The following is a 115,343-nucleotide window of genomic DNA, read 5'->3' as shown; positions in this document are numbered from 1 at the left end:
TTGAACGGAATCAGGCAGGCAACGACACCGATCGGCTCGCGTTGCAGCAGTAGACTCTCGTTGGGGGTGTCGCTGGGGACGATCTCGCCCTCGATACGGCGTGCCCACTCGGCGTGGTAGCGCGTGATATCGGCTGCGTAGACGGCTTCATTGGTGGCGTCTTCCAGGCTCTTGCCGGATTCATCTGCCAATGCCTGGCCGATGGCATCCTTGCGGGCCATCAGGGCGTCGGCAAGCTTGTGCATATAGCCGGCACGCTCGGTGCTGGTCATGACGCGCCAGGCTTTCTGGGCCTTGGCGGCGATGGCAACCGCTTCAAGAGCTTCTTCAGTGGTGGCTGCCTGTACCTGGCCCACCAATGCTTCGGTGGCCGGGTTGTAGACCGAAATCATCGCGCCTTGGCCGGAGTTGACGAATTCGTTGTTGATGAAGTTCTTGTCGGTGCGCATGAATCACTCCTCATGAATTTGCCTACAGGCTAGGGAGTGAAGTGATGAGTGTCAAATTGATTTTCACATATAGAACTATTATTCCACATATGGAATATTGTGCGAATGAGTCTTATATGTCGTGACGATATGCCCGGCGAGTCGTTCCTGAAACGCAGCACGCCCCCTCGACATGAGATCGAGAGGGCGTGCTGAGAGAGGTTGCCGAAAGGCGCTGGTGAGAGATGTTATCGCGAGATCATCGTCTCTCGCCTGACATCTGCTGACGACGTTATCAGTTCATACGCTATCAGTTCGTACGACATCAGTTTGCGTAAGCGCCTGCGGCATAGGTCATTTCATAGCTGTGGCTATACACCTCGAGGATATTGCCGAACGGATCTTCCATGTAGACCATGCGGAACGGCTTCTCGCCCGGGAAGTACTCGCGTACCGGCATGCGCTGCTTGCCGCCGGCCGCCACGATGCGCTCGGCCAGGCCTTCGACATCCGGGTCCTGGACGCAGAAGTGGAAGATGCCGGTCTTCCAGTATTCGAAGTTGTTTTCCGGCGTCTCATGATTCGGGAATTCGAAGATCTCGACCCCGATACGGTCGCCAGTGGACAGGTGGGCGATGCGGAAGCTGCCCCAGCCCGGGCCGAAGACATCGCTGCACATCACGCCGATGGCGGAATCATCTTCGGTGATGGTGGTGGGTTCCATCACCACATACCAGCCGAGGACTTCGGTGTAGAACTTGACGGCTGCTTCCACATCACCGACTGACAGGCCGATGTGCGAGAAGGTACGCGGATACGGAGTGTTATTTTCGTTGCTCATGACTCACCTCATTCACGGGTTCGAGTGGTGGCTCGGCCACGCTGTCGAGAAAGCCTCGAAGGTGTGTTGCGTGACGTTAAGCGTATCTTGAGTGCCGAGAGCAATAATGAAAACAACCATGCTATTATGATGTTGATAAGAGTTGCTTATGGTTGTCGGCCTCAAGTCAACAGGCTCGGGTCATCAGTCTCAGTCCACCGGCCCTTGTCCGCTCAGGAGATCCCGATATGCTTCAGCCACAATGGCTGCGTACCTTTCGCGCGCTGGTCACTACAGGCAACTTCACGCGCACGGCGGAGCAGCTCGACCTCACGCAGGCGGCGGTCAGCCAGCACATCCAGCATCTGGAAAAGCGCCTGGGAAGATTGTTCATTCGTCAGCCCAGACAGCTGGAGCTGACCCCCGCCGGGCATGCCTTGCTGGATTACGCTCGCGAGCTCGAGACTGCCGACCAGCGCCTGACTCAGCGCTTGGCGGGCAATGAAGATAGTCAGGGCGATATACGCCTGATCACGCCGGGCAGTATCGGACTTGCGCTGTATCCGCGTCTGCTGGCGCTGCAAGAGGCGTCACCGGGACTCAATATCCATCATCGATTTGCCCCGACGCGAGAGGTGGTGGACGCCGTGCTGGAGACGCGCTTCGAGCTGGGGATCGTCACGCTGAAACCGGATGATCCGCGCTTGAGCGTGACTGAGCTCGCGCATGAGCCATTGGAGCTGGTGGTGCCCGCCGGCATCGAGATCACCTGCTGGCAAGATCTCGTCGAGCTGGGTTTCATCAATCATCCCGACGGCTTGGACATGGCGGCGCGCCTGCTCAGTCGTCGTTTTCCCGGCAATGCGGGCGTCAGTACTCTGCCGCAAAAGGGCTCCACCAATCAGATCGGACTGATTCTGGCGCCGGTGGCGCGGGGGCTGGGATTCAGCGTCGTGCCGCGTCATGCACGTCAGGCCTTTGCTGATCAGCAGGCTATTCATGTGGTGCCTGCTCCAAGCGCTGAAGCAGAAGTGATCGATACGCTTTGGCTACTCTCACGTGCTGAATGGCCGCTTTCGGCCCGAGCAGAGCGCGCACTGGCCTACTTACGTCAATCGTTGAGCAATGAGGAGAGGACATGATACGTCTCGGTCTGATACTGGGCGCCAGCCTCCTTGCGCTGTCCGCGAGTGCAGATTCACTAACGGGAACCGGCGATAATTTTGGTGGTGGCTATCGTGTGGATGCACAGCACAACCTGACGGGGACCGGTCATGATAGCGGGCATGATTTCCGCTCGGACGGACGTGGAGGCGTCGAGGGAAGCGGCAAGAATGCGGGGCGCGGATACCGCTCGGACGGTCGTGAGGGATTCATAGGTACCGGCAAGAACTTCGGCAGTGGCTATCGCTCTGATGGCAAGGGTGGATTGATCGGCACCGGAGACAACTTCGGACGCGGCTATCGCTCTGATGGCGAGGGTGGGCTCATCGGCACTGGGGACAATTTCGGCCGTGGCTACCGTCGAAGCCCCTGACCCTTGACCTCTGATCCCTGAGACAAGAGCGACAGGAACGACACTTTGTCTGTGAAAAAAGCGTCTAGGCGAGCATATCTGGAAAGTGTGCCAGCAGGGGTTATCAGTCTGCTGGCACACGCTCCAGTCCGGCAAACTCGTGTGTCAGCCATTGGGAGATAGGGGCGATCACCGCACTATTGGGGTGACGTACACACATACGATAGCCGTAACGGTCTCGCGAGATATGCGGCGTCAATGCGACCAGTGAGCCATTGTCGAGCATGTCCTGAATGACGTGGCTCCAGCCCAACGCGACGCCCTGGTGATTGAGAGCAGCGTTGAGCGTCAGTGGGAAGTTATTGTAGGGAAAGGCTTTATCCAGGCGCGGTACGGGCAGCTGGGCATGGCGGCACCAGTTCGACCAGTCAAGCCAGCGTGCGTCGCGCATGTCCAGATGCAGCAGCGTGATACGCGACAGCGCCTCGGCATCCAGGCCGTTTTCCAGTCCGTGCCGGTGGGCATATTCCGGTGAGCAGACTGGGAAGGCGCGTTCCTGCACGACCAGAATATCGCGCTGTTCGCCCTGTAATGGCGGCCCAAAGCGAATGGCGATATCAGCCAGCTGCATCTCCGGTGCTTCATCACGATCAATCGGCAACAGTTTGAAGGTGCAGTCGGGGAAGGCTTTTTCGAGCCGCTCCAGGCGTGGCCGCAACCAGACATGCATGAAGCCCGCGCCGGCCGCGATGGTGATGAGTGGCACGCGCTTGTGTGCCTGGCGCCGCACTTCCTTGACGGCACCACAGATGCCGGCAAGATGGGGAGCTAGCTCTGCATGCAATGCCTCGCCGCAGGCATTCAGTTCAAGCCGTCCGCCTCGACGATCAAACAGGGGATGACCGAGATGCTCCTCAAGCGCGCGAATGCGCTGGGAGATTGTCGGTTGGATGGTCTCGAGCTCAGTGGCTGCTGCCGTCATCGACCCTAGCCTGACGGTCACGTCAAAGGCGACCAGTCCTCGCAGTGAGGGCAGGTCATCCGACGCGCCAAGCGTCTCGTCAGGGGTTGGGGGTGTCTTGCGGGCAGGCACGGGCGTCCTCGTTGCGCATCCGGGACGGCGGCCAATGCCCGGAGATGAATATGAAAGTGCCGCCTACCGAGAGGGTAGGCGGCACTTATACGCGACGAGGCGATATTCATCAATCGGCGGTGTCGCAATGACGATACCGATCAAGCACAGGGGGATGTCTTATACCGGGCTGTCGAAACCGCCTTTGGGCTCCTCGCCGATCACTGCCGGATCGAAGGGCTTGCGCGCAAAGACGCGGCGCAGGGCCGGTTCGAAGTGCTCCAGTGACGGTGTCGGGTAGTCCGGATCAAAGGCCGCCTGATCATAGCGCTCACAGAAATCGACACATTTCTCAAACCACGGATGATCCTTGTAGATGTCGCGTTCGTTACGGTCTTCGCCATAGAAATGGCCGTAGTAGAACTTCTGGAACAGCCCATGGTGATGGACGATCCAGGTCACCTCGGCACGCACGTACGGACGAATGATGGAAGCTGCCAGCTGCGAGTGATTGTAGGGGGCCAGCTCATCACCGAGATCGTGAATCAGGGTGGCCACGACCAGATCATCATCGGCGCCATCGGCTTCGGCGCGCGCGGCAGACTGCAGCGAGTGCTCCAGACGGCTGACCTTGTAACCGCTCAGGCCATCGTCGAGCTTGCGCAAGGCAAGCAGAAGGCGTTCTACCAACCCTTCATTGAACTGGTCTTCAAGACGCTCGAGCAACGCATAGTCTTCTGCGGTGCCGTCCTTCATCTGGGTGAATGAAACCTGATCCATTACGCCATTTCCTCACGGTTTTCTTGTTGTGCCTGCTGCTGACGCTGACGCATCAGAGTGGTGGCGAAACGTTCACGCGGACCATCACCGTGCATATAGCAGCCCTGCAGGTGGCGATGCCCCTCATTGGTGTCGAACGCCGTACGGCCATGCAGCACGCGGGTATTGTCGAACATCATCAGCTCTCCGGACTCGAGCTGGAAGCGAATCTCATTGTCAGGATGCTGGAACAGCTGCCCCAGTCGCTGGCGTGCCTGATGGTACTGGCGAGTATTTTCCAGCGACATGTGGGGCAGGCTGTCCAAGCGTGGACTGTAGTTGACGCCAATCGGCTCACCATCGCCATTTTCGCGAATGACGCAGCGGCGGGTCGTCAGCTCAGTGCCATCATCCAGGAAGCGGAAGCCCACCGGGGTGGTGCGCAGCAGTTCATAGCCCTGCGGCATCTCCTGCTTGAGTTGCTTGAGCGCATTCAGACTATCGACCAGCGTGGAGAGACCGCCAGTTGTTTCGTTGACCAGGCAATGCAGCATCTGGATGCCCGGCACCGGATCACGATACGGATTATCGGTGTGCGGTCCTAGAGCCACGCTACGGTACGCCAGATCGTTGCCGGCCGGGCGCGAATACACCTCGAAGTAGCTGCCGAAGTTGGTGTCCTTCACGTAACCGAAATGACCTGCGACTTCCAGGATGCGCTTGGGATCGGTTGGTACATTGGTGACGACGATGTAGCCAAAGCGCAGGTAGGCCTTCAATGCCTGCTGGAAGTCCTCGTTGTTGCCCATCTTCTCCCAGTCGACGCGCTGCGCCTGCTGATCGATGCTCGCATCCCAGCTCTCGGCCTTGGGAAACGGCGTGATGCCCTGCAGCTCATGCGCCAGCAGGGTGAGGTCATACACCTCGCAATGCCCGTCACTAAAGGTGAATTCCATATGCGTGTCATCGACACTCTGCGCGGCAGTCAATGCAATGTTGACGTCAATCGCATGCGAATCAAATAGGCGCTGAGTCGTCACTTCGTCGAGCTGCTCAGGATCCTGAGTACGTTCACGTAACCACAGTGGGCTGATGGGTTCGAGACCCTCATCTGTCACTAGATTCAGGGTGAGTGGTGACTCTGTCAGGGATAAGGACATGTTGGGTCTCTCCATAAGCTCAGGGCAATTGATGAGCATTATGCGAGTGACAGCTAAGACTTAAGTAGAGGGCGTCAGTTATGGGAGGGTATGCATTTTTCGCATGTAGAGATATCTCCTCCCTGTTTTTGATAGGGCAATTCGTCGTATTACCGCGGTCATGAACCCGCGATCCCACTGATGCCGGCGGTATGAGACTTAACGCTAATGTTCTCTTTTTATTAAATTTTTATCGATATAAATCAATTGCTTGCAGGTATCTTGTTGGCATTCATATTATCGATCAGATGCCCGTCAGGACCAGAGTTAGCAAAACTTCATATAAAGTGATTTTCATATACCGATTAAGAATTAAAACGATGTTTCATCTTTTAGCTCCTGCTGATAGCTTCAATAAAACGGTGTTTCATTCCGGTTGGCCAAGGAGGGTCGTGACGGAATTCGAGGGTATGACAAGAAGAGGCAGGAGTTTGAGAGCAGACATTCTAACGCTGGGCTCTCTATCAGCACGCCATACGCCATATAAATATAAAGAGGCACATAATGAACATCGATATACTGATTGTTATAGTATATTTTATTTTCCTAATGTTGCTGGGCTGGCTATACCGCTCCGCATCCAAATCTACCAATGAGTATTTCCGTGGCGGCGGTCGAATGCCATGGTGGATGGTAGGTGCCACTGCATTCATGATGTCGCTCAGTGCCATGACCTTTACTGGCCTCATGGGCAAGGCTCTGACAGGGGGGATATCCATTGCTGTCGTTTTTGTCGCCAATGCGACGGGCTATTTCATCAACTATCTCTTCTTTGCTGCCAAAGCACGGCAGATGCGCGTCGTTAGCCCGATTCAAGGGATACGACTGCGATTTGGGCGCGTCAATGAGCAAGTCTTTACATGGGCCAACGTTCCGCTGAATGTCATGCAGGCGGCTATCTGGTTGAATGGTTTGTCAGTCTTCGTGAGTGCGGTGTTGGATATCCCTATTGCGCAAACTGTTGCCGGGGCAGGTTTCGTAGTGCTGTTCATGTCGTTGGTCGGAGGCAGTTGGGCAGTCATCGCCTCAGATTTTCTGCAGATGGTACTCCTTACGGTCATGACATTTGTGGCGTCGATCGTCGCTATCGTCAAATCCGGAGGTATCGACAATCTGCTGAGTAAAGGCCTGCCGGAGCATGCATTCCTCGGTGATGGCTACAGCTACGGTTATCTCTTTGTCGGCTGGTTCATCTGTATTTTCGTCAAGCAGTTCTTCAGCACCAATAACATGATCGATTCCTACCGCTATGTGGCAGCAAAAGATACCAAGCATGCGCGCAAGGCGGCCTTGCTCGCCTGTGGTTTGACGCTGTTCGGCACCTGTGTCTGGTTCCTGCCGGCCTGGTATGTGGCTGGTAATTATCCTGACCCGGCAAGCTGGGGCCTGGCAGACCTTGGCAGCAACCAGGCAGACGCGGCCTATTACATCTTCGTCAGACGTGAACTGCCGCTCGGCATGGTGGGCCTGATGCTATCGGCGATGTTTGCCGCCACGATGTCCTCGATGGACTCCGCGCTCAACCGTAATGCCGGGATACTCGTCAAGAGCGTGTACGAGCCTTACTTCTGCAAGGATGGCGATGAGAAGAAGTTGATGCTGGCAGGCAAGATCTTCACTGCCATGTTCGGGTTGATCGTGATCGGCGCGGGGCTATTCTTGACCACCTTGCAGGAATTCGGGCTGTTCGACGCGATGATGCTGGTGGGTACTCTGGTGGGCTTCCCGCTCCTGATTCCGGCTATCCTGTGCTTCTTCATTCGCAAGACACCGGACTGGGCCGGTTGGGGCACCATTCTGGTGGGGATGTGCGTGTCGGCGATCATTGCCTTTGGCGTCACGCCGGAGATGGTGCAGTCCGTGATGGGCATGGCGCAGCCGATGGAAGGGCGCGAGTTTGCCGAGCTGAAATCCGTCACCCTGGGTGTCGGTGGACACCTTCTGATCACGCTGCCGTTCTTCCTGCTCACGACGCTGTTCTACAAGGCGCCATCAGCGGAGCGTGCCGCGGAGATTGCCGAGTTCTTCGACAATGTCAGTACACCGGTCATTTCCAAAGACACGCCTGAGACACTTGAGCAGGATCGTCAGCCGTACCTGCTGCTAGGCAAGTTGCTGATGGCCTCCGCCTTCGGGGTACTGCTGCTGGTACTGGTGCCCAACGACATGACGGGGCGTCTCATCTTCGTCAGCATCGCGGTGATTCTCGGGGCGCTTGGCTTCCTCATGAATCGCATCGGTCAGGCCAAGGAACATGACGTGAGTTATCAGACGTCTCACTCATGAGTCCCGCTCACAAGTCATCGTAGTGCCCAAACATCACATATAAGAGAGGGGAGCGATCCTCTCTCTTTATGTGATGCTGAGTTTTTTAGAGGATTTTACGGTTCAGTCAGGAGGCGACATGTCTGTTCAGTCAAAGCACGGTGGTACGTTAAGCGAGGAAGAATTCGAGAAATTCACTCTCTATTTACACGCGAGCAATAATCGTGAGGATGATCAGGAAAGAGCCCGTATCTTGGGCTTTACCCATGAGGGAGTTCGTATTGCCCCCGGTGCCATTGTCAGGCCAAACGACAAGGCGAATATCCACGCGCATGTGTATATAGGCTTGCACGCTTACATCAATGGCGATGTGACCATTCATTCGCAGGTGCTGATCGGCCCACATGTCTCGATTGTTGCCTCCAATCATCAATATTCGCCCCAAGATGATTGTTTCAGTGCGCGCTCTGATGAGGTGAAAGGCCGCGTCGTCATTGAGCATGGTGCCTGGCTGACGTCAGGCGTCGTCGTGACCCCTGGATGTACGCTCGGACGCTGCAGCCTTGTCTGCGCCAATTCAGTCGTGACTACCGATGTATCTGCGTACGCCATCGTTGCTGGCAGCCCCGCACGTCAGATCGGCAGGATTGATCGTGATACGGGTGAATATCATTGGGGCTAGTGCCTTTGGCATCAGGAGAGTGTGAGATGTTGCTGTTATCCAGAGATCATGATTTTCAGGTGTTTCTGTCGCCCAGTGAAGCGCTGCCGCATTGCACCAATCCTCCCGCCTTCCACTGGCCCATCTTGAGTGCCGAGAGCCGCTATACCTTCGAGTTACTGAAGCGCGATACGGGCGAATGTCTGTGCCGAGAGCAGGTCCGTTCGCCGGTGTTGTGCGATACCTTGCTGGCCCTCGGCGAGTATCAATGGCGCGTCACGGACGACATGGGTGATAGCTCGGAATGGCTGCCGTTTACCATCAGCGGCGATGAGCCTGATTACCTTCCTCCAGTACCAGCGCAGTTGTTTGCGGCCTGCGAAGCGCGGGATCAATGGATGCTGTATCTCGATGAGGACATTGCCGAGGTGCGCGAGCATGCGCAGGAGGATCTCGCGCGAATGAAAGCGACAGCGCAGGTTGCGCTGAACAATAGTCTGCCTGCCTATCCTGACCATTATCGTGATGGTCGTGAGAGTTATAAGCGATTAGCCATACATCAAATTCGAGAGTGGGTTGATCGGGACCTGATGTCGCTTTGCCTGCTGTACCGCATCGAAGACGATCAAGCTGCCGGAGAGGCGGCGGTCGAGCGTCTACTCAAATTAGCGGAATGGAGCACGGACGGTCCTGCGACTCTCGTGCGACCGTGCCAATGGGGCGATGAAGTCGGGCTGTCTCTGGCGCGCAATGTCTTCCTTGCCTATCACTGGCTACGGCCTCTACTGGCAGAAGGTGAGCGTGCATTCGTGCGTTCACTGTTGATTCGCGTGGCAGAGCAGATGGTGCTGCGTTTACAGCAGGATGATTTTGCTCAATATCCCGGCCATTCGCATACCTCACGCTTGCCTGCCTACCTTGGAGTAGCGGCTCTGGTGCTACACAAGGAGCATGACCGCGCGAAGTGCACGCAATGGATGCAACAAGCACTTGATCTCTACCAGGGCGTTCTACCGTTCTACGGTAGTGCCGATGGCGGGTGGGCAGAAGGCGCCTTTTACTCCTCCTCTTATACCAAGTGGTTTCATCCGTTCTTTCTGGCGGTGGAGCGCCTCTCAGGGTTTTCTTTTTATCAGCATCCTTTCTATAAGAATTATCTGAAATATTGCCGAGATTTTGTCGTGGCGGACAATGATCTTCATCCGTTCGGTGATGGCTTCTGGTGTCGACCTGAAGGTAAGGAGTGGCCGGGTTTCTTTGCTCAGAATCCGCTTCGCATCTATGCACAACGCTTTGGCAGCGTGGCAGATATCGAGCACTGTCGCCTGTTGGAAGACAGGATCGAGATCTACTCGCTTCACTTGCTGGACGTCATCCCAACGTTGGATCAGGTACGTTTAACACACGAACGTATTGAGCAGCAGACAAGGACTGAGCATCAGGATCCTGGTGACTCCCGTCATGCCTTCTACCCGCATGCCGGGCATGGTCTCGAACGCTTCGGGAGGGTGGAGTTGCGCTACCGTTGCAGCCCCTTCGGCAACAGCTCTCATCGCCATGCCGACCAGGGAAATATCAGTCTCATCGACAACGGTCACTCGCTACTATGTCCCACCGGCAGCTATGGCTACGCTTTCGGTAGTCAGCATCATCGCGAGTGGACGCGCACCTCGCGCGCACATAACGTTCCACTGATCGCGGGGGAAGGGCAGCTGCTGGATGATCCCGTCGCTACTGCGCAGCTTCTCTCACGTGATCAGCGTGAGAACGCCATGGTGGTACGTCTGGACATGAGCGCTGCCTATGCAGGGGGTATTCGTGTCATTCGCACCCTCGTGCTGCTACGTGACGCTGGCCTCGTGATACACGATGAACTCTCGGCAGAACAGCCCTTCGCGGTGGAGTGGAATTTGCACTCGGCGGTGGCCTGTGCGCAACAGCAAACGACCTTTACCTTGAGCGCCGGGCAGCGTGACTATCGGCTACGGCTGAACAGTCATCCTGACCTGACACCGACGCTGCAGCATGGCTATGTGCAGTCCGGCGGCGGCGAGTCGAACGAGGAGCACGACATCATCGACAGCGATGCGCGTCAGGATGTCAGCCACATGACCTGGAGACTGGCGGCCCGCACGCGGCACCACGTTATCGCCAGCTGTTTTAGCCAGGATGTCAGCCAGGGGGGCGACCAGAGCGAAAATCAGGCGCCACGGATCCGGCTGGGTGATCAGACGCTCAGCATCCACTGGGCTGACGAGTCGCTCATGGTCAGGCGTAGTGATGTCAGTCTGGTGAGTTGATGCGCTCGCGTGTCGTGCATTGCTCGTGTCATGTGGTGATGAGGAGTTGGCTGATGCCCGCCTTCCTTATGTCTCAGCATTTAATGTGAGGACATGCACCAGTTGAGACCATCGTATCGCCATGAGCGGCTCGCGCGTGGTTGTGATGTTCCTGTTGCCTCTCGCATGGGACAAGAAGGCCTCGCGGTGGTGCATGTCCGTGCCTGCGCCCATCAATGTGCCCATGTTTGGTGCAGCTGATATTCGCGACATGCATTGGCAGGGTGGAACAATGGCCATTGGCAGCGGTATTGATATTTGACTGGCACATCAATTGCACCAGCACAGGAGGGATAACAAGTACAACAAGATACGAGGGAATGTCGTGAACAAGAAAATTGCTGCCGCAATGCTGTCCGCCTGTGTCGGTTTCTCGCTGGCCAATGTCGCCCAGGCGGAAGAGGGGCCGATCAAGGTCGGCATTCTGCATTCACTGTCCGGCACCATGGCGATCAGTGAATCGACGCTGAAAGACACCATGCTGATGTTGATCAAGAAGCAGAACGACGCGGGAGGACTGCTGGGCCGCAAGCTTGAGCCCGTCGTGGTCGACCCCGCCTCCAACTGGCCACTGTTTGCCGAGAAGGCACGAGAGCTGCTGGCCCAGGACAAGGTCGACGTGATCTTCGGCAACTGGACCTCGGTGTCACGCAAGTCCGTGCTGCCAGTCATCGAAGAGCTCAATGGCCTGCTGTTCTATCCGGTGCAGTATGAGGGCGAGGAATCCTCCGAGAACGTCTTCTATACCGGGGCGGCGCCCAATCAGCAGGCGATTCCGGCAGTGGATTATCTGATGAACGATGTCGGCGTGAAACGCTGGGTGCTGGCCGGGACCGACTACGTCTATCCGCGTACCACCAACAAGATTCTCGCCGCCTATCTCAAGTCTCACGGCGTGGCCGATGAGGACGTGATGGTCAACTACACCCCGTTCGGTCACTCCGACTGGCAGTCCATCGTGTCTGACATCAAATCCTTCGGCAGCACCGGCAAGAAAACGGCTGTCGTCTCGACCATCAATGGCGATGCCAATGTGCCGTTCTATCGTGAGCTGGCCAATCAAGGCATCAAGGCCGAAGATATTCCGGTCGTCGCCTTCTCGGTGGGCGAGCAGGAGCTTTCCGGTATCGATACCGCGCCGCTGGTCGGCCATCTCGCGGCCTGGAACTACTTCATGAGCGTGGACAGCGACGCCAACTACGATTTCATCGATGAGTGGATCGCCTACACCGGCAAGGAAGATGCGGTCACCAATGATCCGATGGAAGCCCACTACATCGGCTTCAACATGTGGATGGAAGCCGCTCGCAAGGCGGGCAGTGTCGAGGTCGATGCGGTCAAGGACGCCATCATCGGCGTATCCGTTCCCAACCTGACCGGCGGCTACGCCACCATGATGCCCAACCATCACATTACCAAACCGGTGCTGATCGGCGAGATCCAGGACAACGGTCAGTTCTCCGTCGTCTGGCAGACCCCCTCCACCGTGGCAGGCGATGCCTGGTCGGACTATCTGGAAGGCTCGAAAGACCTGATCAGTGACTGGCGCAAACCGATGGAGTGCGGCAACTACAACGTCGTGACCCATTCCTGTGGGGCTCAACAGAACGTCGCCACGCAATGATGCGTAGCACGTTCTGAGAGTGAGGCGGCGCGCATGTGAGCCTGCGTGCCGCCTCGCTGAGTGTCAGTCTCCGAGGTCGCGATGCCCTCGGAGACTGATGACGCCTTCGCGCGTTCACCATGGATGGCCTTCTTGATGTCTATCTCCGTTGCAATGATGTTTCGCTGGTGCTGGCAGAGGATGCTGCTGATCTGTCTTCTGTCATTCCCCCTGTTTGCCGCTGCCCAGTCCGAATCCGCGACTGGGCAGTCAGCGCGTCTGTCTGACAGCGCTGCCCAGACCTTGCTGAATCGACTTGCCGAGGCGCGCAATCCCGCCAAGCCGGCCGTGATCGATGAGATCGCCGTGAGCGGCGATACGCGCGCGCGTGGCTGGCTGGAAGCCTTCTCCTCAAGCAAGCTGGCTCGCCTCAAGAGCGGCGAGCGTTTCCTGATCATCGACAACAACCGTGGGCGTGACTGGGCGGTCTCCGATGCGCTGAGCGGCGACTCCGCCGGCAAGATCTCGCGCCGCGAGATCGATACGCTGCGCATCAACAATTCCCTGCGCGGTCATGTCGATGGTGTGCTGTCGATGATCGATCTCACCTCCGACAATGAGTCGGTTCGTCTACAGGCGGCACGAGGACTGCGTGGCAGTGTCACTGACGCCATGACGGACAAGCTGGGCCTCCTGATCGAGCGCGAGAAGGATGAAAGCGTTCGCGGGGCATTGGAAGAAGCACTGGCGATCCAGCAGCTGGAGGCCCGTGGCGACATGGCCGCGCTGGAGCGTCTCTCCGGAAGTCTCAACAGCGCGGCCATCGCGGCGCTCAACGGTGCCGCCGCCAGTGATGACCCTGAACTGGCCGAGGCAGCCACCTCGGCATTGGCAGGTATCCAGCAGAAGCTCAAGCTCAACCGCGGGTTCGAGACCCTGTACTTCGGCCTGTCACTGGGTTCCGTGCTGGTGCTGGCGGCGATAGGTCTGGCGATCACCTTTGGTGTCATGGGCGTGATCAACATGGCGCATGGCGAACTGATCATGCTCGGCGCCTATACCACCTGGGGCATGCAGCAACTGCTGCCGGGCCAACCTGGGCTGGCGCTGTTGCTGTCGATTCCTGCGGGTTTCCTGGTCGCGGCGGCAGTCGGCGTCATCATCGAGCGCAGTGTCATCCAGCACCTCAAGGGACGTCCGCTGGAAACGCTGCTGGCGACCTTCGGCATCAGCCTGATCCTGCAGCAGCTGGTGCGCACCACCATCTCGCCCTTGAATCGCATCGTGGTCACGCCTGAATGGATGAGCGGCTCGCTGATGGTCAACGAGGCGCTGTCACTGACGCTCAACCGTCTCTACATCATCGGCTTCGCGCTGGTCGTGTTCGCCAGCCTGATGCTGATCATGCGGCGTACCCGTCTCGGGCTCGAGGTGCGGGCGGTGACACAGAACCGTGCCATGGCGCGCTCGATGGGCATCAAGGCGACGCGTGTCGACATCATGACCTTCGCGCTGGGCTCCGGCGTCGCCGGACTCGCCGGTGTCGCGCTCTCGCAGATCACCAACGTCGGTCCGAACCTGGGCCAGAACTACATCATCGATTCCTTCATGGTGGTGGTGTTCGGTGGGGTCGGCAATCTGTGGGGCACGCTGGTGGCGGGCATGTCACTGGGGCTTCTCAACCAGTTCTTGGAGCCCTGGGCGGGCGCGGTACTGGCCAAGATCGTGGTGCTGGTGTTCATCATCCTGTTCATTCAAAAGCGCCCGCGGGGACTCTTCCCGCAGAAGGGCCGCGCCGCGGAGGGTTGATCCATGCCTGATTCACGTTCCTGGCTGGCGCGCCCCTTCACGGAGCGCTCCACCCAGATATTCCTGGCAGTCCTGACACTGTCGGTACTCGCGGTCACGCTGCTGCATGTGCTGCTGCCCGAGAGTAATCCGCTGCATGTCAGCACCTTCACCGTCACCTTGCTGGGCAAGTACCTGTGCTATGCGCTGCTGGCGGTGGCGGTGGATCTCGTCTGGGGCTACCTGGGCATCCTCAGCCTGGGCCACGGCGCCTTCTTCGCGCTGGGCGGTTACGCCATGGGCATGTACCTGATGCGCCAGGTGGGCGACCGCGGCGTGTATGGCAATCCGGAACTGCCGGACTTCATGGTCTTCCTCAACTGGCAGGAGCTGCCGTGGTTCTGGCAGGGCTTTGACATGCCGGCCTTCGCCTTCCTGATGGTGCTGCTGGCACCGGGGCTGCTGGCGCTGGTGTTCGGCTTCCTGGCCTTCCGCTCCCGCGTCACCGGTGTCTATCTCTCCATCATTACCCAGGCGCTGACCTTCGCCTTGATGCTGGCGTTCTTCCGCAACGAGATGGGCTTTGGCGGCAACAACGGCCTGACTGACTTCAAGGACATGCTGGGCTTCGATCTGCGCACGGATGCCATGCGCGTCGCGCTGTTCATCGCCAGTGGTGTGGCGCTGGGACTCGGTTATCTGCTGTGTCGCGGCATCGTCGGCTCCAAGCTCGGGCGCGTGAGCATCGCCTGTCGCGACGCCGAGGCACGCACGCGCTTTCTGGGCTATCGCGTCGAACGTGTCCAGCTGTTCATCTTCGTGGTCTCGGCGATGCTGGCCGGAGTGGCGGGAGCGCTGTATGTGCCGCAGGTCGGCATCATCAATCCCGGCGAGTTCTCGCCGCTGTTCTCCATCGAGGTGGTGGTGTGGGTGGCGCTCGGCGGCCGCGCGACGCTCTACGGCGCCGTGCTGGGCGCGCTGATCGTCAATTACGCCAAGACGGTGTTCACCGGCATCATGCCGGACGCCTGGCTGTTCGCTCTCGGCGGTCTGTTCGTGCTGGTCACCGTGCTGTTGCCCAAGGGCATCGCCGGCCTGTTCGTCCAGCGTGGCTGGGGCAGGCGCTCGTCGTCCAAGGCGAAGATTGATCCGGCGAGCGCGACTCGTCCCACCGAGCAGGAGGCCACGGCATGAGCCTGTTGAAAGAGATGGCGACGCGGGATCGCGTGTTCGACTTCCTGACCCCGCGCGTCTCGCCGGTGGATGTGACTCATGGGCCGATCCTCTATCTGGAGGATGTCAGTGTCAGCTTCGATGGCTTCAAGGCGATCAACGACCTCAATCTGACCATCGACGATGGCGAGCTGCGCTGCATCATCGGCCCCAACGGCGCGGGCAAGACCACGATGATGGACATCATCACCGGCAAGACGCGCCCCGACAGTGGCTCGGTGTGGTTCGGCAGCCGCCACGATCTGCTGCACATGAGTGAGCCCGAGATCGCCACCCTGGGCATCGGTCGCAAGTTCCAGAAGCCCACCGTCTTCGAGGCGCTCAGCGTGTTCGAGAATCTCGAACTCGCGATGGCCACCGACAAGCGCATCTTCCCGACCCTGACCGCGCGCATGACCGGCGAGACTCGGGATCGGATCGAGGAAGTGCTGCAGACGATTCATCTCAAGGAATGGCATGCGCGCGAGGCGGGCATCCTGTCCCACGGCCAGAAGCAGTGGCTGGAGATCGGCATGCTGTTGATGCAGAAACCGCGTCTGCTGCTGGTCGATGAGCCGGTGGCCGGCATGACCGAGCAGGAGATGGAGCGCACCGCGGAGCTGCTGACCAGCCTGGCGGGACGTCAGTCGGTGGTGGTGGTCGAGCATGATATGGGCTTCGTGCGCTCCATCGCGCGCAAGGTCACGGTGCTGCATCAGGGCTCGGTACTGGCGGAAGGCAGCATGGATGCGGTATCGAGCGACCCCAAGGTCGTCGAGGTCTACCTGGGAGAGAGTGACGGATGACGCAAGCGCAGATGACCGATACCCCGATGCCCCACGCATCGCCGACCCATGACGTGGCGCCGCTGCTGAGCATCGAGTCGCTCAATCAGTTCTACGGCGAGAGTCATACGCTGTGGGATCTCACGCTGGAGATTCCCGCCGGCCAATGCACCTGCGTGATGGGCCGCAACGGTGTCGGCAAGACCACCTTGATGAAGTGCATCATGGGTGAGGAGAGCGTCCGTGACGGCAAGCTGCTGTATCGCGCCGAGGGCGAGGGCGAGGGCGGTAGTGGTGAGAACAGCAGTGGCGATGCCAGTGGCCACGAGCCGCTTGATCTGACACGTCGCAAGCTCGAGGAGCGCGCCCGCCTGGGCGTCGGCTATGTCCCCCAAGGACGTCAGATCTTCCCGATGATGACGGTGGAAGAGAACCTGCGCACCGGGCTCGCCGTGCGCCGTGATGGTCTGCGTCAGATTCCCGAGCGCATCTATGAGCTGTTTCCCGTGCTCAAGGAGATGCGCCACCGGCGCGGGGGCGACCTGTCCGGCGGCCAGCAGCAACAGCTCGCCATCGGCCGCGCGCTGGTGATCGAACCGCGCCTGCTGATCCTCGATGAGCCCGGCGAAGGCATCCAGCCCAATATCGTCGCCCAGATAGGCGAGGTCATCCGCCGCCTGATCAAGGAAGACGGCCTGACGGTGCTGCTGGTCGAGCAGAAGCTGCCCTTCGCGCGCAAGTACGCCGATCGCTTCGTGATCATGGATCGCGGCCGGCGGGTGGCCGAAGGCGAGATCGCGGCGCTGTCCGATGAACTGATCAAGCAGCACCTGACCGTATGACCATCCAGCGCATGATTTCCGCAGACGGCGCGACGGATGTCGCGTCCGGCCATCGCTTCGATGATCAGCGTCAGTGGCAGGCCTCGCTGGCGCTGCGCTTCGAGACCGACACCCGCGATGGCGCAGGCCCCATCACGCGACTGACGCGTCGTCGTCATCACGGCCCGCTGCGCGTGCAGCGCCCTTTCTATCCGGAAGGCCGCCACGGATGCTGCCATGTCTATCTGCTGCACCCTCCCGGCGGGCTGGTCAGTGGTGATGCGCTGCATATCACGGCAGAGGTCGAGCAGGGCGCGCAGGTGCTGTTGACCACGCCGGCGGCGGCCAAGCTCTACAAGGCGGATCGCAACGGCGTGGCCTGGGGCCAGCATACGCATCTCAAGGTCGCCAACGGCGCCACGCTGGAATGGCTGCCTCAGGAGACGCTGGCCTTCAATGGCTCGCGCGGCGAGCAGACCACCACCCTCGAGCTTGAGGGCAATGCCCGTTGTCTGGGCTGGGAAGTGCTGGCACTCGGCCGGCCCGTCGGTGAGCTGCCCTTCGTCAGCGGCCATCTGGAACAACGCTTTCGCCTGGCGCGTGACGGCAAGCCAGTGTGGATCGAGCGCCAGTCGCTGGACCCGCTGCATCCGCGCTTCATGGGGCGCTGGGGGCAGGGCGGCTGCAGTGTCCAGGCCACGCTGTGGGCGGTCGGGCTTGCAGATGAGGCGGCGGCCATCGAGGCTCTGCGCGAGGCGATGCCTGCCACTCCGCGATGGGCGGTGACGCGCCGCGAGGGCGTGCTGCTGCTGCGCTATCTCGGCCATGAACGCAACGAGGCCTGGGCGCTGTGCCAGCAGGCATGGCAGATCCTGCGCCCGCTGATGACCGGGCGCGAGGCACAGGTGCCACGTATCTGGCTGACCTGACCTCGAGAGCCCCCACGCAATGACAACCACAAGAGCCACGACATGGAACTGACGCCAAGAGACAAGGACAAGCTGTTGCTGTTTACCGCAGCACTGCTGGCCGAGCGCCGCAAGGCCAAGGGCCTCAAGCTCAACTATCCGGAATCCATCGCGTTGATCAGCGCCGAGATTCTGGAAGGCGCACGCGAAGGATTGAGTGTGGCTGAGCTGATGGGGCGGGGGGCAGAGGTGCTGACCCGTGATGACGTGATGGAAGGCATCGCCGAGATGATTCCCGAGGTGCAGGTCGAGGCGACCTTCCCGGATGGCACCAAGCTGGTGACCGTTCACAACCCCATCGTGTGAGGTGAGCAATGATGATTCCCGGTGAATATCAGGTGGCGGACGGCGAGATCTCTCTCTGCGAGGACCGCCTGCGCACCACGCTCTCGGTCGGCAATCGCGGCGACCGACCGATCCAGATCGGCTCGCACTATCACTTTGCCGAGGCCAACCCGGCGCTGGTGTTCGATCGCGAGGCCGCCCTCGGACAGCGCCTGGACATCGCCGCGGGCACGGCGATTCGCTTCGAGCCCGGACAGACGCGTGACGTCACGCTGATTCCCTTCGCCGGCAGTCGCCATATCTATGGCTTCCGTGGCGAGGTGATGGGACAGCTCAAGGATGACGGCAGTGTCGAGCGCTGAGCGAGTGACAACCTTTCCGTCAAGGCGTCAGGCAATGGCGCCGACAGGCATTTACCTTGGAGCTCATTCAGAGACTGCGGCTCAGGGATCAAGAGGCAACCCATGAAGATAACGCGACAGGCCTATGCCGACATGTACGGCCCGACCACTGGTGACCGCGTGCGTCTGGGCGATACGGCGCTGTGGATCGAGGTGGAAAAGGACTTCACCCACTATGGCGAAGAGGTGAAGTTCGGCGGTGGCAAGGTGATTCGCGATGGCATGGGCCAGAGTCAGCGCGCTGATGAGAGCGTGATGGATACCGTGATCACCAATGCGCTGATTCTGGACTGGTGGGGCATCGTCAAGGCGGATGTCGGTCTCAAGGCCGGGCGCATCGCGGCCATCGGCAAGGCCGGCAATCCCGACACCCAGCCTGACGTGGATATCGTGATCGGCCCGGGCACCGAGATCATCGCCGGTGAGGGCAAGATCCTGACTGCCGGCGGTGTGGACCCGCATATTCATTTCATCTGCCCACAGCAGGTGGAAGAGGCGCTGATGAGCGGCATCACCACCATGCTCGGCGGTGGCACGGGGCCGGCCACCGGCACCAATGCCACCACCTGTACGCCGGGGCCCTGGCATATCGGCAAGATGCTGCAGGCGGTGGACAGCCTGCCGATGAACATCGGCTTGCTCGGCAAGGGCAATGCCTCGTTGCCCGAGGGGCTGGTGCAGCAGATCGAGGCCGGCGTGATCGGCCTCAAGCTTCACGAGGACTGGGGCACATCGCCGGCCTCCATCGACAACTGTCTGACAGTCGCCGATGCCTACGACGTGCAGGTGGCGATCCATACCGACACCCTGAATGAATCAGGCTTCGTCGAGGATACCCTGGCGGCCTTCAAGGACCGTTGCATCCACACCTTCCACACCGAAGGCGCCGGTGGCGGCCATGCGCCGGACATCATCACCGCCTGTTCGCGGCCCAACGTGCTGCCGTCCTCCACCAACCCGACGCGTCCCTACACCGTCAACACGGTGGATGAGCATCTCGACATGCTGATGGTCTGCCACCACCTGGACCCGAGCATCCCCGAGGATGTGGCCTTCGCCGATTCGCGCATTCGCCGCGAGACCATCGCCGCCGAGGACATCCTGCATGATCTGGGTGTCATCTCGATGATGTCCTCGGATTCCCAGGCGATGGGCCGTGTGGGCGAGGTGATCTGCCGCACCTGGCAGACCGCGCACAAGATGCGCGAGCAGCGCGGCCTGCTGGCGGAGGATGCCGAACGCGGCACCGACAACTTCCGTGCCCGCCGTTATATCGCCAAGTACACCATCAACTCGGCCATTACCCACGGTATCGCCCATGAGGTCGGCTCCATCGAGGTCGGCAAGCTGGCGGATCTGGTGCTGTGGTCACCGGCGTTCTTCGGCGTCAAACCGGCCTGCATTCTCAAGGGCGGCATGATCGCCGCCGCGCCGATGGGCGACCCGAATGCCTCGATTCCCACGCCACAGCCAGTGCATTACCGCCCGATGTTCGGCGCCTTCGGCAAGGCAGCCAGCGCCACGCGCCTGACCTTCGTCTCTCAGGCGGCACTCAAGGCCGGTGTCGGCGAGGCCCTCGGACTCGACAGCCCGTTGTCCGCCTGTCGCGACGTACGCCAGGTGCGCAAGCGTGACATGAAACTCAACGATGCCTGCCCGGAGCTCAAGGTCGACCCCGAGACCTACGAAGTCTTCGCCGACGGTGAACTTCTGACCTGTGAGCCTGCCACCGAGCTGCCCCTGGCCCAGCGCTATCACCTGTTCTGAAGACCTGTTCTGAGGGCCTGTTTCAAGAGCCTGTTCTGATTCCCTATTCGAGATTGACGCCATGATGGAACTGATACATCGCCTGCCAGACGCCAGTGGCTCAGGCGACCCAGCGAGCGCTCACACCGAGGCGGAGCCTCTGGATACCTTGACTCTGCCGCTGGAGCTGCGCATCCGCGGGCGGCTGCGTGCCACCACGGACGGCGGGCGCGAGGTCGGCCTGTTTCTGGATCGCGGACCGGTGCTGCGTGACGGCGATCGGCTGGCCTCGCGCGAGGGCGAGGTGATCCGCATCCGCGCCGCGGATGAGCCGGTAGTGACTGCCCACATCGCCGCCGGGCGTCCGATGGCGGCGCTCTGCTATCACCTGGGCAATCGCCATGTGCAGCTGGCGATCGGCATGCATACGCCTGACGCTGATGCTGAAGCCAAGGGCGAAACCGGCTGGGTGCGCTTCCCGCCGGACCACGTGCTGGAAGCGCTGGCCGAGCGCCTTGGCGCGACCCTCACTCATCACGAGGCGCCCTTTGATCCTGAGCCGGGCGCCTATGCCCAGGCGGGACAGGGGGCTCATTCTCACGATCATGGTCATTCTCACGACCCTGCCCATGGGCATGAGCACAGCCACGGTCATTCTCACAGCCACGCCCATGAGCACACGCATGAGCACTGATGCCATGGCGGGCCTGCCGGCTCAGGAGGACCTGGCACTGCTGGGGCTCCTGCAGCTGGTGAGTCCGGCCTTGCCCATCGGTGCCTTTGCCTGGTCCCAGGGGCTGGAAAGTGCCTTCGAACTGGGGTGGGTCACTCAGGAGCAGGAGCTTGGCGAGTGGATCGACGGCGTGCTGGAAGACGGGCTCGGCCGTTGCGAACTGCCGTTGCTGGTGCGCCTGCAGCAGGCATGGGCCGAGGAGGATGCGGCGGCGCTCAACGAATGGGATGGCTGGCTCAAGGCGACACGCGAAACTGCCGAACTCAGCGATGAGGACGCGCGTCTCGGGGCGGCGCTGCTGCGTCTGCTCAGAAGCCTCGAACGTGAACCGCCAGCGGCGCTGATGCCCGAGACACCGGGCTACGTCACGGTGTTCGCCTGGGTAGCGCACCAGCGCGGGGTGCCACTGCGCCAGACCTTGATCGGCTTCGCCTGGGCCTGGCTGGAAAACCAGCTGGCGGTGGCCTGCAAGGCCATGCCGCTGGGGCATACCGCCGCGCAGCGCCTGACCGAGCAACTGCGCCCCCGCGTGGTGGAGGTCGTCGCACAGGCGCTTGAGCGCCCGGATGCAGCGCTTGGCCCGATACTGCCGGGGCTGGCACTCGCCTCCGCACAGCACGAAACACAATATTCCCGTCTGTTCAGGAGTTGAGCAAACGCCGCCTGTCCTGAGGCGGCGGCGCCTGAACCGACCGACACGAACGCCTGATATCTCACGAGAAAGGAAGCTGTCATGAAGCATTGTCTACGCGTAGGAGTGGGTGGGCCCGTTGGCTCCGGCAAGACGGCGCTGTTGCGTCAGCTGTGTCTGGCCCTGCGCGATCACTACGACATCGGGGTGGTCACCAATGACATCTACACCCGCGAAGATGCCGATTTCCTGCTGCGTCATGAAGCACTGGAGGCAGACCGTATTCTCGGCGTCGAGACCGGCGGCTGTCCGCATACCGCGATCCGCGAAGACGCCTCGATGAATCTGGCGGCCATCGATGATCTCCAGGCGCGTCATCCGAACATGGAGCTGGTGCTGGTGGAATCCGGCGGTGACAACCTGTCCGCGACCTTCAGTCCCGAACTTTCCGATCTCACGCTCTATGTGATCGACGTCTCGGCAGGCGACAAGATTCCGCGCAAGGGCGGGCCGGGCATCACCAAGTCCGACCTTCTGATCATCAACAAGATCGACATCGCCGAGCAGGTGCACGCCTCGCTTGAGGTGATGGACCGTGACTCGCGCAAGATGCGCGGCGAGCGGCCCTTCGTGTTCGCCAACCTGTATGACGGCGTCGGCCTGGAAGAGATCATCGCCTTCATTCTGGATCGCGGCATGCTGCCGGAGCGCCGCCCGGAAAAGCTGGCCGCACAGGCCTGACGGCGCAGCGGTTTCTGCCGCTAGCCTGTCGCTCATTATCTCTCGGCATTCGCCTCTCCACGGGTGTCGGGGGTATTCATCACCATCTTGTTCAGGAATGACACATGAAGCGTTCTCACTCCGCACTGCTGGCCACCGCACTGTTGCTGGTGGCGACCTCGGCCTCCGCACATCCGGGCCATGATGCCCAGGGACTGATGGCCGGTTTGACGCATCCCTTCACCGGGCTGGATCACCTGCTGGCCATGCTGGCCATCGGGATCTGGAGCGCGCGCCAGTCACGGGCCTTGAGGCTTGCCACGCCGCTGCTGATGGTCATCGGCATGCTGGCGGGGGCCGGTATTGCGCTTCTCAGCGGTGGTCAGGCGCCGCATGCGCTGATCGCCGAGCAGGGCATCCTGCTCTCGGTGCTGGTGTCCGGTGCTCTGGTGGCATTGCTGCTGCGTCTGCCGACTCTGGCTGGCGCCGTCATGGTGGCCGGCTTCATGGCCTTCCATGGCTTCGCCCACGCGCTGGAAATGCCCGCGGCTGGCAGTGCCATGGGTTACATGGCGGGCTTCGTGGTCGCGACACTGGCCCTGGCGTTGCTGGGCCGTGCAGTGGGTCAGCGCCTGATGAGCGTGCCAACCATCGCGTCTCGTCTGGTAGGCGGGGCAGTGATGGCCTCTGCCGTGATGATGGCGGTCTGATCGTCACCTGACATTCTGCTCACGACGAGAAACGCCCCGCTGGCTTGCCAGCGGGGCGTTTTCTTTCTTTCTGGTGCTGATGAGACAAGAAGATGGAGCGGTTCATCAGAAAATGGCTGACGGAAGATTATGTTATAACGTATCATTTGTCGCATCTGATGATCGAGAAACCAGCGGTCCCCCACGTCCAGGCACTCACCTGACCCTCGGCCTGACCCTGCGCCGGCAAGGATGCCGTCATGCGCGCACGACGTGGCCAAGACCCTATCCTATCGAGGTACCGCCTGATGACTTCCCCACGAGTGTCTCCAACGCAATCCCCGTCTCAAGCCCTGTCGCGGCCCCTGCCACAATCCCTGCCAGTCACTGTGCTGTCCGGTTTTCTGGGCGCCGGCAAGACGACGCTGCTCAATCACATCCTGGCCAACCGCGAAGGGCGGCGAGTCGCGGTGATCGTCAATGACATGAGCGAGGTCAATATCGACGCCGCCATGGTGCGTGGCGCACCCGGCACAGGCAGCGAGGTGGCGCTCAATCGCGCCGAGGAGCAGCTGGTGGAGATGAGCAATGGCTGCATCTGCTGCACGCTGCGCGAGGACCTGCTCATCGAGGTGCGCCGGCTGGCCGAGGAGGGGCGCTTCGACTGCCTGGTGATCGAGTCCACCGGCATTTCCGAGCCACTGCCGGTGGCGGAAACCTTCACCTTCGAGGATGAGGATGGCCAGTGCCTCTCCGATGTCGCGCGCCTCGACACCATGGTCACCGTCGTGGATGGCGCCAACTTCCTTGCTCAGTATCGCGAGGCGCAGTCACTGGCCGACGCCGGGGAAAGCCTCGGCGAGGACGATGAGCGCAATGTCGCCGACCTGCTGGTTGACCAGATCGAGTTCTGCGATGTGCTGTTGATCAGCAAGACGGACATGATCGAGGCAACCCAGCTGGATGAGCTGACGGCCGTGCTGCGCTCGCTCAACCCGGAGGCCGAGATTCTGCCCATGGCTCAGGGCGCCGTGCCGCTTTCCAAGGTGCTGGATACCGGTCGCTTCAGTTTCGATCGTGCACAGCAAGCACCGGGCTGGCTGAAGGAGATGCGCGGCGAGCACGTGCCGGAGACCGAGGAATACGGCATCTCGAGCTTCTCCTACCATTCGCGCGTGCCGTTCCATCCCGAGAAATTTTACCAGCTGCTCCACGGTGACTGGTTCGGTGGCAAGCTGTTGCGCTCCAAGGGCTTCTTCTGGCTGGCCACGCGCCCGCAGTTCGCGGGGCAGTGGAACCAGGCCGGTGGCATCGCCCACTACGGGTTCGGCGGCATGTTCTGGAAGGCGGTACCGAAGGTCGAATGGCCCGAAGACCCCGAGTATCTGGCGTCGATCCAGGAAAAATGGCAAGAGCCCTTCGGCGACATGCGCCAGGAGCTGGTGTTCATCGGCCAGAACCTGGAGGAAGCCCGTATCCGCCAGGCGCTGGACGACTGTCTGCTCGATGACGCCACGCTGCTGGCGGGCAAGGAAGCCTGGCGTGACTTGCCGGACCCGTTCCCCGCCTGGGAATGAGTGATGGGCAGATAGTGCCCGATGACTCGCGCGCCCCATGACAACGCCCCACTGATCATTGGTCAGTGGGGCGTTGTCATGGTGGATGAGAAGACGTCAGCGCCAGCCCTGCTGGCCAGAGCATTACATCCCGAAGGCAAAGCTCCTTGAGGGGACGCCCGGCAAGTCTCTTATCGGCGTGAGGGCGCGTGCATAGTGGGCCAGCAGGCTCATGGTGTAGCGGCTCCGAGCCTCGAACGGTTCATCGTGACACAACGAATCAGCATCAATCAGGCTATCGACCTGACGAAAGATCAGCTGCTCCGGAATCAGGCACAGGTGATTGTTCTTTGTCCCGCTCATGCGCAGCTCGGCAATGGGATACACCCCGTTGTCTGCCGCAGATACCCCTGCCAGCAATCCAGCCTTGTGCCCCAGCTCATGTTGGGTGCACAGCATGAGAAAGTTCTTGGCCGCCGGTGTGGCCATGCCATGCCACTCGGGAGTGACCAGAATCACGGCATGGGCTGCCTGCACCCGTTGTCGAAGGTCCGGCATGTCGGACCAATGGCCTTCATGACTGTCCAGATCAGTGTCCCACAAGGGGAGTGGTGTCTTGCCAAGGTCAAGAATGTCACAGTCCGCAAAGCCGCTAGAAAGGGCCTGGCGCTCCAGGAATCGTGCGCATCGCAGGCTGGCGGATTCTGGGCGTTGACTGGCGACGATGATCATCAGGTGCAAGTTCATGGTGAGTTCCTTGGGAGTGTCATTGGGTAGGTGCAGGTTGGCTGCGTTGAGCGACATGTCGCTTGAGTGAGAATCCGAGAGGGAGAGTCAGGGCCGTGAGAATGCACAAGGTGCCAAGCCATTGAAGCGGTCCGAATGACTCGTCCATCCATAGGAAGCCCAATACCGTCGCGGTCAGCGGACTCAAGGTCCCCAGCAGAGAGGCGGAGAAGGCGGACATTTTCTGGATGCCGGCGAACCAGAGCCCATACCCGAGCACGCCCCCCAGAAGGATCAGGTATCCGTAGCCAAGCAGATGAAGAGGATCGAGGGAGGTGGGGATCCCTTCCGACCAGCCAGCCAGGGGCAGCAGCAAGAGCCCGCCGAACATCAGTTGCCAACCAGTCAGGCTCAATTGGCTGACGTCGGGCGGACGTGCCCAGCGTTTGCTCAAGACGATGCCGGCTGCCATCGAGAGCGCGCCGAGCAGGGCAAATCCGAGTCCCGCCGGGTCCAGCCCGTTCTGACCGGGAGTGACCAGCAGCACCACACCCCCCACGCCGAAGCCACATTGCAGTACTGCCGTCACGCTGAAGCCGGTGCCTAGCCACCAGCGGCTCAATAGCAGTACCCACACCGCCTGGCTGGCCAGCAGCAGTGCGGCCAGGCTACCGGGAATGCGGTAGGCAGCGGCGAACAGGCAAGTGAAGAACAGCCCGATATTGAGCGTGCCGAGCACCATGGCCTTCAACCACCACCCACCTGTCAGGGTCTGCCGAGTCCAGAGAAGCATGAGTATCCCAGCGGGGATGGCGCGGATGGCCGCTGCAGTGAAGGGGGTATCCGGGGGCAGCAGGGTCTGCGTCACCAGATAGGTGCTGCCCCATATGATCGGAGCCATGGCGGTCATGGCCAGGCTCCTGGCGTTGGTGAGCGGCATGACTGTCTCTCCTGAAAGTATCTTTCTTAAAAGATATATTTACAGTACTCGCAAATCTCCAGAGATCAAAGTATCTTTTTGAAAAGATATTCAGGAGAGACATGATGACGGATGGTGTGGATCGTATTCTTGCGCAGTGGGAGGTGGCTCGCCCCGACCTGGATTGTCGGCCGATGGGCATTTTCGGACGTCTTCGCCGAGCTGGTCGATTGTTCAGTCCAGCCATGGAACAGGTGTTCGAGAGGTTTGGCCTGTCTGCTGTCGAGTTCGATATCCTGGCGACGCTGCGACGTGCTCGAGAACCGCTGACGCCAACTCAGCTGTATCAGACGTTGATGCTCTCTTCTGGCGCCATGAGCACGCGGATTGATCAGTTGGTGAAGCGAGGGCTGTTGCAGCGACAGGCCAGTGATGAAGATCGGCGCAGCAATCGCGTCGTGTTGACGAAGGAAGGGCGTCGTCTGATCGACGATGCCCTGGCGGGGCATGTCGAGAACCTGCATCAGTTGGCGAGTGTGCTGGACAGTGAGGAGCAGGAGCAGCTTGCCCGTCTATTGCGCAAGCTGCTGATTGACACAGAAAAGTAGTCGTCTCGCCGTTCGGCGTTCCGGCATCCCGTCAGTGTCTGAGAGGCTCACTCGACTCGCTTTCGTGGATCAGGTGCGTCGGGGGCTGTGCGGGAGGCCAGACGCGAGAGCCGTGCCGATACGCTGCTCAAGGCAAACAGCGAGGCGGCGAGGCACACGATGGTCGGGCTGGCGTATCTCGCGACCCATCAAGATGTCTCGGCGCTCTCACTCACGCAGGTCGCTGAATGGCTCAAGGGCAATGCGACTCTTGCAACGCCTCACATGTGACGGTGCGTGAGGCGCTGCGCCATCTTCTCAGTGCCGGACTTCTGGTCAGTAAACCCTACGAGGGCGTGCGAGTGAGGCATTTCGACACGCCCACCTCGCACAGCTCTATGCCTATCGTGCGGGGCTGGAAAGAATGGCCTTCTGCATTCTCTGGCCACTCAAGATGCCATCGGACGTCGTGACAGTGAAGGCGCGATCATCGCTGAGCTCCACCTGCATGGATGGTGCCACGAAGCTTCTGACAATGAGTTCCTGCTGGCGGACTGGGAGCGGATACTGCCTCATCTTCAGTGCTATTTCGTGCTGCATCAGCGTGCCCATCAACGGCCAGGGCCTTCGCGCGAGGCGCATGATCGTTATGTCGAACTTGCGACAGGATCATCGCTTTCGGACATGCTCGCGCATATTGATGAGCATATGCATCAAGGCATGAGCAAAGTCCTGGATCTCGTCGTCGAGTGAGTTGAGACAAGTGTGCAAGCATGAAAACGCCCCGTAGGCATCAACCTATGGGGCGTTTTCATGCTTGCAGATTGATCAGGCCAAGAACATGCGCATGGTTTGCGGAGCAGTCCAGATACTGTTGGATTGAGTAGAAATACGGCTATTTTTATAGACAAAGGTCTCGTTATTGCGATGATAATTTGACCTTTTACGCGCTATGCCGCTAAGTTCTGTGCTATCTGGTCTGCTTTCTAGTCCACTTGGGGGTGAGAGGCTTGCCGAATAACACCTCAGCAGACGAGTCAGGAATAGACTCGTAGAGAGCGGTCCAGATATGTCCATGCCAATAATCATAACAATCAAAGGGATTCGACAATGAAGCGAGTCATGCTTGCCGCCACGCTGTTAGCCGCCGCCTTGGGTACCACGACCGCGCATGCCGAGAAGATCGTGTTTGCCATCGGGGGAAGTCCCAACAGTCTGCAGGGCCAGACCGCGCAGTACTTCGCCGATAGCCTGCAAGCCCGGCTCGGTGATGAGCATCAGGTCGAGTACTACCACAGTGGGCAGCTGGGGGATGAGCGCCAGCTGATCCAGAAGCTGCGCCTGGGTACGGTCGACCTGGCCGCGATTTCCTCGGTGATGTCGTCCGTGTCACCAAGCTTCGCCCTGTTCGACATGCCGTTCATGGTCAAGGACCGCGAGCACCTCAAGCGCATCGATGACGAGATCGTGATGACGGATCTGGCCGAGGATGCCAAGTCCAAGGGCCTCAAGCTGGTCTCCACCTGGGAGAACGGCTTCCGTCAGATCACCAACAACGAGCATCCGATCGTTGCGCCAGAAGACCTGGACGGGCTGAAGCTGCGTACCCCACAGAGCGAATGGCGGACCGGCATGTTCAACGCCTGGGGCGCCAACCCGACACCGATGGCCTTCTCGGAAGTCTTCGTGGCGCTGCAGACCGGGGTCGTCGATGGTCAGGAGAACCCGCTGTCCAACATCGATGGCGCCAAGTTCCAGGAGGTGCAGAAGTACCTGTCACTCTCCAATCATGTCTATTCGCCCATCTGGTTGACCAGCAGTCAGGCCGGCTGGAACAAGATGCCCGGGGACGTGAAGGCAGCGATTGCCGAAGTCTCCGCCGAGACTCAGAGCTGGGCCTTCGCCAAGGGTGCGGAGCTTGATGACAAGCTGCTGGCAAGCCTCAAGGCGGGTGGCATGGCCGTCAACGAGGTGGACCGGGATGCCTTCGTCAAGGCGAGCACATCGGTCTATGAAGCGTTCTCCTCCAAGGTTGATGGAGGCCAGGCGCTGGTCGATCGCGCCATGGCCTTGGCTGAGGAGTAATTCATGAGCTCGCATTCCCATGCGGCCAAGGCAGCCTTCCCCACCGAGAGTGGGGAAGGGCTGACGGCCAAGGCTGACTTGACAGTGCTGGACAGGATCAACCGTGTGGTAGAACGCTGCCTTGAGGTATTTACCGTCGGCCTGCTGTTGTCGCTGACGGTGATCGTGCTGGCGGCAGTGGCCTTGCGTACCTTCGGTGGCTCCTTGCCGTGGTATGACGAGGTCGCCTCGATCAATCTGGCATGGCTCAGCTTCTATGGCGCTTGTCTCGCGGCCTTGAAGCGTTCGCATATGGGCTTTCCCGGCTTGATAGCCAAGTCGCCTGTTGCTCTGCGCAGTGTGCTTTTCGTTATCTCTGAGCTAATCGTCATCGGGTTCTTCGTCACGGTCGGCTGGTTCGGATATAGAGTATTGGACGTCCTCGCCTGGGACTCTTTGATCGCGTTGCCGAGTATTGGCCTGAACGTCACCCAATCGGTGATTCCTCTTAGCGCAGTACTGTTCATCCTCTGCGAGCTTCTGAGCATGCCACAGGCATGGCGCAAGATGTGTGAGGGCGTCAACAGTGAAGAGGAAGAGATCGCGGAAGCCATCCGCCTGGCCGAGGAAGACCTCAAGGAGCACCGCTCATGACGCTACTGATCATTATCGCGGCCCTGTTCGCACTGGTGCTGATCAACGTTCCCATCGCGGTTGCCATCGGCACGGTGGGGGTCGTGGGGGTGGTGATCTTCATGGGCGTGGACGCGCTGGTGAACGTGCCGCTGACGCTCTTCAATGGCGCGACCAAGTTCCCGCTGATCGCGATTCCGCTGTTCATCCTCGCCGGTGCGCTGATGAATACCTCCGGCATATCCATGCGCTTGATCAATCTGGTCACGGCGATGGTGGGGTTCGTGCGTGGTGGGTTGGCGATGGTCAATGTCGGGGTCTCGCTGTTCTTTGCCGAGATTTCCGGTTCTGCTGTCGCGGATGTGGCGGCGACCGGTTCCGTGCTGATCCCTGAAATGAAGAAACGCAATTACACGCCGGAATTCTCGGCAGCGATCACTTCCTCATCGGCATCACTGGCCATCATCATTCCGCCGTCGCTGTCGATGATCCTGTATGGCGCCATCGCGGATACCTCCATCGTCAAACTGTTCGTGGCGGGAATCATTCCGGGCCTGTTGGGGGGATTCGGCCTGGCAGTGCTCTGCTACTACTATGCCCGCAAGTACGACATGCCGCGTGAAGCTGCCTTCTCGCTGTCGGCGCTTGGCAAGGCATTCCGGGAAGCCTTCTGGGCGCTGACGTTGCCGGTCATCATCCTGGGCGGAATCTTCGGCGGCTTCGTGACCGCCACGGAAGGGGCGGGCATCGCCGTGCTGGCGGCGCTGGTCATCGGGGGGCTGGTCTATCGCGAGTTGAATCTGCAGGTGCTGTATCGGGCGGTGATCGATGGCGTGATCCAGACGTCCGTCGTCATGCTGTTGGTCGCGACCTCAGCCGTCTTGGGGCTCTTTCTGACCGAGATGCAGCTGCCGCAGCAACTGGCGCAGGAAATCACCTCACTGACCACGGACCCGGTGGCGGTGCTGGCGTTGCTCAATATCCTGCTGCTGTTGCTTGGCATGTTCCTGCACGGTGCAGCGGCCATCATTCTGGTGGTCCCGATCGTGATGCCGCTGATCCAGCAGATCGGGATCGACCCCATCCACTTCGGTCTGATTCTCACGCTCAATCTGGCCATCGGTCAGCAGACACCACCCGTCGCCTCGGTACTGGCAACCTCCTGCTCCATTGCCAGAACGGACATGTGGGAAACCACCAAGGTCAATCTACCGATGATCTTCGTGCTCTTCCTGGTGTTGATGCTGGTCACCTACGTGCCGGCGATTCCCATGAGCTTGGTGCATCACTTCTATGGCTGATTTCCTTTGCCACCTCGTGAGCAGGCTCTTGCTATCAGGCTCCTGTTATCAGAGTGAAGAGGTGCATGAAGTGCACATGGCCCTAGCTGGCCAAACGGGAATAGGATTGTTACGAGGCATTATCCTCGCGACATGTTGGAGGATATGAGAATGATTGATCGGAATCCTCCTCGATAGGGGGGGGCGGATAGTCGCTTGATACAAAAGATGCTTGAAGCTGGGTCAGATGTTTCCCGGCTTCAAGCATCCATTACCTGGCGAATCAAACCTTCTACTTTATCGGTCAGTACTTCATGACCTCATCAGGCCAGCATGGCTGGGGTTCCAAATGGTGATGTCAACTGATGTCATTGGACGTGATGCGCTCTACTCCAGCCTCCTTCATTGCTTGCCAGGCCCCAGTCATTGACCCATCCAGGTCGATACCCTTGCAGGCATCCTCTATGACCGAGACGGTAAAGCCTTCGGATGCAGCATGTTGGGCCGACCAGCTAACACAGAAATCCGTGGCCAGTCCGCAGACAAAGATATTGCGCAAGCCGCGTTCCTTGAGATAGCCAGTCAACCCCGTCTTTGTTGTTCCATCCGCCTCAACAAAGGTCGAGTAGCTATCGACTTCATCGTGATATCCCTTGCGAATGATCAACTGTGCATGGGAGATATCCAGCCCATCAGCCAACTGGGCATCCTTCGTACCCTGAACACAGTGATCGGGCCACAGCATCTGCTTGCCGTAGGGTAATTCAATCGTATCGAATGGTGATTTTCCTTCATGACTGGAAGCGAAGGAGGCATGACCAGGTGTATGCCAGTCTTGGGTAAAGATGAAATTTTCAAATTTCTTGCCCAGCATATTGATGATGGGAATGATTTGATCGCCTTCGGATACTGGCAGTGAACCGCCCGGCAAGAAGCAATTCTGGACGTCGATGACTACGAGCACTGAGTCCTTGCCTGGGGGTGTTCCAGATGCGAGCGCCATGCGTAATTCAAAAGGAAGCATCAATACCGCTGCACCAGCACCGGCATATTTCAGGAAACGTCGTCTATCGACCGGTTTTTCCCCGTTGTTGTTTGGACTTTTCATCGGGATTTTTCTCATGGTTATTATTAGGGTTGAGAGGTGTTCAACCTTTACACCATATCCAGATAGAGCATCCCGTCCAATAATACTTTCATGCGCAGATTTATAGAGGCTTGCCCCTTGTCTCCCTGTAGCAGGCTTGTTCATGTCTCACAGGGGTAGACAGGACGATTGATGCTTCGCGCCAAGGTTCAGAAGACATCTCCCGGATCAGTAGCATTTCCAACACTTCGTTTTTCTCAGGCTTTGCCATTCCGGCAGATATTCCTGGTGCCATGCTGTCCACGAAGTCGAGATACTCGTCATGGTTGAGATGATGTACTGGTCTCGACATGAAAGAGCCGCCCTTGAGGCGGCTCTTTTGGTCAGGCCAGAATTTGACAGGAATCCATCATATTGAAGCCAGTTACCCACTCAATATGAGGTTCTATCGACCGAGAAATTGGCGACATATCAAGCTTCCCGCTCCCCATCCACCAAGCGGCTGATGCCTTCTGCTGGCGCATGCTTGAGCTCCGGCGGGAGCAGGACGTCCGGCAGGTCCTGATAGCAGACCGGACGCAGGAAGCGGTGAATGGCGGCGGTGCCGACCGAGGTGGTGCGGCTGTCGGAGGTGGCGGGCCAGGGGCCGCCGTGCACCATGGCGTCACAGACTTCGACCCCTGTCGGCCAGCCATTGACGAGGATGCGGCCTGCACGACGCTCCAGCACTGGTAGTAAGTGGCAGGCCGCGGTGTGATCTGCTTTATCGAGATGCAGCGTGGCGGTCAGCTGGCCTTCGAGTGCACTGCAGACCTGCTTGAGCTGATCGAGATCCTCGCATTCGACGATCAGCGAACTTGAGCCGAAGACTTCTGCCTGCATGGCCTCATTGGCAAGAAAGTCACTCGCCTGGGTGCTGAACAGCTGTGTCTGACACGGGCTGGCGATGGGGGAGTCGCTTTCACCGCTGGCCAGACAGGTGATACCTGGCTGTTCGGACAGGCTCGCGACGCCTTGGGCATAGGCCTTGTGGATGCCGGGTGTCAGCATGGTCTGTACCGGGCTTGCCTGGATGGCAGGGATGGCAGCCTGCTTGAAGCGTTCCAGCGCTGCCCCTTTCACTGCCAGCACCAGGCCCGGGTTGGTGCAGAACTGCCCGGCGCCCATGTTGAGCGAGCCGACGAAGGCCTCACCCAGCAATTCGGCGCGGGCTTCCAGGGCAGCCGGCATCAGGATGACCGGATTGATGCTGCTCATCTCGGCATAGACGGGGATCGGCTGCGGACGCGACTGGGCGAGCGTCAGCAGGGCGGTGCCACCACTGCGCGAGCCGGTAAAGCCGACCGCCTGGATCTCGGGATGCTTGACCAGTGCCTGACCGACCTCATTGCCCGGGCCGAACAGCAACGAGAAGACGCCTTCCGGCATCTGACAACGCCTGGCAGCGCGAGCGACGGCCTGACCGACCAGTTCCGAGGTGCCCGGGTGGGCGGAGTGTCCCTTGACCACGACCGGACAGCCTGCAGCCAGTGCGGAGGCGGTATCGCCGCCGGCCACCGAGAAGGCCAATGGGAAGTTGCTGGCACCGAAGACGGCGACCGGGCCAAGCGGGATCTGACGCTGGCGCAGATCGGCACGCGGCAGGGGAGTGCGCTCCGGCAGCGCAGGATCGACGCGCACATCCTGCCACTCACCGCGACGCAGCACCTTGGCGAACAGCTTGAGCTGTCCGCAGGTGCGACCGCGTTCACCATTAAGGCGTGCCTCAGGCAGGCCGGTCTCCTGCATTCCGCGCTGGGTCAGGGTCTCGCCGAGTGCCTCGATCTCCTCGGCGATGGTCTCGAGGAAGATGGCTCTTTCTTCGGGCGTCGTGGCGCGATAGGCATCAAAGGCCTGTCCGGCCAGTCGGCAGGCGTCTTCCACATCCCCTGCATTGGCCCCCGGGTAGCCGGGCGCCAGGCGCTCTCCGGTGGCCGGGTTGATGGCGTGGATCGCCTCGCCCTTGGCGGCAAAGCTGCGTTGCCCGATGAGCTGATGGCCGTTGAGTGTCATGGTGCCTCCTGTCTGGCATGTTGGGTGGGTCTGGCATCGTGGGTGATAGCGGCATCGAGGGTGATAGCGGCAATCGGCAGCCGATACCAGTGAATGGCGTTGTCGTGCAGAACCTGGTCGAACGCGATCTGGCGTTGGTCGTGAAACGCCGTCTGCGCAATGGCACCGGTCACCAGTGATAGCCAGTCGCCATAGCTGACCTTGAGGCCGGAGACCGGGAAGTTGCTGGCGAACAGGCAACGACGGCTGCCGAAGATGTCCAGTACCTCGCAGAGCAGCTCGTGATTGGCGCTGGTATCCCAGGCATGCCAGGGCGTGCCCAGTTCCGAGAGCTTGACGGCGACATTCGGGTTCTCAGAAAGCGCCCGCATGCCTGCGCGCCATTGGGCGAGGCCTTCCGGCGTGCGATCCCACGGCAGGCCGCTGTGATTGAGAATGACGCGCAAGCCGGGGTAGTCCTGAAGCGTCGTGGCCGCCTCCTCGAGGTGCCAGGCGGGCACGCGCAGGTCCCAGCTCAGACCACGCTCCTGAAGCAGCGCCAGTCCCTCGCACCAGCGTGGGTCCTGCAGACTGTCGCGAGTGCCCGTTACCGACTGGCGGGTCTGGGGTGTGGCGGCGGTGACGGGCTTGGCGCGAACGCCCCTGAATAGCGCTGACTCACTTTGAGTGTCGAGCTGTGCGGCGCACTCGTCAGTGCCAAAGGCGGCCCAGCCAACATGTGCGCTGGGCAGGCCATGAATGGCTGCTTGCTCGGCAATCCAGCGCGTCTCTTTCTCAGCCTGGGGACGTGACGCCTCTGCTTCACAGTGCACGCTGCCTGCCAGGCGACAGCCTGCGGGGATCAGGCGCTTGAGATCCGCGACCCGAAAGGGCTGGCGAATCGCGGCATAGTCGCCGAGAAAGAAGTTCTCCACCGGCGAGTCTTCCAACCAGGGATACGCCACCTGACCATCCAGCGCCCAGAGATGATGGTGCGCATCGATCAGCGGCTGTGCGCTCGATGACGCGTCTTTCCCCCCAGAGACTGGCGAAGACTCGTGCCGGTTGGTGTGCTTTGCGTTATCCGTCATGGCAGGCTCGCGTCGTGGAAAACAGGAACAGGAACAGGAACAGGAACAGGGTCGGGCCGGTCGGTAGTGGCGTCGGCTCAGAGCAGGCACGACACATCCGGCTCGGCGCGGGTGGCGAAACTGCGGCGTACCTGACCGCTCTCCAGATCCAGCACCGCGATGCGATCCCCCTTGAGCGAGACGAAGGCCTGCTCACCACCCGGATGGAAACTCATGGCGATCGGAATGGCCTCGAGCTGGATCGTACCCAGAGGCGCCAGCGCTTCATCGAAGAGAGACAGTGAGCTTTCGCCGTAGTTGGTGGTGATCAAGCGACCCTTGGGGTCTCGGTAGATGCGATTGGGGTCACGACCGGTGATTGCCGAGGCGCGAACCGTCATCGATTCGGTATCCACCGCCACGATGCTGTCGTCATCACGGTTGCTGATGAACAGAGTGCGTCCATCGGCAGAGAGGCTGTTGCCCTCGGGTTTGCGGCCCGGAATCATCGCGAGGGGGGTGAAGGTGGCATCGTGCGGCTTGAACTTGGTGATGGTGTTGCTGAGCAGGTTGATGCCGTAGGCCCAGTCGCCTGCCTTGGTGAGCGCGAACAGGTGAGTCTTGTAGCCACCGGAGGAGACGGCCAGATCCGGTGTGGACTGTGTCAGGGGCGTATTGAACAGCAGCAGAGTGTTATGACCTTCGCTCATCGCGTACAGACGATCTTGATCATCGATGCCCAGCCCATGGATGCGGTAGTACGGCCAGGTGCTGAGCGTGTTGACCAGCGTGAAGGTCTCAAGATCGATCACGAACACCGAGCAGCCGCCCTGATCGCCGATGCAGTCGGCGCCGAGGATGCCGTAGTGGCCCACGAAGGCGTAGCGGCCGGAGGAATCCACTACGAACTCATGCGGGTAGTCCGGCAGGCGCAGGTGGTTGAGTTCCTCGCCGCTGGTGGCATCGTAAAGGCTCAGCGTATGCGCGCATTTCTGGTTGAGCAGCAGAACATCTCGGGACATGACATTTCTCCAATCAGCGAGGGCCTGGTTATCAGGCTCTGGTTATCAAGGGCCTGTGCCCTCGCTGGGGTGATAGATAAAACGAGCAACCGTTCAGGCGTTACTGAGTCACGGCGGCCGTGGTCTTCTGCGTGCCTTGCGGCTGGGCGTTGGTAACGACATCGGCACTGGCCTGACTGGCGCCCTGGATGGCATCGATCCAGTCACGGCCATTGGCGGCGATATAGCTGTCCCAAGTGGGTAGCACGACTTTCTGGAAGGCGGCGGTATCGACGTCGGTCTCGATCTTCATGCCCTTGGCGGCCAGTTCAGTGAGAATCTTCTGTTCGTTCTTCGCGTTCAGTTCACGCTGATAATCACCGGCTTGGCGTGCTGCGCTCACCAGCACCTGCTGATATGCCGGTGACAGGCTCTCGAAGGTGTCGTCGTTCATCACCATCAACAGCGAGGTGTAGGCCTGATTGGTCAGTGACAGGTAGTCCTGCACTTCGTAGAAGCCTGCCGACCAGACGATGCTGATCGGGTGGTCCTGCGCATCGACCGTGCCGGTCTCCATCGCGGTATAGAGCTCACCCAGCGGCATCGGTACCGGGTTCGCGCCGAGCAGGGAGAAGGCCTCGATCAGTGACTTGTTGGAGTTGGTGCGCATGACGAGGCCATCGACATCCGCCGGTGTCTTGATCGGATGCTTGGAGTTGGTCATCGCGCGAAAGCCCACCTCCCAGAAGGCCAGGCCCTTGAGGTTGTCCTGCTTGAGCAGTGCCAGGGCATCGTCGCCGACCTTGCCGTCCAGCACCTGATAGGCCGTCTTGCGGTCCGGGAAGATGTAGGGCAGATCGAAGGCGCCGAGCGCCGGCTGCAGGCCCGCGAAGTTGGGGTTGCCGGACAGCTCGATATCGATGGTGCCGCTGCGCACGCCGGCGATCATCTGCTGATCACCGCCGAGGACGCCATTGCCGAAGATGTTGACGGTGATCTCTCCATCCGTGCCTTCCTTGACCAGCTCGGCGAAGCGCTCGGCCGCCTGTTGCTGGGTATCGGTGGTCGGGGCCGCGTGGGCCAGCTTGAGCACGGTGGCAGCGTGTGCGGCGCTCATTGGCGCAAGGAGAAGCAGACTGGCGAGGGAGGTCTTGAGCATGGTCGTCATGGAAAGGCTCTCTTGTCGTTGTTGTCGTGAGTGGCTCTGTTGTCGTGAATGGCTCGGTTGTCGTGAGTGGCGCTGGCGACCTGCAGAATTGCGGGTCAGTCGGTCATCCAGTAAAGGGGAACGGTGATGATCTGCGGGAAGGCCACGAACAGCAGCAGAATCACCACATAGGCGAGGGCGAAGGGCGCGACGCCACTGACCGCCTTCTCGAACTTGAGGTTGCCGACGCTGGTGATCACGTTGAGCACGTTGCCGACCGGCGGGGTGATCAGGCCGATGGCGCAGTTGAGGACGAACATGATCCCGAAGTAGACCGGATCGATACCGGCCAGCTTGACGATGGGCATCAGGATCGGCGTGAGCACCAGAATGGTCGGCGTCAGGTCCATCACCATGCCGACCACCAGCACGATGCCCATGATGGCGAGCATCAGGATGCGCGGATCATCGGCCAGCGGCTGCAACAGACCGGCGACCATCAGCGGCAGCTGGGCGATGCTGATCAGCCAGGAGGCGACCATGGCGGCGGCCACCAGGAACATCACGATGGCGGTGCTGCGCGCGGCCTGGGCGAGCACGGCGTAGAGCTGGCTCAAGTCCAGTTCGCGGTAGACCACGGTGGCGACGAAAATGGCGTAGACCGCAGCGACCACACCGGCTTCGGTCGGGGTGAAGATGCCGCTCTTGATGCCGCCGATGATGATGACCGGCAGCATGATGGCCCAGAAGCTGTCCTTGAGTGCCTTGAAGCGCTCACGCCCGGTGGCCTTCTTCGTGACGACCAGATCTTCCTTGCGGGTCATGAACAGCCACATCACCACCAGGGTCACGCCCATGATCAGCCCCGGCACGATCCCGGCGAGGAACAGCTTGCCGATCGAGATGCCACCGGCGACCCCGATGATGATCAGCGGAATCGAGGGCGGGATGATCGGCGCGATGATCCCGCCGGCGGCCATCAGGCCGGACGAGCGGCCCAGCGGATAGCCGGCCTTGCGCATCATGGGCAACAGCATGCTGGCAAGCGCGGCGGTATCCGCGACGGCCGAGCCCGACAGGCTCGCCATGACGATGGCGGCGAAGATGGCCACGAAGCCCAGCCCGCCCTTGCGGTGCCCGACCAGTGACATCGCCAGCGTGACGATGCGCTGGGAGAGGCCGCCACGCGACATCACTTCTCCAGCGGTCAGGAAGAACGGGATGGCCAGCAGGGTGTAGCTGTCAGCGCCGTTGACGAGGTTCTGGGCCAGAATTTGTGAGTTGAAAAGATCAAGATGTAGCATCAGCACGATGGCGCTGACCAGCAGAGCAAAGGCGATGGGGAGGCTCAGGCCGATGGCAGCCAGCAGGGAGCCGAGGAAGAGCCCGATGGTCATGGTGTGTCTCCTTGCTGATCAGATGAGAGGTCGGTGGCTTTCTTCCCCGTGACACCATGCAGCGGGAGCGGTGTCAGCAGGCGCCAGAGCAGAATCAGAGTCATCAATACGCCTGCCATCAGCCCGGCGAGATAGAAGACACCGACAGGAATGCCGCTGATGGGGGAGAGGTTGCTCCAGTTGAGCACCGTCTGGTCGAAGCTGCCCTTGAGCAGCATCAGGCAGCAGCCGAGCATCACCAGGGTGACAACGCGATCCAGCACCCTGCGACATGCCGCCGGCAGATTGTCGGCGAAGGTGTTGACGCTCAGGTGCTCCTGACGGATCAATGCCGTCACGGCGCCCATGAAGGTGACCCAGACGAACAGGAAGCGGGACAGCTCGACGCTGATCGAGATGCCGCTGTTGAAGCCGTAGCGCAGCACGACATTGACGAAGACCAGCGCGATCATCGCCACCAGTGCCAGCACCATCAGCAGGGTGAGGGCCTTCTCAAGGCTCTTGAATACCTGTGGCACACGAGTGAGAAGAGAGTGTGGCGAGGAGCTGGAACCTTGCACGGGCATGGCGAGCGGCATCCCTTGGGTCAGTTTTTTCATGGTGTTATTCCCGGCGTACAGAGCAGGCAGTGATGAGCAGCTTCTGACTACTGGTCCAGAGCGGCGTCGATGCGATCCAGCAGCTTACTGCCGTGCTTTGCAGTGAACTCAGCGCGCACCGGTTCGGCGACCTTGGCACGCATGCTAGCGGTATCAGGCTCACGTACGACCTGCATGCCTTGCTCCTCGAGGAAGGCCAGATCGCCCTGCTCATTGTCATGATTGAGCTGACGCTGATAGCGGGCCGCTTCCTGAGCTTCTTCCTTGATCAGCGTCTGCAGTTCGGGCGCGAGGCTGTCGAACGTCTGCTTGTTCATGATCAAGGGGGCGGCGGTGTAGGCGTGTGCGGTGAGCGACAGGTGCTCCTGTACGGAATACAGGTTGGCGGAGCGGATCAGGCTGACCGGATTCTCCTGGCCATCCACGGTGCGGGTTTCCAGCGCGGTATAGAGCTCCGCGAAGGGCATCGGGGTCGGATTGGCACCGAGAGCCTGGAAGGCGGCGATATGCGCCGGATTCGGGGTGGTGCGCAGGGTCAGGCCGCTGACGTCCTCGGCGTTCTCGACCGCACGTCGCGAGTTGGTCAGGTTGCGAAAGCCGATTTCCCAGAAGGCCAGTCCTTCGATCTGTTGCGGCTGCATGGCGGTCAGCAGGTCCTGGCCGATATCGCCATCCAGCACCTGATAGGCCTGCTCACGGGTGTCGAACAGGAAGGGCAGGTCCAGCACGTTGAGCTCGCTGACCAGACCACTGAAGTAGGGATTGCCGGAGAGCTCCAGGTCGATGGTGCCGCTGCGCACGCCCGAGATCATGGCCTGGTCATTGCCCAGCTGACCGTTGGGGAAGATCTTGACGGTCAGTTCACCGTCACTGCGTTCTGCCAGACGTTCGGCGAAGCGTTCGGCGGCCAGGTGCTGCGAGTCGGTGACCGGATGCGCATGAGCGAAGGTCAGCGAGGTGGCGGCATGTGATGGTCCTGCCAGTAGCAGACTGGCAAGGGCGGCGGTGAGGAGTGAGGCGGCGGCGTGGCGTGTTGAGGTTGTCATGGCGAAGCCCTTTTCTCGTTATTGTCGTGATGCTTCTCGTACGTACAAGCGCTATTGACGCCGGTGCTGCTGGTGTTGCTGGCGCTGGTGCTGACGGGATCAGGGCCGGGTGGTGGCGAAACCCTCCAGGCGCTGATCCCTCCTCTATGGCTAGTGCTGTTCAAGCGTGCTCACAGCACCGCCATGGCGGATGGCTGCTCAGCGTCGTTGTCGTGAGACTCGAACGCGACGGGATTGCGCAGTGCACGCCCGAAGGCGGGCAGTTCGATCTCGAAGCGATCCCCTTCCTGCACCTTGATCTGATCGGCGAAGCTCAGGGTGGCAGTGCCGAAGAAGTGCACGTGCAGATCCCCCGGCGCGCGGAACTGGGCGTACTTGAAGTGGTGGTGTTCCAGATTGGCCAGGCTGTGGGCCATGTTGGCCTCACCGGTCAGGAAGGGCTTCTCCCACAGGGTCTGGCCGTCGCGGGTGATGCGGCTGGTGCCTTCCAGGTGCTGGGGCAGCTCGCCGATCAGCAGTTCAGGGCCGTAGCTGCAGGCGCGCAGCTTGGAGTGGGCCAGCCACAGGTAGTTGGCGCGCTCGGTGATGTGATCGGAGAACTCGTTGCCTACCGCGTAGCCGATGCGATGCGGCTGACCGTTGGCATCGTTCAAGTACAGGCCGACCAGCTCGGGCTCTTCACCGGCGTCTTCGGCGAAGGCCGGCACGCTGATCGCGGTTTCCGGTGCCACCACGATGCTGCCGTCACCCTTGTAGAACCATTCCGGCTGCGCGCCGACCTGCCCCTCGGCGGGCTTGCCGCCCTCGAGCCCCATGCGGAACATGCGCATCGAGTCGGTGAGACTTGCGTCATCCTGCGCCTGAGCGGCGGCATGCATGGCGTCGCGGGTATCGGCACTGCCCAGGTGAGTCAGGCCGGTACCGGTGACGGTGCAACGCGCGCGATCCGGGTGGGTGACCGGCGGCAGCAGTTCCTGGCGATCGATGGCCTGCTTGTAGTCGACCAGGGTGTGGGAGTAGTGCTGCTCGATCAGTGCGCTGAGCCCGATGCCCAGCTCGATGGCGCGAGAGGCCAGCTCATAGGTGCCGCCCGGGAAGTCGAGCAGGCGCAGCTGGTCGCGGCTTTCGACCACGGCGACCCGCGGGCCGTTGGCGGTGCGAAGTTGGACGAGTCTCATGATGGCTTCCTCACTCGATGATGTTGAACTGATCGAAGTAGTCGCTGTTCAGCTCAAGGCCCAGCCCCGGGGTCTCTTCGTCGAGGTCGATGAAGCCGTTCACCGGCTCCGGGTCGCCCTTGAAGATGTAGTAGAAGAGCTCGTTGCCGATCTCGACGTCATGCACCGGGAAGTACTCACTCATCGGGGAGGCCAGTGAGGCCATGGTGAGGTGGTAGTTGTGCATCTGGCCGGCATGCGGGATGACCGGCACGCTGAAGGATTCGGCCAGGGCGTTGATCTTGCGCGCCGCGGTGATGCCACCGACCCGGTTGGTGTCGTACTGGATGACGGAGACGGCACGCTTTTCCAGCAGCTGGCGGAAGCCGTAGTGGGTGAATTCGTGCTCGCCACCGGAGATGGGAATGCTGGTCAGCTGATTGAGTTCGGCGTAGCCATCGATGTCATCGGCGATCACCGGCTCTTCCAGCCAGCGCGGCTGGAAGCGCTCGAGCTTCGGCAACATGCGCTTGGCATAGTCCAGATTCCAGCCCATGTAGCACTCGAGCATCAGATCGATGTCCTCGCCGATGACTTCGCGCACGGCGGCGACGCTATCAAGGTTGGCACGCACCCCTGTCACACCATCACGCGGGCCGTATCCGAAGCGCATCTTCATTGCAGTGAAGCCTTGATCCAGATAGGACTGGGCCTCTTCCTGCATGCCCTTGAGGTCGGTGCGGTAGAGCTTGGAGGCGTAGCAGGGGATCTTGTCCTTGGTGCGTCCACCCAGCAGCTTGAAGACCGGCTTGCCGACCGCCTTGCCCATGATGTCCCAGATGGCGATATCCACACCGGAAATGGCGGCCATGCCGATGCCCTTGCGGCCCCAGGCGTGGGTGGAGCGATACATGCGCTGCCACAGGTATTCGTAGTCGAAGGGGTCCTGACCGATGATCAGCGGCGCGAGGTACTGATCGATGATCGCCTTGGCGATGCGCGGGGCGAGTGCCACGTTGCCAAGCCCCACCAGCCCGTTGTCGGTCTCGATTTCCACCACCGTCCAGCCGTGGAAGCGGAAGGTGCCCATCGAGTCGCCCTTGTCCCACAGCTCATCCATGGCGTTGGAGCAGAAGTGGGCAGTGGGGGGAACGGTGTGGCCTTTCCATTCGAAGACGCGGGTTCTGACCTTGGTGATTTTCATCGGATTATCCTTGTTGTGGATGACGTTGGCGCAGATACGTGAGCAAGAGTGACAAGGCGTCAGGCCGACGCGGTCTCGAGGCGCAGCGCGCGCAGGTTGGTGCCCATGCGCTTGGCGATCGCGAAGGCATTGCGGGTCGGGTTCACGTCCGCCTTGCCTTGGCCGGCGATATCGAAGGCGGTGCCGTGGGCCGGCGTGGTGATGGGGATTGGCAGGCCGCCTTGGACGGTGACGCCGGACTTGAAGCCCAGCAGCTTGATCGCGATCTGCCCCTGGTCGTGGTACATGGTCACGATGGCGTCATATTCACCGTCACGTGCCTTGATGAAGATGGTGTCAGCCGGGAAGGGGCCTTCCACGGGATAGTCCTGGGCGCGGCACTCGGCCACGGCAGGTGCGATGACATCGATCTCCTCACGCCCGCAGGTGCCGCCCTCGCCACCATGGGGATTGAAGGCGGCCACGGCGATACGTGGCTGTTCAATACCGGCGAGTTTCAGGGAGTCGTGAATCAGCTGGCTGGCGGCGATGATGCGCTCTTGGGTGACGTACTCGGCGGCATCCTTGAGCGGGATATGCGAGGAAATACGTGAGGTCCAGAGTGTCCCCAGGGTATTGAACTCACAGAAATAGCCTTTGACACCCAGCGTCTCGGCGAAGAAGTGCAGCTCGTCCTCATGGCCAAGGCCACCTTTCTTCATCGACAGCTTGTTGAGTGGCGCGAAGCAGATGGCGTCGACTTCCTCGTTCTGGGCCGCTTCCAGGCAACGAGACAGCACCGCGAGGGTCGAGGCGCCACAGGCAGCGCTTTCCTCGGCCAGCGTCACCTCCTGCTTTGCCACGCTCTCCATCAGCATCAATGACGGGCCCTCGTGTTCACGGGCTTCCGCGAAGCTTGTGACGCGTGGCAGCTCGGTGAAGAGTCCGGCCTGGCGTTGGCCCTGCTCCCACAGCCAGGCATCGCCGATCAGTACGGTGTGCGTCTCGGCGAACTGCTCGGGTTCCGCGATCAGGCGAGCGATCAGCTCCGGGCCGATACCGGCAGGGTCACCGAGAGTCAGGGCAATGACAGGGCGTGATGCAGTCATGAGAGATTCCAGCCTTGTAAGAGTTGTCGTTGTTATCCATGAAGCGATCAAGATCAAAGCTTGGTCTGCTGGTTGGTTTACCGGACCAGTTGCTAGAAAACTTAGCTGAGTCATCCAGCGATGGTCAAGGTTTTCTATAGAATTACGACTATGGTCGGTTTTCTGGTGCGAGGATGGATCATGTCAGTTATTCTGGTATTAAATGCATACCAGTGGAGGCCACATGAACCAGACGCCTTTCGCCTTCGAGAAAGCGCTGAAAAATCAGACGAAGAAGGAAATTCTCGCTGACAAGCTGATCGAGATGATTCTGACAGGGTTGCTGCGAGATGGTGACGAGCTGCCCAGTGAGCGTGAGCTGGCGCAGTTGTTTGGAGTCAGTCGTGAGACGGTCAGGGGTGGGCTATCGTTGTTGATCGGCTATGGGCTGATCAATGTCTCGCATGGCAGCAAGTCGCGTGTCTGTGCCAGTGAGGCCGTGATCGACAACTTCCGCAATCATCCGGCACGTCAGCAGGGGGACGAGCTCAATAATCTGGATATCGAGAGCGTCTTCGAGAGCCGTATCGTGGTGGAGTCAGCCATCGCGCGCCGCGCTGCGCGACACATTGATGAGGCAGGATTGAAAAAGCTGGACGCATTGCTCGAGGCTCAGTCCCAGCACTTCGAATCTCCCGTCAACTTCCAGCTCTCGGATCAGAACTTTCATCATGTCATCGCCGAATATTCGCGTAACGAGATACTGATCCGCTACGCGCATGAGCTTTACACCTACGCGCTGAATATCCGACGTCAGGTCATGGCAGAAAGCGGATCGATCAAGCGCAGCTATGAAGAGCACGTTCGAATTGTGGAAGCGCTGCGCGCCGGCGATCCCGATGCTGCGGAACGCGCGATGCTCTCGCATATCGACAGCGTCTATTACACGACGCGGGACAAGATGCCCCGTTGAAGGGGCCTCATGGAGATGAGGGGCTCAGTACTCCACGCCCGTCATCACCCAGACGATGCGGGTCTCGGTCTCGCCGGGGTTGCGAATCCAATGTGGTTCGTCGCCGTTTAGTGAGAAGCTGTCACCAGCTTTCAGGTGGAAGACTTGATCGCCGATAGTGAGTTCCAACTGGCCGTGTTCGAGGTATCCAGCTTCTTCGCCGCGCCGTTGGCGAGGAGTCTCACCGCCACTACCACCGGGCTGCAATCGAGTCATGATCAGGATGAGCTGACCGCTCAGGCGGGGGGAGAGCAGTTCTTCCCGTGCACCGATGGCGCTGAGGTTCATGGACCGACGATACTCGGCGCGCACGATGTAATCCTGCTCGACTTCGGTCTGTGAATCGCTTGGCTGGAAGAACCAGCTTACGCGTACCCCAAGTGCATCACTAAGCGTCTGGAGTAGACCAATAGGCAGCGATGACACGCCTCGCTCTACCTGACTTAGATAGCCGACGGACTTACCTGCGGTGTGTGCCAGTTCGGCAAGCGTGATCTTGCGAGACTTGCGCAGGTCACGTAGTTGCCTGCCAATCCGAAGATCCTCCTGCTCGGCACTGCTGGTAGGGGCAGTGACATCCTGTGCTGGTGGGCGACTCTCGCGTGGGGGCATTCTGTGTCCTCGTGACCAGTCATCTCGTCGTCATTCATATCGATCTACTTGCGACATACTACATAAAGCTTACCAGCATGCGCCGTAGGAAATGATATCCATGTCATGTGTAAAGAAGATATATGGACGCTTATAAAGCGAAAAAGACCAGCGCAAGGCTGGTCTTTTTATGGCTTCAAGCGTTGAGTCAAGATGCTCCTGCTCCTGCTCCTGCTCCTGCTCCTGCTCCTGCTCCTGCTCCTGCTCCTGCTCCTGCTCCTGCTCCTGCTCCTATGCCCCTGGCACCGAGAAGGCCGGTCGCTGCTTGCGGAAGGCCTGCTTGCGGGTGATCTTGCCCTTCTCGATGGTGAAGAGGTCTACGCTCTCGGCTTCGACGCGCAGGCCATTCGGTTGCGTCGCCATGAAGGTGCATTCGGAGACGACGCGCTGATCGGCGAAGAAGAACTCGCCCTTGGCCCACTGCACATCGGGCATGGTCGTCCAGGTGTTGACGAAGGCATCGCGCACGGCGGCCTTGCCGACGATACGCGTGCCGTGCGCCTCATCGCCGGACACGGTGTCGAAGACCACATCGTCGGCGAAGTACTCCATGACATCATCGATGGCGTGGCGATTGAAGGCATCGAACATGGCGGTCATCTGTTCACGGTTCATGGTACGGGTCTCTGGTGCATGCATGCCGGGAGTGGCATGCCAGTGGGAGGTGCCGCGACGTCATTCGGGAGCGCCGCAGCGTATTGAGCAACATGAAAGACGGTGGTCGGCGAGCGTAGAGAGCGAGTCGTGGCTCAACTCACCTTGTCCAGCACCTGGAAATACTTGTAGAGCAGATGCTGCCCCATGCGCCGGATCGGCCTGAGCGGATGGGCGGGCAGTGGGGAGTTGAAGATCGGCAGGTGGCTCTCGGGCAGTGACTGGCCGGCGATCAGCGCGGCGAGTTGTTTGGAGGCATAGGCCGAGAACGACACGCCATTACCGCTATAGCCCTGGGAATAGAAGATTTTCTGTTTCGGATCAGGCTGCACGATACGCGGCATCATGTCGTGAGAGATATCCATCCAGCCATGCGAGAACCATGGCGTCTCGATGCCCGCGAGAAGAGGAAACTTGCGAGCAATGGCTGCATGAACAACATCAAGGTGACGTGCATTCTGAGCATCGGCGCCACTGATCGCACTCCGGGTTCCTATCTGCAGACGCTTCTCTGGTAGCAGGCGGTAGTAGTAACGCAGCTTGCGGGTATCCGTGGTCAGGATGGTCGAACGCAGGCCGCAAGCCTCGATCTCATCGTCGGTCAGTGTGCGCGTCCACACCGAATTGGCCATGATCGGCATGTTGCGATAGGCGGTCAGTGAGTGGAGGTTGGGGCTGGTATAGCCCGCCGTGGCGATACCTACCGCGCGTGCCTTTACCGTGCCTCCCGGTGTCTGCAGATAGTGGATGCCGTTCTCTGTCGTCCAGTGTTGTACCGGGCTGCTGGTGTGGATTCTGGCGCCATGGCGGCGCGCGATACGCGCATAGCTGTAGGCCAGCTTGAGCGGCTGTACCGCGATGCCCTCGGGCTCCAGCATCGCGCCAAGACTTTCCTGATCCCCAATGAAGTCACGATGCACCGTCGCACGGTCCAGTGTCCGGGTCCGGTAACCGAGGATGTTGTTGCACAGGCGTGATTCGGCCTCGAGATGCTGCATGGCCTGCGGGCTATGGGCGATCAGCAGATTACCCAGCGGTTGAGGCTCGCAATCCACTTCCGGGTCCTGGGTCAGAGACTTGAAGACCTCGAAACCTTCGAGGCTATTGGTGTGCAGCTGACGCGCCATGTCGACCCCCCATTTCTTGACCCACTGGCTGCGGCTCAGGCGTCCCCAGGCCAGATGGCCCTGGCCGCCATTGCGGCTGGTGCAGCCCCAGCCGATCTGATTGGCTTCCAGTACCACCGCCTTGATACCGTGCTCACGCGCCAGGAACATCGCCGTGGCAAGGCCGGTAAAGCCGGCACCTATCAGCACCACGTCTGCCTCCATGTCGTCAGTGACGGGGCCATCATCCTCGGGAGGCGGGCCGGCGTGGTAGCGCCAGTAGCTGGGGGCATACTCCATGCCTTCTCCAGGTGAGGCATCTTTCAAAGGATCATAATGAGGGTTATAGGGCTGTTTTACTGTCATCGCGTGTCACCATCCGTATCGTTATTGGCAGTCAATGGCGGTTTGGATACATAAATTTTATTTTATTTAATAGCACTACTTTGAGAATGACTTGAGGCAGTAGTTAGCGAATTTATAGAATATTTCTGAGTAGCATTATCATCTATACTAATGATGCTATTAGTCTCTTCGAGAGTGGCTTTCAACATGCGATAGACAGAAAACATATAAGCAATACTGACAATGAAGAAAGGAGCGCCTACGACAATCGCCAAGCTCTTGATGGCGGTAAAGCCCCCCGATAGCTGGAATACAATACCCGTGATGCCAATGATTACGCCCCAGAGGAGTCGCATCATTATCTTGGGATTCTCATTACCATTGGAGATTTGCATGGCTGCAAAGAAGGATGCTGAGTCTGATGTGGTCACTGCAAAGACAACGATATTGAAAAGCACCATCAGGCTTAACCACCAACCGCCTGGCATACTCTCAAGGAGTAGATAGATGCCTGACTCTGGCTGCTGTTGGACGCTCTCCCATAGCGGCACGATCTGATTGACCTCGGCATAGCCGGCCGAGCCACCCCAGATGCTGAACCATACGATGGCTAATAGCATTGGCACTACAACGACACCGAAAATGAACTCGCGCAAGGTTCTTCCGCGTGAAATACGGGCAATGAAGCCACCGCAGAAAGGGATGTAGGAGATGTACCAGAGCCAATAAAAGATCATCCACCAGCCCACCCAGTCACGCTGTTCGAAGTTATCGGCATCTGTCCAGAGTTGAGCTGTGAACACTGAGCTGAAATAGTCGCCAAACTGCTGGGTCATCATGTTAAGCAGATATTGAGCTGGCGCATGCCCAAAGGCGAGGATAGCGACTAGTATGGCGCCTGCCATGGCCATGTTGATGATGCTCAGGTACTTGATGCCGCGCTCTATTCCCGTTGCGGCAGAGGCGACGTAAGCAATGATGATCACCATTATGACCATCGTCTGTCCAAATGCGCCAAACTCGATGCCAAAGAGGGTGTTCAGCGCATAGTTGATAGAGGCGACACCGAGGCCAATCATGGCCGCGTTGCCGCCGATGGTGCCGATCACGCCAAGGCCGTTGGCCAATTTTCCCCACAGGCTGGTATTGCAGCGTTCGCCGAGGATGCCATATAGGCCCGTTGCGACCGTCAATGGCTGCCCGAGGCGGTATGCCGGGAAAGCGATGGCCCAGGCAGCTACCGCAAATAGAGCCCAGCCATGCATGCCCCAATTCATCAAGGTATCCAGAATGGCTCCGCGAACACCGGCTTGTTGACCCACTTCGTTCAAGTCCTGAACGTGTGACGAGGTATATAGATGGTTAAGCGGTTCGGCGACACTAAAAAAGACAAAGCCGATGCCCAGTCCGCAGCTGACAATCATGGAGATCCAGGCCATGTAACTAAAATCAGGTCGAGAGTCATCAGGTCCTAGGCGGATACTGCCGAAGGGACTCACTAAGAGATAGAAGCAGAAAATCAGTGTCGCAGCGACACCTAATAGAAAGCTCCAGCCAAAGTTGAAAATTAGAAAATCTCTTATTCCTGAGAGAGCCTCTCCTGTTTGTTTCGGTGCGAGCAGGGCACCCGTCATGATAAGGGAGTAGGTGATGAGTACTGGCCAGAAAAGCCCTTTGTCATACTTGCCAAGAAGGCCTGTTTTCTTCTTGTGTGATAGTGAAGAAGTCGTGCTGGCTATTAATTTATTGGGTGTCACACTCACAAAATCCACCTCCGAAGGCTTACCATGGCAACGTATGATCCATCAATAAAATACATGATAGTTCATGTCTTTTTTAATAAGATAATCAACATCGCAATGGTCGGTTTATTGTTGTCATATTAAGGTGCATATCTAATAAGTCGACATCATCTGGCATATATAATGATAATGACGATATCGTAAATACTTACTCTTTCTGTGAAGAGGGCGCGTGTGATGAGCGCCTTGATTCCATGGATGCTTCTCACAGGCTGTACGTTGCTAGATGCACTGGCATCCTGTGTTTGGTATCCATGCAGTGAAAATAGCTATGTTTTATTGCCTTGCAAGTGAAAAAAAATGTATTTTTTTCACTTGCAAGGTGAGGAAGCGACCACTTGCCTTTATCTTATTGAATAGATTGATGATTCTGTGAAGGAGGGAGTGGAGTTAGAGGTAGGCGTAAGACGAATGACAAAGCTACAAGATCTCGTACCGATCCAATATCGCGCACTGGGTCTGTGCGACTGGATCTGCGTGGCGGCTATTACTCGTTAGCATTGTTATTCACTGATGGTTTCAACTGGTCCAGGCAAACGTCAGCTCCTTGATCAGCTCTCCCATCAGCTCTCCCGCTGGCATCGCTCTGGCCAGCGGGGCGCCCTGGCCCGCCCACTGTGCCCCGAAACCGGTGTCGCCCTGCGAGCGGGCGGCGGTGTTGAGCGCCTTGCCGGCGGCGTAGGTGAGAGGGTAGTCCGGTGGTGTGGGGCATGATGGGTCTTCCATCAGGCGGGCAAACCGATTGGCGAGAATGCGCGCAGGGCGGCCCGAGACGATCGAGGTCATGCGGGTGTCATGCGCTGCTGGCCCTGTGAGTGCGTCTCGGTAGGCGGTATCGGCGCTGGATTCCGGGCAGGCGATGAAGGCGGTTCCGAGTTGGGCTGCCACGGCGCCATTCGCGAGAGCGGCGGCAATGGCCTCACCATTCATGATGCCTCCTGCGGCAATGATCGGCAGGTGCGTGGCGTCAACCAGCTGCCTTGTCAGGGCGGCAGTGCTCAGCTGGGTATCCGCGGCTTTTGGATCAAACATGCCGCGATGACCTCCCGCTTCGAACCCTTGCGCCACGATGGCATCCAGGCCAGAACGCTCGATGGCGCTGGCTTCCTCCAGGTGGGTCGCCGTCGCCATGAGCCAGATGCCTGCCTCCTTTAGGGCGCGGATGATGTCGCGTGAGGGCAGGCCGAAGTGAAAGCTGACAACCGGTGGGCGGGTCTCCAGCAACATCGCCAGCATGTCGGGGTCATCGGCAAAGCTGGTATAGAGCGTGTCGAGTCTGGCGGGGGGCTTTGCGTCGAAGGCCTGGAAGTGCGGCGTCAGCCACTCCCGCCAGGCGCTCTCGCGAGCAGTGTCATGTGTCGGGGCCGGGTGCACGAAGACATTGACGTTGAAGGGTCTGCCGGTCAGCGCTTGCAGTTCAGTGATCATCCTGCGGGCGCCGTCGGCATCCGTGGCACCGACGCCGATCGAGCCCAGCCCGCCTGCCTTCGAGACCTCGGCTGCCAGACGAGGCGTCGAGACGCCTGCCATCGGAGCCTGAATGATCGGCCACCGTAATCCCATCTTCTCCAGCATCATTCTCTCCTCTGTCACGAGTCTTGCACCCAAGCTTGAAGATCATGCTACGCCGCACGCAACGCCGCGTGCCATTCATGGATGGCATCCTTGCCATTGCATTTATCGGGGTCATCCCAACGTCTTAGTTCACTATTTATTTGAATGAGTGAATGTATTGCTCATCCTGCTCTAGCTCACCAGAAAAGGAAAATACCTCGCATGGCACATACCTCTGGACAGACCGTTGCGGAAATCATCGTCGAGACATTGAGCGAGGCCGGTGGCAAACGTTGCTACGGTATCGTTGGTGACACCATCAACCACTTTACGGATGCCATTCGGCGCTCCGACATGGACTGGGTACACGTCCGGCATGAGGAAGTGGGCGGCTTCGCGGCAGGGGGGGAGGCCTTCATCACTGGTGAGCTGGCGTGCTGTGCTGGTAGCTGTGGGCCTGGCAGCACGCATTTCATCAATGGCCTGATGGAGTCGCACCGCAATGGTGCCCCCGTTGTTTTCATCGCCTCGCAGATCGAGACAGCGCAGATGGGGGTGGGTTTTCCGCAGGATGTTGATCAGAAGGCGCTGTTCTCTCAGTACAGCGTATTCTGTGAATACCTGACCAATCCCGAGAATGCGCGCCGAATGGTGGCGATCGCTGCCCAGAAAGCGTTGGCGGAAGGCGGTGTAGCCGTGTTGATCGTGCCGGGGGATCTGTTCCCGGAGAAGCCTTCCACGTCCTTGCCATGGCGCGCGCATCGCTTTGCACCGGTGATTCGCCCGGGAGAGGCGGAGCTTGAGGCTGTCGCCACTGCGCTGAGCCAGAAAGGCAAGGTGACGATCTATGCCGGGGTGGGCTGTCAGCACGCGCAAGCCGAGGTGATGGCGCTGGCGGAACGACTCAAGGCGCCAGTGGCTTGGACGTCACGCGCTAAGGACTTCATTGAGCCCAACAACGAGTATGAAGTCGGAATGACGGGGGTCTTCGGCCTGAATGGCGGGTATGAGGCCGTCGCTGACTGTGACACCTTGCTGCTGCTTGGCTGCAGCTTTGCGTGGTCGCAGTTCTACCCTGACAAGGCCACCGTGATTCAGGTCGATCTTGATCCGGGCAAGATCGGGCTGCGTCATCCAGTGGATATCGGCGTGGTCGGGAGCGTCAAGGATACCTGCGAGGCACTGCTGGCCCGCATCGAGCCACGCGAGGATACGGAGTGGCTGCAGAGCTGCCGCAAGAAGTATCTGGCTGCCCGCGATGATGATGCCGTGACCTCTGATGATGAACACTTGATTCACCCGCAGGAGGTGACGCTGGCACTGAATCGGCATGCGACAGAAGATGCGGTCTTCACTGCTGACTGTGGCAGCCCGATGGTATGGTGCCTGCGCCATATTCGCACCAACGGCAAGCGCCGTACGCTGCCAAGCCTGGTGCACGGTACGATGGCCAATGCCTACCCGCAGGCGATCGGCATCCAGAAGGCGTATCCGGAGCGTCAGGTGATTGCCATGTGCGGCGACGGTGGGCTTTCGATGTTGATGGGGGATCTGCTCACCCTCAAGCAGGAGAAAGTGCCGGTCAAGATCGTGGTCTTCAACAACAGCACGCTGGGCTTCGTTGAGCTGGAACAGAAGGTCGATGGGCTGTTGGACAGCTATACCGATCTTGAAAATCCGGACTTTTCACTCGTCGCCCAATCACTCGGCCTGTGGGGTCGTCGTGTCGAAGCCAAGCACGAGCTGGATGAGGCCGTGCAAGCACTGCTCGCGCAGGACGGGCCGGGCATTCTCGAGGTCAAGGTCAACCGCATGGAGCTGGTCATGCCGCCGCATATCGAAGCAGGGCAGGTCGCGTCCACTGCACTGTATTCTGCCAAGGCGCTGCTCAATGGGCGCATGGACGATGTGGTAGATCTGGTGCGCAACAACTTTACGGGTCGTTGATACGCACTGGCCGTTGAGATGCTGGCTGCTGGTATGTACTGACAGGCTGCCAATGGCGCAAGGAAGTTAGAAACAGGCTTCGCTCGATTCCGGGCGAAGCCTGTTGCGTTGCAGTGTCCTGTTTCAGTGATGTGAATGTCTTGCTCCAGTGATGCAGGTAGAGGCGCCCGGCAGTGGTGGACACAATTGACGTACTCAATGTGGCATACGTGGATAGTGGCGAGAAAATATTTCATTTGCCTATCTATAGGTAGGTAGTCTAGTGTTGATGTCAGTGAGTAGAGCGCTGTCATGATGGTTGTCGACACGGCTGATGCTTGGCATGGCTCGTTCTCTACCTGCTCGTTCTCGACATGACTTTTCGATTTCCTCTTCGTTAGCCTCGAAATTCCCCCCATCTGGAGTTCTGCCATGACACCCTCCTCACGTCTTGTTCTGCATGATCTGGCTGCGTTTCCGAATCCGGCCCGTGTTCGCATTGCGCTGTATGAAAAAGGCATCTTCGATCAGGTGCAGTGTGTCGAGGTGGATGTCATGAACGGTGAGCATCGTGGCGAAGCCTTCCGTGCCATGAATCCGGATGCGTCGGTGCCGTGTCTGGTGCTGGAGGATGGCACTGCCTTGTCGCAGTGCACCGCCATCATCGAGTATTTGGATGCCCACACCGCTGCGCCCTCGCTGACAGGCATCAACGTCACTGAACGTGGTGTGATCAGCATGATGAACCGTCGCGCGGAAGCGAATCTGCTGGATGCCGTAGGCGCCTACTTCCATCACGCCACTGCAGGTCTTGGTCCAGTGCTTGAGCAACATCAGAACCGTGACTGGGGCCTGCGCCAGCGCGAGGTCGCCGTGGCCACGCTGAGTCAGTTCAATGAGCTGCTCGCCACTCAGGACTGGTTGGCGGGTGAGCGTTTCAGCGTGGCCGACATTACCGCCTTCGCCGGCATGTGCTTCATCGGCTTTACTGATATCGAAGTGCCGGAAACGCTGACGCATCTCCATGCCTGGCATGCACGCGTGCTGGCGCGTGAGAGTGTGAAGGCTTGGCAGGAGTCACTGGGCCAATGAACGTGAATGAAGATTTCACGCAGCGAGTGCTGATCAATACGGCACAGTTGGCGTGGCAGCCATCACCGATGATGGGTGTTGATCGACGTATGCTGGACCGCATCGGCGGGGAGGTCGCACGTGCCACCAGCATCGTGCGCTATGCGCCGGGCAGTCAGTTTTCACCGCATGTACACGCGGGCGGTGAGGAATTCATCGTGTTGGAAGGCACCTTCCAGGATGAACACGGCGACTTTCCGGCAGGCAGCTATGTGCGCAATCCCCCGACCTCGCAGCACACGCCGGGGGCCAGTGAAGGCTGCGTGATCTTCGTCAAGCTTTGGCAATTTGCGCCGGAAGACCGCACGCAGCTATGTCACGACATGCATCAGCTGCCGCGGGATACCGCCGGCGAGAAGTGCGTTAGCCTGCCGCTCTTTCAGGATGCGCATGAAGAGGTGGTAGTGCAGCAATGGGCTTCCAATACTGCGCTGACGTTAGCAGCCCCGCAGGGCGCTGAAGTACTGGTGCTCGAAGGTGACTTGCGACTCGATCAGCCAGTCTTTGGTGAGCAGGACATGCCGCGTCATGGTTGGTTGCGGCTGCCCGTAGGGGATGTGCTGACGGCGCGCAGCGGTGAGCAGGGAGTGCGGCTATGGATCAAGCGTGGCCATCTTGCCCAGATTCGTCTGCCCACCGATGGCAAGTGATCAGCTTTTCAGCAGTAGAGACCTTCACGCACTGGCGGGCATGTGTCGAGAGGTGAGGCAGACGGGTATCATGTAGGCGAAACAGGCGATGGTGATGCGTTGATTGACCTTCAATCGTCCGCCTTCAATCATCTGCCTTCCATACGCTGACAGGATGCCCGATGGATACTCGAAATGCTCTGCTGGATGCAGCTGAGTCTGCTGCACGCCGCTGTGGACATGATGGTTTCAGCTACAAGGACCTCAGTGCTGCGGTCGGTATTCGCACGGCCAGTATTCATTACCACTTTCCGACCAAGCCTGATCTGTTGCAGGCGGTCATGCAGCGCTATCACCTTGCCATGCAGCAGGCGCTTGAGGCACTGACGCTCGCCTCCACCACGGCGGGTCAGCAGCTGGCGGGCATCATCGATCTGTATCGTCAGGCACTTGACCAGGGCAATACCTACTGCCTGTGCGTGGCGCTGTCACTGGGCTGTGCACGCTTGCCAGAAAGCATCGTGGCGCAGCTGGATGCGTTTCGCGCCATGGTTCACGACTGGCTGAGTAGCGTCTTTGCGCGAGGCAGAGAGGACGGCAGCCTGCGGGCTGTCAGTGAACCGGCACTGGAAGCGGATGCCTGTCTGGCCCTGCTGGAAGGCGCGCAACTGGCCGCACGTAGCAGTGGTGGGGCGACTGGCGCTGTCATTGAGGGTGGCACCGTTATAGAGGGCGGCGCTGTCACTCGCGCCGATGCACGTTTTCTCCGCGCGGTGACGTTGCTGTCACGACGGATTGTCGAGCACGGATACGCCAATACGGAGACATGAGTGAAAACAGGAAGGCCTCGATCAACAATGATCGAGGCCTTCCTGTTTTTCATGCCATGCGCGACGGCGTCACTTCCAGACTTTCGACTCGAAGCCCTGCCAGTACTCGTCCATGTCGCGATAGCTGGTCATGTCATACAGGCTGTACTTGCGATTGAGGCGTGCGCCACCATCGCGTGTCAGCGGGCTCCAGGCCAAACCGATATTATCGCGGCTTGAGTGCACGAAGAAGGCATCCAGCGGCAACATGATATAGAAGCCCTTGTCGAAGCTGCCTTCCCCGAAGTCGTCGCCGGCATCGGTAAAGGTCGCCCAGGCGCCCATGCGTGCGCCATTGGCAAAGCCACGTGATACATCAAAGGTCATGCCGATATCTTCGGCGAGATAGCGACCCAGACTGACCTTGGCCAGTACATCCTTGTAGCCGGTATCCCAATAGACACTTGCGTGGCCGGTGGTGGTTGAGTAGTCGCGCAGGCCAAACTGCTGGTCAAATTCGCGCTGCTTCACCCAGTTGATATCCACGCCATACGCCAGCGGGGAGCCTAGCGGCCGATAGAGCACTTCGCCGCCGACACCGGCATACATCATCTCGAGAATGCCGCCGTACGCCATGCCGTACCAGTTACGACCGAACTGATGCGTGCGTGTGTACTGCAGATTATCGATGCCGATATCAGTTTCCTCGATGTAGCGACCGATATATGAACGTACGCGCGGCAGCTTCGAGTCCGAGATGTAATCGAATTGATCGAAGTTATCAAACAACGTCAGCTGCGCCGAGCCCGACAGCCAGCCATGTCGGTCAGTTCGCCAAGCGGCTGAGCCCTTCAGATAGGCCTGATACAGATAGCCATCCGGGCCGCCGATGTTCTGGTTAAGGCCCGGTGAGAAGCCGGCGCTCCAGCGGTCATTGGTATTTTCCAGCAACACCTTCTCGCCGGAATAGCGTGCTGCTCCCTCGGCCTTGCTGTCATTGGGCTCGGTCGCTGCCAAGGCATAGACACTGTGGGTATAGCGCAGCTGCTGGCGTACATCGTGGCCTGCCTTGGCAATATCAGCACGTGAGTGAACATCTTCGCGTGTATCAAGCCCACCGGAGCGCAAGCGATAGTGGAAGTTCTCGAAGTAGTCATCCAGCCGGTTATGCAGCACGCGGTTGGCGCGTCCTTCCGCCTGTGCGGTCGAGCGGAAACGCGTGCTCTCACCACTGACGATCAGCGCTGTGCCTTCACGTGACAGGCTATCGACACGAATGCCGGATTGCGCCTGTATCTCTCGGGAGAGCTCAGGCCAGCTGACTTGGTTACTCAACGGCGCCTTGGCGACAAGCTGCTCCGGCGGTGCATCCAGCTTGGCCTGTGACAGCCCTGCGAGATCGACACCAAAGGTGACGCCGAGCATGGCGGTATTGCCGCGCTCCCAGCCCGCCTTGAGCGTCAGATTATCGGTTACGCTCAGACGCGCGCCAAGGTTGATCGGACTGTCTTGCTCCTGATCATTGCTCTGCGGTTCGCTCTGGTAATCGTTGCCATCCAGCTCGGCCATCAGTACCAGTGGCTGCCAGGGCGTTTGCCATTCGACACCGCCGAAGATGCCCATCTGGCCCTTGAACAGGCTGTCGAGCGAGAACTCGCCGCCCTGATCACCGCCAGTCTCACCACGCCCCGGACGGTCATTGTAGTTGCTGCTTGCCCAGCCCAGCGGGTTGTTGAGATCACCACGGGCACCGAGATAGCCCCAGCCCAAACCGAGCGTGAAGTCGAAGTCGTACCAACGTTTGCTGGCGACTAGATATTCACTGCCAAACAGGCTGGTGCCGCCCATATCGCGCAGTCCGACGGCGATGGCCGGCAGATAACGGCTTTCTTCCCACAGGCTAATCTTGGCATCGACCCCCTTGTCGAGGTAATCACGATCACCCGCAATGGCCTCGCCATAGAGTCGGTTGGTGACTTCGGTATAGCGGAAGCCAGCCTCAAGCCACTCCAGCGGTTGCAGGCTGACGTTATAGCGTCGATAGGGCGAAACATCGGTATAGGAAAACGCCAGGCTGCCTGCTCTCTGCATGCGTGCAGTGGGTGTCTGCATCAGGCCGACACCACCGAAATCTGATTGGCCATGGCCCAGCCCACTCAGACGGCTTTCTACCGGCTGCTCACCATCCAACAGCCCTGCATGAGCTGACGGGATGAGTAACATGCCGGCACTCAGATATACGAGCTGACGAATGGCGGTGTGTAATCGATCGTGAACAGAGGATAAAGAATAAGCCATCATGGCGTGCCGTCTCCGCTGACATTCTCGACTGCTGGCATGGCAGGCTCACTGACATTGATGAGCGAGTTGATGTATTCGACCTCCTGAGTTTCACCGCTGATGGCATTTACCACACGGCAACCCTTTCCCGGCCATTGCAGGCTGAGCCACTCAGGCAGGCTGTGATTGACCCACGCCGTGGCCGCCGAAATGCGGGGCAGGTCCACCACGATGCGATCGCCCGGCGCGAGCGTGTAGGGCTGATCGTTCCAGGCACTGATACCGCGCGAGAAGATGGCGCCACCCAACGTGATGATACTGGCGTGTTCGGCATTGCTCCGCGCGTCGGGCAGGCCATCCAGCGCCTGGCGTAGCGTCAATCCGGAGCTCCACTCCAGATGACGAACGCCAATGGCGCTCCACAGCTGAATGCGATTGTCCTGCTGACACTGGCCAAGCCTGTCATTGTCATCCAGTGGAATATCCCGTCGCGGTGTCCGCCATAATGAGATCGGATCGATACGCCCGACCTGACGGCCAGCGACAGGGCTGCGCCGAAGCACGCGCGCCCAGCTGGCAAGTCCGTCACGTTGCAGTTGCGTCTCGAAGCGTGCCTGAGCGGCGAGCTGACGCACCTCAAAGAACAGCCGCTCTCCGAGTGCACGTGAGCGCTCACGTGTGGTTTGTGTTGCCACGAAGGCGTAGGGCCACTCGATCCCTGTCGGGGCAGCCAGCTCAGGTAGCTGGCGATTGACAGCCTCACTCAGTGTCACGCTATCGGGAAGCGAAGAAGCTACTGGTATCTCGTCAGCGACAGTAGAGAGGCTGGCGAGGGAGGTGACAGCTAACGTCACTGCCAGTGCGCATCGTTGTGTGACGCGACTCGCGGAAGTGATCCGCAGTGAAGGTTTACCACCAGCCACGGGCCACCTCCCAGCTCCAGCGAGGGGCGTTCGGCCATGGCTGAACATCAGCCGTCCAGACACGCGCAGGGAGAGAATCGTCATTGGAGTCTGCCACGCCATAGTGGTTGGTGCTCACCTTGCCGTTCTGCCAGTGAATTTTCTCCTGACACTCGGCCAATGATTGTGTCCCGAGTGGCAATGCCACCGGGCGAGCAGGCGCGCACTGCCACTCTGCGCGCCCGAGGGCATAACCTTCCGAGCCATCCATGCGTCGCCAGCGTGAACGCACGTCGTAATGCAGAACATGCTGGGTATCCAGTCTCCACGGTTGAGTGGAGGACGAAGTCTCGCCACCCTGCACCGTGACAACAGGCTTGCTATCAACAGACCCAGTACTAACAGGCCCAGTACCAACAGACTCGGCGACAACAGCGTCTTGCTTCACGTGCATGTCGCGCTGCATGTCGAGCAAGTCATGGTCAAAGCCCGCCGTACCGCCAAGCAGGCTATTCTCGAGACGAATGAAGGCATGATCAGCCGTCTCGAAGCGTGCCAGCTCTTGTCTGACAGATGCGTCAGACGCCGGCGCGTCCAATGTGGCAAGCACCACCAGGCCTGTATTGCCCCCATGACTGAGACGCAGAGAGGCATAGGGCAGGGCGCGCGCTTGCTCAGCATCAAACATATCCCTGCCCATGACAGCACCTGCTGTCTGACCAAGCTGGCCCTGCTCGAGTGTCGAGCATCCGACGAGCAAGATGCTCCCTATCACGGAGAGCAGAGCCACCTGGCGACCCTGCCGTGCAATGGATATCGGCTTCATGATGATTAGAAGGTACCTGTAGTGCCGGTGGTGCCAGTTGTACCGGTCGAGCCCGTGGTGCCAGTCGTACCGGTTGTGCCTGTGGTACCTGTCGTACCTGTAGTGCCGTCGCCATCACCAGGCTCGCCGCCTTGATCGGGGTTACTGCCATCACTCGGATCAGTGATGCCGGTGGTGCCCGTAGGCCCTGTGGTTCCGGTCGTGTCGTCACCGCCATCAGGGGCTGTATTGTCGCCGCCGCCAGTATTGTCGCCACCGTCGGTGTTGTCGCCGCCGCCAGTGTTGTCGCCGCCGTCGGTGTTGTCGCCGCCGCCAGTATTGTCGCCGCCGCCGGTGTTGTCGCCGCCGCCAGTATTGTCGCCGCCGTCGGTGTTGTCGCTGCCGCCAGTGGTGTCGCCGCCGTCGGTGTTGTCGCCGCCGCCAGTATTGTCGCCGCCGTCGGTGTTGTCGCTGCCGCCAGTGGTGTCGCTGCCGCCAGTGGTGTCGCCGCCGTCGGTGTTGTCGCCGCCGTCGGTGTTGTCGCCGCCGTCGGTGTTGTCGCCGCCGTCGGTGTTGTCGCCGCCGCCAGTATTGTCGCCGCCGCCACCACTGGTGCTACCGCCACTACTGCCATCTCCTCCTGAGGTAACACTTGCCGCGAGACCGACTGCAACAGCTAGTCCCGCCGCGATAGCAGCCATGCTGCCTACTGCCATACCGCCTGCTGCACCTGCACCTGCGGCAGAACCACCGCTCGCCGTATTGGTCGAGGTGTTGCTCTGTGTAGAAGCTTCGCTCTCAGCGTGAGCTATCTGTGCAACCAGCGGTGACAGAGTCAGTCCAGCAATCATCAGTGTCGTGGCGGTACGCTTCATATAGGTGTTCCCTTATCTTCCTGAACAGGAAATTCGCACTTCTAAAAGTGCTGATGCAAGTATGGTCATTGTCATGATATGAACGGTCATTGTTTCAATTTTAGAATCAATTACATTATCTCAAGCGTATCGATTACAGCAGGTTTCTGAGGGATATCTGCCAATACATGTGTATTGGCCAAGACGTGCTGGCTTGGTGCTTCAAGCTAGCACTGTCTTCAGCTTATGATGTAAGAGTCGAGATGGCACATCGAAAATACTGTGGATGCTATTCACGATAGCTTATCTTATTGCGATGCTGCAGAGAAAGTTTATTGTTCTTTCGGGCAATGAATAATGATGACAAGCGAGAAGACTCAGTAGGGCAGGTAGGAAGAAAGAAGACTCAATAGGTGACTTAAAGCTAATCTCAAATCCTTGTCTTGGTAAAGATCACTAATCAAATATGATTATTTTTCTGGTCATGTTGAAATTAAAATATTGATATTGCGACTGCTGGTTTGTGTCGACAATGTAATTAAATTGTATCTTTGGGTATCTTATGGCCTGCGCCTTTGTGGTGAGTCGCATTACAGCTACACAAAAATGGTGCTGTAAACCTTTGATAGATGTGACTTGTTTTGTGGAATTAGAAAAATAAATCCTTTATATTCAATGGCTTATTAAAATATAATGATACGTTGCCTTTGAGAGGAACTGAATTGATTGTCAATAAGCAGTGGGAAGTAAGTATCACGATGCAGTATGATGCGTCGCTTATTAAGTACATTTCTCGTTTTAGAGATGCTTAGCAGAGCTGATTTTTCTTGTGTATCTATAGCACTGCATGAGCCATGTCAAAGCTCTCTTTTCACCTTGCGAGTACTACCTTGTCTTCTGGATAAAAAGCCTTGTCGGTGTGATGTTCTTGCGTGTGTACACATTGGGCTTGGTATTCATGACTCATCTTTTGATGCGAGAGTGATACGCTGTACAAATTTTAAGAAAGCGCCGTTTTCCTGAAGAAAGTCTTTATCAAGCTGTTAATGGGATGTTCTGTGAGATGGCAATGATCATTGATTGATTGCCCTGCGGAGGGGTCTTTACGTCTTGGCATTCAGAATAATTGACTTGCCAATATTGAAGCACGCTTCTTGAATTGAAGGTAAACGCTACACCGAAAGCGATATCGTGGGAGGGCTTGACGTCTCATTGCATCGCTTTCTCGTCATGAAGACGATTTTCAAAGGACGCATGATTGGTTCTTGTTTGGAATCAATGATGATGCATCTACATGTTGCGAGACCTCTCGGTGCTCGCAAACGGGCCTCGGGGAATGTGCCGTCAAATATCTCGGGGCGGTAGCGTGTCCAAATTCTTCTGGCGAGAGCTATACATGATTCATGGTTATCGACATTGCTGGCTGTGCCTAGACACTGGGTAGTCACATAGATTATCAGACCGAAACGGCATCCATTAATGATCCCGTATATGACCATCCAGAATTCACCCCTCCAGCAGGCGGAGAGAGGGAAGCTGTTGAGGCTGGCAATCTGGTACGCAATGACGGAACGCTCTTTTACCCCTATATCGATATCGGGCGTGTAAAGGTCAGCGGCATGATGTTGGGTGACGTCCGCTCGATGATGACGCGAAGGGTTTCCCAATATCTGATGGATCCACACTTGGACGTGAAGGTGGCAGCGTTCCACCCCAAGTATATATATATGTGTCTGGTGAAGTTGGCGCACCAGGCTAGCTGTCGCTCACGGCTGAACCTTTTGCGGTACTGGATGCGCTGAGTCGTGTGGGTGGAGCAACTGCGAGCAGCCAACTGGCATCGCATCATTCTGACTCGTCAGGGGCGGGAAATACCACTCTCGTTGCATGCACTGATGCCCAAGGGTGGTCAGCGCGAAAATCGTTTTCTGCGTGATGGTGATGTGCTGCATGTGACCAGTGGAGAAGATCAGGCTATAGCAGTTATGGAATAAGTGTTGCGTTCCGGAAATGTGCCACTCGGCAGTGAGCGACTGATACTGGCGGATGCGATTTCCCGCTCCGGGAGGATCAACGAGATCAGTGCCGAGGCCTCGGGTGTCGTCGTGATCCGTAGCAAGCCGATTACTGCTTACTATCTTGGAAGCCATGGGTTACGGGCTCCCTATAGTAATCTCTAATATTCTAGAGAATCGTCATTCAGTAAATTATGAAGAAAATGGGTTGTTATTTCCGACCGAGAGTTCGGAGCATCTGGCTGACGCGCTGGTCAGGCTATTCGCGGTTGATAGTCTGAAGTGCGAATTAGGTCGCGCGGCCAGAAGCACAATCGAAGCGCAGTATGATCTTCAGCAACGAGTGAATAATATGGCGTTTCTCTATCGCATAATTTTGAATTATTTCTGATAAAGGCATCTGCTGTATTATGTCTTGAATTTGATTTCTTTTTTATGGCTTTATTCTTGCCATATCATTTTTTCGTAAGGTCACTATCAATGAAAATTGCTATCGCAGGTACAGGCTATGTCGGACTCTCCAACGCCATGTTGCTATCACAACACCACGAAGTGGTAGCAGTGGACATCATCGCGGAGAAGGTAGAAGGGCTGAACCGTGGTGTCTCTCCGATTGAAGATACCGAGATCAACGAATTTCTCGCCCGTGGCGATCTCAACTTTCGCGCGACGTTGGATAAAGAGGCGGCTTATCGTGATGCTCGCTTCGTCGTTATCGCGACGCCGACGGACTATGACCCGAAGACGAACTACTTCAATACATCCAGTGTCGAGTCGGTGATTCAGGATGTGATGGCGATCAATTCTGATGCAGTGATGGTGATCAAGTCGACCGTGCCGGTGGGATATACCGCCGAAGCTCGTGAGCGCTTCCAGACGCAGAATCTTATCTTCTCGCCGGAATTTCTGCGTGAAGGCAAGGCGCTGTATGACAACCTGCATCCTTCGCGCATCATCGTCGGTGAGCGCTCTGAGCGTGCCGAGGTATTTGCCGGTCTGCTCAAGGAAGGGGCCATCAAGCAGGGCATTGACGTGTTGTTCACTGATAGCACTGAGGCGGAGGCCATCAAGCTGTTCGCGAATACCTATCTTGCGATGCGTGTGGCCTACTTCAATGAGTTGGACACCTATGCCGAGACTCATGGCCTGGATGCCAAGCAGATCATCGAAGGGGTAGGGCTGGACCCGCGTATCGGCCAGCATTATCACAATCCGTCGTTCGGGTATGGTGGCTACTGTCTACCCAAGGACACCAAGCAGCTGTTGGCGAATTATGGGGATGTGCCGAACAACATGATTCAGGCCATCGTTGACGCCAACACGACACGCAAGGACTTCATCGCGGAGTCGGTACTCAAGCGCAACCCGGAAGTGGTAGGTATCTATCGTCTGGTGATGAAGTCAGGTTCTGACAACTTCCGCGCCAGTGCCATGCAGGGTGTGATGAAGCGCATCAAAGCCAAGGGTATTGAGGTCATCGTCTATGAACCGGTGTTGGAAGAAGACTCCTTTTTCGGCTCTCGTGTGTTGAGTGATCTCGCGGCCTTCAAGAAAGAGGCTGATGTTATTCTCAGTAATCGTATGGCGGAAGAGCTCATGGATGTAGCTGATAAAGTGTATACAAGGGATTTGTTTGGCAGTGACTAACCCTCTTGAATATATGATGGGTATATAAGAAGTCTGCGATATTTTCGCAGGCTTCTTATAAGGATATACTTTTGCAATATTTACCGCATTCTGTTTATTGGATCAATGCTTCTGCTGCCTTTTATAGAAGAGTGCTATGTAGAAGCCATTGCTTTGATATTATGCCCCGTTGCCATAATAGTTCGAAAGCTCTATTTCCATTAAATATTAATTGGATTTATTAAGGCGATGTGCATCTACTGGCTTCTGTAGTAGTGATATAATTTTTATTGCTATAACCGCTATAGCTAGATAATTAATTTAAATGAGAGAATATTGATAATGTTTGAGAAGTATACTTCGCTAGGCTATAGAGACGATATACAAGGGCTGAGAGCTTTATGTTCTTTTATAATTATGTCTTTTCACATATGGATACATAAAGTATCAGGTGGTGTTGACGTTTTCTTCGTCATATCTGGATTTTTGATGGCCTCTATTTTATTGAGAAGTTATTTTACTTTCAATAAATATAATCCAATGCACTTCTGGATTGCTATTGCGAGAAGAGTGTTCCCATCGGCTTATATAGTTATAATGACAACTCTAGTGTTGAGCTATTTTGTGCTCTCGCCATCGTTTCTAACAAGCACAGTAGATGAAATAATAGCCACCATATTTCATATGGAAAACATACAGTTAATTCGTAAATCCGTAAATTATCTGGCTTCTGACGTTCCTTCTAGCCCAGTTCAGCAGTTTTGGGCATTATCAATACAGATGCAATTCTATTTTATACTTCCATTGTTAATGATTCCTCTTGCTATTATGGCTAAGAGAATGAATTCCTCTTGGCCTATGTTCTTGGGCGTTATAATTGTAGCGCTGTGTTCATTCTCTTATTCTGTTGTTACATCTTTCGTTACACCATCTTCAAGTTATTTTGATCCTGCCGCAAGGTTATGGGAATTTTTGTCTGGTGTCTTAATATACCTTATGGCAGTGAATGTTAATCATTTTGGCAAAAGAAGCGCTACTTGTTTACTGGGTTTGATTATGATTTTGGGCGGAGCTATCTTTATTCCTTCCACTATTCCATTCCCAGGTTTTATTGCGCTGATTCCTGTAATTGGTGCAGGGATGGTTATTATTTCTGGCGTTGGTGGCCAAGGAGTTTTAAATAAATTTCTGGCAAATGGTTTCATGAAATTCTTAGGTGGCATTTCATTCTCTATATATTTATGGCACTGGCCTATACTGGTATTTTACAAAGAGTATTACGACATCGTTGATGTTAGTCTGATACATGGTGCTGGAATTATTGTACTGTCATTTTTGTTGGCATTAATGACAAATGTTGTAGTTGAAAAGCAGGTTTATAAGATCCCCAAAAACAAACTCTACGTTAATATTTTAATCGGTGTTGTGTTTTTTGTTCCGGTTGCTATTTTTTCTTTAGTTGTACGGAGTAATTTTGTTACTATTGAGCATGAGCTTAGTTATAAATGGAAGAACCATAAGGCCAATGAAAATTATGTCGATGAGATAATGAAAGGCACAGTTTCTATGCCTATCCCTAGAAATGAATTAATAGCTGCAAGAAGAGTGTTGCCAGAGCCATATAATATACATTGCAATCAAGAAGGTGGCGGGACGAGTGCAAAGAAGTGTAGCTTTGGTGATATGGACTCAGAGACTAAAGTCGTGCTAGTAGGTGGGTCACATGCTTTGCAATGGTTACCAGCTCTTCGATCAATAGCAAAAAGGAATAGCTTCGAAATCATTAGTATGAGCAAAAGTAGCTGTCCATTAGGGGCGTTAAAGCATTCGGACAAATCGTGCCAAGTCTGGAATGAAAATGTTTTGCAAGAAATAGAAGATATTAATCCGGTCGCTGTTATTACCAATTCAACTCGCACAAGTACGACGTCCGAATATATTCCTGAAGAATATATAAATTCTTGGAAAAAAATAAATGCACTAGGGATTAGGGTAATCGGCATTAGAGACAATCCTAGGTTCTCTTATAATGTGCCAGACTGTGCTTATAAAGACCAGACATCACAAGGCAAGGAGGCATGTGTTAAGCAGAGAAAGAATTCTCTATTAACTGATAATCCGGCGAGCTCTTATAGTGAATTAATAGGTAGTATAGACCTTTCTAACTGGCTATGTAGTGATACAGAATGTCCAGTAGTAAATAAAGGGATGTTGATGTATAGAGATGCTCATCATGTGCATCTTCCTTATGTTAAATATCTTGCAGCTGTTATTGAAAAGAAAATGAGTTCATTACTTCCTGATGTAGTAAATTAATTGTTTCTACTAAGCGCTGCATCTAAGGATGTGGCGTTTTTTTTACCTTGATTTTACGAATCTTAGTTCAATAGATTAGATATCGACGTGGGGTCGCCGCTCAGGTGCAATCATTTCTGCGTCGATCACGGTGAAATTTTATCGTGCTAATTAAGCATTGACAATTGTCATCGATTTTATATCTTGTTTATATTACTGGTCTTGGGAAATAGGTTTAATCAGTTTGATGTAGCGCTTTGCGCTTCTCGCAACTCCTCCTTTAACACCGCTCTCATCATTTCCGCGATCGCTGGTGCTGCCGGAAGCGCTGAATGGCACTGAGTTGAATGCTGACTCTGATTCACGCTGGTGAAAAGTTTCATGCTTCACGCCTGATGCCATGGACTGAGGTTTCTGTGTCAGGCTTCACGCTATCATCGCCTCTGTCGTCATCCGTACATTCGCAGGTTGACGCGCAGTGTCATCACCCCCATCGCAGCAAAGGAATGTCTGTTGTCATGAATCCCGTCTCCATAGGTGTCTTTCTATTTGGCATGCTCAGCTTGATCGTGCCGTTTGGCTACAGCATAGGGCCTTTATTGCTGGTGTTGCTGAGTGGTTATTGGCTGCTGCGAGAGCCGCGTGAGCTGATGGGGTGTCCGGTGCGTGGCGATTATCTCGTGATAGGTGCGATGCTGATCTTCGGGATATTGCTGCTGGCAAGCATTGCACTTCAGGGAGATCACTGGCGTACGGCGAGTGTACCGTTGCGGCTGCTGCTGGCGGTGCCGGTCATGTTGCTGATATTGCGCTTTCCGCCTTCACTCAAGGCACTGTGGGGTGGGCTGATACTCGGTAGTGTGCTCACCGGCAGCTGGGCGATGTGGCAGAAGCTGGTGTGGGGCATGCATCGCGCTGGGGGCTATACCAACACCATCAATTTTGGCGATATCTGCATGTTGATGGGCCTGATGTGTCTGGCAGGCCTAGGGTGGGCAGTGAGCCTCAAGAGTGCCTCAAGACGTGTCTGGATACTGGCACTGTTGGTCGGCGGCACTCTGGGCATCATCGGGTCCTTGATGTCGGGTACACGCGGCGGATGGATAGGCTTTCCGTTTGCAGCCTGGGTGCTGTATCGCAGCTATGGTGAGGTGGTGTCGCGGCGTGTGTTGCAACTGGGCGTGGTGATCTGCGTCGCTGTGATTGCGCTGATGGTGATGGTGCCGGCGACCGGCATTCAGCAACGCGTAGAGGCGGGCGTATCGGATGTGACAGGCTATGTCGAGGATCGTGATGCGGGGACATCGGCAGGTGCCCGCCTTGAGATGTGGCGTGGTGCAGTGATCATGATCGCGGATCAACCTTGGCTAGGCCGAGGGGAGAGCGGGTATGCCACTACGCGCGATGCGATGATTTCCGCGGGTGAGCTCAGCCGTCACGTGCAGACCTACACGCATCCGCATAATGAATTTCTCGATGCCTGGGTCAAGCGTGGCGTGCCGGGGCTGTTGGCATTGTTGGCGCTTTACCTGGTGCCATTGCGGCTGTTCTACCGTCGGCTGGACAGTGATGACCTCACGCTGCGCTCGTTGGCGGTTGCCGGGGTATTGTTGCCGTTGACCTTTATCGACTTCGGCATGACTTGGGTAATGTTCTCCCAGGCCAGTGGGGTGATGGTCTATGCCTACTGGCTGGCGATTCTGTGGGGCACGATGCGCGCCCGCGAACGTGTTCTGGGTACTGATTCACAGGTTGATGCGATGACTGGGTCGCGTTTGGTGTGATAGCCGAGCACAGTGGCGTGTAGTGGTCGTTCGATGTCAGCAGGTAACACTCACGCAGGTGAATGATTTAACCTGCGCGACCTGATTGGGTGTCATTGGTGCTCTCATTGCGCGCAAGTGTGGGCAGATGAGGGGTATCTTGATACTGAGCCTATGGAGGGATACAGTATGCCTAATATTGAGCGATTGCTCAGAAACGATTTTTGATGATGAGGGCAAATCCCTTGTTGTTCAGGAGTACTGACATGCAAGACAAGCTGAAGATCGACATCGTCTCTGACGTGGTATGCCCCTGGTGCATCATCGGTTACAAGCGTCTGGAGACGGCCATTGAGTCACTGGGCCTGCAGAACAAGGTCGAGATCGAGTGGCAGCCGTTTGAGCTGAACCCGGACATGCCCGCGGAAGGTGAGAACCTGCGTGAGCACTCTGCACGCAAGTACGGAACGACTCCGGAAGGCAGTGTCGAGGCGCGTCAGCGTCTGGCTGGGCTCGCGGCTGAGGAAGGGCTCGCCTTCAATTACTTTGATGACATGCGCATGGTCAACACGTTCGAGCTGCATGTCCTGCTTGAGTACGCCACAGAGCACGGCATGCAACATGACCTTCAGATGCAGTTCTTTGCAGACTTCTTCACGCTGCAAAAGGACCTCTCGGACCGCGCCGTGATGGCTGAGTCGCTGGAATCTGTTGGTCTTGATGCCGAGGAAGGTCTGGCGCGATTGGATGATCACGATGCACGCAAGCAGGTGACGGCCCATGAGGAGCACTGGAAGCAGATGGGCATCTCATCCGTCCCGACTTTCGTCTTCAATCGCCGTAGCGCCCTCAGTGGCGCTCAGCCCAGCGACGTGTTTGAGCAAGTGTTGACGGACCTGCTTGCGCAGCCGGCTGCGTAGCTTGTCTGAGTTACAGGGCTGAATTGAAGTATGTCTGAGTTACAGGGCTGAATTGAAGTATGTCTGAGTCATAGGCTGTGCTGTGCACTGGTATCAACTTGTCGATATCAGCCCGCTTTTCCAGGCCCGTCCATTCAGCACGACGTCACAGTGACGAACACGGGATATGGCAGATCATGAAGAACAACGAGGACAATGCGCGACAAGTGTTACTGCATGCTTTGAAGTGATATCGATGTGCGTCAAAAAAGCGGCCCCACTGAAAAGTGGGGCCGCTTTTGGTTTTGAGAGCGGATTCTGGGAGCTGCGTGAATCAGTCCTGCGGTACCCGATGACTCATTTCCCTGCCTTGATATCACTCAGCTGTTGGATAAGTGTCTCCAGTACGGCATCGACCTGGGCTTCGGTGTGCTCACAGGAGAGAAAGAAGCGCAGGCGCGCACTTTTCTCGGGCACTGCCGGGTGCAGGATCGGCTGGACATTGAAACCAGCCTCGAACAGTTGGTTGGAAAGGCGCGCTGCTACCAGTGAGCTACCCAGAATTACCGGAACGATCGCCACGCCGAGGCTCTCACCGACATCCAGCCCCAAAGCACGGGCGCGCTTGAGGAAGTAGCCCGAGACGGCGTGCAAACGCGCGATACGTGCCTTGGCGTCATCACCTTCGAGCAATTCAAGAATCTTGAGCGAAGGCGCCGCTACCTGGGCCGGCATGCCGACCGAGTAGAGGAAGCCCGGTGCAAAGTAGCGCAGCATGCTGACGAGCTCCTTGCAGCCGGCAATATAGCCACCGCAGCCCGACAGCGTCTTGCTCATGGTACCCATCCAGATGTCGACATCGCGTGAATCAATCGAGAAGTGCTCGCGCAGCCCCAGTCCATGCTCACCCAGTACACCGAAAGAGTGCGCCTCATCCACCATCAGCCAGCAGCGATATTGCTGCTTGAGCTTGATCAGGCGCGGCAGATCCGGCACATCGCCGTCCATGCTATACAGGCCTTCAGTGACGATCAGCACACGCTCGAACTTGGCGCGCTGTGAGCTGAGCAAGGTTTCCAGTGCATCAGGGTCGTTGTGAGCGAAGGGCATGCGCCGCGCGCCAGACAACTGAGCGCCGACCAGTGAGCTGTTGTGGATCCACTCGTCATGCAGGATGAGGTCTTTTGGCCCCAGCAGATAGCCCAGCGTCGACACATTGGTGGCGTGACCACTGACAAAGACCACCGCGTCCTCGACGTCATACGTGCGCGCCACGGTGGCTTCCAGCTGCTGATGGATAGGTCGTTCGCCAGATACGGCACGTGACGCCGAGACTGATGTGCCGTAATGGGCTGCCGCATCGGCAGCGGCCTTGATGACCTCTGGATGTTGGGAATAGTCGAGGTAGTTGTAGCTGGCGAAGTTGACTAGTTCGCGCCCTTCGATGCGCGTGGTCGCGCCCGCGCACCCTTCGTGCACGCGGAAAAAGGGCTCGGGTACGCCGAAGGCGGCACCGGCCTGTTGCATCATGCTGAGTTGCTGGTAACCCGGCTGGCGATCAAAGCGCACGAAATCATCGTGGATCTCGGCGGAAGCAGCGACTTTCTGCTCAAAGACATCATGTTCCGCCTCAGTACTGGTCGTGCTGGTGGTTCGGGTACGGCGTGCGCGCGCCTTGTCGAGCAGTTGTTGCTTCATGTCGGCGGCGGATGTACCTGAGGAAATGCGGGATGCCAAGTGTCGAGTTCCTTTAACGAAGATTCTTGACCCAAAAACGGGCGCGAGAGCCATGGCTCCCCGCCCGTCGGGTACTTATGTGGTCTTGGTAACAGCAAGTGTGCTGCACAAATATGTCTCGACGTTACGCCAAGATGGCGCGCGGTACCAGCCTGAGCATGTAGTGAGTATTTGCATGCTCAGGCGAGTGGGGCTACTTGCTGACCATCTCGCCGCGCTCCGCCAGCGTGGCCGTTTCACCGCCGTGCTGCTTGACCAGCTTGGCCATGGCCTGTTCTTCACTGCTGCTCTCGCCATCCTCACTGTCGTGATGGTCCATCTTGTGCATCAGGCGCTCAGCCAGACGCCACAGCGTCGCGGCCTCGCTGATCATCATCACCGGGATGCTGATGCCGAGACGTGACTCGACAGCCGTCATCAGCTCGACTCCCATCAGTGAATCGAAGCCCATGTCGTAGACGCTCTTGTTGACGTCGATGGCCTCGACATCAATCAGCAGTATCTTGCTGAGTTCTCCCTTGAGTATCTCGACGATGGCGGTCTGCAGTGCCTCACCAGACAGCCCCGCCAGTGCAGCAGCAATATCATCCTGCTGTGCCTGACTGCTGTCGTCATCGCCGGCGCGACGTGCAATCTCGGCAAAGCGCGGTGTATCGGCCGTCGGCAAGAAGCGCGCCAGCGCGCCCCATTCGAGCTCCAGTACCCCAAGAGAGCGTGACGGCTGACCCAGTGCGAGCGCCTGTTGGTCCGCGATGATCATGTCACCTAGGCATGCCAAGGCTTGATCAGCCATCAGCGCATCACCGCCCAGGCGATTCTTGAGCGCTTCACGGGTCTTTTCGTTACGCGCCAGGAAACCGGCATCTTCAATCGCGCCCCAGCGTGCACAGGTGGCGGGCAGACCACGCGCGCGTCGACTGGCTGCCAGGCCTTCCAACCAATGGTTGGCGGCCACGTAGACACTCTGGCCGGGATTGCCGAACAGCGTCGTGGCGGAGGAGTAGAGCACGAAGAAGTCGAGTGCATGCTCTGCACTCAAGACATCCAGCAGGCGTGCACCTTCAAGTTTTGGCGTCATCACGCGTGTGATGCGATCAGCATCTAGCTGGCGAATCAGCGCATCGTCGATGACGGCTGCCGCGTGAATGATGCCCTTGAGCGGGGCGATCGAATTCTTTGCAAGTGCGGTGTCAGTGGAGGCGATACGCTGGAAGACACGGGCCAGTGCATCACGATCTGCCACGTCACAGGCCAATGCATGTACGCGTACGCCCTGTGCTTCAAGGCGCGCGACACCGGCTTGAGCTTCCTCGCTCGCCGCACCGGAGCGCCCAAGCAGAATCAGCTCACGTGCGCCCATGGCGGCCAGCCATTCAGCACTGCGCAAGCCAAAGCCGCCCAGACCACCGGCGACCAGATAGCTGGCTGCGGGATCGAGCGTCAGCGTGGTCGGTAAAAGGGCAGGCGTACCTCTCGCGCTACCTTGTGCGTCAGCGGCGGTATCGCTGCTCTGAGCTGAAGCAACCGCGCGCTGAGTAACGACTACCTTGCCGATCTGACGCGCCTGTTGCATGTAGCGGAAGGCCTCAACGACCTGGCTGGCATCGAAGGTGGTGTAGGGCAGTGGTGCCAGCGTGCCATTCTCGAACAGTGCCATCATCTCGCGGAACAGACGCGTGGTCAGTCCGGGGCATTCCTTCATCAGCTGATCGGAATCGATGCCAAAGTAGCTCAGATTATTACGGAACGGGCGCAGTCCCATCGGCGTGTTTTCGTAGAAATCACGCTTGCCCAACTCGCAGAAGCGCCCAAAAGACTTGAGCACGCGCAGGTTCTGCACGATGGCCTCACCCGCCAACGAGTTGAGTACCACGTCTACCCCGCGCGCATCGACAGAGGGGTCACGCTGCTTGCGAGCGGCCAGATCAGCGAGAATATCTTCTGCAAATCCGTGGCTACGTGAGTCATAGATATTCTCGATGCCCATCAGCGCGAGGAAGTCACGCTTGGCCGGTGAACCAACCGTCGCGAAGACTTCTGCGCCCAGCCAATCGGCAATCTGCAGTGCGGCAATGCCGACACCTCCTGCAGCGCCATGAATCAGTACCTTTTCACCTGCCTCGAGGCGCGCCAGATGCTTGAGCGCGTAGTAGACCGTGAAGAAGGTGGTCGGGATGGTCGCCGCAGCCTCAAGGCTGACACCTTGTGGCACATGAGCCAGTGCGGTATCGGCGATCACCAAGCGGTCTGAGAAGCTGGCGGGGCCGAAGCCGACCACCCGCTCACCGACGGCAAACTCGGCACCTTCACCCGCCTGCGTGACGACGCCGGAAAACTCAAGGCCGAGGCTCGGGCCAGAGAAGCCGTGCTCGATCGCTTCATCGGACAGCAGGCCTAGTGTGTACATGACGTCACGGAAGTTCAGGCCAGTCGCTTCGACACGCACTTCGACTTCACCACGCGCCACCAGCGGGAGTACGCGTAACTGCCACTCGAGATTACGCAATTGCCCTGGCTGGCTGAAGCCCAGACTGACGGCTGCCCGATCCTGCGGCAGGCTTGATGCAGTGGCAGGCGTCAATGTCGAATGCGGAGCTGCCACTTCGCGCAGGCGCGTCGCAAAGCGCGCACCTTCATCAGTGAGGACGACTTCCTGTTCGTGATTCGGGGATTCCAGTTCCTGCACGACGGCAGTGAGCAGAGATTTGGTCATCGTCGCGGCAAGCGGAAGATCCAGCAGCCGTATCGCCAATGACTGACTCTCGTTGGCCAGACTGCGAGCAAAGCCCCAGCTCGCTGCATCGGCAGGTGGCTGTGCCGTATCGTCATTTGATTTTTCTAGCTGCAGCCAGAGGGCGGCAACGCCCTGAGTCATTACCCAAAGCGTCGGTGCCGTGATGCTTTCATCCTGCTCATGAGCGGCATCAAAAGCTTGCGCCACCTCAGTGAGCAGCAGCTGGCGTGCACATTGCTGGGCATTGACGTCATCTGATCGGCCCTGAGCGGCGGGCAATGCGATCAGGTGATCGAACTGCGCGAGCTGATCGGTGAGCTCAGTGTGAACGGTGCTCTGGTCGCTACTAGTCGCGACAGGCAGGGTCTCGTAGCTGACCTGATGGCCACGTGCCTGCAGTGTCTGTGTCAGGCAGGCTACCAGCACGTCATCAGCCGGTGCCTGTGCACTATCGAGCAGTGCGAACTGCAATGCCTGGGGGCTTGTGGAAATCTCAGCATCAGCGGTATGTACCGGTTCAAGACGCGCGGCAATCCACCAGGCGCCTGCCATGACGCTGTCGAGTTCAGACGCGTCTGCCGCCGAGGCTCCTTGCAGCCCCAGCTGAGTCAGCAAGCGCTGCCACTGAGCCATGCTCGGATGGCTACGTAGCTGCTCGCCATCATCCAGCGCCAGAAGAGGGCCGCTCCATGTGGCAGGCTCACACCCGCATAACAGCACCTCAGCGCCAGGCGCCAGGTGGTGGACCAATGCTGTCAGCAATTCGCGAGCGTGTGACGGGGCTTCGAGGTCCAGATGCACGATCGCCAGCTGAGTGTTTGCCAAGTGAGTATTGGCCGGCGGTGTGGTAGCAGAATTGCCGGACGTGTCACTACGCTGTGACGCCTGCCAGTCATCGCTTGATACGACGTCGATCAGAGGCAGATCTTCCTGCAGGCGATTCGCTTCACTCAGCGCCGAGGGGCTGGCGGCCACGAAGGTGTAGTCCAGTGCATCATGAGAGGCGCGATGCGTATCGGCATGGCGCAACGAGGTCAGGCGCTGACCGACCCACGGGCCGCCGGCACCTATCTCGACGATGTTGAGGCGCCGTCCTGCCGGCAGTGCGGCGAGGGCAGTCTCGAGACGCTGATCAAGTTGCACGCTCAGCCATTGCCAGCCAGCATTGCCAACAGCTGTCTTGAGTAGTGTCGGGATAAGCGGTTGGCGTAGGTGTGCCAATGCCACTTCTGCATCTAATGACAGCCTTTGAGTCTGTGACGGCAGCTCTGCCTCAGCATTGACATCAGACTCGTCATGGGAGGCCAGCGGTATGCCGCGATTGAGCCATTCGTCCAGATGCAGATGCAGACGACCGGCCGCGTGAGTCAGTGGGAACTGGCCGGGATAATCCCGTACCAGCAGTTGCCAGATATCGCGCGCGGCGGGTAGATCAAGCTCATTTATCTGCCAGTGGCCATTTTCCTGCGCCTCAATCAGGCCTTGGGCTTCAGCCCATTCCAGCAGTGTGCGGCTGAACTGAGGGGCACGCTGCTGCCAGCGAGTCGCGGCTTCGACATCCAGATGAGAGGGTGCCGACTCGCCGGGCGCGGCATGACGCACCAGCGTCTCATGCACACTGGCGAGCATCAGGCTGTCGAGCAACGGTTCCAGTTCATCGGCAAAGCGCTGACTGTCACTGAGCGGATGCGTGTCATCCTGCGCCACGTCGAATGTCTCGGCGACCAGTGAAGCCAGTGCGAAATCAGGCACCTGGACCGCTGTCCCTGGATGCGGGGCCGCTGACAGTTCCACATCAAGATAATCAAGATGCGCGCGGCCATCACGGCCCAGACGCACTGCCCGGAAACGCGCCTCTTCAGCGACTGCGACCGCGCGGCCCTCGGCATCAAACAGCTCGAAATCAGCACACAGCGAATGCGGCCCGCGCGAACGCAGCACCACACGGGCAGTCGTGATCTGCGAAGCACGTACCTGTTGGCGTACCTGCAAGCGACCTACACGCACTGGCACGAAGGCCATGCCATCGCTGGCGGTAGTCTGGCCCTTGAGGATGCCGAGCAGAGGAATGAACAGCTGGAAGGCACTGTCGAGCACGCCGGGGTGCAGATGGAAGTCACCATCCTGCACCAGCATTTCAGGCGTCAGTGCAAAGTGTGCCAGTACCTGAGGGCGAGACGCACCATCATTGCCGGCCTCGACCCAGATCTGCTCGGCAGCGCGAAAGTGCGGGCCGTAATGCAGGCCGAGCTGCGCGGCGGCGGCCACGTGGGCATCACGATCAAAGTCCGCATTACGTGAGGGCAGCACCGGTGCACGACGTTCGAGCAGACGGCCACGCGTGCCAGTGAAGGCACGGGCTACTGCGTGCAGATTCCATTTGTCGGCATCTTCGGTGAGGGTCTCGCGGCTTTCCAGTCGCATCGCACCATTGGCGCTGTCCAGTGATAGTCGTGTCAGGCGCAGCGTGCTGTCATCCAGCAGTAGCGGAGCACGAATCTCGAAGTCCTCGATATCGAGGACGGCAGCCAGACTGTCACTCTCGGCATTGCCCGCTGCAGTATTGGCGGACTGCCATTCATGTGCCGCCGCCAGGCACTGCTCAAGATAGCCAGCGCCCGGGAAAACGGCACTTTCGCCTACCTGGTGATCAGCCAGCCACGTTACCTTTTGAGTATCGAGCTGAGCTTCCCAGGTAAGGCGCTGCTGGGCGAGTCGATAACCCAATAGCGGATGCACGTAGTGACGATCGAGCAGGCGCTGACCTTCGCTGGTGGTATTGATGAAGCAGGGCGTGCGCTGCCACGGGTAGCTCGGCAAATCCACGAACTGGCCAGCGACAGAGAATTGCTCGCTGAGATCAACCGCGCCAGAAAGCAGCACTCGGCCACGCAGGTGTTGCAGGGCGTCAAGGCCGTCATGACGACGCTCGAGACTGGCGAGTACCTGCCCCGCAGGCGCATCATCGCTGCGCGCCTTGAGCACATCATTCAGATAGCTGCGCAGAATCGGATGTGCACCAATTTCGATCAAGAGGCGATGACGACCTTGGGCACTGGTCGCATCACCGGCTGCCGGCCAGGCGACCAGTTCGCTGATCGCGGCCTCGAATAGCACCGGCTGACGGATATTTTCCCACCAATAACATGCATCCAGTTGATCGCCCGCGCTGACACAGCCGGTAACGGTAGAGACGAAGGGGATCTGCGTCGTGCGCGGTGTCAGGTCTTCCAGTGAAGCCAGTAGCCCGGCCTTGATCGGGTCCATCGCCGGGCTGTGGAAGGCGTAGTCGAGCCCCAACACACGGGCGAAAATCCCCTGCGCCGAGAGCTGCTTGCTCATGGCCTCCAGCAGTACGCGATCGCCCGCTAGCGTGATGCCGCGCGGGCCATTGATGCCGGCGAGTGATAGTGAACTCCACTCGTCCTGCTCCAGCCATGCCCGGATATCGCTTTCGCCAAGACCCACGGCCATCATGGCGCCGGTGCCACGGGTGCGTCCCTGGTGGTGGCTGCGTTGGAAGATGACGCGAATGGCATCGTCCAATGTCAGTGCGCCGCTGGCCCAGGCGGCCGCAACTTCACCGACGCTATGGCCGGTGACGGCAGCGGGGCGAATGCCACGCTCGATCAGCCATTCGGTGACAGCGACCTGGAGAGCAAACAGCGTCGGCTGCGCGATCTCGGTCGCATCGAGACGATTCTCGTGCTCGTCCATCGTGTCACTGCCGCTTGCGTTCTTTTGATGGCCGTTCAGTTCTTGAAGAAGCTCGAAGCCATTGAAGTTGCGGAAGAGCGTGTCGAGGCGCTCCAGGCAGGCGCGCACGCTGGCAGATTCCTGCATCAGTACACGACCCATACCCTCCCACTGGCAGCCGTTGCCGGAATAGATGAAGACTGGGCCGCGCTCACGTGAGCTTGATGTTGCACTGGCCGGTACTGCGCTAGCGAATTGACGAACAGACGCGCCGTTATCGCTCTCGGCAGGTAGCGGCGGTAGGCGGTCAGCCAGCGTGATGCGCGGGTGGTCGCCAAGCTCTCCCTCAGCGCCGAGCGCGTCGAGGTCATCTAGCAGGGCATCGAAGGTGTCTGCACTCAGCAGAGCGCCGTGGACATGATGTTCACGCCGTACGGCCAGCTGCCAGGCGAGGTCATAGAGACTGGGAGCTGCATCGTGGGCTTGAGCGTCGCGCAGGTGGTCAGCCAGCTCACGTGCAGTCTGCTTGAGCGCCTCCGGAGAGCGGGCCGACAGGCGCAACGGCGGTGCCATCTGTGTGTCATCTGCCTCGACATTCTGTGAAGCCGGCGCTGACTGCTCAGGCGGGCTTTCCAGCAGGACGTGGGCATTGGCACCACCAAAGCCGAACGAGTTGATACCCACCACCAGCTTGCCTTGCGCCTTGAGCTTGCGCGGGGCAGTGACGATATCGAGATTCCACTCGTCGCTTCGAATCTTGGGATTGAGGCGTTGAATCTTGATAGTCGCGGGTACTTCACGGTGCGCGATGACCCCCAGCGCCTTGGCCAAACCCGCGACACCAGAGGCGGTTTCCAGATGGCCCATGTTGCTCTTGATCGAGCCGATCGGCAGCGGCAAGGTGCGTTTCTGGCCGATGGCCGCGCCAATGGCACGCGTCTCAAGCGGGTCACCGACGGCGGTGCCGGTGCCGTGAGCTTCGAGATAATCGATCTCGTCCGCTTTGATGCCCGCCAGTTCGCAGGCACGTTCCATTAGCTGAATCTGCGCGGCCGGGTTGGGTACGGTCAGGCCGGACTTGTAGCCATCGGTATTGACCACAGAGGAGGCCACGACGGCGAGAATGCGGTCGCCATCCGCGAGTGCCTGATCGAGCTCCTTGAGCAGGAAGACACCTCCCCCTTCAGAGCGCACGTAGCCATCGCCCGCTTCGTCGAAGACCTGACAGCGGCCAGTCTTGGACAGCATGGTGGCCTTGGAGAAGATCAGGAAGCCGTAAGGGTGCAGGTGCAAGCTGATGCCGCCGGTTAACGCCATGTCCGTCTCGCCGCTACGAATCGACTGGCAGGCCTGATGGAAGGCGACCATCGACGATGAGCAGGCGGTATCCAGTGACAGGCTGGGTCCATGCAAGTCAAAGGCATAGGACAGGCGGTTGGAGGCAACGCTTGAGGTGTTGCCGGTCGCCGTATTGGGGCCGATAGCCCCCAGGTCATCCGCCATGCGATAGGAGTAGTCGAGGCTGGCTACGCCCATGAAGACGCCACAGCGTGAGCCACGCATCTTCTCGGCGGGAATGCCGGCGTGTTCGATGGCTTCCCAGCTCATCTCCAGCAGTATGCGTTGCTGGGGGTCCATGCTGACGGCTTCACGCGGACTGATGCCGAAGAACGCCGGGTCAAAGCCCGAGATATCACCCAGTGTGCCGGCGGCAAAGCTGTAGCTCATGCCCGGGGCTTTAGTGTCAGGATGCAGTAGGGCGTCCTTGCCCCAGCGGTCATCGGCGACTTCGGTCACCATGTCTTTTCCAGCCAGGAGGTCGTCCCACAGAGTGGCCTGAGTGGTGCCGGGGAAACGGCTTGCAGCGCCGATGATGGCAACGCGTCGGGTCATGAGAGGCTCCTGAACTTCTGAGTCGCGGCGCTGTGGCGAACATGCTGATTCGTCGCCTGCAGCAGCGCACTTCCAAGTGTTTCAATGTTGATGACGCGCGGATCGCCTTTGCGACATTGCTCGTCGGTCTTGAAGGCACCGTCGCAGTCGAGAGCCCATTTCATCAGCTCTGGGTCTGCCGCGCGTACGGCGTCCATTGTCTGTTGTGCCACGTCAGCGGACTGCGGCAAGTGTGTCGACCAGATGAAGGTATCGGTTACGCCATTGGGCTCACCCAACGTCTGATAGACCTCGGGCATGATGGGGACGTGATCACCGTAGAAGCACAGCAGTCCACCGCGCGGTAAACGCGACAACGCCGTACTGAGTTGGTCGATCATGGCATCCGCATTGACCAGGTGGCGTAGATAGATGCCAAGCTCACGACAATTCTCCGGTAGCTCGCCTTCATACCATTCGGCCAGGCGCGCGTTGTCGAATGTCTCGAGATGCAGCGGGCCATGATTTTCCATGGTGATGACCTGAATGAAGAGTGGTGTATCACCCGCTTCCAGTAGGCAGTCTTCTACCTTGGCGGCGACAGCGGCATCACTGATGTACTGTCCGCACTTGTCAGCATCGCTGAAGTGAGCGATATCGAGGAATTCATCGAAGCCGAGTGTCTTGAGCACCTTGTTTCGAAGATAGAAGCTGCCCGGATAGGGGTGAATGCAAAGTGTACGATAGCCCAGCGCCTTGTAGCTGGCGGCCAGGTTGGGCACGGCGCGCTTGGCCAGCTGATGGTAGGGATTGAACTGATGCACGCCCAGCTGCTCAGGCGTCAGGCCGGTCAAGAAGGCGGTTTCGGTGCGTACTGTATTGGCCCCCCAGGCAGGCACGGCCAATCGACCACATGGCAAGCCTTGCGCCAGTGCCGTGAAGTGACAGCGGTCCAGATGCGGCAGCAGATCATCGCGTACCTGTGGGTAGATACGGCGCGCATCGAAGAAGGATTCGCTCTGCACGCTGACAACATGCGGCAGGAAAGCGCTCTTGTCAGTCGCTTCCACGCCGTCTTCCCGGGTGGCCTGAAGAACGGCTGTCAGTGTGTTTTCCACCTCGCGTTGCGCCGCCTGCAGCGGATCATGCGTTGGTGTGAGCGGGCGACGTGCCAGACGCGCATACGCGAGCAGGTAAGCCACCATGCCCAGCTCATGAAGATCAAACTCAGGCGCCAGAATGACCTTCGGCGCAAGCTTGCCCCCCATGGCGTAGCTGAGCGCAATGGAGGCGATCAATACGCTGATCAAAGGCATCAGCCATGCACTGGCCCCAGCAGTCATAGCGTACTGCGAAGCCGAGAGTGTAGGTTCCAGCCATAATCCCAGGCCAATCGCCAGCGCACCGGCGGATATCGCCGCAATGGTCAGGCCGATACCGAAGAAGGGGATGTAGAGGCGTGGATGCTTGATGGCGTCGGTGAAGTACTCGAAATCCTGGCTGAGAAACGGCTCACGCAGCGACACATACTTGGTGTGACTGACTTGCAGAACAACGAGCCATAATGCATTGACCACCACCAGCGAGAACCAGGGGCGTTGGGTGATCAGCGTGCACAGTGACCAGCTGGCGCACCAGTAACCGATGTGAGCCAGCTTGGCACTGACCGGTCGGCTTAGAAAAGCCGTCGGGGGCTGTATCATCTGACGCAGCAGCAGGTGTTCAAGCCCCAGTGTCATCACCAGGCCGATCAGCAGCGGCCATACCATGAAAGAAACAAACGTAATGACAAACTCCATGTAATGCCGACCTCGTTAGCCTCTGCCGTAGCAGATGCAGTGTAATGTTCAGGTCGGAATAGCGACCATCTTGAGTACTCGCAAAACGCGTGTGAAATGCTGCTGGAATGCTGAATCTGATTGGCTGACAGCGTCACAACATTCAATGAGTGTAATTGAACAGGCCCAGCAAGCGCTGCGATATTCCTGCCGGTAGTACGCTCAGCCACCAGCACCCGAAGTTGAGCGGGAAGGGAAAGCTGATACGGGCGCGGTTCTTCGCGGCTCCCTTCAGGATACGCTGTGCCGCTTTATCTGCTGGCATCTCGAAGGGCTTGGGGCCAGGCATTGCCTCACACATCGGTGAAGTGACATAGCCGGGCATCACGACTGTCACCCCGACACCGAACGGCTTCAGCCAGCTGCGCAAGCCTTCACCATAGGCCTTGACGGCCGCTTTGCTGCCGCTGTAGCTGGGTGTCAGTGCCAGCCCGTGCCAGGCCGCGAGCGAGCTCAACAACACGAGTTGACCACTGCCGCGCGCCTTCATCGCAAGGGCAAGATGATGTGCCATCCCTAGCGTGCCGATGACGTTGGTTTGCAGCAGGCGCCTGGCATCTTCCCAGCGCTCACCGTGCCCTTGTGGGCCGATGTCGGTATTCATGCCCGCGTTGGCGATGGCGATATCGGGCACGCCGCGCGCGCAGACCTCCTCCAGCCAGGTCAGCAGAGTTTCTTCATCGCACAGGTTGAGTACTGTGCACTCGACCTCGGCGCCTAGCTCACGACACTGCTGGGCAATGCCATCCAGCTTGCGCTGCTTGCGGCCGGTCAGGATAAGCGTGGTGCCCTTGGCTGCATAACGACGTGCCAAAGCACCCCCTATCTCGCCGGTGGCACCGGTAATCAGTACACGCCGCAGTGCTGAGGGTGTACTTGAGTGTGAACCAGCTTCAGTCGGTGAATCGGGACTGCGCTTTGCGCCTGATGATTCTGTTTTTGCTGGCTGCTGGGGGGGCATGGCCGTCACGAATTGTCTCCTCGAATCCCGACACTGACGGTCGGCAGTTCCCTTGCTTTTCGTTATTGGCTGAGCAGTGACTATTTCTCAGCTTCCTTATAGACCGACCAGATGCTGTGATCGGTAGTGACTCATCTGCGTCCCTGCAGGATGAGTCGGCTATCAGTACATGCCATGGTCAGCAGCGACTCAGCATGAGTTCCAGCGGTGAGCGCTCAGCGCTCAATATCTTTACAGCACCTTGTACCGCGAGCTGCATGCCCGGCTTGCAGTAAAAGCCGCCATTCAGTTGCACGGTGTGAATGACGGTATTGCGGAACTGGCGGAACAGCGTGGTATCGGGTCGCCGACCCTGAGTCCAGAAATCATTCAGCGTGCCCTGGTAGGTCAGGCCCGGTAGATTGAAGATTGGATCACCCATGCAGAAGGTGGGGCAGCGGTATTGCAGCGCGACATTACCGGTAGTGCTATTGACGGTAATCATGCCTTTGGCGTGCTGAAGCAGCTTCTCCAGATTGCCGCTTTCCAGATAGACGATGCACCCAATCAGGTCGTAGCGGCGCTCCAGTGCACGAATCAATGCTGGATAGTTGACCAATCCCATGTCCAGCGGATGATTCTTGATCACGAGTCGTGCCCCGCGCGGGGCATTGAGCGCAAAGCTCTTCATCACACGCTGAATGACTTCCTGCATGTTGGCGAAGCGTGAGTGATGACGAATCTGTGCATCGGTATTGAGCTGTAGCGGCAGCATATAGAAAGGCGCACCGCTGCCCATCAGTTGCTCGATGCGTTTGGCATCGCGACGCTTGTACCAGCGCATCAGTGGTAGGCGTGTGGCGTAGCCGGCATATTCCTGAACCGCATGAATGCTGTGTGGTTGGTAACGCGGGAACAGCAGCGGATTGGCTGCGCCCGCCAAGTGATAGGTAATGTCATGGTGCGCGCGCTCACGAAAGGAGGCCTTGAAGCGCTGCGGGGTCGGCGCATCTTCCAGCTGCTTGCCGGCCTCTCTGAACCAGTCAGGGTCACGTGGCAGCAGCGAATGGCCGTTGACGCCTTCACGTTCCAGCGTAACCCAGAAAGGGCGAAAGTAGCCTTCCTCGAAGACATGGGTACGAATGCCGAGATATTCTGCCTTGAGCACGGCGTCACGATGTACGGGACGACGGTCGCCGAACAGCACTTGATCAGTGACATGATGCTTGCGCCACAATCCAGCGATGAAGTCTCCGAGCTCCTCGATACGGCCGCGGAAGGCATACGCCTTGTCGCGGCGCCAGTAATAGCTATCACCACTGTTGAAGTTGACCTTGATGACCTCGTGGCCATCTTGCTTGAGCTTGTGTGCCAGATGTAAAAAGAAGGGCGAGCACACACCCTGCAACAACATGAAGACACGACGACGTCCGCCACCAGACCGATGATGAGTATTGGTCAGTGTATCGAGCGACGCTCCCTGCGGAGACGACTGTTCAGGCTGAGGCCGCGGGCGCGTCAAGATGGCATCGTCTGATAGCTTGAAGCGCGAGGGCTGCTCGAGTGCCTCGTCCATGAACGGAGCACTGAAAAGGGGAGCGCTGGAAAAATGAGTGCTGATAAGTGGTAACTCCAGACGTCCATGTTGCATAAGTCAGTGCTTCCCGATGAATAGCGCACGATAACCCCGATAAAGTCGTGTCTTCCATGGCAGAGAGGGTGTCAATGTGCCATGGCGGAGTATCTCGCGTTGTTGTTCCAGAATCGTGACGACTGTTTCTACATTGCAAAGATGCCCTTGTTGCGGCGCCACATAGACGGGGTACTCGATCAATGCACCTGCTACGAGGGCGTCCAGGCTCACGCGGCGTGTACGTCTCGGGCAGTCCAGCTGGTCATAAGTCAATCCCCAGCCTGCATAAAACGGTAGCCCATGCGTGGTGACTGGCACACCACGGAGCAGCGCTTCAAAACCTGCTAGAGAGCACAGAGTATGCAGATGATCAATCTGCTCGAACAATCGGCTGATATTGCCTGATGTAAGTTTGAGATCGTAGGGCTCGCACGCACTGGCGGCTTCGCCACGTCGGCCGCCTGTTACAATGTCAGGGTGAGGCTTATAGATCACGTAAGCATCAGGGTGCAATTTACGCGCCGCTTCCAGTAGCGCTTGATTGGTCTTGATGCCGGGACAAGCGTGGCGAATCGAAGCATCGGATTCTACCTGGCCAATCACCAACACAACTTCCCGGCCCTTGGCCAATGCTCGAATGTCTGGTAGCTGGTCGCTTTCCGAATTGTACTTGCTCAAGCCTAGCGCCGTGATGCGTTCGCGCAAATGTCTTGCGCGCTCAAGCTGTGTGGTATCTGGCACATGATGTTCAAGCCAGTCTTCTAGAGTACTGGCAGCACTGGCGTCGAAATGCATCGCGCTGGCATCAAGAATCAGCGAGAGCGGACGGATCAGATCAACCCCGAGACCGACCGAACGTAGAAAGCCATCCTCGATACGCCATAGCTCGCCGCCGTGCACGGCGACCTCGGCGGCGAATTGAGGTGTCGTTCGGCTGGCCCAACTCAGTACCTTGAGGCGTGAAGTCGGCAGGCGGGGTGACGCATCAGCAAGTGCCTGCAGCTGCTTTAGGGCATCAGCGTCACGCTTTTCAAACCTCATGTGTGACAGGGGGCCAAGGAAGTAGGGCAAGAATCCTTGCTTCCAGCGGGAATACCCGGGGGCTATCCAGTCACCCGCCAACCGCTCACTCTGGCGCTTCTGGTCCGTCAGTAACTGGATGATTTCCTCGAGCGAGGCGGATTTTTGAGTGTACGGGTTGGCGTAGCGGCTGTACTGCAGATATGCCGCAGTAAAGACCTGCTCGAGTGAACGGAAGTGCCCACGACGCGAGCATTGCTGACGGTCTTCAGTTAACCCCCAGCCCGCGTAGAAGGGCAGGCCGTGACAGGTCACCGGCAGGTCCGCCATCAGTGCCTCGAACCCCAATTGACTGGTCACCACGTGCACGGCATCTACTTGCTCAAATAGACTCCACGGATTCATGTCGTCACTCAGCAGTGTACAGCCAAGTTTGCGCGCTTCATCGAGCAGATAGCCTTGTTTCTTGCCAGCGATCACATCCGGATGCACTTTTACCCACACCTCGGCATTCGGCCTGGCGCAGGCGTCATGCAGCATGTCGATAAATGTCTGTGCGCTGGCCATGCCACCTTCGACGGAGGCATCACCAGCTGTCTGGTCTACCACCAGGATACGCTGGCTTTTTTGGCAGGTAGGCAAGTGTTTCTCGGGCGCATGATTGTACTTGCTCAGGCGCTGCTCGCGAATGCACTGCATGGCAAGACGTGCGCGAGAAAGTAGCTGGGCGTCTTGCTGCTGTGGGGACTCAACAATCAATTGCTCCAAGTCACTGGGCTGGCGGGCATCGTAATAGATTCCCTGGTGATCGACGACCAGCGACATGGCCGGATAGCCAGCGCCTGCCAGTGTCAGTGAGCGAAGAAAGCCATCCTCCAAGGCGACATAAGAGAGGCCATGTTCACGGGCATAGCGTCTGGCAAATTCAGCGGTAGACTTGTGCCCCCATCCGACGACGCACGTTGCCGATACTTCATCGGTAATGCCTAGACTTTCGTCGATGTTTTTGAGGCTTTTTTGAAGAATAAGTCGAGAGGGTATTACGGCGCGTAAAGGGGAGCAAAGTGGTGATTTTATTACATTTTCTGCTCGATGGCGTGGAGCAGATGGGATGGTGATATCGTGATTACGCTGATGATCTTGGAATTTCGAGTAGCAATGGGATATGCATGAGGGTAGCTTGCCGGCTTTTTTTAGCGGCATAAGCTCGGGGATAAAGCAGCCGAGATGAGTCTGGCGCAGAATGCCAGATGAAAAGCATAATGATCGGCTGTAGGCCGCACCAATAGCGGGGTTTCTGGTAGTACAAGTAGTGCTTTCTGAGGCTGAACAGGGTTGCACAGGAGGCCGCCATCCTTGTTTTTTTTCTACGTTCAGCATGCAATTCTTCCGTTGCATTAAAGAAAAGTAAATGCTCACTCATGGCGCCAGGCACACCCTTGTAACTCTATGGTGCGTTACCGTTGACGTAGAGTCCACAAATAGCGAAAGTACGCAAAGTGACGAATGAATTCAATCAAAGTGTTTGTAGGCGAGTTCGTTCGTGGGCAAATAATTAGCATGAGTTTTTTATGAGGTCAGTGTCATGGCCGACATGCTTTGGTAGTGGGAGCTTTAATGCTAATGTGCTCCGCTTTGCTATAATATGTTCCCTCGCCAAACTCGGCAGATGCGTTGCCTTTTAGTCAAAAGGCAGAGCGTTCTGTACGGAGTCAAGAGTGGATGTTGTGTTGTAGATAAGTGGCAGGATGCCAAGGGAATTCTTGTAGATGGAAATTGCGCAGCATATGGACGCTATCATCACGCTATTTGTCACGTTAGGCGTGCTGACGGGACTGATCTGGAATCGATGGCCAGCCGAGTGGCTAATGATGGCAGCCGCTGTGCTGCTCATTCTGCTGGGTGTTATCTCACCTGCTACTTTTCTGTCAGGCTTTGCCAACCCTGGCATCATGACCATTGGTGCACTATTCGTGGTGGCAGCTGGGGTTCAGGAAACTGGCGCACTGCGCTGGATGCTTGAGCGCCTTTTGGGCCGCCCTACCTCTCCATCCTCAGCGCTGGCACGCTTGATGCCTATCACATCACTGCTAAGTGCCTTCCTGAATAACACACCCGTCGTCGCACTCTTCATTGGGCTAGTGCAGAGCTGGTGTGCGCGCATGAAAATTTCCCCCTCCCGCTTGCTCATGCCAATGAGCTATGCCGCCATTCTCGGTGGTACCTGCACTCTGATTGGCACCAGCACCAATCTGGTGGTTGATGGATTGCTGCAATCACAGGCCGGTCTACCGGGGCTTGGCATTTTCGATATCACGCCATTAGGCGTCCCGGTGTTGATCATGGGTACGTTATGGATGGTGCTGGTTGGCTGGCGTTTTCTCCCTCAGCGCAAGGGATTGGTCGAACAGCTGGGCAATGGACGTGAATACTCTGTCGCGATGCGTGTTGCTGACAAGGGCCCTCTGCACGACAAGAGCATCGAAGAGGCTGGACTACGTAGCTTGCAGTTCGGTTATCTCGCCGAGATAGAGCGTTCAGGAAAGTTACTGTCGATGGTAGGGCCTGACACCGTACTGCAATCCGGTGACCGTCTTGTCTTCGTTGGAGTCGCGGATACCGCCCATGAAGTGCGTGTTTTCCGTGGCTTGGACAGTGACGCAGCAGGTCTTGATCTTGATCATCATCAACGACGCATGGTCGAAGCCGTCATTTCACCCAGCTCCCCAGTCGTGGGGGTGAGTGTGCGCGGTGCACGATTCCGGACCCGATATCAGGCCGTGATCCTTGCGGTATCACGCGATGGCGAGCGTATCGACAGCAAGGTCGGTGATATCGTGCTGCGCCCTGGTGATACGCTGCTACTGGAAGCGGCCGCTGGCTTCTCTCGCTTGCACCGCTACAACCGTGAATTTCTACTCGTTAGTGCTCTAGATGGTAATGGGATGCCAAATCTCTCCAAGGCGCCGCTTGCCATCGCGATCATGAGTCTGATGATCATTACCCATCTAGCTGGCTTGGTAGACCTGGTTGAAGCAGCCGTTGCTGCTGCCATCATGATGGTCTTCACCGGCTGCCTGCCTGCGGCTCAAGCACGTGCCAGTATCGATGGCAGTGTGCTTGTCGTGATCGCAGCTGCGCTGGCACTCGGGCAAGCGATGACAGACAGCGGAGCCGCGCAGCTGGTAGCGGAGCAATTGATGCAACTAGGTGGTGATTCCCCCCTGTTGATGCTGGCGCTGGTCTATCTGACCACCACGCTATTCACTGAGATCATTACCAATAACGCAGCGGCGGTACTCATGTTTCCTATTGCCATGGCGGTCAGCGAGCAGATGGGGGTATCGCTGATGCCGTATGCAATTGCCATAATGTTTGCGGCATCTGCCAGTTTCCTGACCCCACTGGGCTACCAGACCAATCTGATGGTTATGGGCCCGGGGGGGTACAAGGTCTCGGATTACATGAAGGTCGGGCTACCGATGAGCATCATCGTCGGGGTGACATCGATAGTGTTGATTCCGCTGATCTGGCCATTTACAGGCTGATCGATGCTTTACTTGATTACTGACGTCACGAGCAATCAAAACTGATCTGACAACGGCCCCTTTCGCCATCCGCTGCGCTGATGGCCTCAATACTGACAGGAAGACACATGACGGATACGACCGCGAGCACCACGGATAGCACTACACGCGCAATGCTGACGGCGATTGAAGCCATTGCTCGCAAGGCGGGTGCTGCCATCATGGATATCTACGAAAGCGGCGACTTCACCGTCGACATGAAGGCCGATGACTCTCCTTTGACCACGGCAGACCGCGCGGCACATGCCGTTATTGTCGAAGGACTCGAGGCGATGCAGGCTCAGTTCGGTGCCACGCCGATCCTGTCCGAAGAAGATGCCGATATTAGCTGGGACGTGCGAAGCGAATGGACACGCTACTGGCTGGTAGATCCGCTTGATGGCACCAAGGAATTCATAAAGCGCAATGGCGAGTTTACAGTCAACATCGCACTGATCGAGCAAGGCGTGCCGGTCGTCGGGATCGTGTATGCCCCTGCGATAGACACCTTGTATGTGGGTGCGCAGCAAGCCGATGGCGCGTCGTCCATTGCAGAAAAGCAAGTGGGTAGCGAGGCACCTCAGCCAATTTCCGTCACTGCCGCGCCGGGCGCAGAAGATAGCTGGCGCATCGTCGGCAGCCGCTCTCACCAGACAGAGGACTTCAAGGCCTTCGTCGCTGACTTCGCGGCCTGCGATATCGTTGCCATGGGGAGTTCACTCAAGTTGTGCCTGGTCGCAGAGGGTACCGCTGATCTTTACCCTCGCCTCGGCCCGACCTGTGAGTGGGATACTGGCGCAGCACACGCGGTGGTCGAAGCTGCTGGCGGGCAGGTATTGGATGCCAGTACGCGTGAGTCGCTGCGTTATAACCAGCATGACAGCGTTCTCAATCCGTACTTCATTGTGTGCTCCGCGCCGGCCGCACCCTGGGCGTAAGCCGCCATCGGGTAGCTAGATACAAGCGGATAAACAGGATAGCGAGCGCTAGCCAAGGGAGGCGGAACTCGTCATATGACTGACGCAAGACAGTGGCAGCCTCGGTCCAGTCTCGGTCCAGTCTCCTGGAATGATAACGAACGGCATCTGGAGTCTCGTGAACCGTGTTGGCGTTACCGCCCGTGGTACGTGATTTCATGCCTTTCAGATAACTGAGTGATCTCAAGGAACTTGCAATGACAGCCTCATCGACGGCCGAAAAGCTCGGCATCACACCGGAACGTCAGACCCACCTCAAGCAACTCGAGGCCGAGTCCATCCACATCATTCGTGAAGTGGCGGCCGAGTTCTCCAATCCGGTCATGCTGTATTCCATCGGCAAGGACTCTGCGGTGATGCTGCACCTGGCACGCAAGGCTTTCGCGCCGGGTGTTCCGCCGTTCCCGCTGATGCACGTCAACACCACCTGGAAGTTCCAGGAAATGATCAAGTTCCGCGATGAGATGGCCGCGGAAGTCGGCATGGAGTTGATCGAGCACATCAATCAAGAAGGCGTGGCGGCGGGCATCAATCCGTTCGACCACGGCAGTGCCAAGTACACCGATATCATGAAGACCGCCGGTCTCAAGCAGGCGCTCGACAAGTACGGCTTCGATGCCGCCTTCGGTGGTGCGCGTCGTGACGAAGAAGCCTCGCGTGCCAAAGAACGCGTCTACTCCTTTCGTGACCAGTATCACCGCTGGGATCCGAAGAATCAGCGTCCGGAGCTTTGGAACATCTACAACTCCAAGATCAACAAGGGTGAGTCGATTCGTGTGTTCCCGCTCTCCAACTGGACCGAGCTGGATATCTGGCAGTACATCTATCTTGAATCCATCAAGATCGTGCCGCTGTACTACTCTGCCGTGCGCCCAGTCGTGAAGCGCGATGGTCTCGATATCATGGTTGATGATGACCGCCTGCCACTGGCCGAAGGCGAAGTACCGGAAATGAAGTCTGTGCGTTTCCGCACCTTGGGCTGTTATCCGCTGACCGGCGCCGTGGAATCCACTGCCGCGACGCTGCCGGAAATCATCCAGGAAATGCTGCTGACGCGCACCAGCGAGCGCTCCGGTCGTGCGATTGATCACGATCAGGCCGGCTCGATGGAGAAGAAGAAGCGCGAAGGGTATTTCTAGGAACGGTTCTGAAACCGTTTCTGATTCCTATTCGCACGCCCGCAATAGCGATGGCGCGTCCTCAGGCAAGCAAGTATCTACAACATTGACAGGGCGAGGGATGTCCACCGCTGGAAGCGTCTTGTTACGCTCGCGCCGGACAGATCTCGCTCAGGGAGAAGTACAGTGTCACACCAGTCGACGATGATCGCGGAAAACATCGAAGCATATCTCAAAGAACACGAGCAGAAAGATCTGCTGCGGTTCATCACCTGCGGTAGCGTGGATGACGGCAAGTCGACCCTGATCGGACGTCTGCTGCATGACTCCAAGATGATCTATGAAGATCAGCTGGCGGCCATAACCCGTGATTCCAAGAAAAGCGGTACCACGGGCAAGATCGACCTGGCGCTGCTGGTCGATGGTCTGCAGTCCGAGCGTGAGCAGGGCATCACCATCGATGTCGCCTACCGCTACTTCTCCACCGACAAGCGCAAGTTCATCATCGCCGATACCCCGGGGCACGAGCAGTACACCCGTAACATGGCGACGGGTGCTTCTACCGCAAGTCTGGCGATCATTCTGATCGATGCCCGTTACGGCGTGCAGACTCAGACGCGCCGTCACAGCTACATCTGCTCGCTGCTGGGCATCAAGCACCTGATCGTCGCCGTCAACAAAATGGACATCGTCGATTACTCCCAGGAACGCTTCGATGAGATCGTGGCTGACTACAAGGAGTTCGCTAAAGACCTGGAAGTCCCGGATATTCGTTTCGTGCCGCTGTCCGCACTCGAAGGCGATAACGTTGTCTCCATCAGCGAGAAGACACCGTGGTACGCCGATGCGGGCTACGAAGCACTCCCGCTGATGGACATTCTCGAAACGGTGGATGTCACTGAAGACAGCAATCTGACTGACTTGCGCTTCCCGGTGCAGTACGTCAATCGTCCGAACCTGAACTTCCGTGGTTATTGCGGCACGCTGGCCGCTGGCACTGTGACGCCAGGCCAGCAGATCAAGGTATTGCCGTCCGGTAAGATCTCGACTGTCGAACGTATCGTCACCTTCGATGGCGATCTTGATGTCGCGTGGCCGGGCCAGGCCGTCACGCTGACACTAACGGACGAGATCGACATCTCGCGTGGCGACATGATCGTGGCGATTGATTCCGATCTCGAGCCTTGCACCGCCTTTACCGCGGATGTGGTGTGGATGCACGAGAATCCGCTGTTGGTCGGCAAGGAATACGAGATCAAACTCGGCACTTCCAGTGTCATCGGACGCGTGGGTCGTATCATCCACCAGACTGACGTCAACACCATGGCGCGCAACGAAGCCGAGAATGTTCCGCTGAATGGCATCGCTCGCGTACAGGTCGAGCTGACCCAACCGCTGGCGATGGACAGCTACCAGCGTTCACCGCATACCGGCAGCTTCGTGTTTATTGACCGCCTGTCCAACATCACCATCGGTGCGGGTATGGTCAAGGATACCCTTAGTGCCAGCAACATTGTGTGGCATGACATGGCGGTCACCAAGCAGCGTCGCGCTGAGCGCAACAAGCAGAAGCCGTGCATCATCTGGTTCACCGGCCTGTCCGGTGCGGGCAAGTCCACCGCGGCCAACGCGCTGGAGCGCCAGCTGTTTGCCATGGGTTATAATACCTATCTGCTGGATGGCGACAACGTGCGTCACGGCCTGTGTGGTGACCTTGGCTTCAGCGAAGACGATCGCGCCGAGAACATTCGTCGTGTCGGCGAAGTCTCCAAGCTGATGGTCGATGCCGGCATGATCACGCTAGTCAGCTTCATCTCGCCGTTCCAGGCAGACCGCCAGACCGTGCGCGACATGGTGGGCTCTGACGAGTTCATCGAAGTCTTCGTCAACACGCCGATCAGCGTGTGCGAAGAGCGTGATCCGAAAGGCCTGTATCGCAAGGCACGTGCCGGTGAGATCAGTGACTTCACTGGCATCAGCTCTCCGTATGAAGCGCCAGAGAGTCCGGAAATCGAGATCAATACCGGCGAACTGACGCTCGAGCAGACCGCGCTTAAGCTGGTCAGCCAGCTTAAGCATTACAACGTCATCGGCTGATTCATTCACGTCGATTAGCCCTCGCCGCAAGGTGGGGGCGTTTGCAGTTTCAGGACTCTCATATGACTCAATATCAATTCAAGCAGTGCTTGCCGGGTGTCGCGCGCTTCGCGGCAACAGCAGGCCTTGCGATTATTGTCTCCGGTTGCGCGACCAGCTATCCGATGTCGACGGGTAACGGCAGCGATAATCTCTCCAGTCTCAGTGGCGCTGCACCGTTGTCTGCAGATATCTCCGCTTTCCTGGATACGGCCTCCATCGGCGGTGTCATGCCGGTCGTCAGCAGCCCTTGGGGAAGCAATGTCGAAGTGGTCGCCGGTGAGCGTTACTTCGCGGCCAGCGGCATGACGTGCCGTCATCTGACCATTTCCAATGACCGCGATCTGCCGAGTAATGAACTGGCATGTCGTACTAGCGATACCGGAAAGGCCGAGCAAGGCACCTGGGTCACGCAGCGTCTGGTGACAGGCTTGCTGGAAGATGCTCGCTGAGGCTCAGCCTCTCCAGAGCGCTTCAGTGTGATACTGCTCTGAACAAGCACACGTTGATCGACAGCTTTTCTAAACAGTGCTGAAAGACAGATTTGATCGACAGTTTTTTAGACAGTGCTGAAAGACCAGATTTGAAAGACACAGGTGTCAGGCAACGCCATTCATGACCGAGCCGCCTGACCAATACCGTATTACGAGGGGCCTAGCCCAATGACAATTTCCAGATTCTTGCTCCGGGCCGGGTGCCTGGTGGCGGTAGCGTGCCTGAATGCCAGCCCCGCAATGGCCGTTGGATTAGACAGTAGTTCATTTCTAACTACTGGCGAGCAAGCTGCCAGCATCCCTGAGAAAACCGAAAAGATAGAAGATTCGGCACGGGCTGACTGGCGTAGTGGAACATACGGACCTATCACCTCCGAATCAAAGACGGACCCGGATTCTCTGCCACCCTTTGGTGAGAACCTGTTTACTGGCGGTTTCCGTGGCATGATCGCCGATGGTCTCAATAGCGACTACACCATCAAACCAGGTGACCAGATCACGCTGCGCGTCTGGGGTGGGATAGAAATCGAATCTGTCTTGTCGGTGGACGCCCAGGGCAACGTATTCTTGCCTGGCATTGGCCCGATGAAAGTACAGGGCATTTCGAATGCCCAATTGGATGGCAAGGTACGAGGCGCCATTCAAGAGGTATACCCCGAAAACGTCAGTGTCTACACCAACCTTCAAGGTGTCCAGCCGGTGGGTATCTTTGTGACCGGTTATGTGAAGAACCCGGGCCGTTATGCCGGTACGCCGAATGATTCCATGCTGTACTTTCTGGACCAAGCCGGTGGTATTGATCAAGCGTTGGGGAGCTATCGCTCCATCAAAATCAAGCGTAACGGTCGTATCATCAGCAATGTCGATCTCTATGACTTCCTGATCGACGGTGAGATCCCCCGTCCGCAATTCCGCGATGGCGATACCGTCGTAGTGGAAGAACGCGGCCCAGCCATTAGTGTCGTCGGCGATGTCGAGCGTGACTATCGTTATGAGCTCACCTCAACACGCTTGAATGGGCAAGATGTCAATAAGCTGGCCCGTCTGAAGACAGGTGTGTCCCATGTCTTGCTGCGTGGCTCACGTACAGATGGCCCAATTTCGCGTTATCTGCCGATTGCAGAATTCCGCGATGCAGAAGTGCGTGCCGGAGATGAAGTTCTCTATAGCGCAGACCAGCGGGATGAAACCATCGTCGTGCAGCTGGAGGGCAGCTTTTACGGTCCTTCACGTTATGCCTTGCCCCGCGATGCGCATCTTGGTGAATTGCTCAATGCTGTTGGTGTACCTAAGGGGCTGACAGATTATCAGAGTGTTTCCATTCGTCGTGAAAGTGTGAAAGAGCAGCAAGCTAAATCGTTGGAAGAGAGCTTAAGGCGCCTGGAAATGACATACCTAGGCACACCGACTTCGACCAACAATGAAGCATCGTCGCGTGAGCAAGAAGCCAGTCTCATTCAGCAGTTCGTGGAAAAGGCGCGTGAGACCGAGCCAACAGGTAGATTGGTGGTAGCGCGGAATGATGGAGAAATCGCAGACGTGAGATTGCAGGACGGTGATATCGTGACTTTACCGGAAGTCAGCGATTCCTTGCTGATCAGTGGGGAAGTCGTTGTTCCACAGGCTGCGGTCTACACACCCGGCCTGAGCGTGTTGGAATACATCAAGAATGCGGGCGGGTTCACGCAACATGCTGATGATGAACAGATCCTGGTAGTGCGTCAGAACGGTGCGGTACGTAACGCCGAAGATGTCAATCTTCGCTCGGGAGATGAAATACTCGTTCTCCCAGCCCCCCCAACCAACAATCTACAGCTGGCGGGTAGTATCACGCAGATTCTGTATCAAGTTGCAGTCGCCACCAAAATCGCCCTAGATCTGTAATCATGAATCATAACGCCGCGAACTCATCAGGCAGCTCATCTGATCGAGAATCTGACACGACGAATGGACAGAGCGGGCCTAAGGCCCGTTCTGCCTGGGCCGTCACGCGCAGTGTCTGGTTTGCCATGTTCATGCGCGAAGCTATCAGTCGGACTATGACTGACCGTATGGGCTGGTTCTGGATGATTGCAGAACCGGCTGCTCTACTACTCATTATGATAGGTATTCGTAGCTTCATTCGAGGTGATAGCCTGATCGTCAATGCTCCCTTCATTCCATGGATGCTGGTCGGGATGATGGGATTCTTCCTGATCCGTGAAGGAATGATGCAGGGCTTGGGCGCCGTCAACGCCAACAAGGCACTATTTGCCTATCGCCAAGTACATCCTATCGATGGCGTACTGGTACGTAATGTACTGGACGGACTGATCCGCACCGTCATCTTTTTGTTGTTCATGGTGGGCGGCTTGATGGTAGGTACCGACTTCACACCTGACAATGGCTTTCAAGCCATAGCAGGATGGTTGTCGTTGTGGCTATTCGGGCTAGGGCTGGGTCTGGTGACGTCAGTAATAGGCACACTGGTACCCGAGGTTAGCAAGATCATTCGTATGCTCAGCATGCCACTGTTGATCTTGTCTGGTGTCATCATGCCACTCAATCGGCTGCCGCATTACCTGCTAGAATATTTAATGTTGAATCCCATCGTACATGGCTTGGAATATATACGGCATGGATTCTTCGACGGGTATGTAGTGGTGCATGGGACTGATATGACCTACTTCTCGGCGTGGACCCTAAGTACCTTGGCATTGGGGACGCTCATGCATGTAAGATTCAAGGAGCGTCTGAAAAGCCAATGATTGAAATCCACAATCTCTCTAAGCGTTATTACCACTCGCATTACAGTAAAAGTGATGATCAGTGGGTACTCAAGAATATCAACCTGACCATACCGACCGGTATCAGTGTCGGACTGATCGGGGCTAACGGTGCCGGAAAGTCGACACTGCTGCGGCTCATTGCTGGGATGGATACGCCGCAGAAAGGGAGAGTGATTCGGCATTCCAAGGTGTCATGGCCAATTGGCTTGGCCGCAGGTCTACAGAGCAGCATGACGGGGCGTCAGAACGTTAAGTTTGTCGCCCGCATGCATGGTACGGAATACGACATTAATAGCATCATAGAGCGCGTGCAGGACTTTGCCGAAATTGGTCCCGCCTTCGACGAACCGATCCGTACCTATTCCTCCGGCATGCGCTCACGTCTCAACTTTGGGCTGTCACTTGCATTTGATTTCGATGTATATCTCTCTGATGAGGCCACGTCAGTCGGTGATAGAGCCTTCAAAGCCAAGGCCTCCAAAGCTTTCAAGGACAAGGTGGGCGGGGCAAGTCTCATCATGGTGTCGCATGGCGAAAGTATTCTCAAAGAGCTGTGCCAGGCTGGAATCTACCTGAAAGATGGTGGTGCGCTCTGGTACGACGACATTAACGACGCGATTGCAGCTTATCACGCCGATAGTGACGGTCCTCAACTTGACAAGATGACTCTGCAGGCACTGAAGACATTGCACAAGGAACGACGTGCTGTCATGGAGGAAGCCAAGCTTGCACGAGAAGCCACAGAAACTCTGCCTCCGCGTGAAAAGAAGCCCTACGGCAATGCCCTCCGAACCGCACGGCAAGCACTGCGTGAAGTGCGGGAGGAAATCGAATCTCGAGAGGTCAGTGCTTCTCGTACGCCGGGGAATATCATCAGCGAGTGATTTTTTTCCTGAGCGATACTCTCGGTACAGCCTTCGTCGCCCTCAAGCGCACTCTTCAAATTACTCCCATCATCGACTTCACTTCATTGCCACCGGTGAACTCGGTGAGCGCCTTCAACGGGAATACGCATGACATCATTTATCAAACGCTATCCACAATGGGCTATTGTCCTACTATCCATTGTGCTCGTCGGTTTCTACTGGTTGGTATGGGCGGATGACCGCTATGTCTCTAAAGCTACAGTCGTGCTGGAAAGTCCGCAGGTTAGCGCTTCCAGTGAAGTCAGCTTTGGCTCGCTGCTTTCGGGTAGCCAGACCGATAGTGACCTTCTCCTGCTGCGCGAATATTTGATGAGCGTGGATATGCTCAAGAAGGTACAGGAGAAACTCGATTTTCGATCTCACTATAGCCAGCATGGCGATACCTTTGCCCGCTTGGGAGACGCCGATGCTCCGATCGAGGAACTTCATTACTACTATTTGAAACGAGTCACGGTGGAGATGGATGATTACGCCGGCGTCTTGAATATAGAGGTGCAGGCTTGGACACCGGAGTTTGCGCAGAAATTCGCTAAACTGCTACTTGTGGAAGGCGAACGGCACATGAATGAAATGGGGCAGCGTCTCGCGGAAGACCAGCTAATCTTCCTCGACAAACAGGTATCTCTGCTGGAAGATAATTTCGAGCAATCTCGTCAGGATTTGCTGAATTATCAGAACGAGAATGGTCTTGTGTCCCCAACTCAGACAGTAGAAAGCTTAAATACTGTTGTGTCTTCATTGGAAGCTCAGCTGGCGACTTATAAGGCACGAAAGAGTGCCTTAGCAAGCTATCAAAGCCAGCGTTCCAGCGAGATGGTGCGCGTTGAAAGTGAAATCAACGCCATTAAAAAGCAGATTGGTCTTGAGAAGGAGCGCTTGGCACGGCAATCAGGCAATGCCCTAAATAGTATTTCTAGCCAGTATGAAACACTACAACTGCGCGCTGATTTTGCTAAGCAGACCTATTCTAATGCACTCGCTGCACTGGAAAACACTAGGATAGAAGCGGCTCGTAAGCTTAAGCAAGTCAGTGTTTTGCAAAGCCCGATACTTCCTGAATATTCAGAAAAACCAGCGCGTCTATATAATTTGACTATCTTTTCATTAGTTGTAATATTCATAGGATTCATACTTTCCATGATGTTGCTGGTGATTAAAGATCATCGTGATTAGTCTAATTTTTGGACTATTAAATAGCTTAAGGTATTGAGGTAGTTATTCATGAGTGAGCTTATAAAAGGTTTTTCTAGTCAGGATGCTGCACAGTCAATATACAAAAAGCCTGTAGATGACGATCTTGAAAATAATAAAATACAAGAGCAATGCCAGAGTTTGCTATCAGAAAAATCTACTCTTGATAATCAGCTGCTGGCATTGAGGTCAGATTTAGATAAAGCTTTATTTTTGACTAATGGAGATAGTGTCGCTAACGAGAATTCGCTAATAATTAGTCAATTGTTAGAGGTTCAAATGGTACTAGGTGAAGCAATCTCTGAAAAAAATACGTTAAAAGAAAAATGCGCCAATTTAAATGCTAATTATAATCTATTGCATAAACGATTACTAAAGATTAGTATCGCTAATCAGGATCATCGTAAAAAATTATTAGAGTACAAAAAATACTTGAAAAGCTTCACAGAAGAAAAAATTGAGAAAGAGCGCCAATTAGTATTGAAGCTCTTTACTCTAAATCAAGAAAAACGCTTTTCTTCGAATAACCCATCATCGCTTGATTTTGCAGCAGAAAGTGAGGAAATAATAAATTCTGAGTTATTTGACCAAGCCTGGTATCTAGCTCAATATCCAGATGTCGCTGATTCTAAAGCGAATCCCGTTATTCATTATTTAGTAAGTGGCGCGTGTGAAGGCCGAAACCCTTCCTCCGGATTTGATACGGCTTTATATCTTACACAATATACAGATGTGGTAGATAAGGGTGTCAATCCATTGCTCCACTATATACGATATGGAGTTCATGAAGGGCGGGTCGTATTATAAAAAATTAAGCGCGACCATTAATTCTATTAGTCTTTTAAAAATATATAGTTAGTATGCTGGGGGAGGGCAAGTTATGAGTATTATAAAGGATGCGGCTGTCGCGTATCGTGATGGTAAATACTCTGAGGCAGTAGAACTTTATAAAGAGGCAGGAAAATATTACGGAGAAAATCTTTTTTATGCCAATATTATACTGTGCAATCGTGCAATGCAGAATGACAAAATAAAAGGTTCTTATAGTTATATACCTATATCAGAAGATATTAATATAATAAAGCAGTTATCGGAATCGCAAACATTATTGGAATACTATTTCACGAAGAGTGAAGCGCTAGATTGTAAATAAAATTCAATAGACCGTTAAATTACGCAATCGGGAAATTTTAGTGAAAATTCTTACAGTATTTGGAACGCGTCCGGAGGCTATTAAGATGGCTCCGCTCGCCTTGCAACTCGCAGAAGACGAACGTTTCGAATCCAGAGTCTGTGTGACGGCTCAACACCGTGAGATGCTAGACCAGGTATTAGGGCTGTTTGAATTGCAACCGGACTATGATCTGAACTTGATGAAGCCAGGGCAGGACCTCAATGATATAACCTGCGGTATATTACAAGGATTGAAGGCCGTCTTGTCAGATTATAAGCCTGATATGATATTAGTACACGGGGATACTGCTACAACCTTCGCCGCTAGCTTAGCTGCTTATTATCAACAAATCCCGGTAGGACATGTTGAAGCAGGCTTGCGTACAGGAAACTTGTACTCACCTTGGCCGGAAGAGGCGAACCGGAAGTTGACAGGAGCTTTGGCAGCCAAGCATTTCGCACCTACGGAAACTTCACGCCAGAACCTTCTCAAGGAAAATATTGACTCAGCCAATATTCATGTAACCGGTAATACTGTAATTGATGCATTGTTTGAGGTAGTAAACAAGCTTGAGGAAGGACCGTTGGGAGATGAGTTGCGCGCGCGTTTTGATTTCCTAGAGGATGATAAGCGACTTGTCCTAGTTACTGGCCACCGCCGTGAGAGCTTCGGCGATGGATTTGAAAATATCTGCAGAGCCTTGGCTGAAACGGCAAAGGCGCATCCGGATGTCCAGATTGTCTATCCTGTCCACCTCAACCCCAATGTGCGTGAACCGGTCAATCGCTTACTGGCGGATGTTGATAATATCACCCTAATTGAGCCTCAAGATTATCTCCCGTTTGTCTATTTGATGAATCGTGCGCATATTATCCTGACGGATTCGGGTGGTATTCAAGAAGAGGCCCCGTCCCTTGGCAAGCCAGTGCTTGTCATGCGCAACACAACAGAGCGTCCAGAGGCCGTGCAAGCAGGGACAGTCAAGCTGGTGGGGACGAGCGTGGATATGATTACCTCGGAATTGACAAAGCTGCTGGATCAGCCAGAGCTGTACCGCACCATGAGTTACGCTCACAACCCCTATGGGGATGGCAAGGCTTGTCAACGCATACTGGATGCTTTGGTCGCGAAAGAAGTAACATCCACTTCAGTTAACACTATGTAAGGATATAGGCCTCAGAAGTCTATTTTCTGGCTTGTAGTTATTTTCTTTCTTTTATTTTTCAATTTCTCAAACAGACATCATGTAAGGGTAATGTAATGGAATTCAATACGATCTCAATGATTGGCCTAGGCTACATCGGCCTTCCCACAGCAGCAGTGTTTGCCTCACGTCGCAAGAAGATGATTGGGGTGGACATTGATCAGCGGGCGGTCGACATCATCAATCAGGGCAAGATACATATCATTGAGCCGGAACTCGATATGGTGGTGCATGCAGCAGTCAAGGAAGGCTACCTGCGTGCCACCACCCAGCCAGAACCTGCTGATGCATTTATGGTGGCAGTGCCGACTCCATTCCATACTGATGAGAATGGCCAGAATCACAAGGCAGATCTGCGGTATATCCAGTCTGCCTGTGAGGCGATCGCCAAGGTACTGGTCCCTGGCAACTTGGTAGTACTGGAATCGACAAGCCCAGTAGGCACCACGGAGCAGATGGCTACCTGGCTTGCGGTAGCACGCCCGGACCTCACCTTCCCGCAAACGCACGGGGAGGCCTCTGATATCCGTATCGCCCATTGTCCGGAACGTGTGCTACCAGGGCATGTTGTGCGTGAACTGGTAGAGAATGATCGCGTGATTGGGGGTATGACACCCAAGTGTGCCGAAGTCGCCTGCGCTTTGTACAAGATTATTGTTGAAGGTGAGTGCCTGCCTACCACGGCACGTACTGCCGAGATGGCGAAACTGACGGAAAACAGTTTCCGTGATGTGAACATCGCCTTTGCCAATGAGCTTTCAACAATTGCCCATGAGTTGGAAATCAATATTTGGGACCTCATCTCGCTGGCCAATCGGCACCCGCGCGTCAATATCCTCTCCCCGGGAGCAGGTGTCGGCGGTCACTGTATCGCGGTGGACCCTTGGTTCATCGTGGCGGCGTGCCCTGCCCAGGCTCGTCTGATTCGCACGGCGCGCGAGGTGAACGATCACAAGCCAGAGTGGGTGCTTGACCGAGTCGGTCAGGCACTGGAGGAGTTGCATCGCTCCCAGCCAGGGGCGACACGTCGTGACCTCACGGTGGCTTGCTTAGGTGTTGCTTTCAAACCCGACATTGATGATCTGCGAGAAAGCCCAGCCCTGGGCATCACCCAGAAAGTGGCCGAGCTCGGCTGCATTGTACAAGTGGTGGAACCCAATATCGAATCTCTGCCCAAGGGGCTTCAGTCCGATAATGTGTCTCTCGCCAGCCTGGATGAAGCCTTGGCACAAGCTGATATTATTTGTGTATTGGTCAAGCACAAGTCGTTTATTCAGAAGGCTGAATCGGTGAAGGAAAAATCTGTGGTGATTGATGCCGTGGGCTTACTAGCTTGAGAGATGCTCGATAGCTCAGTAGCTTGTGTAGACAATAAAGGCGCTCAATGAGCGCCTTTATTTATTCACTGTATTTAAAGAATAGTAAAGAAGGAATCAATGGACGATCTTCTACACCATGTGAATCGCCTTGCCGAACAGTACGATACTCCGTTAGCACTTCCAATATCGGGACGTGTGGCATACATTGTCAGCCATGGTCAAAGCTATGCCAGCAATGGCTATGCAATCCGGACTCAGGGCATCGCAAAAGCACTGAATGCGCAGGGATGTGATGTGCTCTGTTTTGTGCGTCCTGGTCGCCCACAGGAACTGGATGGACATTCGCGTATTCCCCCAGAAGTCATTGTTGATGGCATACGTTATATTCATAGCAATTGGCCTGATGGCAAGGCACCGAAGAATGAACGAGATCATCTTGAAGCTAGTGTAGGCCGTTTCATTGAGCTATTTCGCGTCTACCGCCCTGAAAAAGTTATGGTTGCGTCAAACTATATTGTAGGGCTTCCAGCCTGGATAGCGGCAAAGCGGCTAGGCCTACCGTTCTATAATGAAGTTCGTGGTTTCTGGGAACTGTCACGCGAGGCACGTGAGCCAGGATATGCCTCTACACCAGCTTTCAAGCAAGAAGCAGATCGTGATGCCTTTGTGGCACGCAAGGCAGAGCAGGTGTTTACCCTGAATCACTCGATGCAGACAGAGCTAGCACGGCGCGATATAGACCCCTCAAAAATTTCAATCGTACCTAATGGTGTTAGTCAGTTACCCATTTTGAAGCCTGCTAATTCAAATATTAAAAATGAACTCGGGATAGAGGCGGGTAGTAAGGTTATAGGTTATATAGGTAGCCTCAGCGCCTATGAAGGACTGGATGTGCTGCTTGAAGCATGCACCGAGCTGATGCAAGGCGGCGAAAAACTCAAGCTTTTACTGGTAGGGGACGACCAGCCCATCACCGTCTCTCCAGCTACCGACATAGTCCAATTCACGGCAAAAGATAAAACTCCTTGGCTGATTCAGGTTGGACGAGTGCCTCATGAGCAGGTGGCAGACTACTACGCGCTATTGGACGTAGTGGTGATCCCGCGTATAAAGGCGGCTGTGTGTGAGCTCGTACCGCCCATGAAGGCTGCCGAGGCCCTGGCCTATGGCAAGCGATTAGTGGTGTCTGATGTAGCACCTCTGGCGGAATATGCCGATAAATACGAAAGCGTGGTGAGCTTCGAGACCAATAATTCCACAAGCTTGGCTCAAGCTCTTCAGAGTTCACTGAAGATGCCAGCGCCGGAGCAGAGTGGGGAGCTGCTATTCTCGACGTATACCGCACCGATGGTGCAGGCACTAAAATGCGAGGGGAGCAAGGCTGTTTCCCAGGCAGACAGTCCGGCAAAGCCTAAGCAGATTGAGCTGTGCGATGTCAGTCAGGTAGATTACGCCACCGCCAGTCAATGGTTCTACCGTGAAGGCAAGCTCACCGATACCTTGCGCGCGCTGGAAAGCCTGCAGGCGCGGGGCGTGAAGTTCGACAAACCCAAACGTGACTTCCAGGCGTTTGTCGCTGGTATGGCGCGGCTTAAAGGGGGCTGGCCGCTACCACCGCGTCAGCCCAACCCTGGGCTGATGACCCGCCGTCAACATGTGCTCTACTGCCTGCATCAGTCAGTGCCCCATGCCACTAACGGCTATTCAACCCGTTCTCATGGCGTGGCTGTAGGCCTTCAACAAGCTGGCTTCAAGGTGCGGGCCACTACTCGCCCAGGTTTTCCTTGGGATGCTGGAATAAAGGGAATAAATAAGGGGTATCACGAAGCGAAAGTTGAAGGCATTACCTACGCCGCCTGCGCTGGCTGGAACCTCAATAAGACCCCACTGGATTATTATCTAGCTGAGGCGGCTGACCACTACGTTCGAGAAGCCCAAACCAGCGGTGCCGAGATCATTGCCGCCGCCTCCAACCATATCACCGCACTGCCCGCACTGATGGCTGCGCGCCGTCTGGGGCTGCCGTTCGTTTATGAGGTGCGTGGCCTGTGGGAAGTGACTCAGGCCTCTACCCAGCCAGAGTGGGCTGGTTCTGAGCGCTACCATCTAATGCGAGAACTGGAACAGCAAGCAGCACTGGAAGCAGACCTTGTAATTACCCTCACCGAAGAGCTTGCTGACGAGTTGGTCGGCTGGGGTGTGCCCCGCAAACGCATTCAAGTAGTACCCAATGCGGTTAACGCTGAGCGCTTCAAGCCTATGGCCGCGGATGCCGCCATCGCCAAGGAACTCAAGCTTCAACCAGGCGTGCCGGTAATTGGCTATGCGGGTAGTGCTGTAGCTTACGAGGGGCTAGAGCTGTTGATGGAAGCCATGGCCAAACTCAAGCAAAACGGTCAAGCCTTTATTTTCGTGTTGGTGGGTGACGGCAAGGTCATCGATACAGTCAAAGCCAAGGCTAAGACGCTAGGCATTGAAGGCGAGTGTCGCTTTACTGGACGTGTGCCATTTGAAGAGGTGCCGCGCTACCTTTCCTGCATGGATATCCTGCCCATCCCGCGCCTGTCGTCGGCGGTGACAGAAATGGTCTCGGCCCTCAAGCCCCTGGAAGCCATGGCCATGGGAAAGGCTCTGGTACTATCGGATGTCTCCCCGCACACTACCATGGCGGGGCCCAACGGCGAGCGAGGCCGCCTGTTCAAGAAGGACAGCGCAGATGCCCTGAGTGCTGCCCTGCAATCGCTGATCGACAGCCCAAAAGAGTGCAAGCGCCTAGGCCAGGCCGCGCGTAGCTGGATCGAGCAGGAGCGCACCTGGAACCACGTGACTCGCTGCTACGCCGCTGCGCTGCATCGAGTGCGGGAAGCCCAGTATACACAAGCTATTAATACCCATGAGCAGCCTAAACCCTTAGAGCAGATCACTATAGGCTTGATCGCTGATCAATTCACTACTGACACCCTGGCTAGTGCTGTCAAGGTAGTGGCCCTCTCGCCGGAGAACTGGCGGGAAGAGCTGGCCAACCAGCCTATTGATGCCATGTTTGTGGAGTCCGCTTGGAAAGGTAATGACTGGCAGTGGCACAAGAAGGTGGGCTACTACAGTGATGAAGAATTCGCTCCTCTGAGCGAGCTACTGAGCCATTGCCGTGAGCAGGGCATTCCCTCACTGTTCTGGAACAAGGAAGATCCGGTACACTTCGATCGCTTCCGTAAGGCGGCGGCGCTGTGCGATCACGTCTTCACCACTGACAGTCGACGGATCATTCCCTATCTGGCTACTCCGGGTACCCTCAGCCAGACCGCCAGCAGTGCTCCTTTCTACGCCTCACCTAAGCTTCACAACTTGTTGCCTTCGACTCGCGAATGGCAGGCTACCGCGGCGTACGGCGGCACCTACTACGGCAAGCGCTACCCGGAGCGGACCGAGTACATGGACAAGATCATGAGTGCTGCTGCACCGCTGGGCCTCACGATTTACGACCGCCAACACGCCGACCCGGAATCGCCCTACAAATACCCGGGCGGCCTGGGGAGCTATGTGGCGGGTAGTCTCACTTACGAAGAGATGATTCAGGCCTACAAGGCCCATCCGGTACAGATCAACGTTAACTCTGTCCTGGACTCTCCAACCATGTTCTCCCGCCGGGTAGTGGAGACTGCGGCCTGTGGCTCGCCGATGATCTCAGGCCCCGCTATGGGCATGAACCGCTACTTGGAGGAGGCCGGGCATATCGTGCGGACCGAGAGCGACGCTGCCCAAGCCCTGGAGAACCTGCTATATCACCCCGCCTACCGCTGGCGAGTGGCACTAAAAGGGGCGAGGGCCGTTATGCGTGCCCATACCACCGAGTTGCGCTTGACGCAGATGCTGCGTACCGCTGGCATGGTCATTAGCGCTCCGCAGCCACCGGCCATAAATCTTGTTACCGAGCAGATTACCGAGGCCGCTTCCCATCGCTTGCTGGCCCAGACGTTACGTCCCGTGCGTGTTCTAGCCAGTGAGTGGCAGCCCGACACCCAGACTAAACTGGAAGCCGCCGGCATTGCGTGCTTGAGCCCAGAAGGACAGAGCACAGAGTCTGATAGCCTCTGGCTACTGGCTGATGGCGATTCATTGGCCAATCTGGAACCTGAAGATCTGGAAGATCTTGCTTGGCCTACGCGCTATGCGCCTCAGGCCCGTATTGGATTTAGTCGAAACTCAGAATTGGCAGAAGGCGAGTGGCCCGGCGTGGCGCTGGAGGACTACCCTCTCGATTCCGGACTTCAGCTGATACGTGTTAACCAAAGTCTATTGTTCAGTGACCTCAACAGCTGGGCAGATCAGCAGCCTACTCTGGCCCTGCGCAAGCCGTTAAAGGTTCATGAGCAAGCGCCCAACGTGCCACCCAAGAAGACTGTGGTCATCGCCGGCCATGATCTCAAGTTCATCAAGCCATTTTATCCGTACTTTACTCAAGCGGGCATTCGCCTGCTTCTTGACTTCTGGACTGGCCATAACCAGCACAACGAGGTTGCCAGCAAGCGCCTAGTACGACAGGCCGATACGGTGTTCTGCGAATGGACCTTGGGCAACGCCATTTGGTATGGCAAGCACAAGCGGGAAGAGCAAAAACTGGTGGGAAGGCTGCACTTGCAGGAGATTGATCATGCTCTGTTCCCCAAGATCCCCTTCGAGGTCTTCGATACAGTGATGTTTGTGGGGCCGCATATCCTGCGGCAGGGTATAGCCAATAATCCTGCGCTAAAAAATAATGGAACTGTAGTTTATAACGGTGTAGATATTAATAATTTGCAGTCTGTATCGCGTAAGACCACAAATAGCAAGGTGCTGGGATTTGTGGGTATCGTTCCACAGCGTAAACGATTCGACTTAGCACTGGATATCCTACGTGAGCTACGTAAAGAGGAGGATGGATATACTCTGCGTATAAAAGGTAAGCGTCCAGAAGAATACCCCTGGATGGCCAACCGCCCCGAAGAGATGGCGTGGTATGAAGCTCAGTACCGTCGTCTAAAAGAAGATCCACTGCTGAAAGATGCAGTGATTTTCGACCCCCAAGGTAACGATATGCCGGAATGGTATGCCGGTATTGATTTTGTGCTCTCTACTAGCGACTTCGAGAGCTTCCATTTCACCATTGCTGATGGCGCGGCAGTTGGTTGCATGCCGATTATCTTGCCTTGGGAAGGAGCGGATGAGATCTACCCGAAAGAATGGGTGTATTCAGGTGTTGAGTCAGCAGCTGAGGGCATAAAGAGTGGTGTACGTAATATATCGGAAATTCAATATTTGGCTAAATCTAAGTTTTCTATTTCCATCATAGCTGAAGAGCTTATATCGAGGATTAAATAATGTATGCACCAATATTCTTTCATGATAAAAAGACAAATAAAGTAGACTTTTTCTCTACTGATGATGGTGCAAAAGTAAGTGATTCCTTATGTTTCTTTGAAGGTTGCGGCGTAGTTTCTGGAGTTTTTGTAAAAAACGCTATTGATCTGAAGAATGTTGAGGGCATTGAGGATTTAAGCCTTGAGGATGATTATCTTCGTTGTAGTGGTAGTTACTGTATTTACATAGTAAGGGAAGGGAAATTTAAAATATATCCTGACCCCTTAGGTGCTTGCCTACTTTACAAGTACGACAGTGCTAGTATTACTGCATATTCATCAGACCTTGATGCGTTAGTCGATTACATTTCGAATAGAGGCGAGAGTGTTAATCCTGACCCCCTCTATATGGCTATGCTACTTAAAATGGGGAATGGTGGCTTCGGAGTGTCAAGCTATAAAAATATCTCTGTCATAAGCCCTAGAGTTTATATTGAGCTTGGATGTAGTGGGGTCAAGGAAAAAGAGTATTTTACTATCCTGCCTGAGGATATAAATGAAGACAACTATGAAAAATATAAGCGCCTTGCTTTAAATGATATAAGACAGAATATTAAAGCAATAAAGAAATCAGCTGTTAGCAATATAATATGCCATCTGACTGGTGGTTTTGATTCTCGTCTTGTGGCCGCTGCTGTTGCCGAAGCAGAACTTGTAGGAAGAGCAAGTTTTTTTTGCTCAGGACCCGAGGCACTGGACGACAAACGAATAGCATATGGCATTGCAGGTCTTCTAGGCTGGCCATTGACAGAATTTAATGGACTCCAAGGTGATCGGGGAGAAGTATTTGAAGGCATTGCTCTAGGCGTAAAGTTTTCTTCAGGTATGAGGAGTTCATCGCCAGTCAATGAGAACCATAAGAGAAATGAAGATTTTCTTATCTTAAGTGGCGGATATGGCGAATGCTACAGGAGTTTCTATAGTAAGAAAGCAAATGAATTTGAAAATGGAAGTTTTTGGAGGGAAAAGCAAGCGCTGACACAAGAAGCAAACAGGAATATTGAGATTCTGACGAAACATTATATAGAGGAAAAACAAAAAGAAGGTTTTCCTTTGGGAGTAGCGTTGGATCTGATGTATGTCGAACAGAGAAATAGATATTTTGTAGGAAATATAGCGACACTGTTTAGTAGGAAGACAGCGCGCTTTGATCCTCTGTATTCTGTAAACGCAGTGAAGGCAGCCTTATGTTTAGATGACGGTAAGAGGCAAGATAATTATTTGGGCTACGAGTTAATGAGAGAAATAGGAGAGAAAGTTCTCAAGGTTGAGTTTAATGAAAATAAATTTGGAAAGTCGGTCTATGAAATGTATTCCGAAGCAGGAAAGAAGACGGTTCCGTTAAGTAGACCAAAGTCATTCATATATCAAGAAATGTGTAGAGTCACCAAGCCCAGTAGGCCCACTGGATATAAAGATGAAGAAATGTATCTTGCAAAAAAACTTAAAGCTACTCCGTGGCAAGTAAATAACTACTCCGGCGTAAAGAAAAAATGTATAGAACTTATTAATAACAAGAGCCTTCCAGATGATTTCGGAGGTGTTTTAAACATTAGTTATATAGAAAAGCTATGTAACGAGGTTGCACCCAAAAATAGAGTTGAGCTTAGAGCTCTTTATTCCATTTATTCTGTACTGATATTTGTTGGGATATGTTCGGAACGGAGAGATTGTTTGTCTACCGATGGTAATGGGGGGGTAAATTGAATTTTTTTTATAACATAAAGGATGCGCTTTCACATTCTAGCAGCCATAAATTTTTTATATCATATCGCCAAGTTTTTTTTCCAATTTTTTTGGATTTTAAAGGGAGTGATAAGTGGATAGTTTTTACTCCAGGTGCATGTTCTCGTGATCGGCCAATGCCTGTATTTCAACGATCATCTTATTCTAAGGAAGTTGACTATAATGTAATCTCTTTGTTTGATCCAGGGCTTCTTGTTAATGAAAGTCTCACTAATGCGTGGTTTTGCGGGACGCCCGCTCGCTATCATGCAGATTATATATCTTCTTTATTAAAAAAATTTTTTAATAAGCAGGGTGTGAAGAATGAAAATATACTTGTTTTTGGAACCTCTGCCGGTGGTCTTCCCGCATTAAAAATTGCACAGCGTCTTCCTGGGTCCACAGTGTGGGCTGGAAATATACAAACTATTGCCTTTAAACACTCTGCGTTCCCTAAAATGATTCCTGTATTATATCCAAATAAAAGTCATGATGACTGTGTTAACGATCACTTAGGTAGATTTGACGCACGCGAGATGCTGGGAAACTATAGACTGATTTACTTTCAGAATAAGAGTGATAAATTTCATTTTAGAAATCACTATCTTCCTTTTAAGTCTTGGTGTGAACATGAGCGTCCTGACTATGATGTACACTTCTATGAATACGACCATCCAGAATCAGGGCATGGCTCAGTAGGAAAGAAACAAGAAATAGAAATCATACACCAGATCCTTTCTAAATCCGGTGTAGAAAATAGCTGGTCTACAAGGTGTTAGTATGGAAAATAAAAATTTGCTACAAACGTACTTAACTGAGCCAGAACTATTTTGGCCAATAAGTCATATGCGGAATGTTAAAAAATTAGATAGTTTCATAGGGAAAGGTAAGGCCTTGAATGGAGAGTCAAAAAAGGCTTTTATACAAAATGTCATAAACCTAGCTGAGTTAAGAAGAAGCTTTAGTAGCAATCATTTATATTTAGTGAATGCAGGAAGTTCAGGTTCTCATTGGGTAGAAGCCATGCTTGGGCTATTGCCTGGATTTCATAATGCCGGAGAGGTCTATATCCCGAATGAAATTAGTAGGCAATTATCTCTTATGCCAAAAGATGAGGCCAATACCCTTTTGGATGTTCTATATTTGATACATTCTGGAGGTATGTATGAGGATTCTCTATATGCTTCATTAAGTAATTCAGCCCATCTAGCAGATCATAGCAGTTTATCTAAGTATAGCCAAAAATCGCTAGCTATTTTTCTTATGAGAAATCCTGTTGATATCGTCATGTCTCGCTCATTTAGAAAAGATGAATATAAAAATGATGTGGCGCCGAATATGGATCAGCAAGCGTATCTAGAAAAAAATTGTCAATATGTAGAAAATTTCTACAGCTTAACCGATGCAACTGATTACAATTTAAAACTACGATATGAAGATTTTGTTGAATTCCCAGTTGAGAGTTTGAGGAAACTGGCCGACTCTCTTGGTTTAAATTCAACATACGATGAGATCAAAGAGGCGGTGCGATTAACATCGAAAGAAGAAGTGGAGAAGTCGATATCGAAAGGTGAGGCGGCAATAACAAATGTATATGTTGGCGAGAAAAAAGAGCGGGACTGGGCAAGAAGCTATGTTCGGGAAAGGCTACATGAGGTCTTGGTTAAGTATGATTATGTCTGACTCTTTGCTCAGCTCTGAACTGGTCTTAGATATGAGATCTCGATAAAGATTGAAGAATTGGCCGGATAGTACTCAGATTTTGACTCTTTTGTGAGCTTGCAGGCATTCTGAACGCTAAAGTATTAGCACTTGGATATACGGTACCTTCTTATCGCCTTTCGCTTTATATAGTAGTCGATTGAGGTGGTTTCTACTCTTGCTGCGAACTATGACAAAACTTGACCAGCTTATGACTTCTCAGAAAGTCCTCGTATTATAACAACTCCACTGCCAACTGCACGCATGTATCCCCTGCTCCGAATATGGCATCAAGCAAGCGGGTTTCCCTGGGTCTGCCCTAACAGCGGCTTCACGTTATTATTTGAGTGGGGGTGCCATGCAGATGGTCAAGGAGTTACCAATATTCGCTGTCTCTCTGCAGTTAGAAGGCTCTGACAAGCGGCTATGGCGCATCGTACACATTTACGTGGGCCGCATGGTTATACAAAGCAAAGCTATATCCACATAAAATGCTAAAATGCACTTCAAATGGTTAAGCTATAATTTTGTCTCTGGTTAAGTAGATTTTAATATTTCCTGACGAGAAAATATTTATATGAATTATTTAGAGTTTAAGTTTGGTTCAGCCGCTGAGCTCGGTTACTGTGTGATAAGAAAAACCCAGAAGCTTACAAATGACTCAAAAAATAAAGAGTTAGGAAAAAAATTGTTTGTTGCGCAGCAGCTCGAGCTGGCTCCTTTCAAGGCAGTCGAGTTTTGCGGCTGGAGTAACTGGGAACAGGACCCACTCGACAATCGTAGCTGGCAGTGGCGATTGAATTGGTTGGCATTTCTCCCCTATCTAATGGCCTATCATCGCGAGTGCGGGAATGAGGCTGTATTGAGTTTTGCTCAAGAGGCGGTTCAGTCTTGGTTAGAAATCTATCAGGAAACGGATACTAGCTATCCCTTCGAATTTATCTGGCACGATCATGCTACGGCGCTGCGCGCCGAACAGTTGGTACTTTTCGCTTACTACTGTCGAGAAAATGCTCCTGAATGGACGCGTAAGAACAGTGAATTTCTCGCTTATTTAAAGCAAGCGATAGTAGTGCATGGGCAGTGGCTCGCGAAGGACAGCTTTTATTCAGAGCATACCAACCACGGCTTGGAGCAGGCGCGCGTGCTGCTGTTACTCGGCATCGTGTTCAAGGGTGAGCAGGCCCGCGAATGGCAGAAGATTGCCATTCGCCGCATCATTAGCGAGCTGAAATTTTCGTTTACCGATGAAGGTGTTCATGTCGAAAATAGCCCCGCATACCATATTTTCGTCTTCAAGGTATTCTTAGGTATCATCAAGGATTACCCGGAGGACGTGCTGGGTGATCTGGCAGAGCAGTTCAGCCAGTTCTCAGCCAAAGCACTGGGTTTCATCACTCATATCCTACGCCCAGATGGTAAATTGCCACCCATCGGTGATACTGAACAGCTACCCACCTCGGATGCTTATCGGGAGAGATTCGAACACACTCAGGAATACCAGTATCTTCTTTATGCTCTGACTCAAGGTAAGCAGGGCGTGGTTCCCACTGTCCTGAACCGTGTATATCCGCTGTCTGGCTATGCTATTTTTCGTGACCAGTGGCCCGTCAGTGAGCACTATCAGAGTGCTTTCCATCTTATCGCCAAGGTAGGTTGCTCTAGCCGCTACCACCATCAGCAGGATGAGGGTCACATTAGCCTTTACGCTGGAGGGGAAGACTGGCTGATCGATTCGGGCCTTTACAATTATATCAATACGGATCCGGTACGGAAGTATATGCGTACTCGCCCTGGCCATAATGTACCGATCATTTCTCATACCAGCTACGCACAGGAATTTGAGCATCGACTGAGTGCCTGGCAGGTGAGCGAGTACTCTGAAGCAGCGTCTTTTCCGCAGCTGACCATGAGGCTGGAAGTGCTGCCTCCGGTAGTGCAGGAGCGCAGAGTAGCATTCGATGCCGTGAACAAAATGGTGGGAGTAGAAGATACATTCTTGGCTGATGATGAACAGCAGCGCAACATCACCCTGCAGTGGCATTTCCCCAAGGACAAGACGTTGACTATTGACGGAAGTCAGGTCGTGGTCACTAGTCCGAGCGGTAATCGTCTAACTATCGAGTTTGAAGGTGAAATTCCGGATAATCTTACGCTAGTAGAAGGATGCAAGGATGAGCGTGTGTTCAGCTGTATTTCCTATCAAGCCAATTTGGTCGAGCCTAGTCAGCTGCTGAAGGTGCTGTTCAAGGCTCGACGATCTCTCAAGGTTATCACACGATTTAGCTTTGTTATGGCCAACGCGGAAGATAATGCATGACTTTTCTCGGTATCCTGAACTCGCAAAGCTTTCTAAGGCTAAGTGCTTGCAAGCAGGTAGGGTACCATATCGAATTGTCGTGTTGGGTTGGTAGCGTTCCAGTAGCCTCGGGTTTTCTTATGTCGCAAGGGGATGTGGATTTGGATGTCTCTGCGGAGTAGGTATGTAGGCAGGATGGCGACGCGATGTCCTAAAGTGCCTAGGTCACTGTTAAGCAGGTGGTGGGCCACGGCGCGAGTAAGCAAACCGGGCCCGGTCTTGCTCCAGGTGGTTTCGTTGTCGCGATTTAGTATCGCTTCTACCGCGAGCTGTGAAGCGAGGGTAATAGCTGGGTGATCGGGTACACAGGCGATTACGTTGTTGCCCAAAATATCGAAGGGCTCACGAAAACAAACCAGATCAGCATCGCTGGGTAGCAGTGTTTCAAGCTGGCCGGAGAGACGGTCGTCTGCATCAACATAGATACCCCCGAAACGGCGTAGATAACACAGCCGCAACAGGTCTGAGGACTCGGCCACGTTATTCGCTAGACGAAAGGCTCGTGCGTAGTCGGCGCCGAAGGTGTCGTGCATAAAAGCACTTGCTTCTGCCTTATTGAAACGTTGGTAGTCAAAGCCGGGTATATCATGCCAGCTGGTCATGATTTCCATTACGGCCTCTGGTGGGGTGGGGGTGTCCCAGTATTGAAAGATTCGGCGTGGTATAGGTGAGGGACCTTCAAGCGTGGGCCTGTGTTGAACGTGCTGCTCAATCACTGGGCTGGCGGCATTGATATAGCGCATGGCCAGAGCGGCCTCATGGTTGCCCGGTGGCAGTGTGCGGCGTTCGCGGCGAAGCAGCGAGAGGTCGGTCATCAGATTGCCTATTATCGTGAGTGACAGGTGTTTCGAGGCCAGGCTCTTGTGCTGGCCGCGTCGTTGAGCCTCCTGAATTACCGCGATGGCTGCGCTTTCTTCTTCTTGCAAGATTAATACACGTAGATAAAGATCGAGCAGAGCATCGTCATGTAGTTCGTTGCGCACTGTCTCCAACTTGCTCCTGATATCCTTGAGCCCTGCGGTTTCAATCAAGATGTGCATACGTAAACGCAGGACTTGAGTGCGTTGGGTAACGGGTAATGGTGCGTTTAGAATTATCTGTGCTTCTTTAAGACGCCCACTATCTATCAATAACTTGGCGTGAAGTAGCGGGAAATTTAGATCTTGCGGCCAGCGTCGACGGCAAAAGCTCAGGTAGCGAAGCCCCAGATGATAGTGCCTGACATTTCTAAGAAGATTTACTAACTGCCGAGCTTCGAAAAGAGTGCGCTGTGGCTTTGGGGTTGCAAGAATAATAGTTAGCGCAGCTTGGGGGGCCCTCGGCCTGCTGAGCAAATTGAGCTTGCAGTGTGGCATGCTGTGATTGAGGAATGTGCTTCAGCAGGCGCTGCGCTAATTGTTTGGACTGATTATCACTTAACGTTCCCATTGTCTTGTTGAAGAGCGTACTAGCGACCATGGGGACTCTAGGCCCAGAAGTAAGAATAGCGCTCAGGGCACAGTGTGCAGCGTGATTGTGGTTACAACGTTCGGCCTGGATAAATAGTGCTAGCTGATCCTTTTCGGGCAGCCTGTTGGTAAGTGGGTATAGCAATTCCAGTGCTTCCCAACAGGCTGAAGCGAAAGCAGGGTCTGTCGTCAATTTTAAAACCTGCAGTAACTCAGCAGCATCACGAAAAGAAAAATTTGGATTGTTTCGAACGGCAACCAACAATGTAGGAAGTAGCTCAGTAATATCTAGATGAGCGGTTTCTTGGATTAGATTAATCCATAGCATACGCGCATGATGATTTTCGGGCTGAAGTATGAGTAAATGCTTGATTACTGTTAACGCCGCTCTCCGGCGACCATAGCTACGATAAAAACGAGCGATAGCCATCAATACGCTAGGATTGTCGAACTCCTGTTGGCGCAGTTGTCGCAATCTACTTAGTGCTTCACGTGTTCGCCCTAGCTCCTGTAGCAGAGAGAGACGCAGCAGCTTTAGCTCGGTGGACTTGGGCCATTTACGCAGCGCCAGGTTTGCCAGCTTTAGTCCGTACCCGGGGCGGCCGGCACTGGCTTCCAAGCGGATATATAGCTGATGTAATGCTGGGTCTTCCGGGTGTGCTTGAATCGCCTTGCGGGCGCGAGTAAGAGCTGTAGCCTGCTTGCCTTGTTGATTAATTGCCTGTATCCATTGCCGTTTCAGCTTTGGAGAAGCGTCTCCTTCACGCATAGCGCGGTGAGCGAGACGTTCGGCACGCTGAAAGTCGCCTTTGACCATTGCGCGGTGCACTTGTGACTCAGCTGACTGCTTGGAAGGTAGTCCCTGCGGTGGAGTCGCCTTAGGCTGTGGTGCGGCTGATTCTGTTGGCATGATAGTCCTGTAAAAATAAATGTCATCAAATCAATGGCAATAATATACATCAAATTGGACTGCAGCTTGAGCATGAAATTGTCGACATGTTGGGCTAGCGAAACAATGGGTGCTTGTGTAGCAAGAATCGAATTTATCTGGCGATAGGGCTTGACGCTAGTAGAGCTTGTTGGCGCCTGGAATCAAGTCGCTTATAGTTGCATTGAACCCGCGGGTCTCTCTGATCCAAGTATAACCAGATCATCCGGCGCGATGTCCTGTTGCGAGTGAAACCGCTCCACCGACCTAGGTTCTGTACGAAAAGTCGGCTCGTAGACAGCGGCGTATGCAAGCTACGCATACCATCGCATAAAAGCTACGGGCCAACTTCTCATATCGCGTCGCAATACGA

89 protein-coding genes and 1 pseudogene (1 of these 90 running past the window's edge) are annotated in these 115,343 nt (G+C 56.3%); 54 read left to right on the top strand and 36 right to left on the bottom strand.

Annotation, left to right across the window (positions count from 1 at the left end):
- Both aldA and CFN46_RS14890 read right to left on the bottom strand, forming a co-directional pair.
- Positions 1–449 carry the beginning of an aldehyde dehydrogenase gene (gene aldA / locus CFN46_RS14895; protein WP_088743964.1) on the bottom strand. Its footprint begins 976 nt before the window's first position, so the window shows 449 of its 1,425 coding nt (coding positions 1–449); its start codon is at positions 447–449; the stop codon falls past the left edge of the window.
- Between the two features lie 304 nt (positions 450–753).
- A complete protein-coding gene (locus tag CFN46_RS14890; RefSeq protein ID WP_088743963.1) occupies positions 754–1,269 on the bottom strand; it encodes a lactoylglutathione lyase family protein in 516 nt (171 codons plus the stop codon).
- A gap of 227 nt (positions 1,270–1,496) precedes the next feature.
- Between CFN46_RS14890 and CFN46_RS14885 the strand changes: the two genes are divergently transcribed.
- The gene (locus CFN46_RS14885) at positions 1,497–2,390 is read left to right on the top strand and encodes a LysR family transcriptional regulator (RefSeq protein WP_088743962.1); all 894 of its coding nucleotides are present in this window, start codon (positions 1,497–1,499) and stop codon (positions 2,388–2,390) included.
- Positions 2,387–2,785 (top strand): hypothetical protein, encoded by a 399-nt coding sequence (locus CFN46_RS14880; protein WP_088743961.1) that lies wholly within the window; start codon positions 2,387–2,389, stop codon positions 2,783–2,785. Before CFN46_RS14885 ends, CFN46_RS14880 begins: the two co-directional genes overlap by 4 nt.
- 103 nt (positions 2,786–2,888) lie before the next feature.
- Here the strand turns inward: CFN46_RS14880 and CFN46_RS14875 are convergent, their stop codons facing one another.
- The 3 genes from CFN46_RS14875 to CFN46_RS14865 all read right to left on the bottom strand — a co-directional run bounded on the left by CFN46_RS14875 (position 2,889) and on the right by CFN46_RS14865 (position 5,755).
- Positions 2,889–3,857 (bottom strand): LysR substrate-binding domain-containing protein, encoded by a 969-nt coding sequence (locus CFN46_RS14875; protein ID WP_088743960.1) that lies wholly within the window; start codon positions 3,855–3,857, stop codon positions 2,889–2,891.
- Between the two features lie 159 nt (positions 3,858–4,016).
- A complete protein-coding gene (locus CFN46_RS14870) occupies positions 4,017–4,616 on the bottom strand; it encodes an HD domain-containing protein (protein ID WP_088743959.1) in 600 nt (199 codons plus the stop codon).
- Positions 4,616–5,755, bottom strand: coding sequence for a TauD/TfdA family dioxygenase (locus CFN46_RS14865; protein WP_176426497.1), 1,140 nt, complete (start codon positions 5,753–5,755; stop codon positions 4,616–4,618). The genes CFN46_RS14870 and CFN46_RS14865 overlap by 1 nt, the downstream gene beginning before the upstream one ends.
- Positions 5,756–6,298: 543 nt before the next feature.
- On the opposite strand from CFN46_RS14865, the gene CFN46_RS14860 reads away from it, so the two are divergent.
- From CFN46_RS14860 to zigA, 17 genes are all read left to right on the top strand, one after another.
- Entirely contained in the window at positions 6,299–8,080 is a 1,782-nt protein-coding gene (locus CFN46_RS14860; RefSeq protein WP_088743957.1) for a transporter, read from the top strand.
- A 70-nt stretch (positions 8,081–8,150) separates the two neighbouring features.
- Entirely contained in the window at positions 8,151–8,741 is a 591-nt protein-coding gene (locus tag CFN46_RS14855; protein WP_217897838.1) for an acyltransferase, read from the top strand.
- Positions 8,742–8,767: 26 nt separating this feature from the next.
- Positions 8,768–11,020, top strand: a complete 2,253-nt coding sequence (locus CFN46_RS14850; protein ID WP_088743955.1) for a heparinase II/III family protein — start codon at positions 8,768–8,770, stop codon at positions 11,018–11,020.
- Between the two features lie 388 nt (positions 11,021–11,408).
- On the top strand, positions 11,409–12,683 hold the full coding sequence (gene urtA / locus CFN46_RS14840; protein WP_088743992.1) for an urea ABC transporter substrate-binding protein: 1,275 nt from the start codon (positions 11,409–11,411) through the stop codon (positions 12,681–12,683).
- A 180-nt stretch (positions 12,684–12,863) separates the two neighbouring features.
- Entirely contained in the window at positions 12,864–14,471 is a 1,608-nt protein-coding gene (gene urtB / locus CFN46_RS14835) for an urea ABC transporter permease subunit UrtB (protein ID WP_088743991.1), read from the top strand.
- 3 nt (positions 14,472–14,474) lie between these two features.
- Positions 14,475–15,644 (top strand): urea ABC transporter permease subunit UrtC, encoded by a 1,170-nt coding sequence (gene urtC, locus CFN46_RS14830; RefSeq protein WP_088743953.1) that lies wholly within the window; start codon positions 14,475–14,477, stop codon positions 15,642–15,644.
- Entirely contained in the window at positions 15,641–16,468 is an 828-nt protein-coding gene (gene urtD / locus CFN46_RS14825) for an urea ABC transporter ATP-binding protein UrtD (RefSeq protein ID WP_088743952.1), read from the top strand. Before urtC ends, urtD begins: the two co-directional genes overlap by 4 nt.
- A 62-nt stretch (positions 16,469–16,530) precedes the next feature.
- Entirely contained in the window at positions 16,531–17,289 is a 759-nt protein-coding gene (locus tag CFN46_RS14820) for an ABC transporter ATP-binding protein (RefSeq protein WP_088743990.1), read from the top strand.
- Positions 17,290–17,300: 11 nt separating this feature from the next.
- Positions 17,301–18,197 (top strand): urease accessory protein UreD, encoded by an 897-nt coding sequence (locus CFN46_RS14815; RefSeq protein WP_088743989.1) that lies wholly within the window; start codon positions 17,301–17,303, stop codon positions 18,195–18,197.
- A gap of 42 nt (positions 18,198–18,239) precedes the next feature.
- On the top strand, positions 18,240–18,542 hold the full coding sequence (gene ureA, locus CFN46_RS14810; protein WP_024952521.1) for an urease subunit gamma: 303 nt from the start codon (positions 18,240–18,242) through the stop codon (positions 18,540–18,542).
- Positions 18,543–18,553: 11 nt separating this feature from the next.
- Entirely contained in the window at positions 18,554–18,883 is a 330-nt protein-coding gene (locus tag CFN46_RS17755) for an urease subunit beta (protein ID WP_054556303.1), read from the top strand.
- Positions 18,884–18,985: 102 nt separating this feature from the next.
- Positions 18,986–20,689: an urease subunit alpha gene (ureC, locus tag CFN46_RS14800; protein WP_088743951.1), complete on the top strand. Its 1,704-nt coding sequence runs from the start codon at positions 18,986–18,988 to the stop codon at positions 20,687–20,689.
- Positions 20,690–20,750: 61 nt separating this feature from the next.
- A complete protein-coding gene (gene ureE / locus CFN46_RS14795) occupies positions 20,751–21,362 on the top strand; it encodes an urease accessory protein UreE (RefSeq protein ID WP_088743950.1) in 612 nt (203 codons plus the stop codon).
- Positions 21,352–22,053 carry an urease accessory protein UreF gene (locus tag CFN46_RS14790; protein ID WP_088743949.1) on the top strand — a complete coding sequence of 234 codons (702 nt, stop codon included), beginning with the start codon at positions 21,352–21,354 and terminating at the stop codon, positions 22,051–22,053. Before ureE ends, CFN46_RS14790 begins: the two co-directional genes overlap by 11 nt.
- Positions 22,054–22,134: 81 nt before the next feature.
- A complete protein-coding gene (gene ureG / locus CFN46_RS14785; RefSeq protein WP_054556181.1) occupies positions 22,135–22,773 on the top strand; it encodes an urease accessory protein UreG in 639 nt (212 codons plus the stop codon).
- 104 nt (positions 22,774–22,877) lie between these two features.
- Positions 22,878–23,462, top strand: coding sequence for a HupE/UreJ family protein (locus CFN46_RS14780; RefSeq protein WP_088743948.1), 585 nt, complete (start codon positions 22,878–22,880; stop codon positions 23,460–23,462).
- A gap of 287 nt (positions 23,463–23,749) precedes the next feature.
- The gene (gene zigA, locus CFN46_RS14775) at positions 23,750–25,018 is read left to right on the top strand and encodes a zinc metallochaperone GTPase ZigA (RefSeq protein WP_088743988.1); all 1,269 of its coding nucleotides are present in this window, start codon (positions 23,750–23,752) and stop codon (positions 25,016–25,018) included.
- Positions 25,019–25,141: 123 nt separating this feature from the next.
- Here zigA and CFN46_RS14770 read toward each other — a convergent pair whose 3' ends face one another.
- Positions 25,142–25,744 (bottom strand): NADPH-dependent FMN reductase, encoded by a 603-nt coding sequence (locus tag CFN46_RS14770; RefSeq protein ID WP_217897837.1) that lies wholly within the window; start codon positions 25,742–25,744, stop codon positions 25,142–25,144.
- A gap of 19 nt (positions 25,745–25,763) precedes the next feature.
- Positions 25,764–26,663 carry an EamA family transporter gene (locus CFN46_RS14765; RefSeq protein WP_088743947.1) on the bottom strand — a complete coding sequence of 300 codons (900 nt, stop codon included), beginning with the start codon at positions 26,661–26,663 and terminating at the stop codon, positions 25,764–25,766.
- A 101-nt stretch (positions 26,664–26,764) separates the two neighbouring features.
- Here CFN46_RS14765 and CFN46_RS14760 point away from each other — a divergent pair, with 101 nt between their 5' ends.
- The 4 genes from CFN46_RS14760 (at position 26,765) to CFN46_RS14735 (ending at position 31,227) form a co-directional block, all read left to right on the top strand.
- Positions 26,765–27,250, top strand: a complete 486-nt coding sequence (locus tag CFN46_RS14760; RefSeq protein WP_088743946.1) for a MarR family winged helix-turn-helix transcriptional regulator — start codon at positions 26,765–26,767, stop codon at positions 27,248–27,250.
- Positions 27,251–28,339: 1,089 nt separating this feature from the next.
- Positions 28,340–29,314 (top strand): TRAP transporter substrate-binding protein, encoded by a 975-nt coding sequence (locus CFN46_RS14745; protein ID WP_088743943.1) that lies wholly within the window; start codon positions 28,340–28,342, stop codon positions 29,312–29,314.
- 3 nt (positions 29,315–29,317) lie between these two features.
- Positions 29,318–29,947, top strand: a complete 630-nt coding sequence (locus CFN46_RS14740; RefSeq protein WP_088743942.1) for a TRAP transporter small permease — start codon at positions 29,318–29,320, stop codon at positions 29,945–29,947.
- Positions 29,944–31,227 (top strand): TRAP transporter large permease, encoded by a 1,284-nt coding sequence (locus tag CFN46_RS14735; RefSeq protein WP_088743941.1) that lies wholly within the window; start codon positions 29,944–29,946, stop codon positions 31,225–31,227. Before CFN46_RS14740 ends, CFN46_RS14735 begins: the two co-directional genes overlap by 4 nt.
- 337 nt (positions 31,228–31,564) lie before the next feature.
- Here the strand turns inward: CFN46_RS14735 and CFN46_RS14730 are convergent, their stop codons facing one another.
- From CFN46_RS14730 to CFN46_RS14680, 11 genes are all read right to left on the bottom strand, one after another.
- The gene (locus tag CFN46_RS14730) at positions 31,565–32,458 is read right to left on the bottom strand and encodes a nicotinamidase (protein WP_217897836.1); all 894 of its coding nucleotides are present in this window, start codon (positions 32,456–32,458) and stop codon (positions 31,565–31,567) included.
- 306 nt (positions 32,459–32,764) lie between these two features.
- Entirely contained in the window at positions 32,765–34,345 is a 1,581-nt protein-coding gene (locus CFN46_RS14725; protein WP_088743940.1) for an aldehyde dehydrogenase (NADP(+)), read from the bottom strand.
- The gene (locus CFN46_RS14720) at positions 34,342–35,415 is read right to left on the bottom strand and encodes an amidohydrolase (RefSeq protein WP_088743939.1); all 1,074 of its coding nucleotides are present in this window, start codon (positions 35,413–35,415) and stop codon (positions 34,342–34,344) included. The genes CFN46_RS14725 and CFN46_RS14720 overlap by 4 nt, the downstream gene beginning before the upstream one ends.
- Before the next feature lie 77 nt (positions 35,416–35,492).
- Positions 35,493–36,416 (bottom strand): YncE family protein, encoded by a 924-nt coding sequence (locus tag CFN46_RS14715; protein ID WP_088743938.1) that lies wholly within the window; start codon positions 36,414–36,416, stop codon positions 35,493–35,495.
- Between the two features lie 100 nt (positions 36,417–36,516).
- On the bottom strand, positions 36,517–37,563 hold the full coding sequence (locus CFN46_RS14710; protein WP_088743937.1) for a DctP family TRAP transporter solute-binding subunit: 1,047 nt from the start codon (positions 37,561–37,563) through the stop codon (positions 36,517–36,519).
- Positions 37,564–37,658: 95 nt separating this feature from the next.
- Entirely contained in the window at positions 37,659–38,939 is a 1,281-nt protein-coding gene (locus CFN46_RS14705; protein WP_088743936.1) for a TRAP transporter large permease subunit, read from the bottom strand.
- Positions 38,936–39,538 (bottom strand): TRAP transporter small permease, encoded by a 603-nt coding sequence (locus CFN46_RS14700; RefSeq protein WP_217897835.1) that lies wholly within the window; start codon positions 39,536–39,538, stop codon positions 38,936–38,938. The genes CFN46_RS14705 and CFN46_RS14700 overlap by 4 nt, the downstream gene beginning before the upstream one ends.
- Before the next feature lie 47 nt (positions 39,539–39,585).
- Positions 39,586–40,584, bottom strand: coding sequence for a TRAP transporter substrate-binding protein (locus CFN46_RS14695; RefSeq protein ID WP_088743935.1), 999 nt, complete (start codon positions 40,582–40,584; stop codon positions 39,586–39,588).
- A 170-nt stretch (positions 40,585–40,754) separates the two neighbouring features.
- On the bottom strand, positions 40,755–41,762 hold the full coding sequence (araD1, locus tag CFN46_RS14690; protein ID WP_088743934.1) for an AraD1 family protein: 1,008 nt from the start codon (positions 41,760–41,762) through the stop codon (positions 40,755–40,757).
- Between the two features lie 10 nt (positions 41,763–41,772).
- The gene (locus CFN46_RS14685; RefSeq protein WP_088743933.1) at positions 41,773–42,945 is read right to left on the bottom strand and encodes an L-rhamnonate dehydratase; all 1,173 of its coding nucleotides are present in this window, start codon (positions 42,943–42,945) and stop codon (positions 41,773–41,775) included.
- A 59-nt stretch (positions 42,946–43,004) separates the two neighbouring features.
- Positions 43,005–44,033, bottom strand: a complete 1,029-nt coding sequence (locus CFN46_RS14680; RefSeq protein WP_088743932.1) for a 4-hydroxythreonine-4-phosphate dehydrogenase PdxA — start codon at positions 44,031–44,033, stop codon at positions 43,005–43,007.
- 223 nt (positions 44,034–44,256) lie between these two features.
- On the opposite strand from CFN46_RS14680, the gene CFN46_RS14675 reads away from it, so the two are divergent.
- Positions 44,257–44,985 (top strand): FadR/GntR family transcriptional regulator, encoded by a 729-nt coding sequence (locus CFN46_RS14675; protein WP_088743931.1) that lies wholly within the window; start codon positions 44,257–44,259, stop codon positions 44,983–44,985.
- A 24-nt stretch (positions 44,986–45,009) separates the two neighbouring features.
- On the opposite strand, the gene CFN46_RS14670 is transcribed toward CFN46_RS14675, so the two are convergent.
- The 5 genes from CFN46_RS14670 to CFN46_RS14645 all read right to left on the bottom strand — a co-directional run bounded on the left by CFN46_RS14670 (position 45,010) and on the right by CFN46_RS14645 (position 51,157).
- Positions 45,010–45,636: a helix-turn-helix domain-containing protein gene (locus CFN46_RS14670; protein WP_088743930.1), complete on the bottom strand. Its 627-nt coding sequence runs from the start codon at positions 45,634–45,636 to the stop codon at positions 45,010–45,012.
- 270 nt (positions 45,637–45,906) lie between these two features.
- Positions 45,907–46,290, bottom strand: coding sequence for a nuclear transport factor 2 family protein (locus CFN46_RS14660; RefSeq protein ID WP_217897834.1), 384 nt, complete (start codon positions 46,288–46,290; stop codon positions 45,907–45,909).
- A gap of 134 nt (positions 46,291–46,424) precedes the next feature.
- A complete protein-coding gene (locus CFN46_RS14655; protein ID WP_254918506.1) occupies positions 46,425–47,735 on the bottom strand; it encodes an FAD-binding oxidoreductase in 1,311 nt (436 codons plus the stop codon).
- Positions 47,736–47,863: 128 nt separating this feature from the next.
- Positions 47,864–49,543 carry a BCCT family transporter gene (locus CFN46_RS14650; protein WP_141103668.1) on the bottom strand — a complete coding sequence of 560 codons (1,680 nt, stop codon included), beginning with the start codon at positions 49,541–49,543 and terminating at the stop codon, positions 47,864–47,866.
- Positions 49,544–50,101: 558 nt separating this feature from the next.
- Complete coding sequence (locus tag CFN46_RS14645) at positions 50,102–51,157, bottom strand: nitronate monooxygenase family protein (RefSeq protein WP_088743925.1); 1,056 nt, start codon at positions 51,155–51,157, stop codon at positions 50,102–50,104.
- Positions 51,158–51,358: 201 nt separating this feature from the next.
- Here CFN46_RS14645 and CFN46_RS14640 point away from each other — a divergent pair, with 201 nt between their 5' ends.
- From CFN46_RS14640 to CFN46_RS14625, 4 genes are all read left to right on the top strand, one after another.
- Positions 51,359–53,083 carry a thiamine pyrophosphate-dependent enzyme gene (locus CFN46_RS14640; protein ID WP_088743924.1) on the top strand — a complete coding sequence of 575 codons (1,725 nt, stop codon included), beginning with the start codon at positions 51,359–51,361 and terminating at the stop codon, positions 53,081–53,083.
- A gap of 411 nt (positions 53,084–53,494) precedes the next feature.
- The gene (locus tag CFN46_RS14635) at positions 53,495–54,154 is read left to right on the top strand and encodes a glutathione S-transferase family protein (protein WP_088743923.1); all 660 of its coding nucleotides are present in this window, start codon (positions 53,495–53,497) and stop codon (positions 54,152–54,154) included.
- A complete protein-coding gene (locus CFN46_RS14630) occupies positions 54,151–54,843 on the top strand; it encodes a cupin domain-containing protein (protein ID WP_088743922.1) in 693 nt (230 codons plus the stop codon). The genes CFN46_RS14635 and CFN46_RS14630 overlap by 4 nt, the downstream gene beginning before the upstream one ends.
- Before the next feature lie 161 nt (positions 54,844–55,004).
- A complete protein-coding gene (locus tag CFN46_RS14625) occupies positions 55,005–55,652 on the top strand; it encodes a TetR/AcrR family transcriptional regulator (protein ID WP_088743921.1) in 648 nt (215 codons plus the stop codon).
- A gap of 69 nt (positions 55,653–55,721) precedes the next feature.
- Here the strand turns inward: CFN46_RS14625 and CFN46_RS14620 are convergent, their stop codons facing one another.
- The 4 genes from CFN46_RS14620 to CFN46_RS17595 form a co-directional block, all read right to left on the bottom strand.
- Positions 55,722–57,854 carry a YjbH domain-containing protein gene (locus CFN46_RS14620; protein WP_088743984.1) on the bottom strand — a complete coding sequence of 711 codons (2,133 nt, stop codon included), beginning with the start codon at positions 57,852–57,854 and terminating at the stop codon, positions 55,722–55,724.
- Positions 57,855–57,928: 74 nt separating this feature from the next.
- Positions 57,929–58,834 (bottom strand): capsule biosynthesis GfcC family protein, encoded by a 906-nt coding sequence (locus CFN46_RS14615; protein ID WP_176426496.1) that lies wholly within the window; start codon positions 58,832–58,834, stop codon positions 57,929–57,931.
- Positions 58,821–59,639, bottom strand: coding sequence for a YjbF family lipoprotein (locus CFN46_RS17485; protein ID WP_141103667.1), 819 nt, complete (start codon positions 59,637–59,639; stop codon positions 58,821–58,823). The genes CFN46_RS14615 and CFN46_RS17485 overlap by 14 nt, the downstream gene beginning before the upstream one ends.
- A gap of 5 nt (positions 59,640–59,644) precedes the next feature.
- The gene (locus CFN46_RS17595) at positions 59,645–60,493 is read right to left on the bottom strand and encodes a hypothetical protein (protein WP_176426495.1); all 849 of its coding nucleotides are present in this window, start codon (positions 60,491–60,493) and stop codon (positions 59,645–59,647) included.
- 1,415 nt (positions 60,494–61,908) lie between these two features.
- Here CFN46_RS17595 and CFN46_RS17880 point away from each other — a divergent pair.
- The 8 genes from CFN46_RS17880 (at position 61,909) to CFN46_RS14565 (ending at position 69,091) form a co-directional block, all read left to right on the top strand.
- Positions 61,909–62,274, top strand: a complete 366-nt coding sequence (locus CFN46_RS17880) for a polysaccharide biosynthesis/export family protein (RefSeq protein ID WP_088743916.1) — start codon at positions 61,909–61,911, stop codon at positions 62,272–62,274.
- 3 nt (positions 62,275–62,277) lie between these two features.
- A complete protein-coding gene (locus CFN46_RS14590) occupies positions 62,278–62,466 on the top strand; it encodes a hypothetical protein (protein WP_088743915.1) in 189 nt (62 codons plus the stop codon).
- Between the two features lie 3 nt (positions 62,467–62,469).
- Entirely contained in the window at positions 62,470–62,652 is a 183-nt protein-coding gene (locus tag CFN46_RS17590; RefSeq protein ID WP_176426494.1) for a hypothetical protein, read from the top strand.
- A complete protein-coding gene (locus CFN46_RS17875) occupies positions 62,621–62,878 on the top strand; it encodes a hypothetical protein (RefSeq protein ID WP_088743914.1) in 258 nt (85 codons plus the stop codon). Before CFN46_RS17590 ends, CFN46_RS17875 begins: the two co-directional genes overlap by 32 nt.
- A gap of 89 nt (positions 62,879–62,967) precedes the next feature.
- Positions 62,968–64,134: a nucleotide sugar dehydrogenase gene (locus tag CFN46_RS14580; protein ID WP_088743913.1), complete on the top strand. Its 1,167-nt coding sequence runs from the start codon at positions 62,968–62,970 to the stop codon at positions 64,132–64,134.
- A 321-nt stretch (positions 64,135–64,455) separates the two neighbouring features.
- Entirely contained in the window at positions 64,456–66,429 is a 1,974-nt protein-coding gene (locus tag CFN46_RS14575) for an acyltransferase family protein (protein WP_088743912.1), read from the top strand.
- A 497-nt stretch (positions 66,430–66,926) separates the two neighbouring features.
- A complete protein-coding gene (locus CFN46_RS14570) occupies positions 66,927–68,192 on the top strand; it encodes an O-antigen ligase (RefSeq protein ID WP_176426493.1) in 1,266 nt (421 codons plus the stop codon).
- Between the two features lie 245 nt (positions 68,193–68,437).
- Positions 68,438–69,091 carry a DsbA family oxidoreductase gene (locus CFN46_RS14565; protein ID WP_088743910.1) on the top strand — a complete coding sequence of 218 codons (654 nt, stop codon included), beginning with the start codon at positions 68,438–68,440 and terminating at the stop codon, positions 69,089–69,091.
- Positions 69,092–69,427: 336 nt separating this feature from the next.
- Here the strand turns inward: CFN46_RS14565 and CFN46_RS14560 are convergent, their stop codons facing one another.
- The 6 genes from CFN46_RS14560 to CFN46_RS14535 form a co-directional block, all read right to left on the bottom strand.
- Positions 69,428–70,768: an aminotransferase class I/II-fold pyridoxal phosphate-dependent enzyme gene (locus CFN46_RS14560; protein WP_088743983.1), complete on the bottom strand. Its 1,341-nt coding sequence runs from the start codon at positions 70,766–70,768 to the stop codon at positions 69,428–69,430.
- A gap of 232 nt (positions 70,769–71,000) precedes the next feature.
- Complete coding sequence (locus CFN46_RS14555; protein ID WP_088743909.1) at positions 71,001–79,130, bottom strand: type I polyketide synthase; 8,130 nt, start codon at positions 79,128–79,130, stop codon at positions 71,001–71,003.
- Positions 79,127–80,908, bottom strand: coding sequence for an LTA synthase family protein (locus tag CFN46_RS14550; RefSeq protein ID WP_088743908.1), 1,782 nt, complete (start codon positions 80,906–80,908; stop codon positions 79,127–79,129). Before CFN46_RS14550 ends, CFN46_RS14555 begins: the two co-directional genes overlap by 4 nt.
- Before the next feature lie 142 nt (positions 80,909–81,050).
- On the bottom strand, positions 81,051–81,908 hold the full coding sequence (locus CFN46_RS14545) for an SDR family NAD(P)-dependent oxidoreductase (protein WP_088743982.1): 858 nt from the start codon (positions 81,906–81,908) through the stop codon (positions 81,051–81,053).
- 178 nt (positions 81,909–82,086) lie between these two features.
- Positions 82,087–83,538 carry a capsule biosynthesis protein gene (locus CFN46_RS14540; protein ID WP_369597147.1) on the bottom strand — a complete coding sequence of 484 codons (1,452 nt, stop codon included), beginning with the start codon at positions 83,536–83,538 and terminating at the stop codon, positions 82,087–82,089.
- Positions 83,539–83,541: 3 nt separating this feature from the next.
- Positions 83,542–85,524, bottom strand: coding sequence for a capsular polysaccharide biosynthesis protein (locus tag CFN46_RS14535; protein WP_254918511.1), 1,983 nt, complete (start codon positions 85,522–85,524; stop codon positions 83,542–83,544).
- A gap of 785 nt (positions 85,525–86,309) precedes the next feature.
- Between CFN46_RS14535 and CFN46_RS14530 the strand changes: the two genes are divergently transcribed.
- The 18 genes from CFN46_RS14530 (at position 86,310) to CFN46_RS14450 (ending at position 112,555) form a co-directional block, all read left to right on the top strand.
- The gene (locus CFN46_RS14530; RefSeq protein ID WP_254918503.1) at positions 86,310–88,088 is read left to right on the top strand and encodes an SLC13 family permease; all 1,779 of its coding nucleotides are present in this window, start codon (positions 86,310–86,312) and stop codon (positions 88,086–88,088) included.
- 107 nt (positions 88,089–88,195) lie between these two features.
- Complete coding sequence (cysQ, locus tag CFN46_RS14525) at positions 88,196–89,044, top strand: 3'(2'),5'-bisphosphate nucleotidase CysQ (RefSeq protein ID WP_176426492.1); 849 nt, start codon at positions 88,196–88,198, stop codon at positions 89,042–89,044.
- 236 nt (positions 89,045–89,280) lie between these two features.
- Positions 89,281–90,222, top strand: coding sequence for a sulfate adenylyltransferase subunit CysD (gene cysD / locus CFN46_RS14520; protein ID WP_088743906.1), 942 nt, complete (start codon positions 89,281–89,283; stop codon positions 90,220–90,222).
- A gap of 165 nt (positions 90,223–90,387) precedes the next feature.
- A complete protein-coding gene (gene cysN, locus CFN46_RS14515) occupies positions 90,388–92,298 on the top strand; it encodes a sulfate adenylyltransferase subunit CysN (protein WP_088743905.1) in 1,911 nt (636 codons plus the stop codon).
- 62 nt (positions 92,299–92,360) lie between these two features.
- Positions 92,361–92,789 carry a DVU3141 family protein gene (locus tag CFN46_RS14510; RefSeq protein ID WP_088743904.1) on the top strand — a complete coding sequence of 143 codons (429 nt, stop codon included), beginning with the start codon at positions 92,361–92,363 and terminating at the stop codon, positions 92,787–92,789.
- 210 nt (positions 92,790–92,999) lie between these two features.
- Positions 93,000–94,715 (top strand): polysaccharide biosynthesis/export family protein, encoded by a 1,716-nt coding sequence (locus CFN46_RS14505; protein ID WP_088743903.1) that lies wholly within the window; start codon positions 93,000–93,002, stop codon positions 94,713–94,715.
- Positions 94,716–94,717: 2 nt separating this feature from the next.
- Entirely contained in the window at positions 94,718–95,578 is an 861-nt protein-coding gene (locus CFN46_RS14500; protein ID WP_088743902.1) for an ABC transporter permease, read from the top strand.
- A complete protein-coding gene (locus tag CFN46_RS14495; protein ID WP_254918502.1) occupies positions 95,506–96,483 on the top strand; it encodes an ABC transporter ATP-binding protein in 978 nt (325 codons plus the stop codon). Before CFN46_RS14500 ends, CFN46_RS14495 begins: the two co-directional genes overlap by 73 nt.
- A gap of 129 nt (positions 96,484–96,612) precedes the next feature.
- On the top strand, positions 96,613–97,698 hold the full coding sequence (locus CFN46_RS14490) for a chain-length determining protein (protein ID WP_088743900.1): 1,086 nt from the start codon (positions 96,613–96,615) through the stop codon (positions 97,696–97,698).
- A 48-nt stretch (positions 97,699–97,746) separates the two neighbouring features.
- A complete protein-coding gene (locus CFN46_RS14485) occupies positions 97,747–98,523 on the top strand; it encodes a hypothetical protein (RefSeq protein ID WP_088743899.1) in 777 nt (258 codons plus the stop codon).
- A gap of 73 nt (positions 98,524–98,596) precedes the next feature.
- The gene (locus tag CFN46_RS14480) at positions 98,597–98,869 is read left to right on the top strand and encodes a hypothetical protein (protein WP_088743898.1); all 273 of its coding nucleotides are present in this window, start codon (positions 98,597–98,599) and stop codon (positions 98,867–98,869) included.
- A 40-nt stretch (positions 98,870–98,909) separates the two neighbouring features.
- The gene (wecB, locus tag CFN46_RS14475) at positions 98,910–100,055 is read left to right on the top strand and encodes a non-hydrolyzing UDP-N-acetylglucosamine 2-epimerase (RefSeq protein WP_217897832.1); all 1,146 of its coding nucleotides are present in this window, start codon (positions 98,910–98,912) and stop codon (positions 100,053–100,055) included.
- 95 nt (positions 100,056–100,150) lie between these two features.
- The gene (gene wecC, locus CFN46_RS14470) at positions 100,151–101,431 is read left to right on the top strand and encodes a UDP-N-acetyl-D-mannosamine dehydrogenase (protein ID WP_088743896.1); all 1,281 of its coding nucleotides are present in this window, start codon (positions 100,151–100,153) and stop codon (positions 101,429–101,431) included.
- 99 nt (positions 101,432–101,530) lie between these two features.
- Positions 101,531–106,771 carry a glycosyltransferase gene (locus CFN46_RS14465; protein ID WP_088743895.1) on the top strand — a complete coding sequence of 1,747 codons (5,241 nt, stop codon included), beginning with the start codon at positions 101,531–101,533 and terminating at the stop codon, positions 106,769–106,771.
- On the top strand, positions 106,771–108,516 hold the full coding sequence (locus tag CFN46_RS14460) for a hypothetical protein (protein ID WP_088743894.1): 1,746 nt from the start codon (positions 106,771–106,773) through the stop codon (positions 108,514–108,516). Before CFN46_RS14465 ends, CFN46_RS14460 begins: the two co-directional genes overlap by 1 nt.
- 155 nt (positions 108,517–108,671) lie before the next feature.
- Positions 108,672–109,313: a hypothetical protein gene (locus CFN46_RS17480; protein ID WP_141103665.1), complete on the top strand. Its 642-nt coding sequence runs from the start codon at positions 108,672–108,674 to the stop codon at positions 109,311–109,313.
- A 1-nt stretch (position 109,314) separates the two neighbouring features.
- The gene (locus CFN46_RS14455; RefSeq protein ID WP_088743893.1) at positions 109,315–110,217 is read left to right on the top strand and encodes a sulfotransferase domain-containing protein; all 903 of its coding nucleotides are present in this window, start codon (positions 109,315–109,317) and stop codon (positions 110,215–110,217) included.
- Positions 110,218–110,812: 595 nt separating this feature from the next.
- Positions 110,813–112,555 carry a heparinase II/III family protein gene (locus CFN46_RS14450; RefSeq protein WP_088743892.1) on the top strand — a complete coding sequence of 581 codons (1,743 nt, stop codon included), beginning with the start codon at positions 110,813–110,815 and terminating at the stop codon, positions 112,553–112,555.
- A 38-nt stretch (positions 112,556–112,593) separates the two neighbouring features.
- Here the strand turns inward: CFN46_RS14450 and CFN46_RS14445 are convergent, their stop codons facing one another.
- From CFN46_RS14445 to CFN46_RS17475, 3 genes and pseudogenes are all read right to left on the bottom strand, one after another.
- The gene (locus CFN46_RS14445) at positions 112,594–113,577 is read right to left on the bottom strand and encodes a glycosyltransferase family 32 protein (protein ID WP_176426491.1); all 984 of its coding nucleotides are present in this window, start codon (positions 113,575–113,577) and stop codon (positions 112,594–112,596) included.
- A 244-nt stretch (positions 113,578–113,821) separates the two neighbouring features.
- Complete coding sequence (locus CFN46_RS17585) at positions 113,822–114,859, bottom strand: hypothetical protein (protein ID WP_176426490.1); 1,038 nt, start codon at positions 114,857–114,859, stop codon at positions 113,822–113,824.
- A gap of 378 nt (positions 114,860–115,237) precedes the next feature.
- A pseudogene (locus CFN46_RS17475) lies at positions 115,238–115,343 on the bottom strand (IS5/IS1182 family transposase); the annotation flags it as partial.

Origin of the sequence: Cobetia sp. QF-1, assembly GCF_002213105.1 — a bacterium.
In the GTDB taxonomy this organism is placed as follows: domain Bacteria; phylum Pseudomonadota; class Gammaproteobacteria; order Pseudomonadales; family Halomonadaceae; genus Cobetia; species Cobetia crustatorum.
This window is presented reverse-complemented; position numbering and strand designations above follow the sequence as displayed.

What these genes read in the sequence shown, in the direction of transcription:
- CFN46_RS14485 (WP_088743899.1), top strand. Translation starts at nt 97,747, where the DNA reads ATGAGTGAGCTTATAAAAGGTTTTTCTAGTCAGGATGCTGCACAGTCA.
- ureG (WP_054556181.1), top strand. Translation starts at nt 22,135, where the DNA reads ATGAAGCATTGTCTACGCGTAGGAGTGGGTGGGCCCGTTGGCTCCGGC.
- araD1 (WP_088743934.1), bottom strand. Translation starts at nt 41,762, where the DNA reads ATGAGACTCGTCCAACTTCGCACCGCCAACGGCCCGCGGGTCGCCGTG.
- CFN46_RS14565 (WP_088743910.1), top strand. Translation starts at nt 68,438, where the DNA reads ATGCAAGACAAGCTGAAGATCGACATCGTCTCTGACGTGGTATGCCCC.
- CFN46_RS17585 (WP_176426490.1), bottom strand. Translation starts at nt 114,859, where the DNA reads ATGGTCAAAGGCGACTTTCAGCGTGCCGAACGTCTCGCTCACCGCGCT.
- CFN46_RS14530 (WP_254918503.1), top strand. Translation starts at nt 86,310, where the DNA reads ATGGAAATTGCGCAGCATATGGACGCTATCATCACGCTATTTGTCACG.
- CFN46_RS14680 (WP_088743932.1), bottom strand. Translation starts at nt 44,033, where the DNA reads ATGACTGCATCACGCCCTGTCATTGCCCTGACTCTCGGTGACCCTGCC.
- CFN46_RS14465 (WP_088743895.1), top strand. Translation starts at nt 101,531, where the DNA reads ATGGACGATCTTCTACACCATGTGAATCGCCTTGCCGAACAGTACGAT.
- CFN46_RS14705 (WP_088743936.1), bottom strand. Translation starts at nt 38,939, where the DNA reads ATGACCATCGGGCTCTTCCTCGGCTCCCTGCTGGCTGCCATCGGCCTG.
- urtD (WP_088743952.1), top strand. Translation starts at nt 15,641, where the DNA reads ATGAGCCTGTTGAAAGAGATGGCGACGCGGGATCGCGTGTTCGACTTC.
- CFN46_RS14765 (WP_088743947.1), bottom strand. Translation starts at nt 26,663, where the DNA reads ATGCCGCTCACCAACGCCAGGAGCCTGGCCATGACCGCCATGGCTCCG.
- ureC (WP_088743951.1), top strand. Translation starts at nt 18,986, where the DNA reads ATGAAGATAACGCGACAGGCCTATGCCGACATGTACGGCCCGACCACT.
- CFN46_RS14655 (WP_254918506.1), bottom strand. Translation starts at nt 47,735, where the DNA reads ATGGAGTATGCCCCCAGCTACTGGCGCTACCACGCCGGCCCGCCTCCC.
- CFN46_RS14540 (WP_369597147.1), bottom strand. Translation starts at nt 83,538, where the DNA reads ATGCAACATGGACGTCTGGAGTTACCACTTATCAGCACTCATTTTTCC.
- CFN46_RS14670 (WP_088743930.1), bottom strand. Translation starts at nt 45,636, where the DNA reads ATGCCCCCACGCGAGAGTCGCCCACCAGCACAGGATGTCACTGCCCCT.
- CFN46_RS17755 (WP_054556303.1), top strand. Translation starts at nt 18,554, where the DNA reads ATGATTCCCGGTGAATATCAGGTGGCGGACGGCGAGATCTCTCTCTGC.
- cysD (WP_088743906.1), top strand. Translation starts at nt 89,281, where the DNA reads ATGACAGCCTCATCGACGGCCGAAAAGCTCGGCATCACACCGGAACGT.
- CFN46_RS14455 (WP_088743893.1), top strand. Translation starts at nt 109,315, where the DNA reads ATGGAAAATAAAAATTTGCTACAAACGTACTTAACTGAGCCAGAACTA.
- CFN46_RS14505 (WP_088743903.1), top strand. Translation starts at nt 93,000, where the DNA reads ATGACAATTTCCAGATTCTTGCTCCGGGCCGGGTGCCTGGTGGCGGTA.
- CFN46_RS14780 (WP_088743948.1), top strand. Translation starts at nt 22,878, where the DNA reads ATGAAGCGTTCTCACTCCGCACTGCTGGCCACCGCACTGTTGCTGGTG.
- ureE (WP_088743950.1), top strand. Translation starts at nt 20,751, where the DNA reads ATGATGGAACTGATACATCGCCTGCCAGACGCCAGTGGCTCAGGCGAC.
- CFN46_RS17485 (WP_141103667.1), bottom strand. Translation starts at nt 59,639, where the DNA reads ATGAAGCCGATATCCATTGCACGGCAGGGTCGCCAGGTGGCTCTGCTC.
- CFN46_RS14685 (WP_088743933.1), bottom strand. Translation starts at nt 42,945, where the DNA reads ATGAAAATCACCAAGGTCAGAACCCGCGTCTTCGAATGGAAAGGCCAC.
- CFN46_RS14730 (WP_217897836.1), bottom strand. Translation starts at nt 32,458, where the DNA reads ATGAACAAGCCTGCTACAGGGAGACAAGGGGCAAGCCTCTATAAATCT.
- CFN46_RS14885 (WP_088743962.1), top strand. Translation starts at nt 1,497, where the DNA reads ATGCTTCAGCCACAATGGCTGCGTACCTTTCGCGCGCTGGTCACTACA.
- CFN46_RS14715 (WP_088743938.1), bottom strand. Translation starts at nt 36,416, where the DNA reads ATGTCCCGAGATGTTCTGCTGCTCAACCAGAAATGCGCGCATACGCTG.
- CFN46_RS14865 (WP_176426497.1), bottom strand. Translation starts at nt 5,755, where the DNA reads ATGTCCTTATCCCTGACAGAGTCACCACTCACCCTGAATCTAGTGACA.
- CFN46_RS14550 (WP_088743908.1), bottom strand. Translation starts at nt 80,908, where the DNA reads ATGGAGTTTGTCATTACGTTTGTTTCTTTCATGGTATGGCCGCTGCTG.
- cysQ (WP_176426492.1), top strand. Translation starts at nt 88,196, where the DNA reads ATGACGGATACGACCGCGAGCACCACGGATAGCACTACACGCGCAATG.
- ureA (WP_024952521.1), top strand. Translation starts at nt 18,240, where the DNA reads ATGGAACTGACGCCAAGAGACAAGGACAAGCTGTTGCTGTTTACCGCA.
- CFN46_RS14720 (WP_088743939.1), bottom strand. Translation starts at nt 35,415, where the DNA reads ATGACGGATAACGCAAAGCACACCAACCGGCACGAGTCTTCGCCAGTC.
- urtB (WP_088743991.1), top strand. Translation starts at nt 12,864, where the DNA reads ATGCTGCTGATCTGTCTTCTGTCATTCCCCCTGTTTGCCGCTGCCCAG.
- CFN46_RS14870 (WP_088743959.1), bottom strand. Translation starts at nt 4,616, where the DNA reads ATGGATCAGGTTTCATTCACCCAGATGAAGGACGGCACCGCAGAAGAC.
- CFN46_RS14625 (WP_088743921.1), top strand. Translation starts at nt 55,005, where the DNA reads ATGGATACTCGAAATGCTCTGCTGGATGCAGCTGAGTCTGCTGCACGC.
- CFN46_RS14735 (WP_088743941.1), top strand. Translation starts at nt 29,944, where the DNA reads ATGACGCTACTGATCATTATCGCGGCCCTGTTCGCACTGGTGCTGATC.
- wecC (WP_088743896.1), top strand. Translation starts at nt 100,151, where the DNA reads ATGGAATTCAATACGATCTCAATGATTGGCCTAGGCTACATCGGCCTT.
- CFN46_RS14695 (WP_088743935.1), bottom strand. Translation starts at nt 40,584, where the DNA reads ATGACAACCTCAACACGCCACGCCGCCGCCTCACTCCTCACCGCCGCC.
- CFN46_RS17595 (WP_176426495.1), bottom strand. Translation starts at nt 60,493, where the DNA reads ATGAAGCGTACCGCCACGACACTGATGATTGCTGGACTGACTCTGTCA.
- CFN46_RS14490 (WP_088743900.1), top strand. Translation starts at nt 96,613, where the DNA reads ATGACATCATTTATCAAACGCTATCCACAATGGGCTATTGTCCTACTA.
- CFN46_RS14500 (WP_088743902.1), top strand. Translation starts at nt 94,718, where the DNA reads ATGAATCATAACGCCGCGAACTCATCAGGCAGCTCATCTGATCGAGAA.
- CFN46_RS14725 (WP_088743940.1), bottom strand. Translation starts at nt 34,345, where the DNA reads ATGACACTCAACGGCCATCAGCTCATCGGGCAACGCAGCTTTGCCGCC.
- urtC (WP_088743953.1), top strand. Translation starts at nt 14,475, where the DNA reads ATGCCTGATTCACGTTCCTGGCTGGCGCGCCCCTTCACGGAGCGCTCC.
- CFN46_RS14570 (WP_176426493.1), top strand. Translation starts at nt 66,927, where the DNA reads ATGAATCCCGTCTCCATAGGTGTCTTTCTATTTGGCATGCTCAGCTTG.
- CFN46_RS14480 (WP_088743898.1), top strand. Translation starts at nt 98,597, where the DNA reads ATGAGTATTATAAAGGATGCGGCTGTCGCGTATCGTGATGGTAAATAC.
- CFN46_RS14450 (WP_088743892.1), top strand. Translation starts at nt 110,813, where the DNA reads ATGAATTATTTAGAGTTTAAGTTTGGTTCAGCCGCTGAGCTCGGTTAC.
- CFN46_RS14560 (WP_088743983.1), bottom strand. Translation starts at nt 70,768, where the DNA reads ATGAAGCAACAACTGCTCGACAAGGCGCGCGCACGCCGTACCCGAACC.
- CFN46_RS14580 (WP_088743913.1), top strand. Translation starts at nt 62,968, where the DNA reads ATGAAAATTGCTATCGCAGGTACAGGCTATGTCGGACTCTCCAACGCC.
- CFN46_RS14660 (WP_217897834.1), bottom strand. Translation starts at nt 46,290, where the DNA reads ATGAACCGTGAACAGATGACCGCCATGTTCGATGCCTTCAATCGCCAC.
- CFN46_RS17875 (WP_088743914.1), top strand. Translation starts at nt 62,621, where the DNA reads ATGGGTTACGGGCTCCCTATAGTAATCTCTAATATTCTAGAGAATCGT.
- CFN46_RS14890 (WP_088743963.1), bottom strand. Translation starts at nt 1,269, where the DNA reads ATGAGCAACGAAAATAACACTCCGTATCCGCGTACCTTCTCGCACATC.
- CFN46_RS14745 (WP_088743943.1), top strand. Translation starts at nt 28,340, where the DNA reads ATGAAGCGAGTCATGCTTGCCGCCACGCTGTTAGCCGCCGCCTTGGGT.
- CFN46_RS14630 (WP_088743922.1), top strand. Translation starts at nt 54,151, where the DNA reads ATGAACGTGAATGAAGATTTCACGCAGCGAGTGCTGATCAATACGGCA.
- CFN46_RS14760 (WP_088743946.1), top strand. Translation starts at nt 26,765, where the DNA reads ATGATGACGGATGGTGTGGATCGTATTCTTGCGCAGTGGGAGGTGGCT.
- CFN46_RS14545 (WP_088743982.1), bottom strand. Translation starts at nt 81,908, where the DNA reads ATGCCCCCCCAGCAGCCAGCAAAAACAGAATCATCAGGCGCAAAGCGC.
- CFN46_RS14790 (WP_088743949.1), top strand. Translation starts at nt 21,352, where the DNA reads ATGAGCACTGATGCCATGGCGGGCCTGCCGGCTCAGGAGGACCTGGCA.
- CFN46_RS14640 (WP_088743924.1), top strand. Translation starts at nt 51,359, where the DNA reads ATGGCACATACCTCTGGACAGACCGTTGCGGAAATCATCGTCGAGACA.
- CFN46_RS14880 (WP_088743961.1), top strand. Translation starts at nt 2,387, where the DNA reads ATGATACGTCTCGGTCTGATACTGGGCGCCAGCCTCCTTGCGCTGTCC.
- zigA (WP_088743988.1), top strand. Translation starts at nt 23,750, where the DNA reads ATGACTTCCCCACGAGTGTCTCCAACGCAATCCCCGTCTCAAGCCCTG.
- CFN46_RS14620 (WP_088743984.1), bottom strand. Translation starts at nt 57,854, where the DNA reads ATGTTACTCATCCCGTCAGCTCATGCAGGGCTGTTGGATGGTGAGCAG.
- CFN46_RS14510 (WP_088743904.1), top strand. Translation starts at nt 92,361, where the DNA reads ATGACTCAATATCAATTCAAGCAGTGCTTGCCGGGTGTCGCGCGCTTC.
- urtA (WP_088743992.1), top strand. Translation starts at nt 11,409, where the DNA reads ATGCTGTCCGCCTGTGTCGGTTTCTCGCTGGCCAATGTCGCCCAGGCG.
- CFN46_RS14645 (WP_088743925.1), bottom strand. Translation starts at nt 51,157, where the DNA reads ATGCTGGAGAAGATGGGATTACGGTGGCCGATCATTCAGGCTCCGATG.
- CFN46_RS14815 (WP_088743989.1), top strand. Translation starts at nt 17,301, where the DNA reads ATGATTTCCGCAGACGGCGCGACGGATGTCGCGTCCGGCCATCGCTTC.
- CFN46_RS14850 (WP_088743955.1), top strand. Translation starts at nt 8,768, where the DNA reads ATGTTGCTGTTATCCAGAGATCATGATTTTCAGGTGTTTCTGTCGCCC.
- CFN46_RS14700 (WP_217897835.1), bottom strand. Translation starts at nt 39,538, where the DNA reads ATGAAAAAACTGACCCAAGGGATGCCGCTCGCCATGCCCGTGCAAGGT.
- CFN46_RS14770 (WP_217897837.1), bottom strand. Translation starts at nt 25,744, where the DNA reads ATGAACTTGCACCTGATGATCATCGTCGCCAGTCAACGCCCAGAATCC.
- CFN46_RS14575 (WP_088743912.1), top strand. Translation starts at nt 64,456, where the DNA reads ATGTTTGAGAAGTATACTTCGCTAGGCTATAGAGACGATATACAAGGG.
- CFN46_RS14675 (WP_088743931.1), top strand. Translation starts at nt 44,257, where the DNA reads ATGAACCAGACGCCTTTCGCCTTCGAGAAAGCGCTGAAAAATCAGACG.
- CFN46_RS14740 (WP_088743942.1), top strand. Translation starts at nt 29,318, where the DNA reads ATGAGCTCGCATTCCCATGCGGCCAAGGCAGCCTTCCCCACCGAGAGT.
- CFN46_RS14710 (WP_088743937.1), bottom strand. Translation starts at nt 37,563, where the DNA reads ATGACGACCATGCTCAAGACCTCCCTCGCCAGTCTGCTTCTCCTTGCG.
- CFN46_RS14555 (WP_088743909.1), bottom strand. Translation starts at nt 79,130, where the DNA reads ATGACCCGACGCGTTGCCATCATCGGCGCTGCAAGCCGTTTCCCCGGC.
- CFN46_RS14460 (WP_088743894.1), top strand. Translation starts at nt 106,771, where the DNA reads ATGTATGCACCAATATTCTTTCATGATAAAAAGACAAATAAAGTAGAC.
- CFN46_RS17480 (WP_141103665.1), top strand. Translation starts at nt 108,672, where the DNA reads ATGCCTGTATTTCAACGATCATCTTATTCTAAGGAAGTTGACTATAAT.
- CFN46_RS14860 (WP_088743957.1), top strand. Translation starts at nt 6,299, where the DNA reads ATGAACATCGATATACTGATTGTTATAGTATATTTTATTTTCCTAATG.
- CFN46_RS14635 (WP_088743923.1), top strand. Translation starts at nt 53,495, where the DNA reads ATGACACCCTCCTCACGTCTTGTTCTGCATGATCTGGCTGCGTTTCCG.